This is a genomic window from Micromonospora sp. NPDC048871, assembly GCF_043198155.1.
Lineage (GTDB): Bacteria > Actinomycetota > Actinomycetes > Mycobacteriales > Micromonosporaceae > Micromonospora.
In genome coordinates this window covers 453,466-548,183 of the sequence record NZ_JBICUM010000003.1, presented here as the reverse complement: position 1 = coordinate 548,183, position 94,718 = coordinate 453,466, and the positions used below count along the sequence as shown (strand labels likewise).

Sequence of the window (94,718 nt, the reverse complement as noted above, 5' to 3'; positions counted from 1 at the left end):
AGAAATCAAAGACCTCCAGCCGGCACGGGGCATAAACTACTTGGCACTGGCTTATCAAACACCCTGTTGAGTTCTCAAAGAACAACCACACACCATCAGACAACCCACCAGGGCCACCATCCGGGGCTACCGTTCCACTCCCGCACCCGCCGCTCTCGCGCCGGGCACTTTTACTACGTTACCTCACCGTCTGGCCCGTGTCAACCGGTGTGTCCCGGTCCGTCACGCTTCATCTGGTTCGGCACCCGCGATCCAGCGCAGCGGAGATCCGCTTTGCCAGTTCATCGGATTTGGCAGGCCGGCCGCTGCGGTCTCCCGCAGGCTCGCCCGGTGCCCTGCCGGTCGTGAACCTTACCCGGTCGGTTTCGCTCCGCCAAATCCGCCTCCCGGCGAATCCTGCGAGCACCACCCGGTCCGAGCCTGGCCAGGAAGTTCCCCTCCAGGACCCGGTGCCAATCGGTGCGGGCTCTCGGGTCTTTCGCCCCGTTTCGCCCGTTCCGCGCTGGCAGAGAGAAAGTTACGCGTCCGACGGAATGATCGTCAAATCGAGGGGGAGCGGCCCCGGTCACACTCCGCGGGACACCCTCAGCACAGCCGACCTGGCGTACCGATGGGTGTCGAAGGGTTGCCGGACTCAGGGCGTACGGCGGAATGCTGCTCTCCAGGCGCGGAGGCCGAGCAGGCCGACGGTCGTGCCGATGGCGAGCGAGGCGCCGATCAGCAACGCGTGCACCCAGAGAAAGCCGGTCGCCGGCCAGTCCCCGACCACTGAGCTGGCCCACGACCTGGGGTCGTTCCAGATGGCCAGGGCGAAGCGGGGCCAGATCACCCAGGTCCAGACCCCGACCCCGGTGAGGAAGACCGCCCAACCCCGCGACAGCACCATGGGGGCCGAGTATGCCAGCGGCGTCACCGGGGCGGTGAGCAAGCGGGTTTGATCGGTACGGTTGAGCACATGAATCCGCCGCTTAGCCGTGCCAACGCGGAGGCGCACCTCTACATGGATCTGCACGCCTGCTCGTGTGGGTCCACCCGGTTCCCCCGGCACAGTTCCGTCGTCGTGTTGGCCGACGGTGACCTGGCCAGCCGCTACACCGGTGCCTGCGAGGGTTGCGGCGAGGAACGGGAGTTCGTCTTCCGGCTACCGGCCACCCCGACCGATGCGGGTGGCGGGTTCCGGTACGGCGGTGACGAGCCCTCCCAGTTGCTCGATCCGGGCGAATGGCTGCTGGTGGCCGACGCGTACGCCGCATCGGTGCCGGCGGAGACCACCGGTGAGGCGGCACAGCGGGCGCGGGCCGCACTCACCCGTGCCGTCGCCGCCTTGGACGAGGTGGTCAAGTTCGCCCCCGACGGGGCAGAAATCCCCGGTGCGGCCTTCGTCAGCGACCGGGGTCGGCAGCTGCACCAGCGTGAGCCGGGCCGGTTCCGGCGCGAGCGGCTGGCCGCGGTCCGGGGCGCGTACGCCGACCTGCTGACCCAGCTCGGTTGACCGCCACCAGCCCGCTCACCTGGGGCCGTTCTCCTGATCGGTGGCGAACTGGGCGGGAGGCAGGTCAGTCAGGTCAAGCGGAGTCAGTCGACCGATGAGCACCGGCATGGACTCCGCCACCGGGCGCAACTTGCGTTCCCGGGCCAGGGAGGCCGCCGGGCCGGGTGGACCGACCATGTCCTGCTCGTGCAGGAAGTGGATCACCTCGTTGCCGGTCGCTGCTGCCGAGACCACCAGCAGACCGCCGGAGGGCCTGGCGATGACCAGCCAGTCCCGCGACAGCCAGGGGTCCCGATGGACCCGCTGGGCGTGCACCAGATCAACGGCCGGGTGCTGCGGGTGCACCCCGAACAGCGGGCGTTCCGGCATCAGGGTGAACGGAATACCCGGGATGTGGTGTTCCACCTCGGGCAGGGCGCCGTTGTTCCGGCCCAGCCAGTCGCGGTACTCCATCGGCAGCCGCACCCCGAGGGCAGCCTCCACCGAGCGGAGCTGCTCCTCGTCCAGCCGGCCGTAGGGGCGCAGCCGGGCCGGCTCCCACGGCCGGGCGGTCGGCGACTCCGCCGGCTCCTCGTCGTCCACCCGGCGAACGATGACCTCCCACTCGTCCAGGCTGGACATGGTGAGATCGGCGAACCGCCACCTCTCCTCACCGACCGGGAAGGTCTCACCGAGGGTGAGTTCGTAGTCGCGATCCTCCCCGCCCCCGAAGGGCATGACGATGATCTCGGCGCGTACCGGGGGCCCGACATCGACCCAACGGACCCCGAATCGGGCCGGTCCCACGTTGGCCGTGGCATTGTTCGCGATGGCGGCGACAGCAGTGAAGGAGCGCAACGCTTCTCTCCCGGTTCTCCCGGCTGGGCGGCGTCAGGGGCCTGCTCAGAACGGGCCGTAGTTGCGCGGGTCGGTGGCGGTGCCGGGCGGCAGGATCTGCACCGCCGGTTGATCGTCGGGCTCCTTCGGGGTCAGCTTTCCGATGAACTCCCCCATCGACCAGGCCACCGCCCGCAGCTTCCGCTCCCGTATCGCCGAGGCGGCCGGGCCGGGCGGGCCCAGCAGGTCCAGCTCGTGCAGGAAGTAGACATGTCCGTTGGGCGTCTGCGTGCCGATCACCAGCAGCCCGCCGAAGGGATTGGCGATCACCAGCCAGTCCGGCGAAAACCACGGATCCCGATGTACGCGCTGCGCGTGCACCAGGTCGAAGGGCGGGTACTGGGGGTGCATCCCGAACAGCGGACGCTCGGGCAGCAGCGAGAAGGGTGCACCGGGGATGTGGTGCTCGCCTTCGGGCAGGGCTCCGTTGTTCCGGCGCAGCCAGTCGCGGTAGTCCGGCGGAAGCGGACGCCCCAGCGCCGCCTCGACCGACTGGAGTTGCGCCTCGTCTAGTTGCCCGTACGGGCGCAAGCGTGCCCGCTTCCAGAGGTGGCCGGTGGGCGGCTCCATCACCTCGTCCTCGTCCACCCGACGGATTTTCACCTGCCAGTGGTTGGCACTGGTCATGTCGAGATCCGCGAAGCGCCAGGTCTCCTCGCCAACCGGAAAGGTCTCGCCGAGGGTCACCTCGTACCGCGTGGTGTCTCCCTCCCGACGCGGCATGACGACGATTTCGGCACGCACCGGTGGTCCCACGTCGACCCAACGCACCCCGAGTCGGGCGGACCCGATGTCGGTCGGGACGTTGTTTCGGATCGCTGTGTTGGCGGTGAAGGATCGCAACGGCTGTCCCCCTGTCCCTGTGGCCGGCATCCTCAGCCGTCAATCATCTCGTGCAGCGCGGACTCCTGCGGAAGCTTAAACCCGAGCACCTCGCGGGCGATCCGCTCCGCCTCGACCCGCCCGACGTTGAGCGACCTCCCGACGGCGGCCGCACCGGTGGCCAGCCAGTGGGCCTCCCGCTGGCTGCCACCGGATGACAGCACCACGCCCAGGCCGCTAACCGAACCGTCCTCACCGAGGAGCGCAAGGTAGCTGACGACGGCCCGCTCCTCTTCCAGGTCGGTGCGCCCCAGGGTGTGTCGGCGCGGCTTGTCCCCGGCCGTCACGACCGTCGTCTCCGCCGCCCGCGGCGCCGGGATCGAGGTCGTCAGCGGCGTCGTCAACTGGGCAGGTGGGACGTAAGGGCTGGTCGGTGCGCTGGCCTGCGGGGTGGGGGTGGTGCCTGCGACATCCAGGTGGGCGTAGCCGGACCCCATCAGGTTCAGGAAGTCCCGGACCGGAATCGGTGCGGGATGTTCGTGACCCCATGGGTTGCGCAGCTGCACCAGGCCGCCGGTCACCGACACGACCTCGTAGGCGTGCTGGGCGTAGAGCCCGAACGGCAGACTGGCAAGTCCCGGCGGGTAGGCGCCCTCGGGCCGGGTACCGGCGATCACCGGGCTCCCGGCGGCCAGGAGGGCGGCCAGCCTAGCGGCCACTGCGGCCTCCTGCCCCGGTCTGGTGTCGAAGAGCGACATGCGGCTCGGCGCACCGGTCAACTGGGTCATCAGTTCGGCCTGGAGGACGCCGGTGCTGCCCACGTCCAGCCGGGCGTAGCCGAGCGGGGCCGCCCGATGCGGATCGTCCTTGCTGTGCCAACTGCTCCAGTCCCGCTGCCAGGCGTCGCGTCGCTGGTCGGTCCAGGTCCGGTCGACCGCCGCCAGCGCCTTCTCCAGCACCGCCGCCCAGCCGGAGCCGTTCACCGAGCTGTCGGCATAGGCAGACATCCCCGGGCTGCCCGCATGCAGGGGCACATCCGGCCGTACGGTGATCCGCAGGCGCCGTCCGGTGGGTGTCGAGGTGCCGCCGTGCAGCAGGCTCTCGTGCAGCAGCACGTCGACCGTGCCGTCCGGGTTCGGTTGGAAAAGTCTCGCCAGCGCATCCGGCCGGTGCCCGGCGACGGCCGCCATGGTGGCCAGCATTCCGCAGTCCCCGAGTACGCCCTGGTTCACCTGCTCGCGGCGCGGTGGGCCGTCGAAGAGTGGCGCTGGTCGCCCGGTGCGGTCGTCCAGGGCCTGGCCGTACTCGACCGGGCGACTAGCGTCGGGCAGGGTGACCCGGTCGGCGACCACGGCCACCTCGCTGCCGCTGACGGTCGGCTCGACCTCGACCTCGACCTCGACGATCGTGCTGGGATCCGGGGGCAGCATCGCCCGCAGCGCGTCGGTGAGCGCGTTCGGGACCAGCGCCATCAACCGGGCGTCGCTCTGGTAGTGGAAGCCGTGGGTGCTGAGCACCGCCATCGCGGCGGGGTTGGACCCGTACGCGGCACGGAAGGCGGCGGTCACCCGGCTGCGGTCCTCGGCCAGCAGTGACCTGCGGCCGGCCTCGGTGTTCAGGTCGAAGGCGGGGGCCGACACCGAGAGTTCAAACTCGGGTGCGCCGTCGAGGGTGTAGGGGCGCAGGTCGAAGCGGCCGGTCAGGTCGATGTAGACGCCGTCGGCGGCCAGCCGGTCGGCCAGCGGTGGATCGGTGCGGCGGATCGAGTCCAGGGCGGCCGGCGGCAGGGCGATGACCTGCCCGGCCAGGGCCGGCATCCGGGGCAGGGAGGACTGGGTCTGCTCCCCCTGCACGGCCAGCTCGCGCAGCTTGGCGGTGATTTCGGCGGCCGTGGAGGGCCGGAAGTCGGGGGCCAGCCGGGCCCGGTAGTCGATGGCCCGGAAACGTTGCACCCGATTCGGATTCGGGTTCACGGCCAGTACCCCGGCCACCGCCTCCGGGGTGATCGTCGGCACGCTCAACCGGATCACCTGGTGCCACACGTCGGCGGGGAGCAGCGCCAGCCGGGCCGCTGCCTGCGGCGTACCCCAGCGTAGGCCGAGCCGGTCGACCACGGCGTCGATCTCGCGGCGCAGGACCAGCCGGGTGCTCGGGTCGGCGTCCGGGTACGCGGCGGCCAGCAGGCGCAGCTCCGCCAGCCGGCCCCGATCGCGGGCGGTGAGACCGGCCGGGTCGATGGGTTGCTCGGCGGTGCCCTGGTCGAAGAGTCCGGTCTGGGCCTGGCCGGTCTCGTGCCGGGCCAGCAGTTCGGCCAGCTCGTGGGCCATCGCGCGGTCCACCACGCGATCGAGGGCCCGGTCGGAGACCGTCAGGGTGAAGGTGCCGTCGAGGTTGCGGGTCGTCTGGGCCACCGTCGTGCCGGTGAGAGGGCCGGTGGTGACCTGGACCCGCAGCGGCGGCAGCCCGCCCGCCCGCACCTCGAAGACCTCCGGTCCGACGGCCACGACCTGGTCCGCGCCGATCGTGTCGGCCAGGGTGGGCAGCACCAGCCGGGCCCGGTCGAGCACCCCGGTCGGATCGGCCGTCGGTCGACCCTGCCCGTGGAAGTCGGAGTCCGGCAGCGCCGCCACGCTGCTCTGCGCCACCTCGATGTGCCCGTACCAGGGGCTCATCAGATCCAGGAAGGCACGTACCGGCATCGGGGTCGGGTGGCTGGCGTTCCAGGGGTTACGCAGCTGCACCTGCCCGTCGGCCACGGACACGACCTCGTAGGCGTGGCCGGGGATGAGGTTGTACGGGGGTTTGGCGGGGTACCGGGCGGCCGGCAGGGTTCCGGTGATCACCGGACTGCCGGCGGCCAGCAGGGTGGCCAACCGGGCCTCCGCCTCGGCTTCCCGGCCGGGGGTCGGGTCGAGTTGACTCACGCTGCTGGGCAGGCCGGTCAGTTGGGTGAGCAGTTCCGCCTGCACCAGCCGGCTGCTGCCGTTGCCCAGGCGGGCGTACCCGAGGGGGGCGGCCTGGTGCGGGTCCGCCCCGGGTCGGGCGCTCCACTGCTGTTGCCACAGGTCGTGGCGCTGCGGGGTCCAGGTGCGGTCCACCGCGGCGATCGCCTTCTCCAGCAGTGAGGCCCAGGAGGTACCGACCGTCGACTGGTCGGCGTATGCGCTGCGACCGTTGGATTGGGGGTGCAGCGGTACGTCCGGCCAGACCGTGACCCGCAGCTGGCGTCCGGTCGGGGTGACGGACTCACCGGGGCCGTCGGCCTCGTGCAGCAGCACGTCGACCGAGCCGTCCGGGTTGGGGTGGAACATCTCAGCGATCGTGTCCGGCAGGTGGCCGGCCACCGCGCCGATCACCGCGATCATGCCGCAGTCGCCGAGCGCCCCCTGCTGCGCCTCCTCCCGCTTGGGTGGCCCGTCGAACAGGGGTGCCGGCTGTCCGGTCCGGAGGTCCAGGGCCGGGCCGTAGGTCGGACCGGGCGTGGTGGGAGTGTCCGGTGGCAGGGTCACCCGGTCGGCCACCACCCGGGTGTCGCCGGAGGGCCCCTGGGTCGAGGTGTTCTCGCCCTGGGGGGTCGGGGCGGGCGGGACGGGGGTGATGCTGCGCAGCATGTCCGTCAGGACGTCCGGCACCAGCCCCATCCACCGGGCGGTGCCCTGGTAGTGGAAGTCGTGGTCGGCCAGCAGGGCTGCGGCCTGGTCGCCGCGCAGCCCTCGCAGGGCGGCGCGGGCCCGTTGCCGGTCCTCGTGCAGTTGGGCCTGCCGACCGGCCGCCGTGCCGAGGTCGTACGCCGGCCGGGCCGCGCCGAGGTCGATGGCCGGCACCTCCGCCACCATGTACGGGCGCAGATCGTAGCGGCCGGTCAGGTCGACATAGACCCCTTCGCGGGCCAGCCGGTCGGCGAGCGGGGGGTCGACCGCCCGGACCCGGTCCAGCTGTGCCGGGGGGATGCCGATGATCTGTCCCGCGAAGGCCGGCATCCGTGGCATACCGGACTGGGTGTGTTCCGCCTCGACGGCCAACTCCCGCAGCCGGGCGGGCAGCTCCGCCCCCTGCGGCACCTGGAAGTCGGGGGCCAGCCGGGACCGGTAGTCGATCAACCGAATCCGTTCGACCTCGGTGAGGGTGGGCGCCCCGGCGAGCACCTTCGACACCGCCTCCGAAGTCAGCGCGGGGACGCTGAGCTGCATCAGATGGGCCAGCACCTCGGGCGGAAGCAGCCCCCACCGGGCCCGGACACCCGGGTCACCCACCCGCAGCCCGAGGTGTCCGGCCAGGGCGTCGATCTCGGCGCGTACGGCCCGTCGACCCTGGGCGTCCGTGGTGTCGTACCCGGCGGCGAGCAGCCGGATCTCGGCGAGCCGACCCCGGTCGTGGGCGGTGAGCCCGGAGGGGTCGATCGGACCGCGTACATTGCCCGGGTCCAGTGGACCGACCAGCGCCCGACCGGTCTCGTGCAGGGCGACCAGTTCGGCCACCTCGTGGGCCAGGGCCCGGACCACCGCATGGTCTGCGGCCCGGTCCGACACGGTGACCGTGAAGGTCCCGTCGGGGTCGCGGACCGACTGGGCCACCACGGCGTCGGCCAACGGCCCGGCGGTGAGCCGCACGGTCAGCGGCGGCTGCCCGGCCGGACGGATCTCGAACCGGTCCGGACCGACCGGTACCACCGCCTCCACCTGCGCGTACGGTGCCACCTGCGGCAGGGCGGTCCGCGCCAGGTCCAGCACCGCAACCGGGTCGGGGGCCGGTCTGCCCAGCCCGTGGAAGGTCGAACCCGGCACGGCACCGGCGGTGAGCGAGCCGGCCGTCGATACCCTGCCGTCATGGCCACGCCCGCCGAGCTGTACGCCGCCATCCTGGCCGCCCCCGACGCCCTCGACCTGCGTCGCCGGTTCGCCGACGCCATCGAGGCCACCGACCCCGACCACGCCGAGCTGATCCGCGCCGCCCTGGCGGGAACCCGGCCCGACCGGGCGGCCGCCCTGCGGTACCGGCGCGTCGTGGCCCGGCTCGCCGCTCCGGTCGCCCACCGACTCGTCGACTGGAAGGTGCGCCACGGACTCGTCGAACTGGTGACGATGACGGCCCGTGCCTTCGTCGACCACGGTGCCGAGGTCTTCGCCCACCTTCCGGTCCGCCACCTGACCCTGGTCCAGGCGACCGGGCTGATGCCGCAGGTCGCCGCCGTCCCCAGCCTGGGGCGCCTGGTCGCCCTCGACCTGAGCGACAACCCGATCGGTGACGACGGCCTCGCCGCGCTGACCGCCTCCGCGTACCTGGGTCGGTTGCGGTGGCTGGGGCTGGCCAGTTGCGGCCTCGGGCCGGCCGGGGCCGAGGCCCTCGCCGCCAGCCGTAACCTTCCCGCCCTGCGCTACGTCGAATGGTGGGGCAACTCCGTCGAGGTCGTCGCCAAGGGCGTCGGGCAGGACATCGACGGCAGGCCCGTCGGAGTCGAGATGCCGCCCCTGGGCCGGGAGCTGGACGCCCGATACGGCCCCCTGCCCTGGCTCGACATCCAGTGGGGTTGGCGGCTGCTCGGGGTCGCCCGCTGGGACGAGGTCTGAGGGCACCTCCGGGGCGCCCAGGTTCGCCTCGGCGATCCGTTGGGCGTGGAACCGGATGCTGGGCGGGATGCCCCGGGAATCGTCCGGCAGGACGGCGGCCTGGTCCACGATGGTCTGCCGCAGCGTTGGGCCTACCTTGGCCAACAGGGGAGCGGCCACCCCGGCCCCGCCGAGCACCCGCAACTGGCCGCTGGGGTCCCGCAGGCCCAGCACGTCGGCCGGGCCGTCGTACGCGATGGCCGGCCCGTGCAGGGGCGCCAGGCTCACCTGGGAGAGCAGGTCGGCGACGCCCCCGGGATATTCCGGGGCCTGACCGATCGAGAAGACCACCCGGTCGTACGTCTGTCGGCTGCCGTCGGTGAACTCGACCAGGAATCCGCCGTCCACGGTGTGTCGCAGACTGACGATCTCCCGCAGCGACTGGGGCGCCTGGCTGCGTACGGAGTCGGCGTAGGCCCCGACCTCAGGCAGGGTGTTGCGCCGGTTGAAGCCGCCGCCGAAGCTGTGCCGCAACCGGGCCTCGGCGTCCTGTGCGGGATCGCCGGTCAACTGCTGCGGTGGTGGGTCCACCGCCCGGGCCGACCAGTCGACGCTGCCGGCCGGGGAGGCCACGGCCTGCTCGATGTCCCAGGCGCCGGAGGCACCGGCGCCGAAGACGAGCACCCGGTCGCCGGGTCCGTAGGCGTCGGCCAGATTCTGCCCGCCGAAGTCGACCGCCGGGGCGGACCGACGGGGATCAGCGAAGGAGCCGTCCGGCGCGTGACCCAGTCGGGTGCGTACCTCCTCGGCCAGGGTGCCGGGGTCCACCGGCCGGCCCTCGGGGTCGAAGACCTGCCCGGTCCCGGGGTCCACGGCGTAGCCGGAGATCGGATCGGCCACCAGCGGATCGGTGGGCCGCCCGGTGAGGTCCGTCAGCAGGGGGGCGGCGGAGGGGTTGGCACCGAGGACGGTGCGTACCGTGGCCGGCAGGGTGTCCGGGTCGACCGGGGTGCCGTCGGGGGCGTGGAACACCGGGGTCGGACCGGACCGGTCGACCCGGTAGCCGGTGGCCGGGTCTACGTACCGGCCGGTGGTGTCGGCGGGCGCGTTCGGCACCCGGGAGGGGCCGGGTCCGGAGGCGACATCGACCGAGGCGGTGAAGAACTGCCGCCCACCCACGGTCACCCGGAAGTTGGCGCCGGCCGGCCACCCCACCGCATCGGCCGGGCGGGGGGTGATCGCGGTCGCCGTGCCCTGGTAGGTGGGCATTCCGCTGAGGGCCCGGGCCGCCCCCACCGCGTCGGCGAAGACGTCGGAGGGGGTGAACTGGGTGCCCGCCTCGGCCAGGTCGGCCGGCTGGAACGGCAGCCCGGGCAGCTCCAACTCCGAGGGAACCTGGCCCATCAGCAGGGCCTGTCGCTCCGCCCAGGGGTCATGGCCCTGGGACACGCAGAGCACCGGGGGTAAGCCGGTGCCGGTGTCCGGGGCGGCTCCCATGGTGACGAAGTCGGCCGTGGCGGCCCAACCCCCACCGATCACCAGCCGACCGAAGACGTGCTCCGGCTCGGTGTCCAGGGCCGCGTCGACCCTGGCGGTCAGGGCCAGGTCGGCGTCGTTGCGCAGCGCGGTGGCCTGCTGCGCCCAGGTACGGGCCTCGGCGCGGATCGCTGACTTCGCGGCGCGCAGGTCCGTGACGAGTTGCTCGCCGGTCGCCTGGCCGATCAGGTTCTCGACCGCCGGGGCGACCGGACCCAGGTGGCTGCGGATCAGTTCCAGCCGGGCCCGCGCCGCCTCCGGTCCGACCACCGGGACGTTGCCACCCAGCCCGTGTACGGCGTGGGTCGGGTCCTGCTCCAGCAGGCCGCTGGTGACGAGCAGGCTCAACGCCTCGGCCTGCAACTGACCGGCCCGGGCCGCATCCGTGGTGGCCGCGCTGTCGGCGAGCACCACCCGCAGTTCGGCCAGCCGGCCGATGTCCCGGGCGGTCAGGACCCGGTTGCCGTCGTACTCGGGTCGGGCGCCCTCGGCCAGGGCCGTGGTGGCGTCGGTACGCAGGTCGACCGCGCGGTCCTGGGCGACCGTGTCCACCTCCGCGAGCATCGCGGACACCGCCCGCCGGACATGGTCCGGGTGGGCGCCGGTGGACACCTGCACCACGGCACCCTCGGCGGTGTATCCGACCGTTGCCACCGGCGCGAAGGGCACCCCGGCCGGTGGGTCGGTCAGCTCGATCCGTACCCGGTAGGGACCCTCCGCCGTGTCCAGGGTGACCGTGGCGGCGGCCGGGTCCACCCTCGACTGCTCGGGCAGCGGGCCGTCGGTCAGCGCCGCCTGCACGGCCTCGGCGGTCCGGGCCGCATCGATGTCGAGCAGGGCGCCACCGAAGGTCGTACCGGCGGCGGCCTGTCGCAGGTCAGGCCCCTCGGCGGGGACCGGGTCGGAGTCGGAGCCCGGCGGCCCGGCGGGTCCGTCGAGGTCGGCGGGGTCGGTGTCCGGGTCGGTCGGGTCGGCGGTATCGGTAAGGCTGCCCGGGTCGGTCAGGCTGTCGGTTCCGGTTCGGGCCAGACCTGTCGACCCTTGATCCGGCCCTCGCGTCGGGCCTGGGAGTACTCCTCCATGATCCGCCGGGGTGGCAGGCTGGAGTGAACCGTGATCACTCCCGTCCGGTCGATGATGTAGCTGCCCTGGCCCACCTGCATTCCCGAGGCCCGTTCCTGCTCCGAGAGCCTCTCCCGGGCCAGCCAGCCGAACTCGAACTCCCGAATCACTATCGGATTCCCGGTCCCCAGCAGCCGGCTGATCAGCGTCAGCGCCTCGTCCTCGGTCAACTCGCCCCTCTCCGTCAGGCACCATCATCGCCCAGAGGGCGTGGGTGTCCCGCACGTCGGCGGCCGGCATGTCCACCGACGCCGTGCCCGTCTGGGGATCCCACCACACCGGCGCCTCGGCGTCGGCCGGAAAGACGATCACGAAGGCGTGCGAACCGTCGACCTGCGGTTGGCCGTTCTCGTCCAGGACGACATTGCCGGCGCCGTCGAGGAACAACCAGTCGGCGACGACGAGGGCCGAGGCACCCGGACCGGCGTCGGCCACCTGCTGGTACAGGTCGGCGTACTGGGCGGCCACCGCCTCCGTACGGGCCGACAGGTCGGTGGGCAGGGCATCCGGGCCGCCGATCCACTGCCCGCCGATCCACGCCTCGGCCCGCTCCAGTCCGCCCTGCTCCCCGGAGAGCCGGTCGATGGATCCGTCGGCCAGCCGGTCCGGCCACCGTGGGCGCGACACCTGCGGGTCACCGTGGAAGCTGGCCAGGGCCGACAGCGAACTGTCCAGACAGTTGTTGCTCCGGCCCGGCTGATCCGGCCCGCCGTCGTTGACCAACCGCCCGTACGGGTGGGTGGAGGGGTCGGCGAACACCGCGTACCCCTGCGGGGTGACCAGGCTGGCGGCCAGGTCGTCCTGGAAGCGGGGATTCTCCAGCGGCGCCAACTCGCCCGGCCCGAACCGTCGGCTCTCCTCAAGCGAGGGCGACCCCGGGGTCAGGTCGCCCGGCGGCAGATCTCCGTCAGTTCGGCCTCCGTCGGCAGCGGCACCCTCGTGAAGTGGGCCGCCTGGCGTTCCGCGGTCGCCCGGTCCACCCGTTCGATCGCGTGACGTTCCGGATTCGCCCACAGGATCGCCGCCGCCACGTCCGGACGGAAGGTCCACGCGCCCGTCGGACGGTCCCAGATCACCGCCTGGGTCGGTCCCGAACTCTGCGCCTCGGCGATCACGTTGACCGGTGGACCCGTCGGATCGTCCGGTCTCCGCAGGAGGAAGTAGCCGAACGTCAGCGCCGTCATGCGGGCCCCCCATCAGGTCAGGATCCAGACCGGGCAGGTCGGACGCCGTCAATCCTCGCGCGGCGAGCACCTCGGCGAAGGTCTGACCCTGCTGCCCGAGCGAGTCGAGATACGACTGGCGGGTACCCGTCTGCGCGGGCGAGGACATCCACTTCGCGAAGCTGGTGTTCTTCGGGGTGTCGAACCGCGCGGTGTCCATCCCGCCCGGCATCCTCGCCGCGATGCCGTTGGCCTTGTTGATCGCGAGGATGTCCAGGAAGGCGTGGATCCGGGCGGCCGGTGTCTGCGCGGGATCCCGCATCACCTCGTACGGCAGATGGGTCTGCTTGCCGATCGCGTAACTGGTCGCCGTCGGGAACTGCAACTCGAAGGTGCGTCCGGTCGGCGAGGTCAGGGTGCAGTTCAGGCCGAAGAACCGATTACCCGGGTGCCAGAAGTTCTTCAGGTCGGTGGCCTGGTAGCCCTGCGCCTCCAGCGAGGACAGCACGGCGTCCACCGCCGGCCCGTACGCCTCGGTCTCCGGTCCCTGCACCGAGAACCGCACCACGTCGTTGACGCTCTCCAGCGCGGAGTCCAAGTCGTAGCCCAGCGGTTCCCACTCGGTGCGGTACTTGCGGGCCAGCGACTCGGCACCCTTGACCCGGTGCTGCTCGCCGAGGGTGCTCAGCGCGTCCGCACCGGTCAGCCCGAGCCGGGCGTTCACCTCGGCGTTGACCCCGTGCAGGTCGGCCAGGATCCGATCGGCGTCCAGTCGCGCCTCGGCCAGCGCCTCGTGCAGGGTCGCCTGATCCGACTCCGGGAGCCCGTCCAGGTAGGGGCTCGGCGCAGGGTCGCCGTCCGGTGCCGGATCGCCGGGGCCGCTGGGGCCCTCGGTTCCGGGAGAGCTGCCAGGATCACTCGGGCTGTCGGATCTGGTGCCGGCCGGGCCGGACCGGGTCTCGGTCTCCGGGTTCCCGCCCTGCTGATCGGACTGGCCGGGGGGTACCTGGGTCCCGTCGGGCGCCGTCGAGTCCGGGGGTGCCGGTGGCCGGATCTCCGTTTCGGTGTCGGTGACCGAGGGGCGATGCGGGTCGCCCTCGGCGTCGAGCACGATCGACCAGACGTTGCCCGGTTGGCCGTGTACCGGCTCGCGGTCGGAGACCAACTGGTTCTGGGCGTCGACCCAGATGATGGTGCCCTCGTGGTTGAGGGCGTTCCAGGTGTGCGCCCCGTTGCCGTCCGGCTGGGTGGTGATGATCAGGGCCGCCGAGCCGGGGCCGGCGGCCCGCAGCGCGTCGGCGACCGCCTCCAGCCCGGGGTTGCCGGCTCCCTGGTGGGTGAACTCGGTACGCAGGGCCTGCTCCTGCCGGGCCGTGCTGCCCTGTTCCACCTGGGCGGACGCAGCAGTCGGCGCAGCCACCTCCGGCCGACCGAACCAGGTGGCCAGGACGGAGAGCCCGACGTCCGCGCAGTTGTTGTCCCGCCCTGGGACGGTCGGGCCCCCGTCGTTGACCAGGCTCGCCCACTGCCCGACGCGGGGATCCGGGTGCACCAGGGGTCGGCCGGTCGACTGGTCCCGGGGCACGGCCGCGTCGAGGTTCTGCTGGTCGGTCTGGGCCGGGGGGACCAGGCCGTTCGGGTCGCCGTAGGGTCGGTTGTCGCTCAACGGCGGTCCGTTGCCCACCGCACCGGGGACCGGCGGCTGGTAGGTCTGGGAGTCCCGCTCCGGGTCCGCGATCGGCTCGATGGCGAACTGCGGCAGGAAGTGGGCGCAGGAACGGCAGGGCGGCCGGTGGTGCCCCAGGTCGTAGACGATGTCGTTCTGCCGCGCCGGTTTCACCTGATGAGTGATGATCTTGGCGCCGTTGAAGGCGTCCAGCGCGTACTGCTCGAACTGACCGGGCTGACCCGCCTCACGCCACTGGGTTTCGAGCCGGTAGAGCTGGTCCGAGACCAGGGCCACCTCGGCACACTTGCCGTGCCCGGCGCCGATCCCGTCCGGCAGGGCCGCCGCCGTACGATCCAGTGCGGCCTGCGCCAGCGGATGCACGGCCGGTTGAGTCGGCGGCTTGGTGCCCTTGTCCGCCGTCATGCTGGTGTGGGTGGTGATGCCACCGTCGGGCATCAGCAGGGCACCGGAAGTGCCGGGCTGCTTGGCCCGGGAGATCGAGCCGTCCTTCACCGCCCGCCGGGCGGCCTCGGCCAGGGCCCGGGACGCCTCGATCAGGGCTTGCTCCGCCTCCGGGCCGGTCGGATCGCCGTCGACCGTCGTCGGGGCCGTCTGCCAGCTGTGGGTACCGCCCCCGGTCGGTCCTTCGGAACGCCGAACAGTGTTCGGGTCCACCGGGCCCCGGCCGGTGCCCGGCACCGCCGGATCGCCCGACTGGAGGTTCCCCGTGCTGACCGGGGCCACGATGACAACCGGCCCGCCGTTCGTCGACCGATCCGCCGGATCCACCGGGGCAGCCGGTTCGGCCCGGTCGGCCGCCGGGTCCGTGGCAGCGTCCGGGGTCCCGGGCGTGGCATCCACCTCGGTTCCCGTACGCGCGGGGGTGGTGTTCGCATCGGCCCCTGCGGGCGCGGAGGCGACATTCGGTCTACCGCCGGCCGTCTCGGCCGGGGCGGCCGGACCGGTCTCGACCTGGGAGGCCGGACCGGCATGGGTCTGCGGAGTTGGGGCGGCAGGGCCGGCCTCAACCTGCGGGGCCGGACCGGCATGGGTCTGCGAGGTCGGGTTGGCGGTGGTGGGCGAGGCCGGGTTGGCAGTGGTCGGTGGGGTCGGACTGGTGTTGGTGGGCGGGGCCAGCGAGACCGATCCGGCCGAGTTCGCGGCCGTGGTGTTGGTCGGTGCTCTCGGAGCAGGTGCCGTTTGGGTGCCGGTGTTGCCGGTGGTGGGGGTGGTGGCCGCCGGGGTTGCCGGGGTGGAGGCCGAGGGGGTCGGCGAGGAGGTCGTTGGCGTGGGGGCGGTATTGCCGGCGGACGGCGCGGTGGTCGCCTGCGGCGGGCTCACCGTGCTGGTCGGTGCGACCGTGACCGGGGTCGGTCCGGCCGTAGGGCCGACCGGTGGTGCGCCGGGCACCATGGCCGGGGGGAGGTCCGCGGCGAGCGGATCCGCCCCGGCTACGACCGGGCCGTAGGTACCGTCGCCGCTCGTACCGCTGCGGCTGCTGTCCGGAGCCGGGCCTACGCCGGGAGTATGGCCGGCCGAGGTGTCGACAGGCGCAGTCTGCACGGCATCGGGCGAGGTGTCGGCCGAGGAACCCTGAGTTCGATCGCCGGTGGTGTCGACCGCGGGAGCCTGAGCCTGGTTGCCGGTGTTGCCGGCAGCGGGACTCTGGGACCGGTCACCGGTGGTGTTCGTCGGGGTGTCTCTAGCGGCCTGCTCGGCTGGCGGCCCGCCGTCGACCCGGTCGGCCGGGCCGGTCTGCTCGGTGGAGCCGGACCCGGGGCGGTCGGTGGTGGGGGCCTCGCTGACCGGCGTCGCCGGATCGGCCCGGCTGCCGTCCGGGGTGGTCTCTCCGACCGGGCCAGCCGGGGTGCCTTCGTTCGGCCCCCCGCCGCCGCCGGTGGTGGTGGCCGCCTCGTCGGGCGGGGGCGCCCCGGTGGTCTCGTCGACCCGCCCGTCGGCTGCGGCGGGGCTCTGGTCGGTGGCACCGCTGGCCAGGTCCACATCGCCGGTGCCCGGAGAACCAGCCGTCGGGGAGCCGACTGTCGGGGAACCCTCGGAGGGTGCCGTGACGGCCGGATCGGTCGTTGCCGGCGCGAGGCTGATCGAGCCCGAGCCGTTCTGCGGTACGGTCCCGCCGCCGGACTGGCTGGTCCCCCCGCCCTGCTGGCCGGTACCGGTCTCCGTGTCTCCACCGCTGGGGCCGCTCGACGAGCCCCCGTCGGTGCCGGTGTTGCCGAGGTTGCCGAGGTCCACCCCACCTACCCCGGAGGAAGGATCGAAACCTGCGCCGAGACCCCCGGTATTGGTCGAGACGTTCAGCCGGTCCAGGCCCAGGTTGGTGACCTTCGCGGCCATGTTGCCGGTGGCGCCACCGGCGAGGGTGGCGCCGGTACGGCCGGCACCGCTGGCGAATCCGCCGAGGAAGGCGTCCGCGCCGGGGAGGACGAACTGTTGGTTGACGCTGGCGTTGGCGAGCACACTCGCGGCCGGTGAGATGAGGGCGTTCTGGGCACCGGAGGCGATGCTGTTGCCGCCCCAGCGCACCAACCCGCTGCCCGGGAAGGACAACCGGTTCGGGCTGAACGAGAAGGGCATCTTGGGGGCGACCTTGCGACCGGCCCAGTTCATGCCGGAACCCAGCACGGCACCGTACGCGCCGCCCACGCCCGCCGTCATGGTCCGGTTGCCGTCCCACTGACGTCGCTCGCCGCTGCGCATCTGGTACGCCTGGGCACCGACGTCGATGATCAGCTCCTCGCCGATCTCCTCCAGCAGCTCCAGGCCCAGCCGGTTGAGGCCCTGCCGGAAGCCCTGACTCGTGACGATCTGCCCGACCCGGGACCCGGCGGTGCGCAGGGCCGCCTGCATTCCTGCCCGGGTGAGCATCTGTCGTCCCATCTGGGTGATGAGCCGACGGAAGGCGACCGTCACGGCCTGTCGGCCGGCGGCCAGGATGCCCGGGATGGCACCGGCGGAGACCCCACCCAGCCAGGCCATCAGCAGGGCGACGAAGACCGCGATGACCGTGATCATGACGGCGATCAGCACGGTCAGTTTGGCGTACTCGATCTCCAGGGCCGCCTGGTCGCAACCGGATGCGTACGCGGCGGCGATCTCGTGGATCAGGGGCAGGCCGGTGTTCGGGTCCACCCCGATCTGGTTCCACAGGGCCCCGAAAGCCTCGCCGGCCCCGCCACCCCAGTTCTGGAGGATCTTCATGACCGCCGGGTCGGCCTCGGAGAGGGTCTCCCGCACCAGGTCAGCCAGGGACTGCCAGGCATCGGCCAGCTCGCGCATCCGGTCCTCGTCACCGGTGGGCCACGCCTCACCGGCGCTGACCCAGCAGATGGCGTCCCAGACCCAGCCGTACTCGCCCAGCGAGTTCTTGGGATTGGGTATCGCCACCCCGTGCGCCCCTCTGTCCGATGTCTACCGCGAAGTATGAACGGCTACTTGCCGCCGCCTCCGAACAGCGTCTTGACCATGTCGTCGGTATCCACGGTGCCCTCCACGGCGCCCTTGACCGCCGGGCCCATCTGCTCCACCACGGGCACGATGTCGCCAGTCAGGTCCAGCACCTTCTGCGCCGGCTGCTCACCGTCCAGGTAGCTCTTGTTGAACTCCTTGCCGGGCTCATCGTCGCCCCAGGGCCGGGCACCGTTGAGGGTGTTGATGGTGCCGGCGAGACCCCGCCAGCGAGCGGCCAGGTGGGCACCGGCGGTGGTCAGGGTGGCGGCACCCTCCAACGCGCCGTCCGGGTTGACGAAAGTCTCGCGGAGCTCGGTCATCGCTTGTCCTCCCCGGGCAGGTCACTGTCCAACTGGCGGAAGATGCCGTCCAGGTCGTGGTCGATGTAGGCCTGGAACTGGCTGTCCGGCACGTACGGCTGGAGCAGTCGCTCGACCTCGCCCATCACCTTTGCGGTGGCGCGGTGGATGGTCTCGGTGACCGTGGCGGACAGTTCCTTGGAGTTCGGGCGGCGGTAGATGCGCGGGTCGAACTCGACCTTCGTCACCTGACCGCGCGGCCCGACGGTGACGGTGACCAGACCGTCGTCGGAGGTGACCGTCGCCTTCACCGTCTTGAGCTGCTGCTGAAGGTCGCCGACCCCGGAGCGCATCCGCTCGAACTGGGCCATCAGCTCGTCGGCACGAGCGCGCAGCGCCTGTACGTCCATGGCGGTGTCCCTCCCCCGTCGCGCCCCTGCCACATGACGACTCGACCATACTGAATGTAGGCGACATCAGGGATGGGCGACGGTGGCTAGGATTCACCGGCACCGGTCGACCGGAGGTGAGCACGAATGGCCCGCAGCCGTCCTATGGCGACATTTGCCCTGTTGGGGGCGGTGCTGACCACGGCACTCGCGGTCCCTGCTCCGGCGCCGGCCCAGGCAGATCCGGCGATATGCCAGAATCCGAGCGACCCCGGTGAGGTCAACACCGAGACCCCCTGGCACCAGCGGTGGCTGGCCCCGCAGCGGGTGTGGCCCTTCAGCACGGGTGCCCAGGTACGGGTAGCGGTGATCGACTCCGGCACCGACAGTAGTCATCCCCAGTTGGCGGGGCGGGTGGCCACCGGATTCGACGCCCTGCGCGGCGCACCCGGCGGCGACGTGGACTGCGTCTCGCACGGTACGGCGGTCGCCAGCATCATCGCCGCCACCCGGCAGGAGGGGGTGGGCTTCCACGGCCTGGCGCCGGACGCCACGATCGTGCCGATCCGGGTCAGCGAGCGCAATGCCACCGAGAGCGCGGACACCGCCGGTGCCTCTGTCAGCGGTGCGGTCTTCGGCCAGGCGATCATGCGGGCGGTCGACGACGGCGCCAAGGTGATCAACATGTCGGTGACCCTCTACCGCCCGGACCCTGACGTGGAGCGGGCGATCCGGTACGCGGTCGACAAGGATGTCGTACTGGTCGCCGCCGTCGGCAACCTGCACCAGGACGGTGCCCGGCCCGATCCGGTGCCCTACCCCGCCAGCTACGAGGGGGTGATCGGGGTGGGCGCCATCGACGAGACCGGCTCCCGGTTCCGGCAGTCCCAGATCGGCCCGTACGTGGACATCGTGGCCCCGGGTGGAGCGGTGGTGGCGGCGACCAGGTTGACCGGTCACGCCGCCTACGACGGCACCAGCTTCGCCACTCCGATGGTCAGCGCGACGGCCGCGCTGATCCGGGCGGCGGAGCCGGGGCTGTCGGCCAAGGAGGTCACTCGGCGGATTCTGGCCACCGCCGACCCGGCCCGGGGCGACGCGGCACAGGGCTACGGCAGCGGAGTGGTCAACCCGTACCGTGCGGTCACCGAACGACTGACCACCGCGAAGCCGGTGGCACCCCCGCCGCTGCCGGAGGTGCCGCAGAACGCCGCGGCCCAGGCCCGTGCCGAACGCTGGGCCTTGTTCGGCCAGTTGGCCCTCTGGATCGGGCTGGGCCTGGCCACCATCTCGATCGGGGTGGCGGTGCTGGCTGGTCTGCTGCCGCGCGGGCGGCGTACCCGGTGGCGGCCGACCCGACCGGCCGCGCCCCCGCCCACCCGGCCGGAGATCGACGAGCCCGAGGAGGCCTTCTTCCGGGTGCCCTCCTCAACCTCGCGGGGCTGACGGCAGCCGCGAACCCACCGGGGGCAGACATGACGATGGCCCGGCGGATCGCCGGGCCATCGGATGCAGCGGTAGCGGCTCAGCCGTTGAATTTGGCCCGGTTGGCCGCCTCGCGGGCCTGCATCTTGCCGGCCGACTCGCGCAGCGCCCGCTCGATCCGGGTGAGCAGGTCACGCAGGTCGTTGGCGGCGGACTCCCACTCGCGCTGGCGCTGGAAGTACGCCTCGCGGGCGTCGCCGTCCCAGGTGGCCAGCAGCGGGGCGATGCCCGACTTGAGGCCCTCCAGCTCGCTGGTCATGTTCCGGACCGAACCGTTGCAGCTGTCGGCCGCCGCGTTCAGACCGGCGAAGTTGTACTTGATTTCCATCGTGAATTCCCCCGTCAGAGCTTCAGTGCTGCGGTGATCTGGCCGGCGGTCGCACCGGCGGTGTCCATGTCGGCCCGGATCTCCTCGTCGCTGACGTCGTAGTCCTTACCGGCCGAACCGACGGCCTCGGCGATCGCGCGCAGCGCGACGTTCAGCCGGGCCATGTCCTGGTCGAACCGCTCACGAACCTGCTGGAACGAACCCGCACCAGCACCCTTCCACTGGTCGTAGAGCGGCGCGAGCTGGTTCATCAGCCCGTTCAGGTTGCTGGTGAGCCGATCGGCGACAGCATCGACGTCACCCTCGGTCTTCAGCATCAAGCCGGTGTCGGTACGCATCGACATGGCGGAAGTCACCCCCGTCCTCGTTTGGGATCGCCCCGCGGGCATCGGGGGCGGTCTTTAAGTCGGCGCTCACGCACCATCGTCGCTCGAACGGTAACGGGTCGCATCCAGCCCGCGCTAGACCGGCGACTCGGCTACCGCTCCATTATGGGCATTGGCCGTCATTCCGGATCAAGTGCCTGTTTCGCAGTGGTCGGATCGAGGGCTGGTCCGGCGGGCAACCGCACCACCAGGCTCGCCGGCAGGCGTACCGGTTGGACACCGGAGTAGCCGAGCATCGCCGGCACTCCCTCGGAGGCCAGCGGATAGCGATAGCCCAGGTCGGTGACCAGGTTCAGGGTGCCATTGTCCTGATCGGGCGAGGACAGGGCATTGACCAGTACCCCGTAGCCGGGCTCGATGACCACCCGGTCGGCCAGCGGGACTCCGCTGCCGGTCTGCTCCCGGGTCCGCACCGGTTCGCGTACCGGCTCGACCTGCGCGTCCAGCAGCACGGTCGGTTCGTCCTGGCCGGGCTGGTACGCCGCACAGATGGCCGGGTCGCTGCCGCTGAGCCGGGCGATCTCCGGGCGCTGCTCCGGTGCGCGGTGTCGCCCCTGCTGGGGCGGGGGGGCCTTGGGGGCGGCGGCGGCCGTACCGGCGGCGAGTTCGATCGGGGCGGGCTTGCTCCCGTCCTGGTACGCGGCCTGGGTCTCGCCGTCGGCCAGCAGGACGTCCGCCTGGACGGGAGTGATCGGGAACAGCCGCTCCCGCTCCACGACGTAGTACTGGCGGCTGTCGTTCTGGCTCTTGACCACATAGACCTGACCGACCCGGGCGTTCGGCAGGGCGGTGGAGGAGGCACCCCGGTCGGACACCCGCCGGGGGGTGATCGTCTCACCGGCGGGCAGGGCGTTCAGCCATGCCCCGCCGACCTCGACCACCGGTTCGGCGGTCATCACCAGCCCCTCCAGCACGACCTTCTCGTTGCGGATCTCGTACCGGTGGTCACGCCAGACCAGGTGCAGCCGCTTGGTCTTGCGGTCGCGGACCAGCACGGCCGCGTCGCCCGGCTCCCGGCCCCCGCTGGGGGCCCGGCCGACCGTCAGCACGGTGGTGGCGACGACGCCCCCGGCCGGGTCCCGGGCGGGCTGGGTGCACAGGGTCCACGCACCGTCCAGGATGCGGCCCGGTGCCGGCAGCGCGTCCGGCGCGTCCGGGATGCCGATGCGGGGACCTCGGGGGGTGCCGACCAGGGAGTTACGGGAGACCGAGACCGTCGGCGCGGCCGATTCCAGGGCCAGCAGGGCGGAGGCGTAGTTGACCACGGGGTGCAGCCGGCCCTCCCGGTACAGGTACCGGGTGCCGGTCTCCTTCTCCAGGATGACCCCGCCGCCGTCCTTCCACTTGGTAGCCCCACCCGGGCGAAGCAGGCCGTACACCCCGACCCCGGCCAGGCAGAGCACCGCCACCATGACACTGGCGAAGCCGGCACCACCCAGCCGACGGAACGGCGCCGCCTCCGGATCCGGCTCACGAGCCACCAGAGCGGAGGTCATCCGCTGCACGAAGAACTGGTACGACTGAACCTGGTCCCGCCGCGACGGCATGGCACCCTCCCCCTGGCGTACGCCGGCACGGTCACGATCGCCGGACCGCGGTGCCTACCATAGGCACGATGTCGAGTCCGCCGGTTCCCGCACCCGGCGTCGACCCTCGACGCCGAGGACGGCAGCCCGAGGAGCGCAACGATGATCAGTCGTGACCAGGCCCTGGCGATCGCCCGGCAATGGGCCGCCGCCGGTCGGCCCGGGCCCCCGCCCGAGGTCTTCCTGCACGAATTCGACCTGGGCTATGTCGCATGGCGGGCCGAGCCGGCGGGTGCGGCCACCGAGGGCCCCCCGGCACCGCCACCGGCCACGGGTTACCCCCGGGCGGTCATCGACCGGCAGACCGGGGAGGTGTCCCAGTGGCCGTCGCTGCCGGAGCACCTGATCGCCGAGCGGTACACCCGCCGCCAGGCGGCCGAGGGTCGCTTCCCGCCGGAGGTACGCCACGTTCTGGAGTCGGCCGGGTGGTTCCCCGGGCGGGATGTCACCTCGGCGGTGGAGCACTGGATGGTCCGGTTCGCCGATGATCTGGCCGGCCTGGAGTGTCCCCCCGCGGCACGGGCCGCCCTGATCGAGTTCGGTGGCCTGACCCTGCCCCAGTTCGGCCGCAGCGGCCGGCCCGGCGGTGGCTTCACCAGCTATCTCCACCCCACCCGCGGTGGGGTGACGACCGAGGGCGCCCGGGGTTTCATCGAGGAGTACGACACCCCGGTCTACCCGATCGGCAACAACGAGGACGGCCCCTCCGAGCTGGTGATGGATGCCCAGGGACGGGTCTTCCTGCTGCACTGGGCCGACGAGTTCCTCGTCGGGCCGGATCTGGACTCGGCCATCGTCAGCCTGATCCGGGGCGATGAGATGACCGAGGCCAGTGAGCTCGACTGGTGAGGCCGCCGGTCAGCCGTTGATCGCCCGCATGAAGGCGTACAGGCCCAGCACGCTGCAGGCCACCGGCACCACGGCGAGTTGGAGCAGGATGTCCAGGACGTCACCGAACCGGGCCAGCCGGGGTGAGGGGGCCCGCCGGCTGTAGGCGAGCCCGGCGGCGGCGGAGACCCCGGCGGCCACCAGGGCCACCGGCAACACGGCCAGCACCCGACCGGCCGTGGAGGCGTCCGCGGCGCCGACCAGCGGCAGCAGACCCAGCCCCACCAGGCCGACGGCCAGCATCGGGACCCGGTGCCGGACGGTCGGCACCAGCCGGGCCCGCAGCAGGTAGCCCAGCGAGATCACGGCGGAGAGCAGCAGGGCGGCGGTGGTCCCGGTGGCGGTGAGCACCACCAGGCAGCCGATGGTGACCAGGAAGGCACCGAAGATCATGCCGGTGAGCACCTCGTCGGCCCGGGCGGTGGCCTGGTAGATCACCTCCCGCTTGGGTTGCGGTTCGTCGCGCAGCAGGTCCTCGGCGGTACGCGGCAGGGCCGGCATCGGCATCTTGCCCAGCCGTACGGAGAGCAGCGGCATGGCCGGCAGCAGCAGGGCCACCGCGCTGACCACCACGGCGCTGCCCTGTGCGGCGTCCATCGAGCCCAGGGCCAGCAGTCCACCGACCATGCCCCAGAAGCCGACGAAGACCGCCGCCACGAAGACCCGGGTGGCGTCCCCCACCCCGAGCAGGCCGAGCAGACCGGACAGCAGCAGCACGGCCGAGCCGAGCAGGATGTGCGGTGCCCCCAGGGCCCATACCGACTCCCCGGTGCCGATCACCAGCACCCCGCCGACGAAGGCGTAGGGCAGGCCGGCGGCGGCCACCACCGCACCGGCCAGGGAGTCGGCCATCGCCCGGGACAGCACGATGCCGCTGATCAGCAGCAGCGCGGCGGCGCCGAGGGCCACCGCGCCACCGAGCCAACCGGGTTGTTCGGAGGTCACGATCACGGCCAGGCCGAACAGCAGCAGCACCCCGGCCACGATCAGGCCGGTCAGCCGGGTGGCGAACGGGGTCCAGGCCACCCCCCGCCGCCGAGCCCCGTCGGCCACGGCCTCCATCAGATCGTCGTACGCCAGCTCCGGCCACTCGGTGCGGCGGGGCACCAGGTGCAGGGTCTCGCCGTCGCGGACGTTCTGGGCGGCGAGGGTACGGCTCAGGTCGATGGCACTGCCGTCACTGCGACGCAGCATCCAGCCACCGTGGGCGGTGCCGTCCGAGGGCTCCTCGTCGGCTTGACGCAGCACCGCAGGCAGCAGCCCGACCAGCGGCAGGTGCTCGGGCAGGGCTAGATCAAGCCGCCGACTGGGTGCGACGACGGCGATACGCGCGAGTCCGGTTCCGGCCTGGGTGACCACTGAAGACCCTTCGGTACGCGAAGCGGGCTCGATCGATCGGCCCGCTGCTGTCATGACGGGAGAAGGCTACCTACCATGTGCCGGTGACGCGGGTGCCGGTTCACGGCGGTGGCCGAGCGTACGGGGGTGCCGGGCGTGACCATCACGCCCAGAAGAGGCAACGGAGGTCTGTCACGTGAGCACGGTCGTCGTCAAACGACCCGCCCGACAGCCGGAACCGGAGTACCCCTCCGGCGAGGTGCTCCTGGACCCGCCTCCGGAGGTACCCCCACCCAGCGGCAAGGCGTGGGGGCAGATGATGATGCTGCTGCCGATGCTCGCCGGTTCCTTCGCGATGGCCCTGATGTTCGCCGGTCGTGGCGGATCCACCCTGGGGTATGTCACCGGCGGCCTGTTCGGACTCTCCGCCATCGGGATGCTCGGGGCCCAGTTGACGAACAACTCCGGGGGCCCGAGCAAGCAGGAGATGTTGCAGAAGCGCCGGGAGTACATGACCCACCTGTCCCGGCAGCGCCGACGGGTTCTCAAGACCATCCGCCGACAGCGGGAGGCCGCCTTCTACCGGCACCCGGACCCGGACACCCTGTGGTCCCTGCCGCTGGGACCCCGGCTGTGGGAACGCCGCCGCAGCGATGTGGACTTCGGCACCGTCCGGATCGGTCTGGGCCCGCAGGAACTGGCCACTCCGCTGGTGCCGCCCCCGGCCACCTCGCTGGAGAAGTTGGAGCCGATGTGCGCGCTGGCCCTGCGCCGATTCCTCACCACCTACGGCGAGGTGCCGGACCTGCCGGTGACCATGGCCCTGAACGGTTTCGCCCGGGTACACCTGCGGGGCGACACGGACGCCGCCCGGGGCATGGTGCGGGCCGTGCTGGCCCAGGCCACCGCCTTCCACGCCCCCGACGACATGCTCGTCGCGATCTGCGTCTCCCCGGAACGTCGTGACGACTGGGAGTGGACGAAGTGGCTGCCACACGCGCTGCACCCCGCGCGTACGGACGCCCTGGGGCAACTGCGCCTGGTCTCCCCCTCGGTGACCGGTCTGGAGGCGATGCTCGACGACGTGCTGGCAAGTCGGCCCCGGTTCAACGCCAGCGGCGGAGGGACCCAGGTCGGCGGGCCACACGTGCTGGTGGTCATCGACGGCGGTGACACCGCCGGTTCCGACCACCTGATGACCGACGGCGGGGTGGAGGGGGTGACCCTGCTCGACCTGTCCACCCCGCCGCCCCGGATGCTCGACCGGGCCCGTCTGGTGCTCGACGTGACCACGGATCGGCAGCTGCGCAGCCTGACGGTGGACGGCCCGGCGGAGATCGGCCGGGCGGACGACTGCGGGGTGGCCGAGATCGAGGCGCTGGCCATGCAGTTGGCCCCGCTGCGGCTGTCGGCCGCCTCCCGGGGCGGTGGCGACACCCCGCTGACCAGCGAGATGGGCCTGACCGAGCTGCTGGACATCGGTGACCCGTACGAGTTCGACGTCGATCGGGCCTGGCAGCCCCGGCCCAACCGGGACCGGCTGCGGGTGCCGATCGGCATGGGTGTCGACGGCGGCCCGGTGGAGCTGGACCTCAAGGAGTCGGCGCAGGACGGCATGGGCCCGCACGGGCTGCTCATCGGTGCCACCGGTTCCGGTAAGTCCGAGCTGCTGCGCACCCTGGTGCTGGCCCTGGCCGCGACCCACTCCTCGGAAAGCCTCAACTTCGTCCTGGTCGACTTCAAGGGTGGTGCCACCTTCACCCGGCTGGACGGCCTGCCGCACACCAGCGCGGTGATCACCAACCTGGCCGACGAGTTGCCCCTGGTGGACCGGATGACCGACGCCATCAACGGTGAGCTGGTCCGCCGCCAGGAACTGCTGCGCTCGGCCGGCAACTACGCCTCCCAGCGCGACTACGAGAAGGCCCGGGCGGCGGGCGCTCCGCTGTCGCCGCTGCCCAGCCTGCTGATCATCTGTGACGAGTTCTCCGAGCTGCTCACCGCGAAACCCGACTTCATCGACATGTTCGTGCAGATCGGTCGGGTGGGTCGGTCTCTCGGCGTACACCTGCTGCTGGCCTCGCAGCGACTGGAGGAGGGGCGGCTGCGCGGGCTGGACACCCACCTGTCGTACCGGATCGGTCTGCGGACCTTCTCGGCGATGGAGTCACGGGTGGTGCTCGGCGCGACGGACGCCTACGAGTTGCCCCGCTCTCCCGGGCACGGGTACCTGCGTTTCGGCACCGAACCGCTGGTCCGGTTCAAGGCCGCGTACGTCTCCGGCACCTACCGCAGCAAGACCGCCGCGGCGGTCGCGGCCGGTGACGGCGAGGACCGGGTACGCGAGTACACCACCGGCTACGTGGCGCCCCCGGTGACCCGTACCCCCAAGGAGGAGGAGGCTCCGGAGCCGGTCGACGGGGTCGGCGAGAGTGTGCTGGACATCCTGGTCGGGCGACTCACCGGCCGGGGCAAGCCGGCCCACCAGGTGTGGCTTCCGCCGCTGGCCGAGCCACCGACCCTGGACCAGTTGCTGCCGCCGCTGACGGCCGACCCGGCCCGTGGGGTGACCGTGGCGCACGCCGGTCTGCTGGGCGAGTTGCAGGTGGCCGTCGGCATCGTCGACAAGCCCTTCGAGCAGCGCCGGGACGTGCTCTGGTTCGACCTGGCCGGGGCGGCCGGTCACGCCGTGATCGTCGGGGGGCCGCAGAGCGGCAAGAGCACCCTGCTGCGGACGATCGTCACCTCCCTGGCGCTGACCCACACCCCCCGGGAGACCCAGGTGTACTGCCTGGACCTGGGCAGCAGCGCCCTGTCCTCGCTGCGGGACCTGCCGCATGTCGGTTCGGTGGCTACCCGGCTGGACGCGGGCCTGGTCCGACGTACGGTCGCCGAGTTGCAGCTGTTGATGGGTGAGCGGGAGCGGCGGTTCGCCGAGCGGGGTGTCGACTCGATGGCCGAGTACCGGCGGGCCCGCCGGCACGGCCAGCACGGCGACGACCCCTTCGGCGACGTGTTCCTGGTCATCGACGGCTGGGGGACCCTGCGCTCGGAGTTCGAGGACCTGGAACCGACCATCAACGACATCGCCAACCGGGGCCTCTCCTTCGGCATCCACCTGATCGTCACCGCCGGCCGCTGGATGGACCTGCGGCCGGCCGTCCGGGACGTCTTCGGTACCCGGATCGAGTTGTGGCTGGCCGACGCCAGCGACTCCAACCTGGACCGCCGGGCGGCGATGAACGTGCCGGAGAAGGCACCCGGTCGCGGCATCACCCCGGACGGGCAGCAGTTCCTGGCGGCCCTGCCGCGCATCGACGGTGCCCAGGAGTCGGAGACCCTCCCCGAGGGGGCCCGCAAGCTGGCCACCGACCTGGCCGCCGCCTGGCAGGGGCCGGGTGCCCCACCGATCCGGCTGCTCCCGCCGGAGGTCCCGTACGGCAGCCTGCCGAACACCGGGCAGCCCGGGATCCCGATCGGCATCGCCGAGGTCGACCTTTCCCCGGTGCACCTGGACTTCGCCACCGATCCGCACTTCATCCTCTTCGGCGACGGCGAGTCCGGTAAGAGCACCTTCCTGCGGTCGCTGGCGCAGACCATCGTCGACACCCGGGATCTGACCGAGGCCCGGCTGGTCATCGTCGACTACCGGCGCAGCCTGCTGGGCGACATCGAGACCCCGCACCTGATCGGGTACGGCTCGACGGCGCAGATCACCGAGAGCATCGTGGCCGAGGTCGCCGCCGTCATGCGGGACCGGCTGCCACCGGCGGACATCAACGCCGAGCGGCTGCGGGCCCGGGACTGGTGGAAGGGGCCGGACCTGTACGTCCTGGTCGACGACTACGACCTGGTCGCCGGCGCGGGCAGCAACCCGCTGACCCCCCTGCTGGAGTTCCTGCCCCAGGCCCGGGACATCGGTCTGCACCTGATCGTCGCCCGCCGCACCGGTGGGGCCAGCCGGGCGCTCTACGAGCCGGTGCTGATGCGGTTGCGGGAGATCAGCACCCCCGGCATCGTGATGTCCGGCAACCGGGACGAGGGGGTGCTGCTCGGCACGGTGCGACCCGGACCCCTGCCGCCGGGTCGGGGCTGGCTGGTCTCCCGACGGGGCGGCACCCGACTGGTGCAGTTGGTGAATCTTCCACCTCGTGGGTAGGGGACCCACGGGGTTGCCGGACCGGACTACCGTCAGCCAAAGTGGACCTGCGGTGTGCGGCTGCGTCGATCCGAGAGCGGAGATCGGGCAGGCGCGCCAGCACCGTGTGAGCCAACGGGGGAGGGACCATGAGCGGCGAGTGGCTCGTCAACGAAACCATCGACGTCGACGTCAACCAGTTGCAGGACTTCGCCACGGCCATCCGCAAGGAGCTGGAGAACAACTTCCAGCCCAGCTTCGAGCGGGGCCTTAGCCCGATGCTCACCGTGCAGGCACCCTTCGGCAGCGGGGGGCTGAAAGAGGCCGCCTTCTTCCGGGGTCGGCACGACGAGAGCCGGATGGCCGTGTCGCACCTGATCGGCGATGTGATCAAGGGTCTGACCGCGCTGAGCGCGGCGGCCACCTCCATCTCCGCTGAGTACCTGCTGGGTGACGCGCTGGCCGAGGCCACCAACGACGACGTCTACAACGCCTTCAACGCGGTGGACGGCCAGAACACCCTCAGCGGCAAGTGGCAGCAGGAGGGCGACCCCGCGGAGGTCGTACCCGAGCAGGCGAGGAACCCGGAGCCGGTCGGCCCGTACCACGGGATGGACTCCTGCCCGACGGAGGACACCCGGGAGAAGGCGCCCGCGTGGACCGCCTCGGAGACCGTGGGTGACGGTCCGGGGGCCTACGAGATCCCGGGCGAGGACCAGCGCATGTACGGTGACGAATTCCGTCTGGACCAGTCGAGCCTGCGATGACTACTGCCAGGTGCTGCGGGGGACCTGAGGAGCGGGAATGAGCGACGACTACTACGGCTACACGCCGATCAGCTACCCGGCGTACGGGGGGATGCGGGACGACTACGCGGCCGAACGGTCCGACCAGGCGTCGCCGTACGAGCCCACCAAGTGGGACGGCGTCAACATCGAGCAGATGTGGGAGTACGTCCGCAAGGAGAGCGACGAACGCACCACCGCGCTCGCCGAGATGTGGCGGCGGACGGCGAGCCTGCTGGAGTCCACCCGGGACAACCTCCAGCGGCACGCCAATGCCCTGGACAAGAAGTGGCAGTCGCCGGCCGCTCGGGTCTTCATGTCGAAGGTGGGTGCGACCCTGCACTCACTGGACGAGTGGAAGAACGTGGCCAGCAACAACGCCATCGGTCTGGAGCAGTTGGCCAGCAAGATCTCGTCAGCCCAGCGGGAGATGACCCAACTGTGGCAGGAGTACACGAACGAGCAGAAGCGCCAGCAGCAGATCTTTGAGAAGGACAAGTCGGAGATTACCTTCGGCGACATCCTCGGCGACAAGCACAAGACGTACGAAGAGGTCCAGAAGGAGTTTCACCAGCGCGCCAAGAACATCACCAAGCCCCTGGCCGACATGTACATCGACGTGTACATCTCGAACATCTCGCGCGGCGGCAAGTTCAAGGGCCCGACCGAGGCGGCCCTCTTCGACGGCAAGAACCTGCCGGGCGGACCGGGACGTCCCGGCGGCGGACCGGGGCGACCGGCCGCCCCCACCCGGCCCGGCTCCGGGCCACCTCCGAAGGTCACCGGCCTGGTCCGGGAGGTGCCGAACCAGCCGGAACTGCCGCCCCGGCCGGGGCGGCCCGGCGAGCCGGAGATGAGCGTCCCGACACCGGAGACCAACGCCCCCCCGACCCCGCCCGAGGGGGTCAACCTCTCCGGTGGCACCACCACGGTGCCCCCACCGGGGCCGGCACCCACCCCGCCGCCGGTCACGGCCACCCCGAACGCACCCGTGCCGGGCGGCCCACCGGTGTCGCCGATGCTGCCGCCGGGCAACACCGGGCCGGTAACGCCGCCGGGCACCCGACCGAACGCCCCCCGGACCACCCTGCCGGGCTCCGGTGGCCCGCCCGCGCCGGGCGGTGGCCGGGGTCCCGCGCCGAACCGGCCGACCCTGCCGGGTGCGGGCGGCCCGGGCAACGGCTCCGGTGCGCCGGGCAACGGCCGACGTGGGCCCGCGCCGAACCGCCCGACCCTGCCGGGCAACACCGGTGTCCCCGGGCGCCCCGGTGCCGGTCCACTCCGACCGGCCCCGTCGACCACCCCACCGCCCTCCAGCCCGCGCCTGCCGGGCTCCACGGCACCTCCCGGTCAGCGGGGCGGCACGCCCGGACGTCCCGCCTCGCCGCCCCCCAGCCTGGGTGGGCAGCGCGGGTCGGCCCCGGGCACCCCCTCCCGGCCGGGTGCTCCCCTCGGTGGTCACCCCGCCACCCCGCCCGGCGTCCGGGCGACCGGCGGCCCGGGGGTGCCGGGCGGCGCCGGTAGGCCCGATCTGAACGGTCGCGCCGGTGCCGCACGTCCGGCACCGACCACCGGTCCGGCCCCCTCGCTCGGCGGCCGACGGGGTGGGCCGGTCCTGCCGGGCCCGCGCAAGGACGCCCAGCGGGACCAGGATCAGGACACCTGGGAGTACGGCGACGGCGACGACGAACTGTGGGCCACCGAGTCCTCCGCCGTCGGGGTCGTCGAGGCGCCGGCGGAGCACCGCCCCAGGGAGCAGGGCAGGGCGCTGGGTCAGAGTTGAACACGGACGGGCCAGCTCACCGCAGCACCGGTGGCTGGCCCGTACCATGCGGTGAACGCCCGTTTTCGGCCGTCTCCGTAACGAACCACAGAGGAAGGTGGACGGGCATGCGTGTCCTCACCCGACCGGCTGCCGTCCTGGCGCTCAGCACCGCCGGCGTCCTGGCGGCGCTGGCCCTGCCCGCGGCACCGTCCCTGGCGGATTCCACCAGGGACGACTCGTGGCATGTCAAGGCCCTGGAACTCCCCGAGCTGCACAAGATCAGCCAGGGTGAGGGTGTCGTCGTGGCCGTGGTGGACACCGGGGTGGACGCCAAACACCGGGATCTAAAGGACAACGTCCTGCCCGGCGCGGACCTTTACGAGGAGGGCACCAAGGGTGGGGTCGACCGGGTGGGCCACGGCACCGGAATGGCCTCGCTGATCGCCGGGCACGGACACGGGCCGGGCAATGCCGACGGGGTGCTCGGGGTCGCACCGAAGGCCAAGATCCTGCCGGTGACCATCAAGAGCGAGAAGAGCCCGCTGATCGCCCCCACGGCGGTCGCCGCCGGGATCAACTGGGCGATCGACAACGGCGCGGACATCATCAACGTCTCCCTCGGCAGCAGCTTCAACGAGGAACTGGATCGCGCGGTCGCCCGGGCCTACCAACGCAACATCGTCGTGGTCGCCGCCGTGGGCAACCGCGAAGACATCATCATCAGCAACCCGGCTCGCCACCCGGCCACGATCGCCGTCAACGGGACCGACCGCAACGGTGTCATCAGCAAGAAGGCGGCCCTGCCGGCCGAAGAGGTGAACATCGCCGCCCCGGGCGAGGACATCGTCCAGGCCGCCCCGGGGAACAGGTACGTCACCTCGCTCGGCAGCAGCAGCAGCGCCGCGCTCGTCTCCGGCGCGATGGCCCTGGTCAAGGCCAAGTACCCGGACCTGAACGCGTACGAGTTGTTCTCGCGGCTGCTGGAGACCACCCGCGACGCCGGGGCCCCCGGTCGGGACCTCGACTACGGGTGGGGGGTGCTCGACCTGCGGACCGCCCTGACCGGTGAGCCGGACGGGCGGGCCAGCCCTCGGGCCAGTGCTCCGCCGGCCGCACCCCTCGACCCGGCCCTGGCCAATCCCCGGGAGCGCGATGACGACGTGCTGATCCTCGTCTGGGCCGCCATCATCGCCGTACTCGTCCTGCTCGTCGGCGGGACCGTCGCCACGGTCTGGATGCTGCGCACCCGGCGACGCAATGCCGAACTCGTCGACGAGGCTCCACCCGCCCCGGTGGGCGCTGTGGGAGCCGGTGCCGGGCCTTGGGACGGCCCGGATCAGCCTGGGCAGGCCCCGGACGAGGTCTGGCGGCGGCCGCCCGGCTGAGCGACCCGACCTCAGGAGGTCACCGATGTCGGCCACCCCTACCGGCGGGTTTCCGCCCCCACCCTCCGACCCCTACCAGACACCGGACGGGCATCACCTGCCCGGCGCACCCCAGTTGCCCGGCCGACAACCGACTCCCGGCGGGCACCCGATGCCCGCTCCGGGTGCTCCGGGTGGCCAGCCCGCACCCGCTGCGGGGAAGCCGTCCGCCCGACGGCCCTTCGTCGTCACCCTGGCGGTCCTGCTGATGCTGCCCTCCATCGTGACCTGGCTGATCGCCGGTATCGCCTTCTTCCGGGCCATGCTGGGAGCCGAGGGTGACGGGCTGGGTCGGGCACTGGTGGTGGGTATCGGGGCGGGGGTGCTGGCGATCGCCCTGCTGGTGGTGATGCTCGGCGCGCTGGGGATCCTGATGGCCTGGACCGGCGACAGCGCCCAGGGGCTGGCCGTGCCGGCCGGTTTCACCTTCGGGCTGTTCGTCGTCGTCCTCGTGGTGCTGCTGGTGCAGGGCAAGCTGAGCTTCGCGCCGACGATGGTCACCCCCCTGGTGGTGGGCGGGCTGGCCGGGGTGGCCCTGGCTCTGATCAAGAGCCCGCCGGCCCGTACCTGGTTCGCCGGCCGACCGCGCTCACCGAGACCCGGCCGACGGCGCTGACCAGCGGTCGGGGATCGTCGCCGGATCGGTCAGGCGGGGGTCCAGCGGCGGGCGGTGGCGTCGAAGCGGGCCAGGAACTCGTCCCGGCCGTCCTGGTGCAGGCAGCGCAGTTCGGTGCCGTCCGGGACGACCAACGACTCCATCCGTGGCGAGCCCTGACCCCACTCCGGGGGCGTGTCCTCGCCGGGTGTCCAGCGCAGCACCGCCACCCACGCGTCGGACTCCTCGAAGGGTGAGCCCGCGCCGAGCAGGCCCAGCCGCCGGTAGAGCCGCAGCGGGGTGTCCCGTCCGGGCCCGTGCCAGGTGTGCACCAGACCGGCCGCCCGGTCGTACCCGTCGTCCAGGTAGGACGGCAGGTAGCGGTGGGCGATGACCAGTTGCAGCCGCAGCGGGACGTCCACAGCGGGCCCCTCGTCCTCCTCCTCGACCATCGGCTGGGTGGCGGGCGGCGACACCGGTACCCCCACTGTCGACGGGTCGGCGTAGACCGCGCTGACCCGTCGGCCGCGCTCCTGCTCGGCGGCACCGTCGAGTACGACCCGCAGTTCGCCGAACCAGTCGCGCAGGGCCAACACCGCTTCGCCGGGCAGCGCCGCGGCCAAGGGTGTCTCCGGGTTGAGGGACAACTGCCAGGAGGGGTCCGGCCAGTGTTCGGTGACCTGGAGGCTGCTGACCACCACCAGCTCGTGATCTCCGAGGGCCTGGCGCAGCCGGGCCTCCGAGGTGAACACCGGCACGCTGGGCCGCCCCTGCTCGTCCGGCAGCACCCACCAGGGGAACTCCGGGTCGCCGAGGTCACGGGTCGCCGGGCCGCCCGGTCGCAGCGGAAGCACCAGTTCGGTACGCAGCAGGGCGGACATCAGGGCGTCCGGGTCCTGCCGTTGGATCGCGTCGCGGAGCGGCTTCTCCACCTCCACCGAGGCGGCGGTGAGAGTGGCCAGTTCCTCCGCGGTCAGTCGTACCCCGATGGGCAGCCCGGCGTTCACGGCCAGCACCCAGGCCTCGTCCGGCCAGTCGACGGCCAGGTCGGTCAGCACCGACACCCGGTAGCTGACGTCCTGACCGGGCAGCCCGGCGGCGATGGCCCCCGGAGAGGTGTAGGCCATCACATGGGTGACCCCCTCGTGGTGGCCGGTAGGCCAGGCCACCGGCTCGGCGGGGGTCGCCGAGGGCGGCACCGGCACCAGCAGCGCTCCGGTGGCGAGGGCGGTCAGGAAGGCCACGGTGTCGTCGTTCTCGACCGCCGCCAGCAGCGCGTGTTCCGTGCTGGTGCTCGGTTGCCAGCCGGTCGGCGGTAACGGGGTGGTCACCAGGTGCCGTCCTCGCGCACCCGGGCGGGCCGGCGGCCGAGCAGCAGGGTGCCGAGCGCCTCGTCGAGGCTCGCCCCCAGGTACCAGTCGCCGGTGTGGTCCAGGACGAACACCCGGCCCTGCTCGTCGATGGCCAGGATGCCGGTGCCGTCACCCTCCTCACCGAGGGGACTGAGGGGCACCCCGATGACGGTGGCCAACTCCGCCAGGGTGGCCACGGAGTGTCGTACCCGGAAGGGATCTAGGTGGATCTCACTGGGGGCGACCTGCTCCCCGTCGCCCGATGGGCGGAGCCGCAGTCCCCCGAACTCGGCGTACGCCTGCACGGCGGCGGTCGTCATGACGTGCTGGCGCCCGTCCGGGGTGGCGTCGGCGGCTAGGCGTACCGCCCACTCCCGGGCCCGGTTCTCGTCCCGCACCTGGGGTGACCAGCCTGCGGTGGCCAGCAGCTCGGCCACCGGGGGTGGAAAGCGCTCGGTCATGTCAACGCCTCCATACCGAACCAGTCCAACAGGGCCGCACACGACCGGCAGGGTGGCTGAGTCTGGCCATGACGCGGGTCGCCCTCCTCCCGTACCCGGGTCAGGTGCACCTTGGCCCCCCACAGCAGGGAGCGGGCCCGGGTGGAGTTCAGGGGCGGACCGTCGGCCTCGGCGGCGTACAACCGGTCGGAGATCAGCACCGGCTCCGCGCACCAGCCGGTGAACCGCTCCCGCTGCCCGACCGGCAGCTCGTGCAGGAACCGCCGGACCACCGGGTGCAGACGTGGGGCGACATCACCCCGTACGGAGGTGTGCGTGTGGACGGTCCCATCGACCAGCAGGGCACCCGCCACCAGCGGAAGCATCCGCAGCTGGGTCATCCGTCCTCCCCCGGTAGACCGGGACCCCGGCACCACCAGCGGGCCGGGTCCACCCAGGGCAGCCTATCGAGCGGACTCACCGTCACCCGGTGACCCGGTACGGGACTCCGAGACATAGCCCGCCTGGGATATCGTCGGCCAAGCCCCTCACCGTCGTACGAAGCCGGAGTCATGACGCGCACCCTTCTCGTCTCCCCGGATCAGCCCGGCGCCTACCCGTCCATCGGGGAGGCTCTGGCGGTGGCCAGTGACGACACGGTCGTCTCGGTCAGCCCCGGCACCTACTACGAGGCGCTGTTCGTCAACGACCGGGCGGTCACCGTCGTCGCCGCCCAGGGCGCGGGAACGGTCACCATCGACGCCTCCTCCGGCACCTACCCGACGGTGTCCTGCAACTCCGGTCGGTTGGAGCTGCGCGACCTCGTCCTCAAGGCCGGTGACGCACCCGGGGTGGTGGGCGACCGGGCCAACCTGACCATGACCGGCTGTGAGCTGAGCGCCGGCTTCGGCGCGGCGATCCAGTTGGGTGGCCGCTCGGAGTTCACCCTGACCCGTTGCCGGGTCACCGGCGGACGGTACGGCCTGGTCGTCGAGGACTCCGACGGCACCGTGGAGGGGTGCGAGTTCACCGACCTCAGCGAGGACGGCATCATCGTGCGCATCGGGGCGGCCCCGACGATCAGCACCAGCACGGTGACCCGCTGCGGCAACCGGGGCATCTACGTCTACCAGTACGGCCGTCCGACCATCGAGGCCTGCGACATCTCCCAGACCGGTCATGCCGGGGTGGCGGTGGTGCACCAGAGCGCCCCCGTGCTGCGGCGCTGCCGGATCAGGGACACCCGAGGCCCGGCGATCTCCTTCGCCCGGGGCTGCCACGGCACGGTCGAGGAGTGCAGCACCGAGAACAACGCCCAGCCCGCGATCGAGATCGCCGAGGGGGCGACCCCGACCATCGTGGAGGGTACGGCGAACCGGAAGGCGGCCTACGGCGCGGACGCCGCCCGGGTGGCCGCCCCCCAGGACACCGCCCGAGTGGACAAGCTGCTGGCCGAGTTGGAGCAGATGGTCGGCCTGGAGTCGGTGAAGGAGGAGGTCCGGGCCCTCATCGACGAGATCCAGGTCAACGAGTGGCGACGCAGCGCCGGGCTGCCGGTCGGTGCGGTCAGCCATCACCTCATCTTCGCGGGCGCCCCCGGTACCGGTAAGACCACTGTGGCCCGCATCTACGGTGACCTGCTAGCCGGGCTGGGCGCCCTGCCCGGTGGCGCCTTCCGTGAGGTCTCCCGCCGTGATCTGGTCGGTCAGTACATCGGCCACACCGCCGAGAAGACCGCCGCCGCCTTCGAGATGGCGCGCGGGGGTGTGCTGTTCATCGACGAGGCGTACACCCTGTCCCGGTCCTCCGGCAGCGGGGGTGACTTCGGGCAGGAGGCCATCGACACCCTGGTCAAGCTGATGGAGGATCACCGCGACGAGATAGCGGTGATCGCCGCCGGTTACACCGGGGAGATGCTCCAGTTCCTGGACGCCAACCCCGGTCTGGCCTCCCGCTTCGCCAAGACCATCGAGTTCGGCAACTACGCCCCGGAGCAGCTGGTCGTCATCGTGGAACGGATGGCCGGCGGGGACGAGTACCTGCTCGCCGAGGGGGTCTCCGACCTGCTGCGGGAGCACTTCGGCACGATCGAGCGGGATCAGAACTTCGGCAACGCGCGGGAGGCCCGCAAACTGTTCGAAGGTGTCCGCAAGGCGCAGGCGCAGCGGCTGCGGCAGTCCGGCCAGCGCCCCAGTCTCGATGAACTGCGTACGGTGACCGTTGCCGACGTGCGCGCCGCGATCGGGCGTTGATCATGCCGGGCCGGTCAGGGAGGGGCGCGCGGTGACACATCCGGGCGCGGCACGGCCGGGCGAACCGGGCTGGCAGCAGCACCCGGGCGTCGGAGCACCGCCACCACAGCGGGCGGCCCCGGGGCAGCAGGACGTTCCACCCGCCCCCACGATCGGTGGGACCGCAGCGGGACAGGCCTGGGCCCCCCAGCGGGGGCAGGGGCGGGCCCCGGTCGGCACGGTGCACAGCAGCCGGGCCGCCGTCGCCGCCCAGGCCACGGCGACAGCGCAGGCTGCGGCGCAGGCGACCGCGGCGGCACCGGCCGCATCCGCCGCCCGGCCCACGGCCGGCGCTGCGCCGCTGGCCGAGGCGGTCGGCAGCGCCCAGGCCGCCGCAGTCGCCACCCCGGTGGTACGCCCGTACCGGCGACCCTTGCGCATCGCCGGCATCCATGTGGCCCAGTTGGTGGCCTGGCAGGCCGGCGCGGCCGCCGTGCTGGCCGCGGCCAGCCAGGGCGTCCCCCTGGCCGTCGGGGTGACCGCCGCAGTGTTGCTGCTGCTCTCCCCGACCCTGCTGCGCCACCGGGGCCGGTGGCTCTACCAGTGGTTGGCGGTCGGGTGGAGTTATCGGGGCCGACGCCGACAGTTGGCCGCCACCGGGCCGGACCCCCGATGGCAGTTGCTGACCCATCTTGAGGACAGCGTGGAGCTGGAGCGGGTCGAGATCGACGACCAGCCCGCGGTGCTGCTGACCCACCGGGGTGGGCTCAGTGCCGTACTGGAGGTGGATCCGACCGAGGGTGCCCTGCTCGTGGGCAGTCCGCAGGCCCTGCCGTCGCCGATGGCTCTGCTTCCGGCGTCCGATCCCCAGGCCCCACCGGTGACGGTGCAGGTGCTGATCCAGGTCACCCCGGCCCCTCGGGTCCGCGCGGCGGCGGTGGAACGGGCCTACCGGGAGCTGACCGAGGGGGCGGTGCCGGCCAGTCGGCAAGCGTGGGTGGTGCTCCAGGCTCCGCGTACCCCGGATTTTCACGCCGACCGTGACCTGCGTCCGGCGCTGACCGCGGCGATCCGCCGGACCCGACGCCAGCTTCGGCAGGACCGGGTGACCGCCCGCCTGCTCAACCGCGACGAGGTGCTGGCGGCCGTCGCCAACCTGACCCATCTCACCGGTGAGCCGGTGGCGGGGGACCGTCCGCTGGCCCGGGAGAGTTGGCGCAGCTGGTCGGCGGAGGGCACCCCGCAGAGTTGCCACCGACTGGTGGACTGGCCGGACCGGCACTGGGAGGTGGATCCGCTGCTGCGTGGGCTGCCGGCGGCGGCTGCCGTGGTGTCGATCGCGGTGGCCCGGGAGACCGGTCGCCAGGGTGCCGACAACGCCGTGGTCGAGGTGGCCTTCCGATTGATCGGTACGGACGTCACCGCCCTGACCGCCGCCGACACCGCCCTGCACGAGGCGATCCGGGGTCAGGGTGGTCGCCTGCAACGACTCGACGGCGAACACGCCCATGGCGTCACCGCCACCCTGCCGTTCGGAGGCTTCCTGCGGTGAACACTGTCGCTTTCCCGGGCAGCCGGATCGGCCTGCACCTAGCCGACGGGCCCACCGTGGCCGGGCTCAGCCTGGTCGCCGGGGGCGGCGGGCTGGTGGTGGGCCGTAATCGCCAGCAGGAACCGGTCGGCCTCCGGCTGTTCCGGGCCGAGCCGACCCGGTTGATGCTGACCGGCGGGGTACGCGTCGCGGAACTGCTCAGCTTCCGCGCCCTGGCCCTGGGTGCCCGGCTGTTCATCCAGACCGCCAGGGAACAGGAGTGGGACGCCTTCCTGCGCCGCTGCGTCATCGGCCGGGAGATCGCCTCCTTCCTGCCGCCGGGGGTGCCCCCACCCCTGCCGGCGACCCCGACCCAACCCCAGCTCGTCGTGATCGATACCGGTCCGGTGACCGGGCCGGACACCAACCTGAGCGCACCCTGGCGGGCGACCCTGGTGGTCCGCGACGACCTGGCCGGCTGGGATGTCGAGGTGCTGGTCCGCAGCGACATCGTCGTGCTCCAGCGGCTCACCGCCCCGGAGGCCGCCACGGCGGCGAACGCCCTGGGCCTGGTCAGCGTGCAGAGCTGGTTCACCCAGCTCCACCCGGAGATGGTCGGTCTGATCACCAAGGGCAAGGTGCAGTGGGTGATGCTCAGCATGACCGGCACGGAGCGGCAACTGATCGGGCCGGTAGCCCGGGGCAGCTGAGCCACCGGGCGGGATCGGTCGTCCACATTCCGCTCATCGAGAGCGATCACGCAGGCCAGTGCCGCCTCGACCGCCATCATGTTTCCGGATTAGGTACATCTGGTGGCTCCCGCACGGCCATCTGCGCCGCTTATCCTCCACCGGTCTAACACCCTCGGAGGCCCTGCGGAGGCCCAGCAGATGCAGCTACGAAAAAGCAGGCGGCAACTCACGATTCCGGGCGTACTGGTCACCGCCACTGCGCTCTTACTGGGCAGCGGTACCACCGCTTTCGCCGCGCCCGCCTCAGCCACACCGTTCCTCAGCGAGATCCACTACGACAACGCCGGCACCGATATCGACGAGGCGATCGAGATCGAGGCGCCGGCCGGCTTCGACCTGACCGGCTGGCAGATCGTCCTCTACAACGGCGGAAACGGTACGGCGTACCACACCCGGACACTGACCGGGACGGTGCCGGAGTCCGGTGTGGTCGTCGCCGGGTACCCGGTCAACGGCATCCAGAACGGTGACCCCGACGGTGTCGCGCTGGTCTCGCCGAGCAACTCGGTAACCGAGTTCATCACCTACGGCGGCACCTTCACGGCGGTCGGCGGACCGGCCAACGGCATGGCCGGCAGTGACATCGGGGTCAAGCAGTCCAGCAGCACCCCGGTCGGACACTCCCTCCAGAAGATCGACGGAGTCTGGAAGGCACCGGCGCCCAACAGCTTCGGCGTCCGCAACACCGCCAGCGGCCCGGGTCCGGAAGACCCGCCGACCGGCTGTGACATCGCGGTCGACCACACCATCGCCCAGGTTCAGGGGGCCGGCGCGACCACTCCGGTGGCCGGTACCCGGGTCACCGTCGAGGGTGTCGTCACCGCCGACCACCGCACCGGTGGCTACAACGGGGTGTACGTGCAGACGGCCGGCAGCGGTGGGGAGCGTCCGGTCGCCGCCGGCACCGCCTCGGATGGCATCTTCGTCTACCTGACCACCAACACCGCCAACCACCCGACGGTCACCATCGGCGACCGGGTCCGGGTCCGGGGTACGGCCAGCGAGTTCAACGGGCTCACCCAGCTCACCATCGCGGCCCGTGGCGACGTGCAGGTGTGCGAGCAGGGTGCTCCGCTGCCCGCGCCGGTCCCGGTGGAGCTTCCGCTGACCGACGACGCCCGCGAGTCGGTCGAGTCGATGCTGGTCGCCCCGGTCGGCGCGTACGCCGTCTCCGAGGTCTACAACACCAACCGCTACGGCGAGGTGGCCCTCGCGGCCGGTGACAAGCCGGCGCTGACCCCGACCGATGTGGCCCGCCCCGGCTCGGCGCAGGCCCAACAGATCGCCGCGGACAACAAGGCCCGCCGGGTCCTGCTGGACGACGGCCGGACCACCAACCTGTCCACCGCCGGTCTGCTGCCGCCGTACGTGTCCATGGACAGCCCGCTGCGGGTCGGCGACTCGGTCGAGGCCTTCGGGCCCTCGGTGCTGTCGTACGCCTTCAACGAGTGGCGTCTGCAGCCCACCCGCCCGGTCGACGCGGACACCCGCCCGGCCGACCGGACCACCTTCAAGGTCACCAACCCGCGTACGACCGCCCCGGTCAACGTCGGTGGCGACCTGCGGGTGGCCAGCTTCAACGTGTTGAACTACTTCGTGCACTTCGGTGGGGACGCCCGAGGCGCAGCCAACGAGGCCGCCCTGGTCAAGCAGGAAGCGAAGATCGTCTCGGCGATCAGCGCCCTGGACGCCGACGTGGTCGCCCTGGAGGAGATCGAGAACTCGGTCCGGTTCAGCGCCTCGGACCCCCAGCGCGCCCTCAAGCGCCTGGTCGCCGCCCTGAACACCGCGGACGGTGCGGGCACCTGGGACTACGTTCGCACTCCGGCGGAACTGCCGGGCGCCGCCCAGCAGGACTTCATCACCACGGCGATCATCTTCAAGCCGGCCAAGGCGCAGCCCAAGGGGGCCTCGCGGTCGGTGAACGACGAGAGTGTCTGGTTCAACGCCCGCGAGCCGATCGCGCAGACCTTCACGGCCGGTCCGCTGGACTTCGTGGTGGTGGCCAACCACTTCAAGTCCAAGAGTGGTGCCGGGGCCGGCGACAACGCCGACACCGGTGACGGTCAGGGCGGCTGGAACGGTGACCGGGTCCGCCAGGCCACCGCGCTGGCCACCTTCGTGGACCAGGTCAAGACCGACAGCGGCACCGACAACGTACTGCTGCTGGGTGACTTCAACGCGTACACCCAGGAGGACCCGATGCAGGTCCTCTACGGCCGGGACTACCGCAACCTGAACAACACCGGGAAGACCAGCTATGTCTTCAACGGTGAGTCCGGCTCCCTGGACCACGCGCTGGCCTCGCCGTCGCTGGCCGACCGGGTCACCGGGGTGGACGTGTGGCAGATCAACGCTGTCGAGTCGTACGCCTTCCAGTACGACGGGCTGGCCGCCTTCTACGCACCGGACCCCTTCCGGGCCAGCGACCACAACCCGCTGGTCGTCGGGATCAACACCGGGGCCAACCCGGTCGACCTGCAACTGCTGAGCATCAACGACTTCCATGGCCGGCTGGAGTCCCCGGCCACCGTGGGCGGTCAGCCGGCCGGTGGGGCGGCTCAACTCGCCGGTCTGGTGAACCAGTTGCGGGCGCAGAACCCGAACACCGCCTTCGTGTCGGCGGGCGACAACATCGGCGCCTCCACCTTCATCTCGGCGATCGACGACGACAACCCGACCATCGACGCGTTGAACGCGGCCGGTCTGACCGCCTCGGCGGTCGGTAACCACGAGTTCGACAAGGGCATGACCGACCTGACCGGTCGGGTCACCGAGCGGGCGGACTTCCCGCTGCTGGGTGCCAACGTGTACCGGGACGACACCCGGGCGCTGCCGGCGTACTCCGTCAGCAGCATCGGTGGGGTCCGGGTCGGCTTCGTCGGTGTGGTCACCGAGCAGACCGGCTCGCTGGTCAGCCCGGACGGCATCGTCGGCATCACCTTCCGCGACCCGGTCGCCGAGGCCAACCTCGTCGCCGGTCAGCTCAAGGACGGCAACCCCGCCAACGGTGAGGCCGACGTGGTGGTGCTGCTGGCCCACGAGGGTGCCGCCACGGAGAACATCGACTCCGCCGAGGCGCTGGCCAACGACCCGGTCTTCGGCAGGTTCACCCGGGTCGACGCCACCATCGACGCCATCTTCAGCGGTCACACCCACCAGCCGTACGCCTTCGAGGTCCCGGTGCCGGGCACCGACAAGTTGCGTCCGGTGGTGCAGGCCGAGGACTACGGCAAGCGGCTGGGCAAGGTCACCCTGACCTTCGACCCGGAGTCGAACTCCGTCACCGCCGCCGACGCCTCGCTGGTGGACGTGGTCGGTGCGCCGCAGGACCCGACGGTGGCCGACATCGTGGCCGCCGCCAAGGTGCGGGCGCAGGAGCTGGGCCAGCGGCAGCTGGGCGAGATCACCGCCGACATCCGCCGGGCCTACACCGACGGCAACGAGGACCGGGGCAAGGAGTCGGCGCTGGGCAACTTCATCGCCGACGTGCAGTTGGCCGGCACCTCCGCCCCCGGTCGGGGTGGGGCTCAGATCGCCTTCATGAACCCGGGCGGTCTGCGGGCCGACCTGCTGTACCGCACCGACGGCACGGTGACCTACGCCGACGCCTTTTCCGTCCAGCCGTTCTCCAACGACGTGGTCACCAAGTCCTACACGGGTGCGGAGATCAAGCAGACGTTGGAGCAGCAGTGGCAGCCGACCGGAGCATCCCGGCCGGTGCTGTGGCTGGGTGTGTCGAAGGGCTTCAGCTACACCTACGATCCGCAGGCCGAACGGGGTTCGCGGATCACCTCGATGCAGCTCAACGGCGTACCGATCGACCCGACGGCCACCTACCGGGTGACGGTGAACTCCTTCCTCGCCGCCGGTGGGGACAACTTCACCGCTCTGGGTGGGGGCACCGACCGGGCGACCACCGGCGACAACGACCTCACCATGCTGGTGAACTACCTCGCCGCGAACTCGCCGGTCACCGCCGACACCACCCCCCGCTCCAGCGTGGGGCAGGGCACCCCGGCGTGGGAGGTCGAGGTGCAGGCCCGCACCCAGTGCATCGGCAGCACCGCGTACGTCTCGGTCAGCGCCCGTAACGCCGATCAGGTGGCGCTGAGCATCGAGCTGGTCACCTCGTACGGCTCGCGGGTAGTCGCCGAGGTCGCCCCGGGCAAGACGGCGTACCAGGCCTTCAACAGCCGGGCGAAGACCGTGTCGGCCGGTGTCTCGACGGTGAAGATCACCGGTACGGTCAACGGCCAACCGGTTACCTCGCAGGTCTCCTCGGCGTACGCCGCGATCACCTGCGGCTAGTTTCCATCCCGGGTGGCGGCGTTCGGGGACGCCGCCACCCGTTCCCCTATACGACAGGCACAACGGAGCATCGAATGCACAGAAGCAACCACCGGCGACTGTTCGCCGCCGTCGCGGCCAGCGCCTTCTTCGCCGGGTCGGTGGCGCTGGCCGCGCCGGCCTCGGCCGAGCCGGTCGACAGCACGGATGTACGGGTGACCGTGGACATCGAGGAGGTCGAGGAACCGGGGGTGCTGGCGATGTCCATCGCCGGTGACTCGGTGGCGTTGTCCGAGGACGGGTCGACGCTGCTGGTGCGTCAGTTCACCGGCACCCTGCCCACGGTGACCGTCACGGACACCCGCACCCCGGACGAGGTGCCCGAGGGGGCCGCCTGGGCGGTGCTGGGTAACGCCACCGACTTCGTCGGGAACTCCGGCCAGGCCCCGATCAGCGCCGGGCACCTGGGCTGGAAGCCGAGGCTGATCGACGGTGGGGACACCGGTCTGGTCAGCGCCGGCGAGGAGGTCGTCACCGTCGTCGACGAGCCGACCCAGCCGGGCAACAACGTGGGCCTGGTGGACCAGGAGCTGCTGGTCTCGACCTTCGACTCCGGTGCGGTGGCCGGTGGTGAGTACACCGTCGACGCGGATCTGTTCCTGCGTACCCCGGCGGATGTCGCCGCGGGTTCGTACACCTCGACCCTGACCCTGTCCCTGTTCGAGTGACTCTTTCGGGGGAGCCACAGTGTGGCTCCCCCGCCCGCTCCTGCTGCAAAGGAAGTCCGTGATGACCCGAACTCCGCTGCGAGTGCCGACCCGGCTGCTCGCCGTGCTGGCCGTGGTGCTGGCCCTCGTGCCGATCTCGTCGGCCGGCGCGATGGCGGAGCCGACCAGTCCCACGGTCACCTGGGCCGTCCAGCCGGCCGACCGCAACGGCCCGGACGGTCGCCGCTTCATCGAACGGACCCTCGACCCCGGTCAGGTGGTGACCGAACACCTGGCGGTCCGCAACTTCAGCGACTCGACCGTGGTCTTCTCCCTCAAGGCCGCCGACGGTTATCTCACCGACAAGGGTCGCTTCAACATGCTGCCCTCCCACGAGAAGTCCGTGGCCGGTGGCACCTGGATCACCGTGCAGGACAAGGTGACCGTCGAGGCCGGCGGTACGAAGGTGGTGCCGTTCACCATCACCGTGCCCGAGGACGCCACCCCCGGCGACCACCCGGCGGGCATCGCGGCGACCGTCACCAGCACCGGCGGCACGGTGGCCGTGGAGAGCCGGGTCGGTTTCCGGGTCATGCTGCGGGCCAGCGGTACGGTCACCGCCAGCGTGGCGCTCAGCGACCTCACCGCCACCTACACCCCCTCCTGGAACCCCTTCTCCGCCGGCACTGTCAAGGTCGGCTACACCGCGACGAACGACGGCAATGTGGCCCTGACCGGCGCCGGCACGGTGACCGTCGGGGAGCTGTTCGGCCTGGTCGAGCAGAAGGGCTCGACCGAGGTGGCCGAGACCCTGCCCGGCGGCCAGCAGGTGGTCGACACCCAGGTCGAGGGGGTCTGGGGGCTGGGCCGGCTGAAGACCACCGTCTCGGTCACGCCCGCCGTTCAGGGCGGCGACCCGACCGGCGCCGAGATCCGACCCGGTACGGCTACCGTCACCACCTGGATCGTCCCCTGGCCGCAACTGGCGCTGCTGCTCCTGCTCGGCCTGCTGATTTTCGCCTACCGGTTCATCACCCAGCGCCGTCGGCGGCGGCTGGCCCAACTGCTGGCCACCGCCCGGGAAGAGGGCCGGGCCGAGGGCCGCCGGACCACCCCGGTCGGCTGAGCCGCGCCTCAGCCGGCGCGGAACACGATGGTGTAGCTGAACGAGGTGCCGTCGACCTGATACGCGTAGCAGCCGGGCCCATCGACCGTGGTGGTGCCCGGCAGGTCGGTGTCCGCCCTGGTCAGCACGGCATGGTGGCCGTCGTGACGAGGCTCGCCCAGGTAGGAGAACTCGGCCGAGGCGGCACCCGGTGCGTCGATGCGCCCCGCGCGTACCAGCACCGGGCCGGTGTAGCCGGTGGCCAGCCAGCGCACCTTCGCCGTGTAGCTGCCGTCGACCTGCCGGTCGCTGGGGCGCAGCGGCAGGGCTTCCCCGACGAAGTAGTCGGCGATCGGGTAGACCGGGCCCGGCCCCAGCACCCGCCGGGCCTGGTCCGGGTTGCTCCAGCGCTGCGGTTCGGCGACCGGGCAGGTGCCGTCGGGGGCCACGCTGGGCAGTCGCAGCGGTGGGACCGCGAGGTCGCCCGGGGATGCCGACGGGGAGGGTGCCGTCGGTGCGGCAGAGGGGGTGTCCGCCGGCGCGCGGTCACAGCCGACCAGCGTCGACCCGAGCGCAACGAGAGTCAGCATCCGAAACAGCCGCGTCATCTCCGCAGTATCGACCACCGTCGGTGTTTTCCGCTGCCCGGTGCCGCACGGCCCGGTCGACCGGGTGTAGGCGCACCGTTTCGTCGTAACGGCGGGGTCCGCAGGGGCGGGATACCGCCGTTGCGGCGAAACGGAGTCGATCAGCGGGTCTTTCCCGCCTACCGCAGACCGGATTCGTAGACGGCGATCACCGCCTGTACCCGGTCGCGGCAGCCGAGCTTGCGCAGCACCTCGGAGACATGGGTCTTGACGGTCTCGTCCCCGATGCCGAGATCGGCGGCCACCTCGGCGTTGGATCGGCCCCGGGCGACAGCGAGCAACACCTCCCGCTCCCTCGGAGTGAGGGTCGCGATCCGCTCAGCCCAAGGCCCGGTCAACCCCGGCGACCCGGCCTCGACAACCGGCCCCGACACCTCCCCTTCAGCCCCGCCCGCCGCCACCGACGCTTCCGCCCCGGTCGCCGGTGGTGTGGTCGTTTCGGCCGGTGCAGATGAGGGGGCGGTCGATCCGGCGCCGGCGGTGCGACGTCGGCGCAGTACGGCGGCGAACAGCACTACGGCGCCTACTGCGCCCAGGTAGAACGCCAGGTAGGTCAGGCGGATCCGGTCGATCCACCGATCCGGTTCACCGGGGAGCAGGTTGACCGGCCCGACCAGCGGGACATGCCAGTACATCTCGCTGGTGCAGTACAGCACGGCGAGGGTGACCGCCAGCGCCGCCAGGGCCAGGGCGAGCCAGCGCGCCCCCTCGTAGACGGCGATCCCGAGCACCGCCAGCACAGCCAGCCACCAGCCCCAGGCGACCACCCCGAGCAACGGCGACAGCACCCAGGGGACAGCCGTCAGCGCGCAGGCCACCTTCAGCCGGTACCGGGAGGAGGCGACCGCCGCGACCGCCGCCAGGTTGGCGATGCCCAGCCCGAGCCGGGCCGGATCGATGAGCCAGGTGCTGGCACCCTCGTACAGGGCGTCCACCCCCCACCACGGGGTGGCCAGCAGCACCGTCCCCACCACTCCGGCGAGCACCAGCGGTACGGCCCCCCGGGCCACCCCGCCGCGCAGGTCCGGAGCGGCCAGATCGGTAGAGGTCAGATCCGGGTTCGCCATGCCGCGAGCATGCCAGCCGCCGGTCGACATTCGCCTCCCCGAGAGGCGGGAAATCAGGGCTCGATCAGCTCCCCCGTCCGGGGGAGACCGCTCTCTTCACCCCCGTTGACCTGCGCAAGGAGGCCGGCAGCCGGGATGGTCGCGCTCCCGGCATTCCTCCTGGCCGATCTCCGCTCGACCGCACTTCCCGGCGGCTTACGGTCAGGATCAGCCGTTGTTCCGCGAGCGCCTGTTCGCTGACCTCGAGGTGAGGGGGAGGCATGACGTCGCACCGTGCGGGTCATCGAAGGCGTCGACCGGAGCACCGGCGTCCGGCCGGTCCACGGCCCCCCGCAACCGGTCCCCACCCCCTGCGCCGCTGATGTGCGGAATCAGTGGGGAGGCCAGGTTCGACGGTACGACCCCGGATGCCGCCGCGGTGACTCGGATGACGGAGGCGATGCGGTCCCGGGGGCCGGACGGTACGGGCCGGTGGAGCGAGGACTGGGTGGCCCTGGGGCATCGACGGTTGACCATCATCGACCTGTCCGAGGCCGGCAGTCAGCCGATGGTGCGGGAGGATCTGGCCCTGGCCCTGGTCTTCAACGGCTGCATCTACAACTATCCCCAGCTACGCGAGGAGTTGCGGGCCGCGGGCCACACCTTCCGCTCCACCAGCGACACCGAGGTGATCCTGGTGGCGTACGCCCAGTGGGGTGAGGACTTCGTCGACCACCTGGTCGGCATGTTCGCCGTCGGCCTGGTCGATCAGGCTCGGCGTCGGTTGGTGCTGGCCCGGGACCGGCTCGGCATCAAACCCCTCTACCTGGCCGAGACGGCGGGCCGGCTGCGGTTCGCCTCCACCCTGCCGGCCCTGCTGGCCGCCGGGGAGGTGGACACCGAGGTCGACCCGGTGGCGTTGCACCACTACCTGTCCTGGCACTCGATCGTGCCCGCCCCCCGGACCATCCTGCGCGGGGTGCGGAAGCTGCCCCCGGCGACCGTACGGGTCATCGAGGCCGACGGACGCAGCCGGGAACACGCCTACTGGCGACCCGACTACCTTCGCCGACCCGTCCACACCGGGTGGGAGGCGCGGGACTGGCAGGAGGCGATCGGCGATGCCCTGCGTACGGCCGTGGCCCGGCGGCTGGTCGCCGACGTGCCGGTCGGGGTGCTGCTCTCCGGCGGGTTGGACTCCAGTCTCATCGTGGCGCTGCTGGCCGAGGCGGGGCAGGAACACCTGCGTACCTTCAGCATCGGCTTCGACAGTCGCGGTGGCGAGGCCGGCGACGAGTTCCACTACTCCGACCTGGTGGCCCGCGCCTTCGATACCGACCATCAACGCCTGCAACTGGCCGACGACGACCTGGTGCCGGCGGTACGCCGGACGGTCGAGGCGATGACCGAGCCGATGGGCAGCCACGACGTGGTCGCCTTCCATCTGCTCTCCGAGCAGGTCGCGCGGCACGTGAAGGTGGCGCAGTCCGGGCAGGGGGCGGACGAGGTGTTCGCCGGGTACGGCTATCACCAGCCCTTCGCCGAAATGCCCCGGGATCGGGCTGCGGCAGCCTTCGCCGAGGCCTTCTTCGACCACGGGCACCCGGAACTGGCCGAGGTCGTCGGCCCGGCGTACGCCTTGGCCGGTGATGCCAGCGGCGACCTGGTCCACGCGGAGCTGACCGCGCCCGGTGCGGACACCGCGTTGGACGCCGTACTGCGCCTGGACACCCATCTGATGCTGCCGGACGATCCGGTGAAACGGGTGGACAGCATGAGCATGGCCTGGGGGTTGGAGGTACGCACTCCCTTCCTCGACCAGGACCTGGTCGCCCTGGCCGCCGCCTGCCCGCCGGAGCACAAGGTCGCCCAGGGCGGCAAGGGGGTGCTCAAGGAGGTGGCCCGCCAGGTCCTGCCGACGGAGGTGATCGACCGGCCGAAGGGCTACTTCCCGGTGCCCGCGCTGCGCAACGTCGACGGGCCGATCCGCGAACTGGTCGTCGAGGCGTTGCGGGCCCCGGCCGCGCGGGAGCGTGCCCTGTTCCGGCCCGAGTACGTCGACCGGCTGCTCGCCGACCCACAGGCGGCGCAGGCGGCGGCCGGCAGCAACAAGCTGTGGCAACTCGGCCTGCTGGAACTCTGGCTCCAGACCCATGGCGTCCGGTAGCCGGGGGGTCGAGCCGACCCGGCTGACCCTGGGGGTGGAGGAGGAGTTCCTGCTGCTGAATCCGGACACCGGGGAGAGCATGCCGGTGGCCGAGCAGGTGCTGGCCGCCCTGTCCGGCACCGCCCGTGCCCAGAGCCGGCAGGAGTTCCGGCACAGCATGTTGGAGATGGTCACCCCGGTCTGCGCCGACCTCGGGCAGTTGCGCGAACATCTGATCACCCTGCGCCGGTCCGCCGCCGAGGCCGCTGAGGCGGCCGGCGCACGACTGGTGGCGGTGGGCGCGACCCCGGTGGGCGAGGCCCAGCTGACCGTGCCGGACGAGCAGCGCTACCACGCGATGTCCCGCCGTTTCGGGCCGGTGGCCCACGATCCCGCGGTGTGCGGCTGCCATGTGCACGTCGGGGTGCCGGACCGGGAACTGGCCGTGCAGGTGTGCAACCACCTGCGGCCGTGGCTGCCGGTGGTGCAGGCGCTGACCGCCAACTCCCCGCTGTACGACGGTCGGGACACCGGTCACAACAGTTGGCGGTCCATGCAACTGGAACGCTGGCCGAGTATCGGGCCCACCCCGCATTTCGAGTCGGTCGCCGACTACGACGCCACCGTGCAGGAGTTGATCACCGCCGGGATCATGCTCGATGCCGCGATGGTCTACTGGTACGCCCGCCCGTCTGCCGCGTACCCCACGGTCGAGGTCCGGGTCGGCGACGTCTGCCCCTGCGTGGACGACACCGTGCTGGTCGCCGCCCTGGTCCGGGCGCTCGTCGCCACGATGATCGACCGGGTACGCGAGGGGGTGCGGCCCCTGCGGATCCGGGACTGCCTGGTCGCGGCCGCGCACTGGCGGGCCGCCCACGACGGAGTCGACGGGGTGCTCGTCGATCTGTGCAACGGCGGCGCCCGACCCGCCTGGGAGTTGGTCGACGACCTGCTCGACACGGTCACCCCCGCACTGACCCGCCATGACGATCTGGACCTGGTGCTCCGGCAGACCGAACGGTTGCGCCGGGAGGGCACCGGCGCCACCCGGCAACGTCGGGTGATGGCCGCCACCGACGGCGACGTCCAGGCCGTGCTGCGACACCTGATCGCCCAGACCGTGGCGGGTTGACCCCTCCGGGTTGGCCCCGGCGGGCCACCGGTTGGCCCAGCGGGGCCGCCGGAGCGGGAAGTGACCTCGACAGTGTTTCGACGACGAGGAGGACGCGTGTTCAGCCACACCAAGAACCTTCAGTTCGAGGCCAAGCCGGACGGGCCCGACGCCGCGTTCGCCCGCCGGCTCCAGGAAGTCCTGGGCGGCAAATGGGGTGAGATGACCGTCGCCAACCAATACCTCTACCAGGGCTGGAACTGCCGACTCCCCGGAAAGTACAAGGACCTGCTCCTCGATGTCGGCACCGAGGAGATGGGCCATGTCGAGATGATCGCCACGATGATCACCCGGCTGCTGGAACACGCGCCGCTGTCCCTACAGGAGGCCGCCGAGGGCAACCCGATGGTGGGGGCGATCTACGGGGGCTCCAACCCGGCGCACTTCATCCACGGCGGCGGTGGTGCGATGCCGGTGGACAGTGTCGGGATGCCGTGGAGCGGCAACTACGTCACCGCCAGCGGCAACCTCATGGCGGACTTCCAGCTCAATGTCACCGCCGAGGCCCAGGGTCGGCTTCAGGTCTCCCGCCTGTTCAACATGACCGACGACCCCGGGGTCAAGCAGATGCTGCGGTTCCTGCTGGCTCGGGACACCATGCACCAGAACATGTGGATGGCGGCCATCGAGCAGCTCAAGGAGGACGGGCTGGAAGGGATGCCGGTGCCGGACGCCTTCCCCGACTCCCCGGATTTCACCGAGGAGTTCAGCTACGCCTATCTCGACTTCTCCCCCGACGGGGATGCCGCCCAGGGCCGCTGGGCCGCCGGACCGGCACCGGACGGCAAGGGAGAGTTCCGGTACGACAAGACACCCCGCGCGCACGCCCCGGAGCCGGTCCTGCCGCCGGGAGACCCTCGCCTGTACGGCACCGACCCGGGGCTGGTGCAGGGGGTGGTCAACAAGGTCAAGAGCAAGGTCACCTGACGTGTCGGGCGGGCCCGGCCTGCGCCGAGCCCGCCCGTCCCCAGGTCATCCCCGGGGTTGTGTGGTACCCGTCAGCGTTGCAGGGTCAGTACGCCCGGACGGTACGGCAGCAGGCCGTAGTCGCCGCCCGAGTTCGGAGCCCGGCCCTGGTAGAGCAGTTGCAGGTTGCAGGGGTCGATCGTCATGGTCTGGTCGGCGTTGGAGCGGATCAACTCACCGTGGCTGATGTCGTTGGTCCAGGTCGCGTTGCTGTTGGCCTTGCCGGCGAACGGGTTGCTCTCGCTGGCGGCCTGCGGGGTCCACGTCCCACCCAGGCTGGTCGCGGTGAAGGACCGGAAGTAGCGGCCCTGCGACCCGATGGCCTCGACGATCATCAGGTACCGGTTCTGGCCCTGGAGCTTGTACACCTGCACACCCTCGAACAGGTTGTTCGTGGTGTCGGTCATGATCGTGGTGTAGTTCGATCCGAAGCTGCCCGGGAAGTTCCCGATCGGCATGCTGGCCCGGTAGATCCGGCCGTTGTCCCCGGCGAAGAACAGGTACATGTTCTGGTCGTCACCGATCAACGCCTGGTCGATCGGCCCGGTACCCGAGTTCGAGATCGACCCCGTGAACAGGGTCTGCGCCGACGACCAGCTGTTCACGTTCGTCGGGTTGGTCGAGGTCCGGTACGAGAAGGCCGGTCCACCCCACTGGTACGCGAGCACCCAGATGTTGCGCGGGGCGAAGTAGAACAACGAGGGCGCGACCGCCGCGAAGGGCATCTGGTTCTGGCTGGCCGAACCCATCTGGTTCCAGTTCGAGAACAGCCCGAAGTTCATCGAACCCCACGTCGTACCGGTGTCGTGGGTGGTGGCGTAGACCAGGTGCTGACCGTTGTACGGCGCGTGGGTGAAGTCCTTCAACGACACCCAACCCGCCCTCGGCTGCGCCAGGGCACCGGTCGAGGACCACCGGTACGTCGACGGCAGGTTGCAGGTGCCGGTCGGCGGCGGGGTGGTGGGGCCGGGGTCGGGGTTGTTGCCCCCGTCGACGCGGACGAGCTGCCACTGCTGGTTGGCGCCGTTCCAGTCGTCGTACTGCACGATGTTGCCGCCGTCGGCGGTCGAGGCGCCCTGCACCTCCACGACCTTGTTGCTGTGCCGGCTGATCAGTCGGACGTGGCCACCGTCGGAGTCGGCCAACCGGAACTGCTGGTTCGTCCCGTTGTGGTCGGTCCACTGCACGATGCTGCCGCCGTTGGCGGTCGACCAGTTGTAGATGTCGAGCACCTTGCCGGACAGCCGCGACTTCAGCCGGTAGTAGCCACCACCCGAGTCGACGAACTGCCACTGCTGCTGGTTGCCGTTGTTGCGCGTCCACTGGGTGATCCGCGCGCCGTCGTTGGTGGCCAGGTTGTAGACGTCCAGGGCCTTGCCACTGTTGCGGTTGAGCAGCACGTACCACGCGTTCGTGTCGACCGTCGCCGCGGCGGCCGGGGTCGACACCACCGCCACGGCGGCTACACCGCCCATCAGCGCCGCCACGCCGGCCGCAGCCATGCGCAGCAGCCGCCGTCGACTCCGACCCGGGGGTGGCGCGAGCAATGACGATCTACCCAAGGTAGACATGTTCCTCCTTCAAGATGACCAGGACCCGAACGGCCCACCCGGCAGGGGTGCACCGCTATGCACACAGTCCATCGACAAACCGACTGGTGTTAGCGCTAACACCGGCGTCCGCATGCCCTGGCGCACGCCGCAACCAAGATCGGACGCAACAGACTTGCCCGGCCAGCCTCGGCGTCGTCACCCTTGAACATCGAATGTGGGCGATAACATGCCGTTCGTCAAGTCGTAACTTGCCAGTTTCATCGATTCACCTGGCACCCACGCCGGCCGCCCAGCCGCTGCTGATCGTCACCGCATCGGTGACAGTGGCCCCGCCCATCCAACCGAGGGAAGAACCAGTCCGTTCAGACGGATGAGGACGCTAACATCGGCGACCGCGAGAACGAGGGCCCAAGGAGCACTTGGTCCGCCGGCGCTACCCGCCCAGCCCCGGCGCGTACCCGCCCTCGCTGGTTGACGGAGCCCAAAGAGCCTCCACTCGCGCCAGCCCTGACCCGGAAGCAGCAGACAGGAGCACCGGGGGCAAGCCCCAGTTTCGGTGAATTGCTGCACAAGGTGGGTCTGACCCATAGTTCCCGACAGGGGTGTCGGTATCTTTGCCGACATGCTGTCGGCTACCTATCGGATTCGGTGAGCCCATGTTCCTCGCCATACGCGAACTTACCTTCGCCCGTGGACGATTTGCCCTGATGGGCGTCGTCGTCGCCCTGATCGCGATCCTCACCGTGCTGTTGAGCGGACTCTCCGTCGGGCTGGTCAACGACGGAGTCTCCGGCCTGAAACGCCTCCCGGTCACCTCGCTGGCCTTCCAGCACGAGGTCGCCAAGGACTCGGCCTTCTCCCGCAGCGTCGTGGAGACCAGCGCCGTGGACACCTGGGCGGCCCAGGAGGGCGTGGCCGAGGCGGCACCGCTGGGCAACACCCTGGCCAACGGCCGGACCAACCAGGGGATCGAGGTCGACCTGGCCCTCTTCGGGGTCGAGGTCGGTTCCTTCCTGGACCCGGCAGTGGCCGAGGGCCAGCGCCTGGCCGGTGAAGGCGAAGTGGTGATCAGCGCCACCGCCGCCGAACTGGGCATCTCGGTCGGCGACACCATCACCCTGGAGCCCGCCAGCACCCCCCTGAAGGTGGTGGGCATCCTGGCCGACCAGCACACCTTCGGTCACGTCGACATCGGCTACCTTCCGCTGCGGTCCTGGCAGGAGGTGAAGGCCGGCGTCCGGGCAGGCGACGCCACCCCGGATCGCATCTACAACGAGATCACCGCGGTCGCGGTCCGCGCCGATGACGGCGCCGACGTCGACCTGGCGGCCGGGGACAAGGCCGCCGGCACCACCTCGATGACCCTGGAGCAGTCCTTCGGAGCCTCGCCGGGCTACACCGCCGAGACCTCGACCCTCCAGCTGATCCAGGTCTTCCTCTACGCCATCTCGGCCCTCGTGGTGGGCGCGTTCTTCACGGTGCTCACCGTGCAACGCAAACAGGAGATCGCCGTGATCCGGGCCCTCGGTGCCAGCACCCGCTACCTCCTGCGGGACAGCCTGATGCAGTCGGTGGTGCTCCTGGTCCTCTCCGCCGGGGTAGGCGTCGGCATCGGCGTGGCAGCCGGAGCCGCCATCTCGGCCACCCCCATGCCGTTCGCGCTGGAGGCCGCTCCCATCGCCGTGGCCACCGTGCTGCTGCTCGTCCTGGGCGTCGTCGGTGCCACCGTGGCCGTCCTGCGCATCACTCGCGTCGACCCGCTCACCGCGCTCGGAGGCAACCGATGACCGCCGTCCTGTCCCTGTCCGACGTCACCCTGGTCCACGGCGACGGCGAAGACACCGTCACCGCCCTCGACAAGGTCAACCTGGATGTCGCCGCGGGCGAGATGGTCGCCATCGTCGGCCCCTCCGGCGCGGGCAAGTCCAGCCTGCTGGCGGTCTGCGGAGCCCTGATCAGCCCCACCTCGGGCACGATCCGGCTCAACGACCTGGACCTCAGCGCGCAGTCCCCGCGCCGGCTCACCGCGATCCGTCGCGAGCGGATCGGCTTCGTGTTCCAGAGCGGCAACCTGATCCCCTCCCTGACCAGCCTCGACCAGGTACGGCTGCCGCTGACCTTCGGCAAGGTGGCCAACCCCCGCGATCCGCGGGAACTGCTGGCCGAGGTCGGCATGTCCCACAAGGCGGACCGGCGACCCCACCAGCTCTCCGGCGGCGAGCGGCAGCGGGTGGGCATCGCCCGGGCCCTCGTCACCCGCCCGCAGGTGCTCCTGGTGGACGAGCCGACCGCGGCGCTGGACCGTCAGCGCAGCCAGGACGTCGTCGCCCTGCTGGCCCGGGAGGCGCACGAGCACGGGGTGGCCACCGTCATGGTCACCCACGACCACGAGGTGCTGCACCACTGCGACCGGGTGCTTGAGATGATCGACGGCAGGCTGCAGCCCGCCGAGCACACCGCTGCGGTCTGACCCTCACCACCCCGATCAACTGCCGACGAGGAGGAGCGCGTGCCGCGGATCCAGGCGGCCAGCGTCGCCGAGCACCACGCCCGGCAACGGCGGGCCCTGCTGGACGCTGCACGCGCCCTGCTCGCGGAGACCGGGCAGGCGCCCTCCATGGCGGCGGTGGGGCGGCACGCCGGGCTGGCCCGTACCAGCGTCTACCAGTACTTCGCCTCTGCGGAGGAGCTTCTCGCCGCCGTCGTGGCCGACGTGTTCCCGGCCTGGGCCGGTCAGGTCCTGGCCCGGGTGTCGGCGGAGCCGACCGCGGCCACCCGGGTGTGGGCATACGTGGAGGCGAATGTCGAACTGTTCGCCGGCCCCGAGCAGGCGGTGGCCCGGGCACTGACCCGGGTGGTGGAGCCGCGCCTGTTGCAGGGCCCGATCGAGCAGTTCCACGCCCAACTCCAGGGGCCCCTGCGGCAGGCACTCACCGACCTGGGTGAGCCGGAGCCGGACATCATGGCCAAGCTCATCGACTCGCTCATCGTGCGGGCCTGCCAGGAGGTCGGCTCCACCCCCTGGACCGAGGCGGTGGGGATCGCCGCCGACACCCTGGCCCGGCTACGTCGACTGCTCGGCCCGTACCTGGGGCTGAGCCCACAGGTATGACCTGCGGGCTCAAAGCCACCGAGGTCAGAGCAGGAGCAGCAGGGCCGACCCGACCGCCACCGCCGGGATGGTGGTGATGACGGTGGCCATCAGCGCGGAGTGCCGCCGCAGGGCGGCGAGCGGGATCAGGGCGTCGCCGTCCTGGCTGATCGCGTTGGCCACCAGGGTCGGCAGCGGCAGTCCGCCGCTGACGTACAGGCCGGTGAAGACGATCTGCACCGCGCAACCCGGGATCAGGCCGATGCCGGCACCTACCAGCACCCCCAGCAACCCGCCCAGGGCGATCTGCGAACCGTCGAACCCGGTGGTGCTGATGACCACCTGCCATGCCAGGTAGGCCACCGCCACCCAGACGGTGATGAAGGACGCCTCGTGGGCACTGTGCCGCAGGGTGGCGCCGATCGACCGGGGATGAGCGGTCTCCAGGCTGTCGTCCGCCAGCCGCCCCCGACCGGCGGCGAAGATCAGGGTCGCCAGCATGGTGCCGAGCACACCCAGGGCCAGGTACGGGTCGACCCCGCCCAGGGCCCGGGTCAGCACCGCCGGATCGACCAGCTGGAACAGCACCGGCACGGACACCACGAAGGCCGGCGCGGTCAGCCCCCAGAAGGCCGTGGAGGCCGGTACCTGCGGCAGCAGGCCGCCGAACATCCGGCGCGAACCGGCCAGGTCGGGTACGGCGGCGGCGGCCAGGACACCCCCCGACCCGGCGGAGGACCCCACCGGCGCGGGGGCCGGAGCCGACCCCGCCGGGGTGGGCACCACGGCAGTACCGACCGGGGTGGGCACCGCGTCAGGCCTGCGGCGTATCCCTCGCGCCGGGTCGATGCCGAGGGCGTCCACCACGTACCCGGTGACCAGGCCGACCGCGAACAACAGCGCGTGAATCTTGAGGGCGAACATCGGATTCCAGGCCATCACCACCCACGAGGAATCCCCCATGGTCGCGACCAGGGCGGCGATCACCGTACCGAAGGAGACCTTGCCCCGGGCGTACAGCGGCATCAGGATGATCGCGCCGCCGCAGCCCGGACTCACCCCCAGCAGCGCCCCGACCAGGGGTCCCAGCCGGCGATGCCGGGTCAACCCGTCGGTGACCCGGTCCCCGTACCGCCAGCGCAGCCAGCCGAAGAGCGCCACCATCACGGCGACGTAGACACCCACCTGCATGAACGCGTCAGCGAGCGGACGCAGGACGATCTCGGTCACGGGACACCTCCAGGCGACGGACGGCCCGCAGGCGATGCTCTGCTTCAGGCCCCAGCAGGTACGCCAGGGCACTTCCCCGGAGGCTGACCCTTATGGGCCATTCAACGACCCCCACGGGTCACCCGGTGCCATCGGGATCCGTCGGTACGGCCCCTCACCTTCGGTGCGAATGCGCATGATGGTCTGGTAACCGGGAAGGAGCGAACATGTCACACTGTTCCCCCATCCGGGTAGCGGTCATCGACGGCCAGCCGATCTTCGCGCGCGGCCTGGAACTGCTACTTCCCGCCGCCACCGATGGACGGGCACAGGTGGTGGGTTCCACCGCGGACGCCGCGGGGGCGGCCTCGCTGGTCCGCCGGTGCGTACCCGACCTGGCCCTGGTCGACCTGCACCTGTCGGCCCCGGGAGGGATCCGGGCCATCGCGGCGATCCGGCGAACCACCCCCCAGGTACGGGTGGTGGCGATGTCGGACGCCGACGACGTCAGTTCCCCGCTCCAGGCGCTGGAGGCCGGCGCGGAGGCGTACCTGCCCAAGAGCGCCGAGCCGGAGACCCTGCTGCCTCCCTTGCTGGCCGTCCTCCAGGGGTGGGCGGTGCTGCCCACCCACCTGCTGAGCGCGTTGCTCCGACCCGCCCGCTTCCCGCCGGTCGGCCTCGACGAGGCGGAACGCGCCCTGCTCCGGTCCATCGCCGCCGGTTGCAGCACCCTGGAGATCGCCGACCAGATGCACGTCTCCGACCGCACCGTGAAACGGATGTCCGCCGCACTGCTGCGCAAGTTGCGGGTCTCCAACCGGGCCCAGGCGGCAGCGCTCGCGGGCCACGCGGGACTGCTCGACAGCTGAACAGGTCACTGCTCGGGGTCGTCGGTACGCGGCCGGGCACCCGCGATGAAGGTGTCCAGCGCCGGGCCGTGCAGCAGACCGCCGGGCAGCGGATCACGCAGTGCCCGTACCGCCAGACGCGCCAGGGGTAGCCGGTCGGGGCGCAGCGCCGCCGCGAGCACCACGTTGCCGTACCGCCGGCCACGCAGCATCCGTCGGTCGGCGACGACACACACCTCGGCGAAGACCGCCCGCAGGGTGGCCGCCTGTACCCGGGTGAGCACCAGTGGCGGCAGGTCGGTCACGTTGACCAGGTAGATGCCGTCCGGTCGCAGCACCCGGGCCACCTCGGCGGCGAAGGCCATCGTCGTCACATGCGGCGGCATCCGGGCCGCCCGGTAGATGTCGGCGAACACCAGGTCGTACGCCTCGGCGAGGGCGGCGACGACCGCCTCCCGGGCGTCGGCCACCCGGACCTCGATCCCGGCCGGGGTGGGAGGCAGTTCCCGGGCCACCAGGTCGACCACCGCCGGATCCCGCTCGATCACCGTCTGGATCGAGCCGGGCCGGGTGGCAGCGAGGTAACGGGGCAGGGTCAGCGCACCGCCCCCGAGGTGCAGCACCGCCAGCGGCCGCCCGGCAGGCGCGGCGAGATCGGCCACCGCGGCCATCCGACGGACGTACTCGAAGTGCAGGTACCCGGGATCCTCAAGATCGACGTACGACTGCTCGACTCCCCCCGCCAGCAGGGTCCGCCCGGTGGGCCGGGCAGGGTCGACGACCAACTCCAGACGGTCCTCGGCTACCCCCATGGCCAGGCAGGTTAACCGATCCTCGGCCCCGGTCGCCCGGGCGGATCAGCGCGGCAGCACTCACCCGCAGGCGGGATGCACCGAATTCGTCGCGCTGCGGATTCACAAACCTGCGCATTCCTGGCTCACCGATTCCGAGGCGGAAGCCGAACTCCTGACCACACATCTGCCCTGAAACAGGCGACCGACCGTCTCCCTCGTCCACAGCGGAAGAAGCGGGAGGTCCGGGCTGCTTTCCGCAGCCCGGAACCCCCTACCTCGGCAGGTCTCATCCTGACCCGAGGAGCAGAACCAGTCCCATGACCAGCACAGCCGCAGCCCGCCCCCAGGTCCGTACGGAAACCTGTTCCCGCTTGCCGAAGCACTGACACGTGGCTGGCCTGCCCATGACCAGCAGGTAGGTCTGCGCGGCGGTGAACGCCAGACCCAGCAGGACGCCCGCCACCGCGACCGCCACGTCGGACACGGGCCCCAGGGCCGCGGCGGCGACCTCGGCCAGGCCAGCCCGACGCGGATCAGGGTTTCCTGAGCGAGGTCTTCCGCAGCGCTCCGGTCCAGCGTCAGGATGTTGCCCAAGCGCAGGAGCCCGGCGGCGCTCTGTCGTACGAACGCATCGAACCCGGAGTCGTCCGACGGGAATGGTGACACCTTCACACTATGACTACACGGCCCGGCCCCAGGATGTTGCACGATGGCTGACTCTTCGAACAGCGGCTGAGCCAAGACGGCTGGGCAGCGGCACCCGACGGCGACCGTTGGGATGATCCGGAGTGCGCGCCGGGTCGGGTTGGCATGCGACGGGTGCGCGTACCCCGTTGCAAGAAAAAGGCCGCGACCTCTGCTCTCGCAGGTCGCGGCCTCTCCCGTCTGCGCGCCCGAAGGGACTCGAACCCCTAACCTTCTGATCCGTAGTCAGATGCTCTATCCGTTGAGCTACGGGCGCTGGTGCTCGGCCAGTCTACACAACCGGCCTTAGCGCGGAGACTCCGGGATTCGAACCCGGGAGGGGCTTTAAGACCCCAACCGCATTAGCAGTGCGGCGCCATAGACCAGACTAGGCGAAGTCTCCCAGGTGGCCTGCAGACCACCGCGCCCGAGGATACAGGTCCGGCCCGGCCCGGAGCAAAGCGACTACCGGGTGCCGCCCCCGGGGCCGCCCTTCATGCACTGTGCGCGGCCGGGTTCGGGACTACGCTCCATCGACATGCAGGAGCAGCCGCCCAGCGAGCAGGACCGCCCCGAACCCGCTGAGGGGGCACCTCGGCGCTCCCCGAAGGCGACCTTCAGGCCGCCCCCGGCACCCCCCGTTCCCGCCCCTGAACAGCGGGACGAAGCACCCTCGGCACCCCCTCGGCGCACGAAGGCCGCGCCCGGAGTGCTGTTCCAGCCACCCACCGCGGAGCAACCGCTGCCGCGCCCGACCCGGCCCGGGTCGTCCGCACCCCCACCGCCGTTCGTCCCGACGCCCGGCCGGATCGATGAGACCGGGATCACCGGCTCGACGTCCCGACCGAGGGCGCCCCGGCAGGCTGGCGGGTCACGCGACGAGGCCCCGCCGACGCCTCCGGCAACAGAACAGGCGTCCCCGGCCGCACAGCAGGAGCCCTCAGCCGCAAGGCAGGCTCCGGCAGCCGCGAAGAAGGCCACCGCGAAGCAGCGCACCCCGAAGAAGGCCACGCCCGCGAAGAGATCCGCACTCCCGAAGGCCACGACGGCCGAGGCCACCGGACCGGACCGGGCTGCCTCCCCGGAGGCAGCCACCGACCCGCAACCGGTAGCGGCCACGGATCCCAAGCCGAAGGCAGCCGCCGCCCTGGTCGCAGGCCAACCTGGTGCTGCACCTGGCGGCGGCGTACGACCGGGATCCGGCCCATCCGGATCGGGCGGCGGAGCTTATGGTGCTGACCCTGGTGCATCCGGACCTGGAGACCGCCCGCTCAGCGCTGGCCGAGGCCCGGGCGGCGGAGGAGCCCGGATCCCGGCCGGTCGAGGCGGTCGGTCGCCTGGCCGGTCCCCTGACCGCCCAGGCGGGTGGCTGGCTGGCCCTGCGCCTGGCCTCCCGCCTCATTCCCGGCGCCGCCCCACTGGCCGCCGCCGCCGGCAACTCCGCCGCCCTCCAACGCCTGACCGCCCGCGCCCTGGCCACCTTCCGCCCACCCCGAAGCCAAAGTTGATCAAGAGGTTTGCGTCGCGGCGAGCCGCCCGGCAGACGCAAACCTCTTGATCAACCCTGAAGTGGGGGTCAAAGCCAGGTCAGCCAGGAGTCTGGGACGAGGGTGTAGCCGACGAAGGCGACGATGTCCAGCAGGGCGTGGGCGATGATCAGGGGCATCACCCGGCGGGTGCGTAGATAGAAGTAGCTGAAGACGACACCCATCACGGCGTTGCCGATGAAGGCGCCGAAGCCCTGGTAGAGGTGGTAGGAGGCGCGGAGCAGGGCGCTGGTGGCGATGATCGCGCCGACCCGCCACTGGAGTTGCCGCAGCCGGGTCATCAGATAGCCGACCACGATCACCTCCTCCAGGATGGAGTTCTGGAAGGCGGCCAGGATCAGCACCGGCACGGCCCACCAGAGGTCGGGCAGGGCGGCCGGGACCAGGGTGGCGTTGATACCCAGCTGCGCCGCCGCCCAGAACAGGGCCAGGCCGGGCAACCCGATCAGCGCCGCCAGCCCGGCACCCTGGGCCAGGTCCGGACCGGGCCGCCGAAAGTCCACCCCGAGGGTCCGCCCCGGTTCGCCGGGGTCCCGCGCCAACAGGTGTACGGCGAGCAGCACCGGCAGCAGGGCGAAGGCGATGCCGAGCAGTTGGTACGTGAGGTCGAGGTACGGCCGGGCGGAGGCGGAGGTGTTCAAGGCGGCGGTCTGCCGGGACAGCCCACCCTCGGCGGTCAGCTTCGCGATGATCGACACCGTCGCGTAGACGGCCGACTGGCCGAGGGAGAGGCCCAGCACCAGCAGCGTCTCGGTGCCGAGCATCCGGCGGGAAACCGGTCGGGTGAGCTCAACGGTCACCGCTTCACTCTGCCCGACCGGCCACCGGGGTGGCATCCGGGTGCCGATGAGTCGGCCTCATGATGCGATCGCACACTCTGTGCGACCACCACGCACGCTCCGTGGACATTCTATGAGGGCCCGAACCGCCGTCAGAGAAGGAGCGCCCCCGGTGGACAACTTCGCGCGGCTGCTGAAGGAGAGCTGGGCCCTTGTCGAGGCCGACCGGGTCCAACTGAGCGAGTACTTCTACGCCCGGCTCTTCCTCCTCGACCCGGACCTGCGCCCACTTTTCCCGGTGCAGATGGCCGGGCAGGGCGACCGGCTGCTGGAAGCGATCATCGCGGCGATCCACACGGTGGACGACCCGGAGGGCTTCGACGAGTTCCTCCGCGCGCTGGGTCGGGACCACCGCAAGTACCACGTCGAGGCGGCGAACTACGACACCATGGGCGTGGCCCTGCTGGACGCCCTGCGCAGCACCGCCGGGGACGGCTGGAATCTGGAGTACGACCAGGCCTGGCGGGACGCGTACGCGGCGATCAGCGAGAAGATGCTGGCCGGGGCGGCCTCGGACGCCAACCCGCCGTTCTGGCACGCCGAGGTGCTCACCCATGAGCGGTACGGTCCGGACACCGCCGTGTTCACCTGCCGGGCACTGCAACATCCGCTGGTCTGGAAGGCGGGTCAGTACGTCAGCATCGAGGCACCCCGCTACCACCCCCGGGTGTGGCGGACCTACTCGGTGGCGAACGCCCCGAACGACGACAACGTGCTGGAGTTCCACGTCCGTACCCCCGAGGGGGCCGGCTGGGTCTCCGGGGCCCTGGTCCGCCGGGTGAAGCCGGGGGATCTGCTGCGGGTGGCCGCCCCGATGGGTTCGATGACCCTGGACCCCGCCTCGGATCGGGACGTGCTCTGTGTCGCCGGTGGGGTGGGGCTGGCCCCGATCAAGGCCCTGGTCGAGGAGCTGACCAGCTTCAACCGGACCCGCTGGGTGCATGTCTTCTACGGCGCGCGTACCGAGTCCGACCTCTACGGGCTGGACGGGTTGCGCGAGTTGGTGGGCGCCCACCCGTGGTTGTCGGTCACCGCGGCCTGTAGCGACGATCCGGACTTCGACGGGGAGCACGGGGACATCTCCGAGGTGGTGGCCCGCTACGGCCCCTGGACGAACCACGACTGCTACATCTCCGGCTCGGCCGCCATGGTGCGGTCGACCCTGCGGGTCCTCGCCGCCGACGACGTCCCGCCGCAGCACACCCGGTACGACACCTTCGGCAACCTGTAGAGCTTTCCTCCCCCCCGCACCGGGGCGCGTGCCCCTGCCCCCTGGGGCACGCGCCCCGGTCCCCCGATCGGGCGGACCGGCACCGCCCGCACGACCACGCCTGGCCGGCGTCGTTCCCACCCGGACCAGGCGTGGTCGTGCAGCAACAAACGCCACCCTGGCCGGCGTCGTTCCCACCCGGACCAGGCGTGGTCGTGCAGCAACATCGGTCGTGCAACAAAGTGGTCGGGCAGAGACCTGGTCAGTAGCGCCAGGGGTGGCCGCTGTCGCGGTACTCCTCGATCGGCACCAGCGGCACTCCGGGGGCCATCCGGTCGACGTACAGCCGGCCCTCCAGGTGGTCGATCTCGTGTGCCACCAGACGGGCCATGCCGAACTCGAACGAGGTGATCACCCGGCTGCCGTCGAGTTGGGCGTGTTCCACGTCCATCCGGAGCGGCCGGGGCACCAATCCCCGATGGTCGAAGAAGGAGAGGCACCCCTCGTACTGTTCGTCGGTGTCGGGTGCCGAGTCGACCACCCGGGGGTTGAGCAGCACCAGGGGTTCGGCGGTCCGGTCCGGTGGCCGGATCACCGCCGCGGCCCGGCCGATGTCCAGTTGCGGGGCGGCGATGCCCACCCCCTTGGCGAAGGGGTGCAGTTCGTCCAGGCGGGCCAGGGCGTCGATCAGGCGGTCGATGACCTCCTGGGCGGCCCGTCCCTCGCGGGGCAGGTCGAACGGGCGGGCCGGCTGGCGCAGCAGGTCAGTGCCGCGTTGCAGGATGCCCAGTCGGCGCATCCGCTCGGAGGGTCGCATCCGTTCCCCCTCCGGCTCGGCGTCGGGCTGGGCGCGGAAGCGCCACTGAAGTCGGTACCGGGCGTTCAGGGGTGGGTCGTCGGTCGCCCACTCGAAGATCGCCCGGTCGCCCTCCGCCCGCCGGACGACCGCCCGGCGCAGGGGGCCTTCCTCCGCCGACAGCGAGGTCTCCACGCCCCAGACCTGCGGGTCCAGTTCAGCGGGCAGATCCAGGCGTACGGCGAGGTGCCGGGTCGGTACGCGGACCGCACGTTGGAACCACGGCCCCCACTTGTCCCGCCCGACGGTGTACGTGTACTCGATGGTGGCGCGGTGCCCGGGGTAGAGGGGGAACCGTCGTTCACCGTTCTCGAAGAGCAGCCAGATCTCCTTGAAGGCGTCCCGGTCGTACTTGGCCCGCCAGTGCATGGCCTCGCGTTCACCGGACTCCTCACGGTGGGCCCGCAGGCCGAGTTCGGCGAAGGTCAGTGGGCGTTCCCGGTGGTGCCGGTTGGAGCGGCCAGGGTCGTTGGGGTAGCGGTCCACGGCGACCCGTACCAGGTAGCGGGTGACCGGCTCGGTACCGGCGTTGTACAGCTCCCGGCGGATCAGGCAGCGGTATCCGTCCTCGCTGTAAGTGAGGATGCTGACCTCGTTCTCGACGATCAGCCCGGTGCCGGGCGGGATCCACCGGCCGATCGAGTCGGGCTCCCGGGGGTCGCGCTCCGCGCGGGTGTGGCGCAGGTGGTCGTACTCCCGGAAGCGTTGCCAGATGGCGCCGCTGGCGTCCAGGACGGCCTCCGCCCGCCGGGCGAAGTCCTCGGTGGGTCGATGTCGCCGTCCCTCTACATGGCTCACGTACGACGGGTCGAAACCCATCAGGGTGGCCAGCTGTTTCTTGGACAGCCCTCGCTCGGTGCGGTGGCGGGCGAGCTCGGCGGCGAAGGAGTCGGCAGCCCGATCGAGCGGTGAGATCGTCATCAGCTTCCTCGTGGCCGGGAGTACTAGGTTTCACGTTTAGTGGCGAGACGTGTACAGGACTGGCATCTTCTCGACAGGAGGCTTGACTGCTGGGCGATTTACACCGATACTGCGCGGGGTTTTCGCAAGAACACGCTGGGTAATCACTCGTCCCGGGCGACCGGCAGTTTTCGTTTCTTGCTCTCTCCGGGGTTACCGCCACCCGTAAAGTGTGGTTAGGCTAGCCTTAGTTGAGGTTCTCGGAGAGGGGTGCACCAGGTGACAGCGGTACTGCCCGTTTCCGTACCCTCGGCGACCGCCCTGGATCCGGTGACCACGACCCTGCGGGCCATGTTCGGCACCGATGTCCTTCCCGGGCTGGCCCCGGGGCTGCTGGTTCCCGACGAGACCGGCTGGACCTCGGCAACCACCCTCACCGACGGCACTCGCCTGCCGGAGCTGCTTGGTTCCGCGGCCCGCCTCTGGGGTGGCAGTCCGCACGCCTCCGCCGCCCTGGCCTGGAAGGCCTACAGCTACTGGGCGGCGCTGCCGGTGGCGCTCGGCTGGGCGGTCGCCCGGCGGGTACCCCTGCTCGACGCCGACACCACCCTCATCCACTTCGCCGACCGGCGCACCCTGGTGACCCTGGGCCTGCGCCGGTCGACCCGGGTGGCGGTGCTGCCGAACGATCCGTTGGCCGTCACCGATCCCCATCAGGTCCAGGTCGTCGCCGACGAGCAGGAACTGCTGGCCACCCTGCGGGCCACCCTGTTGGAGGCCCACCTGTCGCCGGTGGTCACCGCGATCCAGGGTGAGGTCCGCATCGGCACCCGTACCCTGCTCGGTTCGGTGGCCTCCGGCATCGCCTACGGGTTGTTGACGGCCACCGACAGCGTGCCCGGCTCGACGGTCGAGTCGATCGACACCCTGCTGGACGCCCTCGACCTGGCCGACCTGGTGGAGCTGGTGCCGGGCGCGGACGGCAAGCCGACCGTGCAGCGGCGTACCTGCTGCCTGGCCTTCACCCTGCCCAACCCGAAGGTCTGCCAGGGCTGCTGCCTCCGCAGTTCCTGACGGGCACGGAGCCGGATCAGCCGGTCAGCGGTCGGACGTCCCAGAGCCAGACACCCCCGGTCTGCACCGGCTCGATGCCGGTGAGGTCGGTCATCGCCTGCCGCAGGGCCTCCGCGCTCGGCTGCGGGGCCAGTACCACCGCCCCGGCCCGCCAGTACCGTAGATCCTCGATCGCCTCCCGGCGGTCCTGGGCGGTGACCGGCGGCACCTCGCCGCTGCGCCGTACGGTGGCGAAGAAGCTGCTGGTCGGGCGCGGCGGCGCGCCGAACAGCGCGATCCGGTCCTTGCCGGGGCGGGTGTCCGGGCCCAGGAAGTAGCCCCGGGCGATCGGCATCTCCAGCCGGGTCTGAGCCGACCAGCGCAGCGGATCGGCGTACTCGGTGTCCGGCAGCGGCAGGGTGACCAGGCTGCGCCCGCCGGCCAGATAGGGACGCCAGGCACCGGAGGTGACGAACTCCGGAGTCGGTTCGAGGCGCTTGGTCGGCAGCGGGGTGGGCAGCACCGGCACCAGGGCCATCGCCAGTACGGTCACCGTGGCGAACCGGATCTGCGAGCGCCGGGCCGGGTAGCGGGTAGCCAACTCGTGGGCCCGCGCCGCCCCGTAGGCCAGCAGCACCCCGATGATCGGGGTGATCGCCAACGCCCAGCGGGTCGGCACCACGGAGTGCAGCACCGGAAGGTCCTCCAGCAGCGCCCACGGCGCCGGGATGCCGGTCCCTTCCCGGTCGAAGCGGATCTCCCGCCCCAGGGAGAACACCGCGAACAGCACACCCAGGCCGGCCAGCGCGAGCACCACGATGTTGCGTCGCAGCCACCAGACCAGCGCGACCACGCCAATCACCAGGGGCCAGCCGAAGAAGGAGTTCTCCTCGGTGGGGTTCTTGGCCAGGCCGGTAGCGCTACGCGCGTCCCCGGCCACCGATTCCCGGGCGTACGCGACGAAGGAGGCCAGGTCGGTGGAGTAGCCCCGGATCACCCAGGACAACCCGTGGTAGGCGCCCGGACCGAAGAACTGGACATAGAGGGGGTACGCCAGCAGCACCGCGGAGACCCCGGCGGCGACCCCCAGCCCGGCCAGGAAGGTACGGGTCCGCCCGCGTAGTTCGGGGCGTCCCAGCGCCAGGGCCACGATCACCACCCCGACACCGATCGCGGTCATCAGCAGGATCTCCAGGTTCAGGAAGGCCTGCCAGACGATCACCAGGGCGAGCAGCAGACCGTTGCGCAGCCAGCGGCCCGGGTCGGCCAGCCGCAACGTACGCCAGATGATCAGGGGCACCACGTACTGCGCCACGATGTTGGGATGGGCGTTCGCGTGCGAGACCATCGCCGGGGCGTACGCGCAGAAGGTCGCCCCCAGCCAGGCCGGGCCACGGGAGCCGACGACCACTCTGGACAGCAGGAAGTACCAGGAGGTGGCCGTGGCGATCATGCCCAGGGTGAGGAAGACCAGGAAGGCGCTGCGGGTACCGAACACCAGGGTGATCGGCGTCATTGGCAGCGAAACAGACAATACCGACGTATTCGCCACCAAATTGACTGATTCGGGGACGTTCATCCGGTCCGAGGTGAAGGGGTAGGCGAATTCGGTGACCACCCGAGCGCCGTGCGCCATCATCCACTCGAATTGCGCCATGTCTGTCTTGTTATCCCGAATGCCGTGTTCCGGATTCCACCACATCCGAGCGGTCACCCAGCAGGCCAGCAGCCCGAAACTCGCCACCGCGGCCAGGTCCTTGAACCACCCTGACCTGCGGAAACGACCACGGCCGGGCGGGGTGGTCGGCGACTCTCCCGCCCCGGAATCCTCGACAGGGCGATCCGATTCAGGAGTAGTCATAACAATTCGCAGCGTAGTCGGCCAATCGGGCCACCGTGCGGGGTTCCGGGCACTCGCGTAACATCTGCCAAGTTCGCTGACCACCACCGATCGTGCACCTAGCCCCGACCAATTCGGCTGCCCCAGGCCCCGAGAATTCCGCCAACCGGGCGGATGGTTCACTCAGTCGGTACTGGCGCGGTCGAGTCGTATCGTGAGGAATCGACGCATGACAGAAATCACTGGGGATCAGCGCGTGCAGTCCGAGGTCCTGGAGGGCCTCGCCACAGCGGTCAACCACCGACGCTGGTTCGTCGAGTTGGCCGTGCCCTACCTGGGCGAGAACCCAATCGAGATCGGTAGCGGCCTCGGCGACTACGCCCTGGAGTGGGCCGAGCGCCTCCCCCGGTTCACCGCCACCGAAGCCGACCCGGACCGCCTGGTCTCACTCAAGGAGCGGCTCTCCGACCGGCCCAACATCGAGGTCCGCCAGATGCTCCTGCCCCACTCGGAGCAGGGCGACTACAGCGCCGCGGTGTCGTACAACGTCCTGGAGCACATCGAGGACCACGTCGGCGCCCTGCGCAGCATGGGCGAGCTGGTCCGGCCGGGCGGAGCCGTGATCATCATCGTGCCGGCCTTCCAGTTCGCGATGAGCCCCGCCGACATCGCCACCGGCCACGTCCGCCGCTACACCAAGAAGACCCTGTCGGCGGCGATGACCGAGGCCGGTCTGCGGGTCGAGAAGATCCACTACGCGAACGCCCTCGGCCTGATCGGCTACTTCATGGCCACCAAGGTCTTCCGCCTGATGCCGAAGGAGGGCCCCATGGTGAAGGTCTACGACACCCTGGTCCTCCCGGCGACCAAGGCCGCCGAGCAGCTCCTCCTCCCCCCCTTCGGCCAGTCCGTCTTCGCCGTAGCCCGCACCCCCGCCTGACCCTCCCATTCTTCGGTTGATCAAGAGGTTTGCGTCTGCATCCGGCCGGGTCCAGACGCAAACCTCTTGGTCAACTGTGTCGGCGACGAGGGGTCAGGCCGCGATCTGGTAGGTGGGGCGGATGGTGGCGCGGGCCAGGGTGTGGAAGGTCAGGTTGAAGCCGACGTAGGCCGGGGTGGCGTCCGGCGTGAGGTCGAGGCGCTCCACGTCGAGGGCGTGCACCGCGAAGACGTACCGGTGCGGGCGGTCGCCGGGCGGCGGCGCCGCGCCACCGAAGCCCTGCTCGCCGTAGTCGTTGCGGACGGTGAACCCACCGCGCAGGTCCTCGCTGGTAGCCCCGCGCGGCAACTCGGTCACCTCGGCCGGCAGGTTCACCACGACCCAGTGCCAGAAGCCGCTACCGGTCGGCGCGTCCGGGTCGAAGCAGGTCACCGCGAAACCCTTGGTCTCGGCCGGAAAGCCCGACCAGGACAGCTGCGGTGAGACATTGCCGCCGCCGGTGCTGCCGTGCGCGTGCGCCGAGTCCATCGGCTCACCGTTCTGGACGTCCTGACTGGTCAGCGTGAACGAGGCGACCGTCGGCAGCAGCTCGTACGGGTCCGGGGCGATGGGACGTTCCAGGGTCATCGAGTCAGGTCCTTCCGATGCAGGTGGCGTTCTGCCGCCCCTTTCATACCCTGTGATGCGCCGTCATTCGTGAAACCCGCGCGGGTGTCAGCCAGAAGCCCACACCCCAGGCTCCTCGGGTGGGTCCTCCCGGGCCGGTCAGAGACTTCGACCAGCCTTCTAGATCAACCCAGCCACAGCCCGAACGCGGCCAGCACCCGGCTCACGCCCAGGCTGCCGAGCACGTTGAAGTTCTCGACAGCGGCGTTGTTACGCAGCAGCCCCGAGGTGTGCCACTCCTCCGTGGAGAGGTCGTGTAGGCACCCAGGAAGCCGACCCCAACGATCGTGGCGAAGTCCTACGCCCCGGCACCCCCCACGAGCCCCCACCAGCACTCAGCCCCGGTTCATAGACCGGGGCCGAGCTGCGCTTTGAGAGATCACCGGCAAGCGGAGGGTGTGGGATTCGAACCCACGAAGACATCGCTGCCTTACCGGTTTTCAAGACCAGCGCCATCGGCCACTAGGCGAACCCTCCCGGACCGCGCGCCGCGCGGCCGTGCCTAGTCTGCCACGCCCAGGCGAGCGCCGAACGGGGGGAGCTATCCGTTTCGTCATGATCATTTCACCGCCGGATGAGGTCCATCCGGTGGGGTACGGGGGCGTATCGGGTAAGACTGGGGACATGCGCGCGATCATCGTGACCGAGCCCGGTGGGCCGGAGGTGCTGAGCTGGAGCGAGGTGCCCGACCCTCAGCCGGGGCCGGGCGAGGTGCTGGTCGAGGTACGGGCCACTGCGGTCAACCGGGCCGACCTGTTGCAGCGGCAGGGGCATTACCCGCCACCGCCGGGTGCCTCGGAGTATCTCGGGTTGGAGTGCTCGGGGGTGATCGTCGAGGTCGGCTCCGAGGTGCACGACTGGTTTGTGGGGCAGCAGGTCTGCGCCCTGCTTGCCGGTGGCGGGTACGCCGAGCGGGTGGCGGTCGCGGCGGGGCAGCTGCTGCCCGTACCGGATGGGGTTGATCTGGTGGACGCCGCCGCGTTGCCGGAGGTGGCGTCGACGGTCTGGTCCAATGTGGTTCAACTGGCCCGGCTGGCGGCGGGCGAGACCCTGCTGGTGCACGGCGGCGGCAGCGGGATCGGCACCTTCGCGATCCAGTTGGGTACGGCGTTGGGTGCGACCGTGGTGGCGACGGCGCGGGCGGCCAAGCATGATCGGCTGCGGGCCTTGGGGGCGGCACACCTGATCGACTATCGGGAGCAGGACTTCGTCGAGGAGGTCCGCAAGGTCACCTCCGGCGGGGGCGCCGACGTCATCCTCGACATCATGGGCGCGTCGTATTTGGGCCGAAACGTGGCCGCTCTGGCGTACGACGGGCGGCTCGTGACGATCGGGATGCAGGGCGGGCGCAAGGGGGAGCTGGATATCGCCGCGCTGCTGGCCAAGCGGGGCACCATCGCCGCGACGGCCCTGCGGTCCCGGCCGCTGGAGCAGAAGAGTGCCATCGTCCGTGGGGTACGGGAACAGGTGTGGCCGCTGGTTGAGGCGGGTCGGATCCGGCCGGTGATCGACCGGCGGATGCCGATCAGCGAGGCGGCCGAGGCGCACCGCCTGGTGGAGTCGAACGACCACGTCGGCAAGGTGCTGCTGACCATCGGTTGAGGCCGGTCAGCGGGGCAGGGTCAGGCGCGCTCCGGGGCCTTCGCCGGCCAGTTCGTCGCCCGGGTTGTAGAGGGTGCAGTGGTTCAGGGACAGGCAGCCGCAGCCGATGCAGCCGTCCAGGTTGTCGCGGAGCCGGTGCAGCAACTTGATCTTCTGATCCAGGCGCTCCCGCCAGGCGGTCGACAGGTGCGCCCAGTCCTCGGCGGTGGGGGTACGCCCGGCGGGCAGGGAGTCCAGGGCGGATCTGATCTCCTCCAGGGAGATGCCTACCTGCTGGGCGATCCGGATGAAGGCGACCCGGCGCAACTCCCCGCGGTGGTACCGGCGTTGGTTGCCGCCGGTCCGGTCGGCCCGGATCAGCCCCAACCGCTCGTAGTAGCGCAGCGCGGACTGGGCCACCCCACTGCGGGCGGCGAGTTGACCGATGGTGAGTGCTTCGTGCATCACTTTCGCCTTGTGTTGAACCTTGCTTCAACTTGCAGGCTAGTCGCATGTCCTCATCAGCCATCATCACCAGGCGGATCGCCGAGGCGGCCGCACCTCTGGACGGCCGGCACCCGGTCGCTCCGCTGCTGGAACGGGTCCGCGCCGGCCGTGAGTTCGGCCCGAAGGTCTACTCGACCCTCGACGTGTTGTGGGTGCTCTACGACCGCGTCCTGCGGATCACCCCGGCAACGGTCGACGAACCCGACCGGGATCGCTTCCTGCTCTCCAAGGGCCATGCGGTCGCCGGCTACTACGCCGTGCTGGCCGCGAAGGATTTCATTCCCCCCGACTGGCTGGACGACCAGGCCGGGCCGGACAGCCGACTGGGTGACCACCCGGACCGCACGCTGGTGCCGGGGGTGGAGATCGGTTCCGGGTCCCTGGGGCACGGTCTCGGCCTGGCCGTCGGCAGCGTCCTCGGCCTGCGTGCCCAGGGCCTGCTCGACCCCCGGGTGTACGTCCTGCTGGGCGACGCCGAACTGGACGAGGGCTCCAATCACGAGGCGATCGCGTACGCCGGTGCCGTCGGCCTGGCGAACCTGACCGCGATCGTGGTCGACAACTCCTCCGCCACCCACGGGTGGCCGGGCGGGGTGGCCACCCGCTTCACCGTCAACGGGTGGACCGCCACCACGGTCGACGGACACGACCAGGAGGCCCTGTACGCCGCCCTCACCGGTCACCACGGCCACCGGCCCCACCTGGTGGTGGCGGTCGTCGACAACGGAGAGCAGTCATGAGCGATACGGATGAGCCGATCATGCGGGACTGTTTCGTCGACACCACCACCGCCCTGCTGGCGGAGAATCCGCGTACCGCCCTGGTGCTCGCGGACATCTCCGCCTCCTTGTTCGACCCGGCGGCCGAGCGGCATCCCGACCGGGTGCTCAACGTCGGCATCCGGGAGCAGTTGATGGTGGGGGTGGCCGGTGGGCTGGCCCTGACCGGCCTACGCCCGATCGTGCACAGCTACGCACCCTTCCTGGTGGAGCGGGCGTACGAGCAGATCAAGCTGGACCTCGACCACCAGGGGGTGAGCGCGGTGCTGGTCAGCGTCGGCGCCTCCTTCGACCGGGCGGAGTCCGGGCGTACCCACTTCAGCCCGGCCGATGTCGCGCTGTTCGACACCCTCACCGACTGGACCGTGCACGTACCGGGTCATCCGGCCGAGGTGGCCGGGCTGCTGCGTACGACCGTGGCCGCCGACACCTCGGCGTACCTGCGGCTGTCGGTGCACAGCAACGCCCGGCCGTACGCCGGTTCCGGGGATCTGGTGCTGGTGCGGGACGCGGGTCCGGGGGCGCCCCTGCTGGTCGCGGTCGGTCCGATGCTCGACGCGGCGCTGGCCGCGGTCGCGGATCTGCCGATCACGGTGGCCTACACCCATCGGCCGCGTCCGTTCGACATCGCCGGTCTGCGGGCCCTGGCCGGTACCGAGGTGATCCTGGTGGAGCCCTACCTGGCGGGGACCTCTGCCCGGGTGATCACGGCGGCGCTGGCGGATCGGCCGCACCGGCTGCTCGCGCTCGGGGTCGGTCGGGAGGAGCTGCGCCGCTACGGTACGGCGGAGGACCATCTGCGCTGGCACGGGCTGGACCCGGCCGGACTGCGCCGCTCGCTGACCGACTTCCTCACCCCGGTGGGGGTCTAGCGCCGGGCGGCGGGGCGGGGGCGGGTGCGTTCGCGACCGAGGATCCAGAGCGCCTCGACCCCGTCCCGCCAGGTGATCTTCTTGCCTTCCTCCCGGCCCCGGGCCCGGTAGCTGATCGGCACCTCGTACGGCCGGATGCGGCGACGCAGCAGCTTGCCGGTCACCTCGGCCTCCATGCCGAAGCCCCGGGAGCGCACGTCGAGCGAGCGGTAGAGCGCCACCGGCATCAGCTTGAAGCAGGTCTCCAGGTCACCGATGTAGGAGTTGAACAGCAGGTTGGCCGCCATGGTGACGCCCTTGTTGCCCATCACGTACCAGAAGCTGTAGGCGCTGTGGCTGCCGAAGGTGCGATTGCCGTAGACGACCGTGGCGCGGCCGTCCAGCACCGGGGCCAGCAGCTTGGGGATGTCCTGCGGGTCGTACTCCAGGTCGGCGTCGAGGATGACCATGTAGTCACCTTCGGCGGCGGCGACCGCCGTACGGATCGCCGCGCCCTTGCCGGCGTTGCGCTGGTGGGTGATCACGCGCAACCGGGCGTCGTCGGCGCGGCCGAGCACCTCCGAGGTGCCGTCCCGGCTGCCGTCATCGACCACGACGAGTTCGATCTCGCACGGGTATTCCACGGCCAACGCCTGCTTAAGGGCGTCCCCGATACGCTCTTCCTCGTTGTAGACCGGCATGAGGATCGACAGCTTCACGGGAATCTCCACGAGGGCGACAGTATGTCGGCCATAGCGTAGCCTGGCTGCTCAGCACTCTGGTGGCGACTGCCGATGAGATACGACGTCGGGCACCCAGGTCGATGGTGTTTACTTCCGGCCATGTCGGCCGCCGGCTTTCCGCTCGTCCTGGCTCCCGTCGCCGCCATCGTCGCGTTGACCGTGGCGTTGCGGCCCCGGGTGGTGGATAGTGTCGCCCCTCGACGGCTGGCGGTGGTCCGGGCGGCCGTGGCCACCGGGGCCTTCGCGGTGCTCACCGTCGAGGTGCTGGGCGCGCTGGGGCTGCTGAGGTTGTCCCCCTTCGCGGTGGCCTGGTTGCTCTTCGTGGCCGGAAGTGTGGCGGCGGCCGGGTGGCGACTGCGCCGCGACCGGGCCCACCGGCCCGACCGGCCCGCCGAGGCCGTCGCGGCTGATCAGAACCGGCCCGCCGCGCCGCCCGCTCTGGTCGCGGCCGGGTCGGGCGGATCGGTGGTCACCACCCGGACCACCGAGGTACGAACGACCGGATCAGAGACCGACCCCCAGCCCGCCGGCTGGTGGGCCTCGGTCACCGATTTCTGGCGTACGGCGGGTCGGGGCGAGCGGCTGCTGGCCGGTACGGTCGGCGCCCTGGTCCTGGTCGAGCTGCTGATCGCCCTGTTGGCCGCGCCGAACAACTTCGACTCGCAGACCTACCACCTGCCCAAGGTGGAACGCTGGGTGGCACAGGGTGACCTGACCTTCTGGGCCACCGCCATCCACCGGCAGGTGACCATCCCCCCGGGTGCCGAGTACCTGCTGCTGCACCTGCGGTTGTTCGTCGACTCGGACGCGCTGTACAACCTGGTCCAGTGGGCCGCGGGGCTGGGTGCCCTGCTGGCGGTGACCCGGCTGACCGCCCAGCTGGGCGGGGGTAGGCGGGCCCAGTTGCTCACCGCCTTCGTGCTGGCCACCACCCCGATGGTGGCGCTCCAGGCCACCAGCACCCAGACCGATCTGGTCTGTGCCGCCTGGGTGGTCTGCGCGGCCACCCTGGCCTTGGACGGGCTGCGGCGCCGCGCCGGCCTGGGTGAGCTGCTGGCCCTGGGGGCGGCCACCGGACTGGTGGCCATCACCAAGACCAGTGGCCTGATCGCGGTGGGCCCCCTGCTGGTGCTCTGGGGCCTCGGCCAGTTGCGCCTGGCGTACCTGGGTTCACGGCGGCTTCCGATCGGCGCCCTGCTCGGTACGGTCGGCGCCTCGGTGCTGATCCTGGTGGTGGCCGCCGGGGTGACCGGTCCCTTCATGGGCCGGGTGTACGCCGAGTTCGGCCACCCCCTGGGCCCGGACCGGCTGCGCAAGTCCGTCCCGATGGAGCGGCACGACCCACCCTCGGTGCTGGTCAACGCGCTGCGCATCGGGCACACCGCGCTGGACACCCCGCTGGCCCCGCTCCGTCAGGTCACCGCCGCAGCGATCGTCGGGGTGGCCGGGCTGGTCGGTGTCGATCCGCAGGACCGGGACATCACCTTCGGGCGGGAGGAGTTCCCGGAACCCTCCTGGTATCCGGACGAGGACCGGGTGGCCTTCCCGCTGGCCGGCGGGATGGCGCTGCTGGCCCTGGTGGCGGCGCTGCGCCGACCGGCCCGGATCAGCCCCGGGGCCGCCGGGGCGGTGCGGGCGTACGGGGTGGTGGTGCTCGTGGCGGTCCTGCTGCACACCGCGATGATCAAGTGGCAGCCCTGGGGTAACCGGCTGCTGCTGTACGCCCTGGCGGTGGCGGTGCCGTTGGCCGGGATCTGGCTGGATGCCCTGCTGCGCCGATCGGCCTCAACGCGCACCCCCGGCACGGCGAGCACCCCCGGCACGGCGGGCCGCGCCGGGCGGCGGCCGGTCGCCACCCGGCTGGTGGCGGCGGTGTTGGCTACCTGTGCGCTGGCCGGGGTGCTGGCGGTGTCGTACGGCTTCCCCCGCCGGTTGGTCGGCTCGGGCTCGGTCTTCACCACGGCCGACTGGGAACTACGTTTCCTGCGGCGCCCGCAGTGGGCGGAGGAGTACCGGTGGGCGGCCGAGGCGGTACGCGCCGCAGAGGCGCGTCGGATCGGCCTGTCGCAGCGCAACGACGACTGGGAGTACCCCTGGTGGCTGCTGCTGCGGGATGATGCCGGGCGACCGCCGGAGCTGGTGGCCCTTCAGTCCGTGCTGGACGATCGCCCGGCGGCCGACCCGACCTCGGTGGACGCGATCCTCTGTGTCGGCAGCCGGGACCGCTGCGCGGAGCTGGTGCCCCAGGGCTGGCAGTTCGAGTTCCGTAGTCACGTCGGCTACGCCCTGCCCGGGGACTGACCTGTCCCATTGGCCCGGTTCACCGCTGCGTGCAAGCATTCCGAGATGCATTCACATGTCTGCATCGCAGGCGTTACCTTCCGGTAACTCGGTCGCCGTCCCGCGATCGGACCGAAAGGAGTGCGCCGTTGTCTGGTATCCCCGCCAGGCGTGACCGGACGCCTCGACGGCGACTGGCCCAGGTCGCCGTCCTAGCCACCGCTCTCGTCCTGCCCATGCTGGCCGGGCCGGTCACCTCGGCCGCCGCAGCCGACCGTCCCGCCGCCCAGCCCCTGCCCGCCCACCTGGAAACCATCCGCGCCGCCGAGGCCACCCAGCTCTACGGCACCCCCGGCATCCGCCCGCTGGCCCAGCGCCGCACCGCCCTGATCACCATGGGCGACAGTCAGATCTCCGGCGAGGGGGTCGGCAACTACGTGCCCGGCACCCACCAGCCGGGCAACTGGTGTGACCGCTCGTACGACCAGGCCGTGTTCCGTACCGGCATCGCCGCCGACGAGCGATACAACATCGCCTGCTCGGGCGCCACCCCCTGGAACCTGATCGCGGGCGGCCCGACCCAGCACAACGAGCTGAACCAGGGCGACCACCTGGCCATCAAGGCGCGCAACACCAACATCAAGCTGATCTGGGTGGTGGTCGGCGCCAACGGCGACGGCACGATCCAGTTCGGCCCGGTGGCCACGGACTGCGCGGTGCGCCGCGTCCTCTTCCAGGGCCCCTGCTGGCCCACCTACACCGACCAGTGGACGGTACGCACCGACGGCAGCCGGCGTGCCGTCGAGGACGCGCTCAACGACATCCGCCGGACCATGACCGGGGCCGGTTACCTCGACACCGACTACGAGTTGGTGCTGATGTCGTACTCCAGCCCGGCCAGCCCGGACGTGGAGGACAACCCCAACTTCCCCGGTTGGTACGCCGGGGGCTGCCTGCTCTACCTGGCCGACGCCGCCTTCGCCCGGAACAAGGCGGTGCCGCTGTTCGAGTCGGCGCTACGGGCGGCGGCGGCCAACACCGGCACCCGCTACCTCGACGGCAGCCGGCTCTTCCACGGCCATGAGGTGTGCACCGACAACACCTCCGTGCGTGGCCTCTACATCGAACTCGGCGTCTGGGACGAGAACGCGGCCCGCCAGTCGTTCCACCCGAACTACCGGGGGCACGGCATGTTCGCCCAGTGCATCACCCAGTTCTACGCCTCCGGCCAGCGGCAGGGAACCTGCGTCGACCCGGCCAGCACCGGCAACGGGGTGCTCTACCCCGGGCTGATGGAGTTCAAGCAGTTGCGCAACGCCGCCACCGGCACCTGCGTGGACGGCAAGGGGTACGACTCACGTAACAACACCGTGCAGCAGTCGTACCGCTGCCACGGGGGCCGTAACCAGGGCTTCTGGTACGACCCGACCCGGCAGTCGCTGCACTCGGAGCTGTCCCACGACCGGTGCCTGGACGTCTCCGGCGGATCGCTGACCGCCAACACGGTGGTCAACATCTACAACTGCCATGGCGGCAACAACCAGAAGTTCGTGTTCGCCGGCAACCAGATCCGGCCCGCCGGCAACAGCAGCCTCTGTGTGGCCTTCGACAATCCGCTGCTGGGCACCCCCCGGCTGCGGCTGGCTAAGTGCTCCAGCAGTTCCCGGCAGCAGTGGTCCTTCGAGTCGCGGTCCTTCGCCCAACCCGTCGGGTACGGCCACGACGACTTCATCGGGTCCCGGGTCTACTGACCGGCGACCTTGATCATCGGCGAGGCGGTGGGGTCACCTGCCGCCTCGCCGCTCGTCGTCAGTGGGCCACGACGGGGTGCAGGGTGGTCGGGCGTACGGCGGAGGGCTCCGCGACGGTCGCCAGGATCCGGGGCCGGACGGTGCGGACCCGGGTGCGGAAGGCATGGTTGAACAGGGCGTCGAGCTGCCACACCTGCTTCGGGTGCCGAGCGTGGATCAGGAAGCGCTCGCGGATGCCGTCGATGGCGGTGGCGGCCAGCTCGACCGAGTGCAGCCGGGGGTCCGGGCTCCAGGTGACATGGCTAAGCTCGCGCAGCTCGGTGTTGAGGTGCAGCTGCAGCCGATGCAGCACCCTGGTCTGCCGGGTGATCACCAGACGCCGGTGGGTCAGCAGGAGAAGATGGTCGCCGAACATCGGCCGGTCCGGCCGGCTGCACCGGGTGACCAGAACAGTGGCGTCGCTGGAGCCGACGCAGCGCCGGAAGATCGGCATGTGTCGGGTGGCGGTCTGCACCGCCAGCCCGGCTTCGGTTGCGGCGGGAAGGAACGTTCGGGAGAAGACGTCCATACTTCCCCAACGACCCTGGTCGTGGCATTGACGTGGGTCGTGCAGTTGCCTTTTGCAAATTCCACGTTACAAAAGCCGGACGCCGGCTCGGGTTTTGTCAGAGCAGCTCGACGATCGTCGCGTTGGCCATTCCCCCGCCCTCGCACATGGTCTGCAAGCCGTACCGGATGCCGTTGTCCCGCATGTGCGCGAGCATCGTGGTCATGATCCGGGCACCGGATCCGCCGAGGGGATGCCCCAGGGCGATGGCCCCGCCACGCGGGTTCAGCCGCTCCGGGTCCGCCTCGGTCTCCGCCAACCAGGCCAGCGGCACCGGGGCGAAGGCCTCGTTCACCTCGTACACCCCGATCTCCTCGATGCCCAGCCCCGCGCGGCGCAGCGCCTTGGCGGTGGCCGGGATCGGGGCGGTGAGCATGGCCACCGGATCGTCGGCGGCTACCACGGCGGTGTGGATGCGGGCCAGGGGTCGCAGGCCGTGCCGGGAGGCCCACTCACTGGTGGTGACGGCCAGGGCGGCGGCACCGTCGGAGATCTGCGAGGCCGAACCGGCCGTGACCACCCCGTCCGGGCGGAAGGGGGTGGGCAGCTCACCCAGCTTCTCCAGGGAGGTGTCCCGGCGTACCCCCTCGTCCGCGGCGAAGGTGCCCCCGTCGGCCAGGGTGACCGGGGCGATCTCGTCGGTGAAGGCCCCCGCGTCCTGGGCGGCAGCCGCCTTCTCGTGACTGGCCAGGGCGAACTCGTCCAACTGGGCGCGGGAGAGCCGCCAACGCCGGGCGATCAGCTCCGCCCCGACCCCCTGGTGGAACGGCAGCGGCGAATCCTCGGCCACCCCCTCGACCCCCCGGTAGCGGGCCAGGATCCGCTCGCTGAACGGCTGAGCGCCGGCCACGTTGGAGCCCATCGGCACCCGGGTCATCGACTCCACCCCACCGGCCACGACCAGGTCGGCCTGCCCGGAGAGCACCGTGGCGGCGGCGAAGTGCAGAGCCTGCTGGCTGGAGCCACACTGGCGGTCCAGGGTGGTGCCGGGCACCGACTCGGGCCAACCAGCGGCCAGTACGGCGTTGCGCGCCACGTTCCAGGACTGCTCGCCCACCTGACTGACACAGCCCCAGATCACGTCGTCGACCTGGGCCGGGTCGATTCCGGTCCGCTCGGCCAGGGCCTGCAGCACATGCGCGGACAGATCCACCGGGTGCACCGTGGACAGGCTGCCCTTGCGTCGCCCGACCGGGGTACGCACCGCACCGACGATAACCGCGTCACTCATGTCTACTCCCCGGTAACTGGCTGTTCCGATCCTACGCCCATCTGCCGGTCACCCGCCCGCACTGGCATGCTGGTCGGATGCCTTCCGAGACGACCACGAGGCAGTGGCGGATCCGCCCGGCCCTACCGGTGCTCAAGCTCCTCGGGGCGGCCGGGATGTTCGCCCTGGGGATCCTGCTGGCCGAGGGTGACCTGCTCCGGCCGGTGTTCGGCGCCCTGGGCGCCGTACTGCTCGCCGGGTGGGGCATCCGGGACCTGATGGCACCGGTACGGCTGGCGGTGGACCCCGAGGGGATCACCGTGCCGGCGGGCTGGACCGGTCGACGCCACCTGCCCTGGTCGGCGGTGGAGAACATCCGGGTGCTGCACCGACCCGGCCGCGGCTTCGGCGGGCCGGCCCTGGAGATCGACACCAGCGACTCGCTGCACCTGTTCAGCCGGATGGATCTCGGCGTCGACCCGGAGGAGGTAGCCGAAGCCCTGGCCGCCGCCCGCCCGGAACCACCCGACCCCGACCGGTCCTGACCGACCCTCAGGTGAGCAGGGCGACCGTGCGGATCACGGCCGCGCCGAGCAGCAACACCATGATCGCTGTTCCGCCGACCGCCTGCACCAGGGTCCGATGCGACCTGGGCGCGTAGGCCAGCACCAGGGCCATCAGCCCGCCGAACACCAGACCGCCCAGGTGACCGGCGATCGAGATCTGCGGCACGGTGAAGGTGAAGATCAGGTTGATCACCAGGATCGGCAGGATCGCCGAGGTGTCCCGGCCCAGTCGCCGCATGATCACGAAGATCGCCGCGAAGAGGCCGAAGATGGCCGTGGAGGCACCGGCCGACATCTGGTTCGGCGGGCTGAACAGGTAGACCGCCACATTGCCGCCGAAGCCGGCGACGAAGTAGAGGGCGGCGAACCGCAGCGGGCCGAGCACGGCCTCCAGGGACCGGCCCAGCACCCACAGCGCCCACATGTTGAGCAGCAGGTGCAGCACCCCGTAGTGCAGGAACATCGCGGTGACCAGGCGGTACCACTGGCCCTCGGCGACCCCGCCGATGCTGCCGTCGAGGAACATCGCCCGACCCAGCACGGCACCCCACTCGGTCAGCGGAGTGCTGCCGCCCATCAGACCGCCGAAGCCGTTGCCACCGGCGGCGGCGTCCCCGCCCCGGTCGGAGGCGATCGACACCAGCATGACCAGCACGTTCAGGGCGATCAGAACCTTGGTCACGTAGCCGTGCCGGCCGGCGGCACCGCCACCGAAGGCGGTACGCGCCGGCCGTACGCTACGACGTCCCTGCGCCACACACTCCGGGCACTGGAAGCCGACGGATGCCTCGTTCATGCAGTCCGGGCAGATCGACCGGTCGCACCGGGTGCATCTGACGTAGGTCTCCCGCCCGGGGTGGCGGTAACAGGCCGGGGTGGTCGGCGCGGACTCACTCACCGCAGGCCCCAGGTGCCCGAGCGCTCAGTCATGCGAGCAAAGGTACCTTGATCCGCCGCAGCGACCGGTCACGCCGTACCCGGCCGGATCCTCCGTGCCCGCCACACCCAGGCCCGGGCGGCGGACACGGCAGGACGAGGTACGGGTCAGGCGCCCTGACGCTCGATCTCCACCCGCTCGATCACGACGTCCTGAAGCGGCCGGTCGCTCGGGCCGGTGGGGGTGTTGGCGATCGAGTCGACGACCTTCGCGGACTGCTCGTCGGCCACCTGACCGAAGATGGTGTGCCGGTTGTTCAGGTGCGGGGTCGGGGCGACCGTGATGAAGAACTGCGAGCCGTTGGTGCCGGGCCCGGCGTTCGCCATCGCCAGCAGGTAGGGCCGGTCGAAGCGCAGCTCGGGGTGGAACTCGTCGGCGAAGTTGTAGCCCGGGCCGCCGCGACCGGTGCCGGTCGGGTCACCCATCTGGACCATGAACCCGCTGATCACCCGGTGCGAGATGGTGCCGTCGTAGTACGGACCGCTGCCCGGCTGGCCGGTCCGCGGGTCGGTGTACTCGCGCGTGCCCTCGGCCAGCTCGACGAAGTTGCGGACGGTCTTCGGCGCGTGGTGGGGGAAAAGCTCCAGCCGGATCGGGCCGGCGTTGGTGTGCAAGGTGGCGTAGACAGCCTCGGCCACGGGTACTCCTCACTCGTTGGTCAGTTCCTTGCGGATCCTCCCATGTGCCCGATCTGGACATGCGGAGGCATCCGAAGGTGGAGGATGACAGAGGACAACTCCCAGGAGGTGGGAACGTGTTTGGAATCGCGCGGCGCAAGACCCAGGGGCAACTGGCCAGGGCCGAGCTGAACCGCGGCGTTGGTCACCTGCGGCAGGCCGCCACGCATGCCGCCAAGGGCGCCGGCGCCACGGTCGGTCCACGGGTCCAGGCGGCCCGCAGTGCCGTCACGCCGACCACCGTCATGATCCGGGATCGCGCGTCCAGCGGCCTGGCGACGACGGCCGCGGCACTCGCGCCCCTGACCCTGGCGCTGCGGCAGGCACAGGCCGAGGCAGCCGGAAAGACCGCTGCCGGAAAGAAGGCCGTCGCCACCAAGCAGGCGGCGGCCACCAGGAAGGTCAAGGCGAAGAACATGAAGGCGAAGAAGAAGTCCCGGCGCGGCACCATGATCGGCCTGCTGGCCGCCGGCACGGTGGCCGGACTGGCCGGTGCGATGGCCCTGCGGCGTTACCGGGAACAGCAGGTGTGGTCCGAGTACGACCCGGGCGCGGCACTTGAGCCGATGCAGGACGAGGTGGAGACCATCGAGGTGCGTACGGCCGGACCGGCCGGCGCGGGCAAGGCTTCGACCGGGGCGGGCAGCTCTGCGGTGGCCGGCGGCGACAGCGCCTCCACCACCCCCAGGACGACCAGTCCCACCCCGATCACCCCGACCGACAAGGTCCCCTCGGTCGCCGAGGGCGCCCGCACCACCTCCGGCCGCCCCGCCGACGACCTGACCAAGGCCGTAACCAACGCCCCCTCCACCTCCAACCCCCGCCCCTAACACCCACCCACCCCACCCTGCCCCGCCGCCCCACCCCGCCCGCCCCAGCCTCGGCGATCTTGCACTTTTGGTCCGTGCATAGCGGGCATATGCCACGAGTCAGCGACCGAAAGTGCAAGATCGCGGGGGCGATAAGGGGGTGGGGGCGGGAGGGGGAGGGGAGGGGGAGGGGGGAGGGGTTAGAGCCAGTCGTTGCGGCGGAACCAGCGGTAGAGGGCTAGGGAGATGGTGAGCATCAGGGCCAGGACCACGGGGTAGCCGTAGGCCACCTTGAGTTCGGGCATGAATTCGAAGTTCATGCCGTAGATGCCGGCGATGGCGGTCCAGACCGCGGCGATGGCGGCCCAGGCCGCGATCTTGCGCATGTCGTTGTTCTGGTCGACCGTCACCTGGGCCAGTCGGGCCTGAAGGATCGAGTTCAACAGATCGTCGTACGCGTTGACCTGCTCGACCGTACGACTCAGGTGGTCCTGCACGTCGCGGAAGTAGCGACGTACCTCCTTGGGGACCTCGCGGTTCATCTGGGTGGTCACCGCCAGCAGCGGACGCTGCAACGGCATCACCGCCCGCTTGAACTCCACCAGTTCCCGTTTGAGCTGGTAGATCCGCTGGATCCGGCCGGTGGCCTGACGGTCGAAGACCTCGATCTCCAACACGTCCATGTCGTCCTCGAGCTGGTCGGCGACCTCCAGGTAGAGGTCGACCACCCGGTCGGTGATCGCGTACGCGACCGCCCAGGGGCCGTGCAGGAGCAACTCCTGGCGGTCCTCCAACTGCTCGCGTACCGGGGCCAGGCGGCAGGCGTCCCCGTGCCGGACACTGATCAGGAAGTGCGGACCGATGAAGAGCATCACCTGCCCGGTCTCCACGACCTCGGAGTTCTCCGTCAGCTCGGTGTGCTCGCAGTAGCGGGCCGTACGCAACACCAGGAAGCTGACCTCGCCGAAGCGCTCCAGCTTGGGCCGCTGCTGGGCCTTGACCGCGTCCTCCACGGCCAACTCGTGCAGCCCGTAGCTGTCCGCGATCTCGGTCATCTCGGCCAGGTCCGGCTCGTGCAGCCCCAGCCACACGAAGCCGTTCTCCGCGCTGCGCGCTTCCGCCAGGGCCGCCGCGAAGTTCCAGTCGCCGGGCTGCCGCCGACCGTCGAGGTAGAGGGCGCAGTCCACCACCGCGCTGCGCGGGGAATCGGTCGGGGCCTCGGCGGCCGATGTGCCGTCCGGGCTGAGTCGGCGGGTCATCGCCCGTACCGGTGACCAGTTGCGCGGCCGCAGCGCCCGGCCGGCGGCCACCGACGCGGGGGTGGCGGCGGCCCGGTCCCGCTTGATCCGATCGGTCATCGCACCCCCTCCGCACGCCCCTGTCGCGGCTTGCAGGGTACGCCGCAGTAACGATCATGACGGCCTCGACGGGGGTCGAGGGGGTGGCGCCGGGCGAGCCGGGCCACCAGGGGGTGAGGCGCGGCCCGGCCCGCCCGGCGCCGTGGGGGCGGGGGTGGTGCTGCCGCGTCACCCAGGGGCGTGTCGGCGGCCGATTCGCGCCGGGCATGGTCCGCGATGGTCCAGCCCGGGAGGCCGCAGTACGCAGGTGAGTGACGCTCGCAGCATTGTGGGCCGCCGGCCGCCCCAGCGGGAGAGCTGGAGCGGCCGGGCGGGGCCTATTGTCGGGAATCCGACAGAAAATCAGCCGCGGACGGCTGCCATCGCCTCGGCCAGCCGCCGTACGCCCTCGTCCACCTGATCGGCGGTCACCGCCGAGTAGGCCAGACGCAGCGCGTGCCTACCCCCGTCGATGACGAAGTCGCTGCCCTTCACCACGGCGACGCCACGCTCGGCGGCAGCCGGAGCGAGCTTGTCGACATCGACGTCCTCCGGCAGCTCGACCCAGAGGAAGTAGCCGCCGTCCGGCTCCACGAACCGGGCCTCCGGGATGTGCCGGCGCAGTGACTCCGCCAACACCCGCGACCGCTCGCCCAGGGCCGCCCGGACGGTGTCGATGGACCGCTCGATGTCACCGGAGACGCAGAACTGGTGCACGATCGCCTGGGCCACCATGCCCGGGGAGATGTAGAGGCTGGTCGCCTTGCCGGCGATGTCGGCGATCAGGTCCGCCGGGCCGATCAGGTAGCCCACCCGGACCCCCGGGCAGACCGTCTTGGTGAAGCTGGAGGCGTGCACCACGACCCCCCGGGTGTCCATCGACAGCATCGACGGCAGGGGCTCGCCACGGAACCGGATGTCGGCGTACGGGTCGTCCTCGAAGATCGTGAAGCCGTACTCCGCAGCCAGCTCCAGCAGTTCCCGGCGCTTGTCCAGGGAGAGGGTCACCCCGGCCGGGTTCTGGTAGTTCGGGATGACATGGGCCAGCCGGGGCCGTACCCCGGACTCCAGCAGCTTGCGCAGCTCGGCGGTGTCCAAGCCGTCCGGCTGGATGGTGACCCCGTGCAGTTCGCTGCCCATCCGCTTGAGGTTGAGCAGGGTGCGGTCGTAGGTCGGGCGCTCCACCACCACGGCGTCGCCGGGGCGTACCAGGTGGTCGAAGAGGAAGGCGTCGGCCTGGAGGGAACCGTTGGTGATCAACACCTGGTCGGCCTCGACCCCGTGCTTCTCGGCCACCCACTTGCGCAGCGGGAGGTAGCCCACGGAGGTGCCGTAGGCGGTCACCCCGGCGGGATCGGCATCGAAGGCACGGACGGCGGCGGCCTTGAGCCCTTCGACATCGACGATGTCCAGCGAAGGCGCGCCACGGGCGAAGGAGATCAGCTGCTCGGCGGTCATGGCTGTTCAGCGTACGTGCGGTGACCTGGGGTGCGCCGACGGCACGGCGATGTCCGCATCCTGAGCCACCGGGTCGGGTGAGCCGGGGCGCCGATCCCACCCTCCGGGTCGCGCCACCTCAGGCCGAGGGGTCGAGCAGGTCAGGCCGCCGCGCCCGGCCACGCCGCATCGACGAGCACCGGTTCCCTCGCCGGAATCGGGGGTACGGCGGTCAGCTGCGCCTGCCGGGACAGGCCCGCCACCTGTAGTCCCAAGGAGGTGATCAGATGTCCCCAGTCGAAGTAGGACCGCCAGGTCATGATCCGGCCACGCCGCGCCCGGACCATGTCCACGACCTCCCAGGAGACCGTGCGCCCGGTCGGGGCCACCGTGCCGAAGGGGGTGTGCAGCACCCCGGTGTGGGTGCCGGTCAGGCGCTGCTCCACGGCCGCCCCGCCGGCCGTGCGTACCGCCGAGAGGGGGTCGACCCGCAGGTCGGGAAAGGCGCCAGTCCAGGTACGCAGCAGGGCCGGCAACTCCGGGGGGCGTACGGTCACCCCGGGCATGGAGTAACTGCCGTCGATCGCGTACAGCTCGGGCAGGCGGGCCACGTCCCGCCGCAGGAGCATCGCGTACTGCTGCTCGATCAACCGGTCCGCGCCGCGCATCCTGGCCTCCCTACCGGCGCGCTCGACCACGCCGCAGGCATTCCATACCCTCGCCCGGCCCCGCCACACCGATCCCGCGACCCGGCCCCGCAAAGCGGCAACAGCGGAATCGGTGTCGGGCGGCTAGTGTTTGCCCGTGTCTACCGAGCCGCTGCGCTGCGCCGGAGCGCTGATCGTCGACCCGGAGGGGCGCCTCTTCTTCCAGCGCCGCTCGCCGGACCGCCGCCTCTTCCCCGACTGCTGGGACATCGTCGGCGGCCACCTGGAACCCGGCGAGACCGTGGAACAGGCCCTGCGCCGGGAGGTCACCGAGGAGACCGGCTGGCAGGTGACGGAGATCCTCGGCCCGGTCGGCGAGTTCCGCTACGTCGGTGACGACGGGGTGGCCCGGATCGAGTCCGACTGGCTGGTACGGGTCGACGGCGACCTGGCCGCACCGACCCTGGAGGCCGGCAAGCACACCGAGTTCCGCTGGCTCGGCCCCGACGAGGTCGACCTGCTGGACGAGCACCGTCACATCGACGAGGGCCTGATCCGACAGCTGGCCGAGCGGGCATTCGCCCTGTTGAGGTCCACGCCTTCGTGAGCGACAGCGTCGGGCTGGCCGCACACCGGTTCGCCGCGCTGATCGCGCCGGTCATCGACCGGGTCTTCGTCGCCGCCATGCAGGCCGCCTGCGGTACCACCGGGCGGACGCGCACGCCGCCGCCGGACACACCTCGGCCAGCATCGTCGAACTGCCCGACGGGGCCCAACGGCGGGCCATCGAGCTGGAGACCGACCGGCGGGCCGCCGGGCCGTACGTCACGCTGACCCCGCCGCAGCGGCTGGAGTTCCTCGCCGACCTGGCGGCGCTACCCGGCTGAGCCGACGGCAGCCCGACCGGCGGCGCTATCCTCCTCCGGTGAGCGCCGCTAAGACAGATACAGAGACCGGCATGGTCGGGATGGTGCTGGCAGCCGGTGCCGGTCGCCGGCTCCGCCCGTACACCGACACCCTGCCGAAGGCTCTGGTGCCGGTGGACGGCGAGATCACCATCCTCGACATCGCGCTTGGCAACCTGGCCGAGGTGGGATTCACCGAGGTCGTGGTCGTGGTCGGCTACGCCGCGGAGGCCGTCCGGGAGCGTCAGGCCGATCTGGAGCGCCGGTACGGCGTCACGATCACCCTCGTGCACAACGACAAGGCTGAGGAGTGGAACAACGCGTACTCCCTCTGGCTGGCCCGGGACTGGTTCTCCCGGGGGGTCCTGCTGGTCAACGGCGACACGGTGCATCCGGTGAGCGTGGAGAAGACCCTGCTGGCCGAGCGGGGTCCCGGGATCCTGCTGGCGATCGACACCCTCAAGCCGCTGGCCGAGGAGGAGATGAAGACCACCTTCGACGCCGCCGGTCAGCTCACCCGGATCACCAAGCTGATGGAGCCGGCCGAGGCGTACGGCGAGTACATCGGCGCCACACTGATCGAGCCGCAGGTGGCCGAGGCCCTGGCCGACGCCCTGGAGGCTACCTGGCGGCGCGACCCGAACCTGTACTACGAGGACGGGTACCAGGAGTTCGCCGACCGAGGTGGTGAGGTGCGGGCCGCCCCGATCGGTGAGGTGTCCTGGGTCGAGGTCGACAACCACGCCGACCTGGCCCGGGCCCGGGAGATCGCGTGCCTCTACTAGCCCGTACGGTCACCACGCCGCTGTCGATCGAGGTCCGCCGAGGTGCGGTGACGGACCTCGGGGCACTGCTGGCCGACCGGCGGATCTCCGCAGGCGGCGACGTGGCGTTGGTGGTCGGCCCGGGGCAGGGCGAGAAGATCGCCGACCTGTGCCGACCCTCCCTGGGCTCGGCCGACATCTTCACCGTCAGCGGCGGCACGGTCGACTCGGCCAACGCGCTGGGCGACCAGTTGCGCCGCCGACACTACGACGCGGTCGTCGGGATCGGTGGCGGCAAGACCATCGACACCGCCAAGTACGCCGCCACCCGCTACGCCCTCCCGATGGTCACCGTGGCGACCAGCCTCGCCAACGACGGCATCGCCTCCCCGGTGGCCTCCCTGAGCCACGAGGGCGGCAAGGGGTCGTACGGCGTACACATCCCGATCGCCGTCCTGGTCGACCTGGACTTCGTGGAGAACGGCCCGGATCGGCAGACCCAGGCCGGCATCGGCGACGCGGTGAGCAACCTGAGCGCCTGCGCCGACTGGGAACTGGCCCACCAGGTACGCGACGAGCCGATCGACGGGCTGGCCCTGACCCTGGCCCGGACCGGGGCGGAGGCCCTGGTCAACCACCCCGGCAAGATCACCGACGACGCCTTCCTGACCACCCTGGCCGAGGCGCTGATCCTGGGCGGCATCTCGATGTCGGTCTGCGGTTCCAGCCGACCGGCCAGCGGCGGGGACCACGAGATCTCGCACGCCATCGATCACCTGTACCCGGGCACCGGCTCGCACGGGGAGCAGGTCGGCCTGGGCGCACTGTTCTGCACCTTCCTCCGGGGCGACCTGGAACGCTTCGGGCAGTTGGCCCGCTGCCTGCACCGGCACGGCCTCTCGACCCGGCCGAGCGAGCTGGGTCTCACCGACGAGCAGTTCGTCGAGGCGGTCGCCTACGCGCCGCGTACCCGGCCGGACCGCTACACCATCCTCGAACACCTCGCGTTGTCCGCTGACGACCTTCGTACCCGGCTGGGAGACTACGTTGACGCCCTCCGTGAGCACCTTGGCTGAGCCGTCCCGCCCCACGGTCGCCGACTTCCACCGGGTGAACCGGGGCGGTGGCCTGTTCAGCGAGTCGATCAGCCAGTGGATCGGTGCGGTCTTCGCACTGGTCGCCCAGCGACTCGGGCTGCGACCGACCGTACTGACCATCACCAATCTGGTGCTGGGGCTGGCCACCTCGGTCACCGTGGTCGCCCTAGCCGGTCCGGTCGCCGCCGGGGAGGTACCGGCCGTGCTGGTCGGGCTGCTGGCCCTGGTCGGCTGGCAGGTGGCGTACGCCCTGGACTGCGCCGACGGTCAACTGGCCCGGGTCACCCGGCAGGGCAGTGCGGCCGGCGCCCGGGTCGACATCCTCTGTGACGTGGCCGCCCAGATCGCCCTGGTGGCCGCGTTAGCGGCGACCGCGGTGGCGCAGCGCCCCTCGACCCCGGTCTGGCTGGTGGCCGCCTTCGCCGGCACCTGGATGGTCAACCTGGTCACCTCGGTGATGCAGTCCGGCCCGAACGCGGCCAGCATGGTCACCTCGACCTCCCTGCCCGTACGCCTGGTGAAACTGGTCCGCGACTACGGCGCGGTGATCTTCGCTGCCGCCGTGGTGCTGGCCTTCGCCCCGGCGCTCGCCTTCTGGGTGCTCGTGGCCTTCACGGTCGTCAACGGCGGCTTCCTGCTCGCCAGCATCGCCTTCTCCGCCCGCGCCTCGCTATAAGGAAGGGCACCTTATTAACGCCTCATGCATAGCAAGGGCCCCCTATTAACGCGCCGGGTAGCGGGCCGGCGCACCGGTTACTCGCCGCGCGAGTGTGAGGTTCCAGGGCATCCCGATCTGGTCCAGGTGCTCCCACTGTGCCAACTTTGAGGTGATCGACAATTGTTGACACCTCAATCAACGCCTGGGACGATCCATAGAAGAAGATCGCTTCCTGTCGAAGCGGATGCCACCCTCCCCACACCACCCACCCTTGGGAGACCTCATGCGCAAAACCGCCAAGCGGATTGCCTCGGTTCTCGCCGCCGCAGCCCTGACCACCACCCTCGCCGCCGCGCCCGCCTCCGCCGCCACACCAGAACGGGAGCCGTTCAAGGTGCCCGATCAGGGCTTGGTCCTGTACACCGCGAACAGCGCCTACGTGGTCGCCCGCCACACCGCAGTCGACAACCTCTGCCACCCCATGCAGGACGCGGTCACCCTGCTCGCCTGGAGCGGCGGCGTGTACGCCGTCGCCTACGCGAGTGACGACTGCACCGGCCACGGGTTGGGTCTCAGCGCCTGGCAGGGCTGGAGCCCTGGGGTATTCCTCTCCTACAAGCTCACCTCGTACTAAACCCACCCCACCCGCCCACCTCGCCCCGTTGATCATGAGGTTGTCGGCAGCCAAGGAGATCAACTTCGCCGTCAACCTCATGGTCAACCACTTGGCCTAGCGGGTGATCGACTCCGTTACGCCGTAGTGGCGGTATCCCACCCGTCCGGATCCCGCCATTTCGGCGTAACGGAGTGGATCATGGGCGGGCGAGGTCCGCGTACACGGCTAGGAGTTGCTTGGTGACCACGTCGGGGTGGAAGACCCGTTCGTAGCGGGCTCGGGCGGGGGCGGCCAGTGCGGCGGCGCCCGCGGCGGCCAGCGGTAGCGCGGCGGAGAGGGCGGCCGGCTCCGGCGGGACCACCCAACCGGCCTCACCGACCAGAACCCCGGCCGGCAGGGCGGACGCCACCCCGGACGCACTACCCGGACCGGCCAGGCCACCGGCACTACCGGGCCCGCCGGGGCTGGGTGGGGCGGGGGCCGAGGCGGATTCGGCGGGGCCGGTGCCGGCGGGTTCGCGGGGGGTGTCCGCGCCGACCAGGTACGGGATGCCGCCCAACGCGGTGCCGAGGACCGGGCGGCCACTGGCCAGCGCCTCGATGATCACCGTAGGCAGTACGTCGTGCCAGGTGGAGGTGGCCAGCACCACAGCGCTGGCGGCCAGGGCCGAGCGGACCCCGGCCCGGTCCAGCGGGCCCAGGAAGGTTACGTCGGCGCGTTCGGCGGCCGCCGCCTCGACCATCGGGCGCAGCTCACCGTCACCGGCGACCCGCAGCGGCCCCAGGGCCCCGTCCGGGTGCCGCCGCCACGCCTCCAGCAGCAGACCGAGGCCCTTCTCCGGGGAGAGTCGGCCGAGGAAGAGGAAGCCCTGGCCGAGGGGGGCGGGGGTGCCCGGGTCGGGGATGCCGTTCGGCTTCACGACGATCCGGGAATCCGGGATGCCGTAGTCGCGCAGGTGGTCGGCGACCGCGCTGGTCAGGGCGATGAACCGGTCCACCGACTTCCAGGTGCCCCGGTGCACGGCCAGGGTGGTGGCCATCAGGGCGCTCTGCGCCCGGGACCCCCGGTAGCAGCGGTGCACCACGGCCGGCACCCCCAGGGTCCGGCCCCGGCAGTCCTGACAGATCACCCCGTCGCGGAAGTACAGCCCGGAGGAGCAGACCTGGCGGTAGTTGTGCACCGTCTGCACCACCGGCACCCCGTGCTTGTGCGCGGTCCGCACCACCCAGGGCGAGAGCAGGGGGTACGGGTTGTGCAGGTGCAGCACGTCCGGCCGGTGCTCGGTGAGCAGCCGGGACAGGTCGGCCTGCGCCTTCGGGGCGTACATCGGGGAGATCGGCAGCAGGGCCTTAGCCGCCTTGGACATCGACGGGATCTCGTCCGAGCTGCGCAGGAAGGGCAGCACCTGCACACCGGCTGCGGTGAGCTGGGCGATCTCCGCGTCGACGATGGTGTTCTCACCGGAGGGCTGAGCTTCCCGGTACCGGTTGTGCGCCACCACAATCTTCACGGGAAAGAAGGCTACCGTTGGACGATGCCCGAACTACCGGAGGTGGAGGCGCTCGCGGGTTACCTGCGGCAGCGCGCGGTGGGCCGCCGCGTCGAGCGGCTGGAGGCCGTCGCGATCAGCGCCCTGAAGACGTACGATCCGGCGCTGACCGCGGTCACCGGCCGGTCGGTGACCGACGCCCGCCGGCACGGCAAGTTCCTCGATGTCGATTTCGAGGGTGACCTGCACCTGGTGGTGCACCTGGCTCGGGCCGGTTGGCTGCACTACCGGGAGGCCTTCGCCTCGACCGTCCCGCTGCGTCCGGGCAAAGGCCCGATCGCCCTTCGGGTACGTCTGGACGACGGTTCCGGTTTCGACCTGACCGAGGCCGGTACGCAGAAGAAGCTGGCCGTCTACCTGGTGACCGATCCGCAGGCGGTGCCCGGGGTGGCCAAGCTGGGGCCGGACGCCCTCGCGGCCGACCTGGCCACCTTCGCCGAGGCGGTACGCAGTCGACGGGGCCAGATCAAGGGGGTGCTCACCGATCAGGGGGTGCTGGCCGGGGTGGGCAACGCGTACTCGGATGAAATCCTGCACGCGGCGAAGCTGTCGCCGTTCGCCCTGACCGACCGGCTCACCGATGAGCAGATGGCGACCCTGCACACGGCCACCCGCCGGGTGCTCGGCGACGCGGTCACCCGCTCTCTGGGGCAGCGGGCTGCGGAGTTGAAGGGTGAGAAGCGGTCCGGGCTGAAGGTGCACGCCCGCACCGGGCTGCCCTGCCCGGTCTGCGGCGACACCGTACGTGAGGTCTCCTTCGCCGATTCCAGCCTCCAGTACTGCCCCACCTGTCAGACCGGCGGCAAGCCGCTTGCTGACCGAAGGTTGTCCCGACTCGTACGGTGAGTGACGAGACTCTCGACTACGGAGCGGAATCGGACGTGGGGTGCGCAACCACGGTCCGGCACTCTTCCGGGGCCGCCATCCATCGGTATAGTGGCCCGGTCCCCGGCTTCCGGATGGCGTGGAGCCGGCCAGATCGCAGGCGAACACGAGTCCGTCACGCAATGTCCCTCGGGTCGGCGTGATGACGGCATCCGCGTGGGAAACTGAAATGGTGGGCCACTCGGGCCCTTACGGCGAGTAAGCGGTGCGGGTCATGCGGGAGGACATGGGTGAGGTGACGACTAGCCTCCAGCGCCCGGTAACCAACGAAGGCCGGAGCAGACTCGTGCGGCACGTCGACAGCTTCGAGATCCAGCCGCCGACCCCGTCGTCGCACAACGGGGTACCCCGTTCGGCATGGGCGCGGGCCCGGCGACGGGTCTCCCGTTGGCACCGGCCGTACACCGCGATCCTGCTGCTGTTGGACTTCGCGGCGGCGGCCTTCGCCAGCTTCACCGCGATCCGCACCTTCGACCAGGCCACGGCCGGTTTCCACGAGGCGCAGAACGACCCCACCTGGTTCCACACGGTGGCCTTCCTGCTGCTGCCGCTGGGCTGGCTGACCATTCTGTGGTTCAGCGGGGCCTATGACCGGCGTTGTCTGGGTCTGGGGCCGGACGAGTTCAAACGGGTGATCCGGGCCGGGGTAGCGGTCTGCGCGGCGGTGTCCTTCCTGGCCTTCGCCACCAAGACGGACCTGTCCCGGTTCACGGTCGGCACCGCCCTGCTGCTGGCCCTGCTGTTGATCCTGCTGGGCCGGATCCTTACCCGGTTCGTGCTGCATGTGATGCGCCGCAACACCCAGCAGGCGGCCCACCGGATGGTGCTGGTCGGCACCCTGCCGGAGTGCCTGGAGGTCTACACCGCGGTCACCCGCAACCCCGCCGCCGGGCTGGTCCCGGTGGCCATCCACATCACGGACGGTTACGCCGCCGCCAAGGGGGTGCAGACCCCCGTCCCGGTGTACGCCGGCCGCGACGTGCTGGCCCTGGTACGCGAGGTGGGCGGCGACACGATCGCGGTCTGCGGCTCGGCCAGCGCCGAGCCGGGCGAGCTGCGCCGGCTGGCCTGGCAGTTGGAGGGCTCCGGGGTCGACCTGGTGGTGGCCCCGCAGCTGACCGACATCGCCGGCCCCCGGGTGCACATCCGCCCGATCGAGGGCCTGCCGCTGCTGCACGTCGAGGAACCCACCCTGTCCGGGCCGGCACTGCTGGCCAAGAACATGATGGATCGGGTCGCCGCTGGGCTGGGCCTGCTGGCGTTGATCCCGGTCTTCATCGTCATCGCCGTCGCCATCCGGATCTCCGATCCGGGTCCGGTCTTCTTCCGCCAGCCCCGGGTGGGGCATGAGGGGCGCACCTTCCGGGTGTGGAAGTTCCGCACCATGTATGTAGACGCGGAGGACCGGCTGGCCAGCCTGGTCGACCAGAACGAGACCGACGGCATGTTGTTCAAGATGAAGCAGGATCCCCGGGTCTTCCCGGTGGGCCGCTTCCTGCGCGCCTCCTCGCTGGACGAGCTGCCGCAGCTGATCAACGTACTCATGGGCGAGATGTCCCTGGTCGGGCCGCGCCCTCTGCCCGCCGACGACGGCGACTTCCTCGGCGATGTGCGCCGTCGGCTGCTGGTCCGTCCGGGGATGACCGGGCTGTGGCAGGTGTCCGGCCGCTCCGACCTGTCCTGGGACGAGGCCGTCCGACTGGACCTCTACTACGTCGACAACTGGTCGTTGGCGTACGACCTGAGCATCCTGTGGCGCACGGTGGGCGTGGTGCTGGCCCGCAAGGGCGCCTACTGACCCTCGCCGATCGGCAGTCGCCCCTTCCGCCGGAGCGCGGATGGCAGCAGGATCATCGGCGTGGGCGGCAACCTCTCTGCGATCGTCGGAGTCTTCTCGCTGGTCGCCGTACTGGCTGCGGCGCTGTTCGGGGTGGCCCGATCACGTGCCCGCCGCGCCATCGCCACCCCCGGTCAGCGGGCCACCTACGAGGTGCTGCACACCGCCGGGCTG

The 94,718-nt window shown here is 71.1% G+C and carries 74 protein-coding genes, 3 tRNA genes and 2 pseudogenes (1 of these 79 running past the window's edge); 41 read left to right on the top strand and 38 right to left on the bottom strand.

All coding sequences use genetic code 11. From position 1 onward, the window contains the following. Nucleotides 1–634 precede the first annotated feature (634 nt). On the bottom strand, nucleotides 635–886 hold the full coding sequence (locus tag ACGFIK_RS11435; RefSeq protein WP_327023665.1) for an SCO4848 family membrane protein: 252 nt from the start codon (nucleotides 884–886) through the stop codon (nucleotides 635–637). Nucleotides 887–955: 69 nt separating this feature from the next. On the opposite strand from ACGFIK_RS11435, the gene ACGFIK_RS11430 reads away from it, so the two are divergent. Continuing rightward, nucleotides 956–1,492: a hypothetical protein gene (locus ACGFIK_RS11430; protein ID WP_327023664.1), complete on the top strand. Its 537-nt coding sequence runs from the start codon at nucleotides 956–958 to the stop codon at nucleotides 1,490–1,492. A gap of 15 nt (nucleotides 1,493–1,507) precedes the next feature. Here ACGFIK_RS11430 and ACGFIK_RS11425 read toward each other — a convergent pair whose 3' ends face one another. Continuing rightward, entirely contained in the window at nucleotides 1,508–2,329 is an 822-nt protein-coding gene (locus ACGFIK_RS11425) for a DUF6406 domain-containing protein (RefSeq protein WP_327023663.1), read from the bottom strand. A 45-nt stretch (nucleotides 2,330–2,374) separates the two neighbouring features. Then, nucleotides 2,375–3,241, bottom strand: coding sequence for a DUF6406 domain-containing protein (locus tag ACGFIK_RS11420; RefSeq protein WP_327023662.1), 867 nt, complete (start codon nucleotides 3,239–3,241; stop codon nucleotides 2,375–2,377). Nucleotides 3,242–7,383: 4,142 nt separating this feature from the next. Between ACGFIK_RS11420 and ACGFIK_RS11415 the strand changes: the two genes are divergently transcribed. After that, the gene (locus ACGFIK_RS11415; RefSeq protein WP_393339025.1) at nucleotides 7,384–8,757 is read left to right on the top strand and encodes a hypothetical protein; all 1,374 of its coding nucleotides are present in this window, start codon (nucleotides 7,384–7,386) and stop codon (nucleotides 8,755–8,757) included. A 2,904-nt stretch (nucleotides 8,758–11,661) separates the two neighbouring features. Here ACGFIK_RS11415 and ACGFIK_RS11410 read toward each other — a convergent pair. The 3 genes and pseudogenes from ACGFIK_RS11410 to ACGFIK_RS11400 all read right to left on the bottom strand — a co-directional run. Beyond that, nucleotides 11,662–15,639, bottom strand: a pseudogene (locus tag ACGFIK_RS11410) (toxin glutamine deamidase domain-containing protein); the annotation flags it as partial. A gap of 2,036 nt (nucleotides 15,640–17,675) precedes the next feature. Then, nucleotides 17,676–18,014 carry a hypothetical protein gene (locus ACGFIK_RS11405; RefSeq protein ID WP_327023661.1) on the bottom strand — a complete coding sequence of 113 codons (339 nt, stop codon included), beginning with the start codon at nucleotides 18,012–18,014 and terminating at the stop codon, nucleotides 17,676–17,678. Further along, the gene (locus ACGFIK_RS11400) at nucleotides 18,011–18,403 is read right to left on the bottom strand and encodes a YbaB/EbfC family nucleoid-associated protein (protein ID WP_327023659.1); all 393 of its coding nucleotides are present in this window, start codon (nucleotides 18,401–18,403) and stop codon (nucleotides 18,011–18,013) included. The genes ACGFIK_RS11405 and ACGFIK_RS11400 overlap by 4 nt, the downstream gene beginning before the upstream one ends. Before the next feature lie 126 nt (nucleotides 18,404–18,529). Between ACGFIK_RS11400 and mycP (ACGFIK_RS11395) the strand changes: the two genes are divergently transcribed. Continuing rightward, a complete protein-coding gene (gene mycP / locus ACGFIK_RS11395) occupies nucleotides 18,530–19,828 on the top strand; it encodes a type VII secretion-associated serine protease mycosin (RefSeq protein WP_393338981.1) in 1,299 nt (432 codons plus the stop codon). 79 nt (nucleotides 19,829–19,907) lie between these two features. On the opposite strand, the gene ACGFIK_RS11390 is transcribed toward mycP (ACGFIK_RS11395), so the two are convergent. From ACGFIK_RS11390 to eccB, 3 genes are all read right to left on the bottom strand, one after another. Beyond that, nucleotides 19,908–20,195 (bottom strand): WXG100 family type VII secretion target, encoded by a 288-nt coding sequence (locus ACGFIK_RS11390; RefSeq protein ID WP_327023657.1) that lies wholly within the window; start codon nucleotides 20,193–20,195, stop codon nucleotides 19,908–19,910. 14 nt (nucleotides 20,196–20,209) lie between these two features. Further along, entirely contained in the window at nucleotides 20,210–20,539 is a 330-nt protein-coding gene (locus ACGFIK_RS11385) for a WXG100 family type VII secretion target (RefSeq protein WP_327027368.1), read from the bottom strand. 161 nt (nucleotides 20,540–20,700) lie between these two features. After that, on the bottom strand, nucleotides 20,701–22,128 hold the full coding sequence (gene eccB, locus ACGFIK_RS11380; protein ID WP_327023656.1) for a type VII secretion protein EccB: 1,428 nt from the start codon (nucleotides 22,126–22,128) through the stop codon (nucleotides 20,701–20,703). A 141-nt stretch (nucleotides 22,129–22,269) separates the two neighbouring features. Here eccB and ACGFIK_RS11375 point away from each other — a divergent pair, with 141 nt between their 5' ends. Beyond that, nucleotides 22,270–23,016 (top strand): SUKH-3 domain-containing protein, encoded by a 747-nt coding sequence (locus ACGFIK_RS11375; RefSeq protein ID WP_327023655.1) that lies wholly within the window; start codon nucleotides 22,270–22,272, stop codon nucleotides 23,014–23,016. A 9-nt stretch (nucleotides 23,017–23,025) separates the two neighbouring features. On the opposite strand, the gene eccD is transcribed toward ACGFIK_RS11375, so the two are convergent. Further along, entirely contained in the window at nucleotides 23,026–24,414 is a 1,389-nt protein-coding gene (eccD, locus tag ACGFIK_RS11370) for a type VII secretion integral membrane protein EccD (protein ID WP_357532295.1), read from the bottom strand. A gap of 175 nt (nucleotides 24,415–24,589) precedes the next feature. On the opposite strand from eccD, the gene eccCa reads away from it, so the two are divergent. The 5 genes from eccCa (at nucleotide 24,590) to ACGFIK_RS11345 (ending at nucleotide 33,121) form a co-directional block, all read left to right on the top strand. Then, on the top strand, nucleotides 24,590–28,552 hold the full coding sequence (eccCa, locus tag ACGFIK_RS11365; RefSeq protein ID WP_393338977.1) for a type VII secretion protein EccCa: 3,963 nt from the start codon (nucleotides 24,590–24,592) through the stop codon (nucleotides 28,550–28,552). Nucleotides 28,553–28,680: 128 nt separating this feature from the next. Beyond that, the gene (locus ACGFIK_RS11360; protein ID WP_327023653.1) at nucleotides 28,681–29,298 is read left to right on the top strand and encodes a hypothetical protein; all 618 of its coding nucleotides are present in this window, start codon (nucleotides 28,681–28,683) and stop codon (nucleotides 29,296–29,298) included. Between the two features lie 37 nt (nucleotides 29,299–29,335). Further along, on the top strand, nucleotides 29,336–31,099 hold the full coding sequence (locus tag ACGFIK_RS11355; RefSeq protein WP_327023652.1) for a hypothetical protein: 1,764 nt from the start codon (nucleotides 29,336–29,338) through the stop codon (nucleotides 31,097–31,099). A 107-nt stretch (nucleotides 31,100–31,206) separates the two neighbouring features. Next, complete coding sequence (gene mycP / locus ACGFIK_RS11350) at nucleotides 31,207–32,466, top strand: type VII secretion-associated serine protease mycosin (RefSeq protein WP_327023651.1); 1,260 nt, start codon at nucleotides 31,207–31,209, stop codon at nucleotides 32,464–32,466. Nucleotides 32,467–32,491: 25 nt separating this feature from the next. Further along, a complete protein-coding gene (locus ACGFIK_RS11345; RefSeq protein ID WP_327023650.1) occupies nucleotides 32,492–33,121 on the top strand; it encodes a hypothetical protein in 630 nt (209 codons plus the stop codon). A 29-nt stretch (nucleotides 33,122–33,150) separates the two neighbouring features. On the opposite strand, the gene ACGFIK_RS11340 is transcribed toward ACGFIK_RS11345, so the two are convergent. Genes ACGFIK_RS11340 through ACGFIK_RS11330 form a run of 3 tightly spaced genes read right to left on the bottom strand, consistent with a single transcriptional unit; the run spans nucleotide 33,151 to nucleotide 35,293 of the window. Continuing rightward, nucleotides 33,151–34,431 carry an SseB family protein gene (locus ACGFIK_RS11340; RefSeq protein ID WP_327023649.1) on the bottom strand — a complete coding sequence of 427 codons (1,281 nt, stop codon included), beginning with the start codon at nucleotides 34,429–34,431 and terminating at the stop codon, nucleotides 33,151–33,153. Further along, entirely contained in the window at nucleotides 34,428–34,913 is a 486-nt protein-coding gene (locus ACGFIK_RS11335) for an SUKH-3 domain-containing protein (protein WP_327023648.1), read from the bottom strand. The genes ACGFIK_RS11340 and ACGFIK_RS11335 overlap by 4 nt, the downstream gene beginning before the upstream one ends. Beyond that, nucleotides 34,910–35,293 carry a YwqJ-related putative deaminase gene (locus tag ACGFIK_RS11330; protein ID WP_327023646.1) on the bottom strand — a complete coding sequence of 128 codons (384 nt, stop codon included), beginning with the start codon at nucleotides 35,291–35,293 and terminating at the stop codon, nucleotides 34,910–34,912. Before ACGFIK_RS11330 ends, ACGFIK_RS11335 begins: the two co-directional genes overlap by 4 nt. Nucleotides 35,294–35,464: 171 nt before the next feature. Here ACGFIK_RS11330 and ACGFIK_RS11325 point away from each other — a divergent pair, with 171 nt between their 5' ends. The 6 genes from ACGFIK_RS11325 to ACGFIK_RS11300 all read left to right on the top strand — a co-directional run bounded on the left by ACGFIK_RS11325 (nucleotide 35,465) and on the right by ACGFIK_RS11300 (nucleotide 45,529). Next, nucleotides 35,465–37,144 (top strand): right-handed parallel beta-helix repeat-containing protein, encoded by a 1,680-nt coding sequence (locus ACGFIK_RS11325; RefSeq protein ID WP_327023645.1) that lies wholly within the window; start codon nucleotides 35,465–35,467, stop codon nucleotides 37,142–37,144. 31 nt (nucleotides 37,145–37,175) lie between these two features. Then, the gene (eccE, locus tag ACGFIK_RS11320) at nucleotides 37,176–38,675 is read left to right on the top strand and encodes a type VII secretion protein EccE (RefSeq protein ID WP_327023644.1); all 1,500 of its coding nucleotides are present in this window, start codon (nucleotides 37,176–37,178) and stop codon (nucleotides 38,673–38,675) included. Next, entirely contained in the window at nucleotides 38,672–39,364 is a 693-nt protein-coding gene (locus ACGFIK_RS11315) for a hypothetical protein (protein WP_327023643.1), read from the top strand. The genes eccE and ACGFIK_RS11315 overlap by 4 nt, the downstream gene beginning before the upstream one ends. Nucleotides 39,365–39,544: 180 nt before the next feature. After that, nucleotides 39,545–43,717 carry an ExeM/NucH family extracellular endonuclease gene (locus tag ACGFIK_RS11310; protein ID WP_393338970.1) on the top strand — a complete coding sequence of 1,391 codons (4,173 nt, stop codon included), beginning with the start codon at nucleotides 39,545–39,547 and terminating at the stop codon, nucleotides 43,715–43,717. A 74-nt stretch (nucleotides 43,718–43,791) separates the two neighbouring features. Next, nucleotides 43,792–44,424 carry a hypothetical protein gene (locus ACGFIK_RS11305; protein ID WP_393338967.1) on the top strand — a complete coding sequence of 211 codons (633 nt, stop codon included), beginning with the start codon at nucleotides 43,792–43,794 and terminating at the stop codon, nucleotides 44,422–44,424. A gap of 61 nt (nucleotides 44,425–44,485) precedes the next feature. Next, nucleotides 44,486–45,529 (top strand): WxL protein peptidoglycan domain-containing protein, encoded by a 1,044-nt coding sequence (locus ACGFIK_RS11300; RefSeq protein ID WP_393338965.1) that lies wholly within the window; start codon nucleotides 44,486–44,488, stop codon nucleotides 45,527–45,529. Nucleotides 45,530–45,537: 8 nt separating this feature from the next. Here the strand turns inward: ACGFIK_RS11300 and ACGFIK_RS11295 are convergent, their stop codons facing one another. Together ACGFIK_RS11295 and ACGFIK_RS11290 are read right to left on the bottom strand one after the other, a co-directional pair. After that, nucleotides 45,538–46,116, bottom strand: coding sequence for a hypothetical protein (locus ACGFIK_RS11295; protein WP_393338963.1), 579 nt, complete (start codon nucleotides 46,114–46,116; stop codon nucleotides 45,538–45,540). 158 nt (nucleotides 46,117–46,274) lie between these two features. Next, on the bottom strand, nucleotides 46,275–47,222 hold the full coding sequence (locus ACGFIK_RS11290) for a response regulator transcription factor (protein ID WP_393338961.1): 948 nt from the start codon (nucleotides 47,220–47,222) through the stop codon (nucleotides 46,275–46,277). Between the two features lie 361 nt (nucleotides 47,223–47,583). Between ACGFIK_RS11290 and ACGFIK_RS11285 the strand changes: the two genes are divergently transcribed. From ACGFIK_RS11285 to ACGFIK_RS11275, 3 genes are all read left to right on the top strand, one after another. Next, the gene (locus tag ACGFIK_RS11285; protein ID WP_393338958.1) at nucleotides 47,584–49,368 is read left to right on the top strand and encodes an N-acetylglutaminylglutamine amidotransferase; all 1,785 of its coding nucleotides are present in this window, start codon (nucleotides 47,584–47,586) and stop codon (nucleotides 49,366–49,368) included. Then, a complete protein-coding gene (locus tag ACGFIK_RS11280) occupies nucleotides 49,355–50,479 on the top strand; it encodes a glutamate--cysteine ligase (protein ID WP_327023635.1) in 1,125 nt (374 codons plus the stop codon). Before ACGFIK_RS11285 ends, ACGFIK_RS11280 begins: the two co-directional genes overlap by 14 nt. Nucleotides 50,480–50,575: 96 nt before the next feature. Beyond that, the gene (locus ACGFIK_RS11275; RefSeq protein WP_327023634.1) at nucleotides 50,576–51,445 is read left to right on the top strand and encodes a manganese catalase family protein; all 870 of its coding nucleotides are present in this window, start codon (nucleotides 50,576–50,578) and stop codon (nucleotides 51,443–51,445) included. A gap of 71 nt (nucleotides 51,446–51,516) precedes the next feature. On the opposite strand, the gene ACGFIK_RS11270 is transcribed toward ACGFIK_RS11275, so the two are convergent. After that, complete coding sequence (locus tag ACGFIK_RS11270) at nucleotides 51,517–53,055, bottom strand: non-reducing end alpha-L-arabinofuranosidase family hydrolase (protein ID WP_393338955.1); 1,539 nt, start codon at nucleotides 53,053–53,055, stop codon at nucleotides 51,517–51,519. A gap of 689 nt (nucleotides 53,056–53,744) precedes the next feature. Here ACGFIK_RS11270 and ACGFIK_RS11265 point away from each other — a divergent pair. From ACGFIK_RS11265 to ACGFIK_RS11255, 3 genes are read left to right on the top strand one after another with little or no spacing between them, the layout of a single operon-like run. Beyond that, nucleotides 53,745–54,824 (top strand): ABC transporter permease, encoded by a 1,080-nt coding sequence (locus ACGFIK_RS11265; RefSeq protein ID WP_327023632.1) that lies wholly within the window; start codon nucleotides 53,745–53,747, stop codon nucleotides 54,822–54,824. Then, complete coding sequence (locus ACGFIK_RS11260; protein ID WP_327023631.1) at nucleotides 54,821–55,507, top strand: ABC transporter ATP-binding protein; 687 nt, start codon at nucleotides 54,821–54,823, stop codon at nucleotides 55,505–55,507. Before ACGFIK_RS11265 ends, ACGFIK_RS11260 begins: the two co-directional genes overlap by 4 nt. A gap of 39 nt (nucleotides 55,508–55,546) precedes the next feature. Continuing rightward, nucleotides 55,547–56,149 (top strand): TetR family transcriptional regulator, encoded by a 603-nt coding sequence (locus ACGFIK_RS11255; protein ID WP_327023630.1) that lies wholly within the window; start codon nucleotides 55,547–55,549, stop codon nucleotides 56,147–56,149. Between the two features lie 24 nt (nucleotides 56,150–56,173). Here ACGFIK_RS11255 and ACGFIK_RS11250 read toward each other — a convergent pair whose 3' ends face one another. After that, nucleotides 56,174–57,358 (bottom strand): putative manganese transporter, encoded by a 1,185-nt coding sequence (locus tag ACGFIK_RS11250; RefSeq protein ID WP_327023629.1) that lies wholly within the window; start codon nucleotides 57,356–57,358, stop codon nucleotides 56,174–56,176. 206 nt (nucleotides 57,359–57,564) lie between these two features. Between ACGFIK_RS11250 and ACGFIK_RS11245 the strand changes: the two genes are divergently transcribed. Continuing rightward, the gene (locus tag ACGFIK_RS11245) at nucleotides 57,565–58,206 is read left to right on the top strand and encodes a response regulator transcription factor (RefSeq protein WP_327023628.1); all 642 of its coding nucleotides are present in this window, start codon (nucleotides 57,565–57,567) and stop codon (nucleotides 58,204–58,206) included. A gap of 5 nt (nucleotides 58,207–58,211) precedes the next feature. Here the strand turns inward: ACGFIK_RS11245 and ACGFIK_RS11240 are convergent, their stop codons facing one another. The 5 genes and pseudogenes from ACGFIK_RS11240 to ACGFIK_RS11220 form a co-directional block, all read right to left on the bottom strand. Then, nucleotides 58,212–58,997, bottom strand: a complete 786-nt coding sequence (locus ACGFIK_RS11240; RefSeq protein ID WP_327023627.1) for a fused MFS/spermidine synthase — start codon at nucleotides 58,995–58,997, stop codon at nucleotides 58,212–58,214. Between the two features lie 268 nt (nucleotides 58,998–59,265). Next, on the bottom strand, nucleotides 59,266–59,463 hold the full coding sequence (locus ACGFIK_RS11235; RefSeq protein ID WP_327023625.1) for a MauE/DoxX family redox-associated membrane protein: 198 nt from the start codon (nucleotides 59,461–59,463) through the stop codon (nucleotides 59,266–59,268). Between the two features lie 23 nt (nucleotides 59,464–59,486). Then, a pseudogene (locus ACGFIK_RS11230) lies at nucleotides 59,487–59,651 on the bottom strand (SigE family RNA polymerase sigma factor); the annotation flags it as partial. A gap of 216 nt (nucleotides 59,652–59,867) precedes the next feature. Next, nucleotides 59,868–59,940, bottom strand: a tRNA-Arg gene (locus ACGFIK_RS11225). 35 nt (nucleotides 59,941–59,975) lie between these two features. After that, nucleotides 59,976–60,066: transfer RNA gene (locus tag ACGFIK_RS11220), tRNA-Ser, on the bottom strand. 763 nt (nucleotides 60,067–60,829) lie between these two features. Here ACGFIK_RS11220 and ACGFIK_RS11215 point away from each other — a divergent pair. Further along, entirely contained in the window at nucleotides 60,830–61,171 is a 342-nt protein-coding gene (locus tag ACGFIK_RS11215; RefSeq protein WP_327023624.1) for a hypothetical protein, read from the top strand. A gap of 68 nt (nucleotides 61,172–61,239) precedes the next feature. Here ACGFIK_RS11215 and ACGFIK_RS11210 read toward each other — a convergent pair whose 3' ends face one another. After that, nucleotides 61,240–62,010 carry a CPBP family intramembrane glutamic endopeptidase gene (locus tag ACGFIK_RS11210; RefSeq protein WP_327023623.1) on the bottom strand — a complete coding sequence of 257 codons (771 nt, stop codon included), beginning with the start codon at nucleotides 62,008–62,010 and terminating at the stop codon, nucleotides 61,240–61,242. A gap of 151 nt (nucleotides 62,011–62,161) precedes the next feature. On the opposite strand from ACGFIK_RS11210, the gene ACGFIK_RS11205 reads away from it, so the two are divergent. Then, a complete protein-coding gene (locus ACGFIK_RS11205) occupies nucleotides 62,162–63,280 on the top strand; it encodes a globin domain-containing protein (protein WP_327023622.1) in 1,119 nt (372 codons plus the stop codon). A 241-nt stretch (nucleotides 63,281–63,521) separates the two neighbouring features. Here the strand turns inward: ACGFIK_RS11205 and ACGFIK_RS11200 are convergent, their stop codons facing one another. Then, nucleotides 63,522–65,036, bottom strand: coding sequence for a peptide deformylase (locus tag ACGFIK_RS11200; RefSeq protein ID WP_393338948.1), 1,515 nt, complete (start codon nucleotides 65,034–65,036; stop codon nucleotides 63,522–63,524). Nucleotides 65,037–65,366: 330 nt separating this feature from the next. On the opposite strand from ACGFIK_RS11200, the gene ACGFIK_RS11195 reads away from it, so the two are divergent. Next, entirely contained in the window at nucleotides 65,367–66,089 is a 723-nt protein-coding gene (locus tag ACGFIK_RS11195) for a hypothetical protein (RefSeq protein WP_393339023.1), read from the top strand. Nucleotides 66,090–66,105: 16 nt separating this feature from the next. Here ACGFIK_RS11195 and ACGFIK_RS11190 read toward each other — a convergent pair whose 3' ends face one another. Beyond that, nucleotides 66,106–67,929 carry a hypothetical protein gene (locus tag ACGFIK_RS11190; RefSeq protein WP_393338945.1) on the bottom strand — a complete coding sequence of 608 codons (1,824 nt, stop codon included), beginning with the start codon at nucleotides 67,927–67,929 and terminating at the stop codon, nucleotides 66,106–66,108. 208 nt (nucleotides 67,930–68,137) lie between these two features. Here ACGFIK_RS11190 and ACGFIK_RS11185 point away from each other — a divergent pair, with 208 nt between their 5' ends. After that, nucleotides 68,138–68,848: a class I SAM-dependent methyltransferase gene (locus ACGFIK_RS11185; RefSeq protein WP_327023620.1), complete on the top strand. Its 711-nt coding sequence runs from the start codon at nucleotides 68,138–68,140 to the stop codon at nucleotides 68,846–68,848. Nucleotides 68,849–68,941: 93 nt separating this feature from the next. Here the strand turns inward: ACGFIK_RS11185 and ACGFIK_RS11180 are convergent, their stop codons facing one another. From ACGFIK_RS11180 to ACGFIK_RS11170, 3 genes are all read right to left on the bottom strand, one after another. Beyond that, a complete protein-coding gene (locus tag ACGFIK_RS11180) occupies nucleotides 68,942–69,475 on the bottom strand; it encodes a YbhB/YbcL family Raf kinase inhibitor-like protein (protein ID WP_327023619.1) in 534 nt (177 codons plus the stop codon). A 164-nt stretch (nucleotides 69,476–69,639) separates the two neighbouring features. Further along, nucleotides 69,640–69,843 (bottom strand): hypothetical protein, encoded by a 204-nt coding sequence (locus ACGFIK_RS11175; RefSeq protein WP_327023618.1) that lies wholly within the window; start codon nucleotides 69,841–69,843, stop codon nucleotides 69,640–69,642. Nucleotides 69,844–69,904: 61 nt separating this feature from the next. Beyond that, nucleotides 69,905–69,991, bottom strand: a tRNA-Ser gene (locus ACGFIK_RS11170). A gap of 147 nt (nucleotides 69,992–70,138) precedes the next feature. On the opposite strand from ACGFIK_RS11170, the gene ACGFIK_RS11165 reads away from it, so the two are divergent. After that, nucleotides 70,139–71,116: an NAD(P)H-quinone oxidoreductase gene (locus ACGFIK_RS11165; RefSeq protein WP_327023617.1), complete on the top strand. Its 978-nt coding sequence runs from the start codon at nucleotides 70,139–70,141 to the stop codon at nucleotides 71,114–71,116. Between the two features lie 6 nt (nucleotides 71,117–71,122). Here ACGFIK_RS11165 and soxR read toward each other — a convergent pair whose 3' ends face one another. Further along, complete coding sequence (soxR, locus tag ACGFIK_RS11160; RefSeq protein WP_327023616.1) at nucleotides 71,123–71,560, bottom strand: redox-sensitive transcriptional activator SoxR; 438 nt, start codon at nucleotides 71,558–71,560, stop codon at nucleotides 71,123–71,125. A 47-nt stretch (nucleotides 71,561–71,607) separates the two neighbouring features. Between soxR and ACGFIK_RS11155 the strand changes: the two genes are divergently transcribed. Next, a complete protein-coding gene (locus ACGFIK_RS11155; RefSeq protein ID WP_327023615.1) occupies nucleotides 71,608–72,342 on the top strand; it encodes a transketolase in 735 nt (244 codons plus the stop codon). Nucleotides 72,343–72,362: 20 nt separating this feature from the next. Further along, nucleotides 72,363–73,253 carry a transketolase gene (locus ACGFIK_RS11150; protein WP_357530757.1) on the top strand — a complete coding sequence of 297 codons (891 nt, stop codon included), beginning with the start codon at nucleotides 72,363–72,365 and terminating at the stop codon, nucleotides 73,251–73,253. Here the strand turns inward: ACGFIK_RS11150 and ACGFIK_RS11145 are convergent. After that, complete coding sequence (locus ACGFIK_RS11145; RefSeq protein WP_327027361.1) at nucleotides 73,250–73,951, bottom strand: glycosyltransferase family 2 protein; 702 nt, start codon at nucleotides 73,949–73,951, stop codon at nucleotides 73,250–73,252. The two genes, ACGFIK_RS11150 and ACGFIK_RS11145, sit on opposite strands and share 4 nt — an antisense overlap. 123 nt (nucleotides 73,952–74,074) lie before the next feature. Between ACGFIK_RS11145 and ACGFIK_RS11140 the strand changes: the two genes are divergently transcribed. Then, a complete protein-coding gene (locus ACGFIK_RS11140) occupies nucleotides 74,075–76,276 on the top strand; it encodes an ArnT family glycosyltransferase (RefSeq protein WP_393338940.1) in 2,202 nt (733 codons plus the stop codon). 128 nt (nucleotides 76,277–76,404) lie between these two features. Then, on the top strand, nucleotides 76,405–78,006 hold the full coding sequence (locus tag ACGFIK_RS11135) for a ricin-type beta-trefoil lectin domain protein (RefSeq protein WP_327023613.1): 1,602 nt from the start codon (nucleotides 76,405–76,407) through the stop codon (nucleotides 78,004–78,006). Nucleotides 78,007–78,064: 58 nt separating this feature from the next. Here ACGFIK_RS11135 and ACGFIK_RS11130 read toward each other — a convergent pair whose 3' ends face one another. Both ACGFIK_RS11130 and ACGFIK_RS11125 read right to left on the bottom strand, forming a co-directional pair. Next, on the bottom strand, nucleotides 78,065–78,574 hold the full coding sequence (locus tag ACGFIK_RS11130; protein WP_327023612.1) for a hypothetical protein: 510 nt from the start codon (nucleotides 78,572–78,574) through the stop codon (nucleotides 78,065–78,067). A 97-nt stretch (nucleotides 78,575–78,671) separates the two neighbouring features. Beyond that, a complete protein-coding gene (locus ACGFIK_RS11125; protein ID WP_327023611.1) occupies nucleotides 78,672–79,844 on the bottom strand; it encodes an acetyl-CoA C-acyltransferase in 1,173 nt (390 codons plus the stop codon). Between the two features lie 77 nt (nucleotides 79,845–79,921). Here ACGFIK_RS11125 and ACGFIK_RS11120 point away from each other — a divergent pair, with 77 nt between their 5' ends. Beyond that, nucleotides 79,922–80,368, top strand: a complete 447-nt coding sequence (locus ACGFIK_RS11120; RefSeq protein ID WP_327023610.1) for a PH domain-containing protein — start codon at nucleotides 79,922–79,924, stop codon at nucleotides 80,366–80,368. A 7-nt stretch (nucleotides 80,369–80,375) separates the two neighbouring features. Here the strand turns inward: ACGFIK_RS11120 and ACGFIK_RS11115 are convergent, their stop codons facing one another. Together ACGFIK_RS11115 and ACGFIK_RS11110 are read right to left on the bottom strand one after the other, a co-directional pair. Further along, nucleotides 80,376–81,287, bottom strand: coding sequence for a rhomboid family intramembrane serine protease (locus tag ACGFIK_RS11115; protein WP_327023609.1), 912 nt, complete (start codon nucleotides 81,285–81,287; stop codon nucleotides 80,376–80,378). Between the two features lie 146 nt (nucleotides 81,288–81,433). Then, nucleotides 81,434–81,964: a peptidylprolyl isomerase gene (locus tag ACGFIK_RS11110; RefSeq protein ID WP_327023608.1), complete on the bottom strand. Its 531-nt coding sequence runs from the start codon at nucleotides 81,962–81,964 to the stop codon at nucleotides 81,434–81,436. A 59-nt stretch (nucleotides 81,965–82,023) separates the two neighbouring features. Here ACGFIK_RS11110 and ACGFIK_RS11105 point away from each other — a divergent pair, with 59 nt between their 5' ends. Further along, nucleotides 82,024–82,833, top strand: a complete 810-nt coding sequence (locus tag ACGFIK_RS11105) for a hypothetical protein (protein ID WP_357530707.1) — start codon at nucleotides 82,024–82,026, stop codon at nucleotides 82,831–82,833. A gap of 179 nt (nucleotides 82,834–83,012) precedes the next feature. Here the strand turns inward: ACGFIK_RS11105 and corA are convergent, their stop codons facing one another. From corA to ACGFIK_RS11090, 3 genes are all read right to left on the bottom strand, one after another. Continuing rightward, on the bottom strand, nucleotides 83,013–84,071 hold the full coding sequence (gene corA, locus ACGFIK_RS11100) for a magnesium/cobalt transporter CorA (protein WP_393339020.1): 1,059 nt from the start codon (nucleotides 84,069–84,071) through the stop codon (nucleotides 83,013–83,015). A gap of 441 nt (nucleotides 84,072–84,512) precedes the next feature. Then, nucleotides 84,513–85,607 (bottom strand): PLP-dependent aminotransferase family protein, encoded by a 1,095-nt coding sequence (locus ACGFIK_RS11095; protein WP_357530709.1) that lies wholly within the window; start codon nucleotides 85,605–85,607, stop codon nucleotides 84,513–84,515. A gap of 140 nt (nucleotides 85,608–85,747) precedes the next feature. After that, nucleotides 85,748–86,254, bottom strand: a complete 507-nt coding sequence (locus tag ACGFIK_RS11090; protein ID WP_393338933.1) for an ester cyclase — start codon at nucleotides 86,252–86,254, stop codon at nucleotides 85,748–85,750. 136 nt (nucleotides 86,255–86,390) lie between these two features. Between ACGFIK_RS11090 and ACGFIK_RS11085 the strand changes: the two genes are divergently transcribed. From ACGFIK_RS11085 to ACGFIK_RS11065, 5 genes are all read left to right on the top strand, one after another. After that, nucleotides 86,391–86,840, top strand: coding sequence for an NUDIX domain-containing protein (locus ACGFIK_RS11085; protein ID WP_327023603.1), 450 nt, complete (start codon nucleotides 86,391–86,393; stop codon nucleotides 86,838–86,840). A gap of 351 nt (nucleotides 86,841–87,191) precedes the next feature. Continuing rightward, nucleotides 87,192–87,923 carry a phosphocholine cytidylyltransferase family protein gene (locus ACGFIK_RS11080; RefSeq protein WP_327027360.1) on the top strand — a complete coding sequence of 244 codons (732 nt, stop codon included), beginning with the start codon at nucleotides 87,192–87,194 and terminating at the stop codon, nucleotides 87,921–87,923. Further along, a complete protein-coding gene (locus tag ACGFIK_RS11075) occupies nucleotides 87,911–88,978 on the top strand; it encodes an iron-containing alcohol dehydrogenase family protein (RefSeq protein ID WP_357530713.1) in 1,068 nt (355 codons plus the stop codon). The genes ACGFIK_RS11080 and ACGFIK_RS11075 overlap by 13 nt, the downstream gene beginning before the upstream one ends. Beyond that, on the top strand, nucleotides 88,962–89,675 hold the full coding sequence (locus tag ACGFIK_RS11070; RefSeq protein ID WP_327023601.1) for a CDP-alcohol phosphatidyltransferase family protein: 714 nt from the start codon (nucleotides 88,962–88,964) through the stop codon (nucleotides 89,673–89,675). Before ACGFIK_RS11075 ends, ACGFIK_RS11070 begins: the two co-directional genes overlap by 17 nt. Nucleotides 89,676–89,940: 265 nt before the next feature. After that, the gene (locus ACGFIK_RS11065; protein ID WP_327023600.1) at nucleotides 89,941–90,291 is read left to right on the top strand and encodes a hypothetical protein; all 351 of its coding nucleotides are present in this window, start codon (nucleotides 89,941–89,943) and stop codon (nucleotides 90,289–90,291) included. Between the two features lie 178 nt (nucleotides 90,292–90,469). Here the strand turns inward: ACGFIK_RS11065 and ACGFIK_RS11060 are convergent, their stop codons facing one another. Then, nucleotides 90,470–91,783, bottom strand: a complete 1,314-nt coding sequence (locus tag ACGFIK_RS11060; protein ID WP_327023599.1) for a glycosyltransferase — start codon at nucleotides 91,781–91,783, stop codon at nucleotides 90,470–90,472. 24 nt (nucleotides 91,784–91,807) lie between these two features. On the opposite strand from ACGFIK_RS11060, the gene ACGFIK_RS11055 reads away from it, so the two are divergent. From ACGFIK_RS11055 to ACGFIK_RS11045, 3 genes are all read left to right on the top strand, one after another. Then, nucleotides 91,808–92,668: a DNA-formamidopyrimidine glycosylase family protein gene (locus ACGFIK_RS11055; RefSeq protein ID WP_327023598.1), complete on the top strand. Its 861-nt coding sequence runs from the start codon at nucleotides 91,808–91,810 to the stop codon at nucleotides 92,666–92,668. Between the two features lie 265 nt (nucleotides 92,669–92,933). Further along, nucleotides 92,934–94,505 carry a sugar transferase gene (locus tag ACGFIK_RS11050; RefSeq protein WP_327027358.1) on the top strand — a complete coding sequence of 524 codons (1,572 nt, stop codon included), beginning with the start codon at nucleotides 92,934–92,936 and terminating at the stop codon, nucleotides 94,503–94,505. 60 nt (nucleotides 94,506–94,565) lie between these two features. Next, nucleotides 94,566–94,718, top strand: the start of a protein-coding gene (locus ACGFIK_RS11045; protein ID WP_327023597.1) for a histidine kinase. The gene runs 1,074 nt beyond the window's last position; 153 of the gene's 1,227 nt are visible here — the first part of the coding sequence; the start codon lies at nucleotides 94,566–94,568; the stop codon falls past the right edge of the window.

Coding starts and splice junctions, on each gene's coding strand:
- corA (WP_393339020.1), bottom strand. CDS start 84,071: ATGACCCGCCGACTCAGCCCGGACGGCACATCGGCCGCCGAGGCCCCG.
- ACGFIK_RS11105 (WP_357530707.1), top strand. CDS start 82,024: ATGCGGAGGCATCCGAAGGTGGAGGATGACAGAGGACAACTCCCAGGA.
- ACGFIK_RS11195 (WP_393339023.1), top strand. CDS start 65,367: ATGTTCGGCACCGATGTCCTTCCCGGGCTGGCCCCGGGGCTGCTGGTT.
- ACGFIK_RS11050 (WP_327027358.1), top strand. CDS start 92,934: ATGGGTGAGGTGACGACTAGCCTCCAGCGCCCGGTAACCAACGAAGGC.
- ACGFIK_RS11305 (WP_393338967.1), top strand. CDS start 43,792: ATGCACAGAAGCAACCACCGGCGACTGTTCGCCGCCGTCGCGGCCAGC.
- ACGFIK_RS11090 (WP_393338933.1), bottom strand. CDS start 86,254: ATGCGCGGCGCGGACCGGTTGATCGAGCAGCAGTACGCGATGCTCCTG.
- ACGFIK_RS11400 (WP_327023659.1), bottom strand. CDS start 18,403: ATGGACGTACAGGCGCTGCGCGCTCGTGCCGACGAGCTGATGGCCCAG.
- ACGFIK_RS11295 (WP_393338963.1), bottom strand. CDS start 46,116: ATGACGCGGCTGTTTCGGATGCTGACTCTCGTTGCGCTCGGGTCGACG.
- ACGFIK_RS11150 (WP_357530757.1), top strand. CDS start 72,363: ATGCGGGACTGTTTCGTCGACACCACCACCGCCCTGCTGGCGGAGAAT.
- mycP (WP_393338981.1), top strand. CDS start 18,530: ATGGCCCGCAGCCGTCCTATGGCGACATTTGCCCTGTTGGGGGCGGTG.
- ACGFIK_RS11185 (WP_327023620.1), top strand. CDS start 68,138: ATGACAGAAATCACTGGGGATCAGCGCGTGCAGTCCGAGGTCCTGGAG.
- ACGFIK_RS11130 (WP_327023612.1), bottom strand. CDS start 78,574: ATGGACGTCTTCTCCCGAACGTTCCTTCCCGCCGCAACCGAAGCCGGG.
- ACGFIK_RS11180 (WP_327023619.1), bottom strand. CDS start 69,475: ATGACCCTGGAACGTCCCATCGCCCCGGACCCGTACGAGCTGCTGCCG.
- ACGFIK_RS11420 (WP_327023662.1), bottom strand. CDS start 3,241: ATGCCGGCCACAGGGACAGGGGGACAGCCGTTGCGATCCTTCACCGCC.
- eccB (WP_327023656.1), bottom strand. CDS start 22,128: ATGCCGTCGCGGCGGGACCAGGTTCAGTCGTACCAGTTCTTCGTGCAG.
- ACGFIK_RS11065 (WP_327023600.1), top strand. CDS start 89,941: ATGCGCAAAACCGCCAAGCGGATTGCCTCGGTTCTCGCCGCCGCAGCC.
- ACGFIK_RS11125 (WP_327023611.1), bottom strand. CDS start 79,844: ATGAGTGACGCGGTTATCGTCGGTGCGGTGCGTACCCCGGTCGGGCGA.
- ACGFIK_RS11265 (WP_327023632.1), top strand. CDS start 53,745: ATGGGCGTCGTCGTCGCCCTGATCGCGATCCTCACCGTGCTGTTGAGC.
- ACGFIK_RS11325 (WP_327023645.1), top strand. CDS start 35,465: ATGACGCGCACCCTTCTCGTCTCCCCGGATCAGCCCGGCGCCTACCCG.
- ACGFIK_RS11310 (WP_393338970.1), top strand. CDS start 39,545: ATGCAGCTACGAAAAAGCAGGCGGCAACTCACGATTCCGGGCGTACTG.
- ACGFIK_RS11095 (WP_357530709.1), bottom strand. CDS start 85,607: ATGACCGCCGAGCAGCTGATCTCCTTCGCCCGTGGCGCGCCTTCGCTG.
- ACGFIK_RS11430 (WP_327023664.1), top strand. CDS start 956: ATGAATCCGCCGCTTAGCCGTGCCAACGCGGAGGCGCACCTCTACATG.
- ACGFIK_RS11405 (WP_327023661.1), bottom strand. CDS start 18,014: ATGACCGAGCTCCGCGAGACTTTCGTCAACCCGGACGGCGCGTTGGAG.
- ACGFIK_RS11240 (WP_327023627.1), bottom strand. CDS start 58,997: ATGGGGGTAGCCGAGGACCGTCTGGAGTTGGTCGTCGACCCTGCCCGG.
- ACGFIK_RS11260 (WP_327023631.1), top strand. CDS start 54,821: ATGACCGCCGTCCTGTCCCTGTCCGACGTCACCCTGGTCCACGGCGAC.
- ACGFIK_RS11345 (WP_327023650.1), top strand. CDS start 32,492: ATGTCGGCCACCCCTACCGGCGGGTTTCCGCCCCCACCCTCCGACCCC.
- soxR (WP_327023616.1), bottom strand. CDS start 71,560: ATGCACGAAGCACTCACCATCGGTCAACTCGCCGCCCGCAGTGGGGTG.
- ACGFIK_RS11285 (WP_393338958.1), top strand. CDS start 47,584: ATGTGCGGAATCAGTGGGGAGGCCAGGTTCGACGGTACGACCCCGGAT.
- ACGFIK_RS11360 (WP_327023653.1), top strand. CDS start 28,681: ATGAGCGGCGAGTGGCTCGTCAACGAAACCATCGACGTCGACGTCAAC.
- ACGFIK_RS11290 (WP_393338961.1), bottom strand. CDS start 47,222: ATGGCGAACCCGGATCTGACCTCTACCGATCTGGCCGCTCCGGACCTG.
- ACGFIK_RS11270 (WP_393338955.1), bottom strand. CDS start 53,055: ATGTCTACCTTGGGTAGATCGTCATTGCTCGCGCCACCCCCGGGTCGG.
- ACGFIK_RS11055 (WP_327023598.1), top strand. CDS start 91,808: ATGCCCGAACTACCGGAGGTGGAGGCGCTCGCGGGTTACCTGCGGCAG.
- ACGFIK_RS11190 (WP_393338945.1), bottom strand. CDS start 67,929: ATGACTACTCCTGAATCGGATCGCCCTGTCGAGGATTCCGGGGCGGGA.
- ACGFIK_RS11330 (WP_327023646.1), bottom strand. CDS start 35,293: ATGACCCAGCTGCGGATGCTTCCGCTGGTGGCGGGTGCCCTGCTGGTC.
- ACGFIK_RS11200 (WP_393338948.1), bottom strand. CDS start 65,036: ATGACGATCTCACCGCTCGATCGGGCTGCCGACTCCTTCGCCGCCGAG.
- ACGFIK_RS11415 (WP_393339025.1), top strand. CDS start 7,384: ATGGGCCAGCACCTCGGGCGGAAGCAGCCCCCACCGGGCCCGGACACC.
- ACGFIK_RS11165 (WP_327023617.1), top strand. CDS start 70,139: ATGCGCGCGATCATCGTGACCGAGCCCGGTGGGCCGGAGGTGCTGAGC.
- ACGFIK_RS11140 (WP_393338940.1), top strand. CDS start 74,075: ATGTCGGCCGCCGGCTTTCCGCTCGTCCTGGCTCCCGTCGCCGCCATC.
- ACGFIK_RS11120 (WP_327023610.1), top strand. CDS start 79,922: ATGCCTTCCGAGACGACCACGAGGCAGTGGCGGATCCGCCCGGCCCTA.
- ACGFIK_RS11080 (WP_327027360.1), top strand. CDS start 87,192: ATGGTCGGGATGGTGCTGGCAGCCGGTGCCGGTCGCCGGCTCCGCCCG.
- ACGFIK_RS11155 (WP_327023615.1), top strand. CDS start 71,608: ATGTCCTCATCAGCCATCATCACCAGGCGGATCGCCGAGGCGGCCGCA.
- ACGFIK_RS11385 (WP_327027368.1), bottom strand. CDS start 20,539: ATGTCGATGCGTACCGACACCGGCTTGATGCTGAAGACCGAGGGTGAC.
- ACGFIK_RS11245 (WP_327023628.1), top strand. CDS start 57,565: ATGTCACACTGTTCCCCCATCCGGGTAGCGGTCATCGACGGCCAGCCG.
- ACGFIK_RS11390 (WP_327023657.1), bottom strand. CDS start 20,195: ATGGAAATCAAGTACAACTTCGCCGGTCTGAACGCGGCGGCCGACAGC.
- ACGFIK_RS11355 (WP_327023652.1), top strand. CDS start 29,336: ATGAGCGACGACTACTACGGCTACACGCCGATCAGCTACCCGGCGTAC.
- ACGFIK_RS11300 (WP_393338965.1), top strand. CDS start 44,486: ATGACCCGAACTCCGCTGCGAGTGCCGACCCGGCTGCTCGCCGTGCTG.
- ACGFIK_RS11375 (WP_327023655.1), top strand. CDS start 22,270: ATGATCAGTCGTGACCAGGCCCTGGCGATCGCCCGGCAATGGGCCGCC.
- ACGFIK_RS11280 (WP_327023635.1), top strand. CDS start 49,355: ATGGCGTCCGGTAGCCGGGGGGTCGAGCCGACCCGGCTGACCCTGGGG.
- ACGFIK_RS11435 (WP_327023665.1), bottom strand. CDS start 886: ATGGTGCTGTCGCGGGGTTGGGCGGTCTTCCTCACCGGGGTCGGGGTC.
- mycP (WP_327023651.1), top strand. CDS start 31,207: ATGCGTGTCCTCACCCGACCGGCTGCCGTCCTGGCGCTCAGCACCGCC.
- ACGFIK_RS11335 (WP_327023648.1), bottom strand. CDS start 34,913: ATGACCGAGCGCTTTCCACCCCCGGTGGCCGAGCTGCTGGCCACCGCA.